Source organism: Actinokineospora lacus, assembly GCF_053813445.1.
In genome coordinates, this window is record NZ_JBQERA010000012.1 from 1 (window position 1) to 115,343 (window position 115,343).

The 115,343-nt window shown below is 72.7% G+C and carries 92 protein-coding genes and 1 riboswitch (1 of these 93 running past the window's edge); of the genes, 48 read left to right on the forward strand and 44 right to left on the reverse strand.

What is annotated here, in order from left to right; translation table 11 throughout:
• Positions 1 to 317: 317 nt before the first annotated feature.
• From ACTG9Q_RS26030 to cobN, 6 genes are all read right to left on the reverse strand, one after another.
• The gene (locus ACTG9Q_RS26030; RefSeq protein WP_455575535.1) at positions 318 to 629 is read right to left on the reverse strand and encodes a hypothetical protein; all 312 of its coding nucleotides are present in this window, start codon (positions 627 to 629) and stop codon (positions 318 to 320) included.
• A gap of 178 nt (positions 630 to 807) precedes the next feature.
• Entirely contained in the window at positions 808 to 1,542 is a 735-nt protein-coding gene (locus ACTG9Q_RS26035) for an MHYT domain-containing protein (RefSeq protein ID WP_455575536.1), read from the reverse strand.
• 691 nt (positions 1,543 to 2,233) lie between these two features.
• Entirely contained in the window at positions 2,234 to 4,777 is a 2,544-nt protein-coding gene (locus tag ACTG9Q_RS26040; RefSeq protein ID WP_455575756.1) for a bifunctional FO biosynthesis protein CofGH, read from the reverse strand.
• A 262-nt stretch (positions 4,778 to 5,039) separates the two neighbouring features.
• Complete coding sequence (locus ACTG9Q_RS26045; RefSeq protein ID WP_455575537.1) at positions 5,040 to 5,612, reverse strand: DoxX family protein; 573 nt, start codon at positions 5,610 to 5,612, stop codon at positions 5,040 to 5,042.
• 9 nt (positions 5,613 to 5,621) lie between these two features.
• Entirely contained in the window at positions 5,622 to 6,125 is a 504-nt protein-coding gene (locus tag ACTG9Q_RS26050) for a hemerythrin domain-containing protein (protein ID WP_455575538.1), read from the reverse strand.
• Positions 6,126 to 6,192: 67 nt separating this feature from the next.
• Positions 6,193 to 9,753, reverse strand: a complete 3,561-nt coding sequence (cobN, locus tag ACTG9Q_RS26055; protein ID WP_455575539.1) for a cobaltochelatase subunit CobN — start codon at positions 9,751 to 9,753, stop codon at positions 6,193 to 6,195.
• 48 nt (positions 9,754 to 9,801) lie between these two features.
• Positions 9,802 to 9,931: riboswitch (cobalamin riboswitch) on the reverse strand.
• Positions 9,932 to 9,972: 41 nt separating this feature from the next.
• Between cobN and ACTG9Q_RS26060 the strand changes: the two genes are divergently transcribed.
• The 3 genes from ACTG9Q_RS26060 to ACTG9Q_RS26070 are packed head-to-tail and all read left to right on the forward strand — an operon-like array spanning position 9,973 to position 13,237.
• Entirely contained in the window at positions 9,973 to 11,118 is a 1,146-nt protein-coding gene (locus ACTG9Q_RS26060; protein WP_455575540.1) for a precorrin-3B synthase, read from the forward strand.
• Positions 11,115 to 11,735 carry a precorrin-8X methylmutase gene (locus tag ACTG9Q_RS26065; RefSeq protein WP_455575541.1) on the forward strand — a complete coding sequence of 207 codons (621 nt, stop codon included), beginning with the start codon at positions 11,115 to 11,117 and terminating at the stop codon, positions 11,733 to 11,735. Before ACTG9Q_RS26060 ends, ACTG9Q_RS26065 begins: the two co-directional genes overlap by 4 nt.
• Positions 11,732 to 13,237: a precorrin-2 C(20)-methyltransferase gene (locus ACTG9Q_RS26070; RefSeq protein ID WP_455575542.1), complete on the forward strand. Its 1,506-nt coding sequence runs from the start codon at positions 11,732 to 11,734 to the stop codon at positions 13,235 to 13,237. Before ACTG9Q_RS26065 ends, ACTG9Q_RS26070 begins: the two co-directional genes overlap by 4 nt.
• A gap of 142 nt (positions 13,238 to 13,379) precedes the next feature.
• Here ACTG9Q_RS26070 and ACTG9Q_RS26075 read toward each other — a convergent pair whose 3' ends face one another.
• The 3 genes from ACTG9Q_RS26075 to ACTG9Q_RS26085 all read right to left on the reverse strand — a co-directional run bounded on the left by ACTG9Q_RS26075 (position 13,380) and on the right by ACTG9Q_RS26085 (position 15,496).
• Positions 13,380 to 13,928: an anthrone oxygenase family protein gene (locus tag ACTG9Q_RS26075; protein WP_455575543.1), complete on the reverse strand. Its 549-nt coding sequence runs from the start codon at positions 13,926 to 13,928 to the stop codon at positions 13,380 to 13,382.
• A gap of 78 nt (positions 13,929 to 14,006) precedes the next feature.
• On the reverse strand, positions 14,007 to 14,618 hold the full coding sequence (locus ACTG9Q_RS26080) for a hemerythrin domain-containing protein (protein WP_455575544.1): 612 nt from the start codon (positions 14,616 to 14,618) through the stop codon (positions 14,007 to 14,009).
• A 59-nt stretch (positions 14,619 to 14,677) separates the two neighbouring features.
• On the reverse strand, positions 14,678 to 15,496 hold the full coding sequence (locus ACTG9Q_RS26085; protein WP_455575545.1) for an NAD(P)H-binding protein: 819 nt from the start codon (positions 15,494 to 15,496) through the stop codon (positions 14,678 to 14,680).
• A 184-nt stretch (positions 15,497 to 15,680) separates the two neighbouring features.
• On the opposite strand from ACTG9Q_RS26085, the gene ACTG9Q_RS26090 reads away from it, so the two are divergent.
• From ACTG9Q_RS26090 to ACTG9Q_RS26120, 7 genes are all read left to right on the forward strand, one after another.
• On the forward strand, positions 15,681 to 15,941 hold the full coding sequence (locus tag ACTG9Q_RS26090) for a hypothetical protein (protein WP_455575546.1): 261 nt from the start codon (positions 15,681 to 15,683) through the stop codon (positions 15,939 to 15,941).
• Positions 15,942 to 16,106: 165 nt separating this feature from the next.
• The gene (locus tag ACTG9Q_RS26095; protein WP_455575547.1) at positions 16,107 to 16,316 is read left to right on the forward strand and encodes a hypothetical protein; all 210 of its coding nucleotides are present in this window, start codon (positions 16,107 to 16,109) and stop codon (positions 16,314 to 16,316) included.
• 4 nt (positions 16,317 to 16,320) lie between these two features.
• Positions 16,321 to 19,017, forward strand: coding sequence for an FtsK/SpoIIIE domain-containing protein (locus ACTG9Q_RS26100; RefSeq protein ID WP_455575548.1), 2,697 nt, complete (start codon positions 16,321 to 16,323; stop codon positions 19,015 to 19,017).
• On the forward strand, positions 19,014 to 19,379 hold the full coding sequence (locus tag ACTG9Q_RS26105; protein WP_455575549.1) for a hypothetical protein: 366 nt from the start codon (positions 19,014 to 19,016) through the stop codon (positions 19,377 to 19,379). The genes ACTG9Q_RS26100 and ACTG9Q_RS26105 overlap by 4 nt, the downstream gene beginning before the upstream one ends.
• A gap of 37 nt (positions 19,380 to 19,416) precedes the next feature.
• Positions 19,417 to 20,259 carry an aldo/keto reductase gene (locus ACTG9Q_RS26110; protein ID WP_455575550.1) on the forward strand — a complete coding sequence of 281 codons (843 nt, stop codon included), beginning with the start codon at positions 19,417 to 19,419 and terminating at the stop codon, positions 20,257 to 20,259.
• Positions 20,260 to 20,351: 92 nt separating this feature from the next.
• The gene (locus ACTG9Q_RS26115; protein WP_455575551.1) at positions 20,352 to 20,690 is read left to right on the forward strand and encodes a hypothetical protein; all 339 of its coding nucleotides are present in this window, start codon (positions 20,352 to 20,354) and stop codon (positions 20,688 to 20,690) included.
• Positions 20,691 to 21,395: 705 nt separating this feature from the next.
• Positions 21,396 to 23,705 carry a chitinase C-terminal domain-containing protein gene (locus ACTG9Q_RS26120; protein WP_455575757.1) on the forward strand — a complete coding sequence of 770 codons (2,310 nt, stop codon included), beginning with the start codon at positions 21,396 to 21,398 and terminating at the stop codon, positions 23,703 to 23,705.
• 193 nt (positions 23,706 to 23,898) lie between these two features.
• Here ACTG9Q_RS26120 and ACTG9Q_RS26125 read toward each other — a convergent pair whose 3' ends face one another.
• Positions 23,899 to 24,444 carry a DinB family protein gene (locus ACTG9Q_RS26125; RefSeq protein WP_455575758.1) on the reverse strand — a complete coding sequence of 182 codons (546 nt, stop codon included), beginning with the start codon at positions 24,442 to 24,444 and terminating at the stop codon, positions 23,899 to 23,901.
• Positions 24,445 to 24,501: 57 nt separating this feature from the next.
• On the opposite strand from ACTG9Q_RS26125, the gene ACTG9Q_RS26130 reads away from it, so the two are divergent.
• From ACTG9Q_RS26130 to ACTG9Q_RS26150, 5 genes are all read left to right on the forward strand, one after another.
• The gene (locus ACTG9Q_RS26130; protein WP_455575552.1) at positions 24,502 to 25,125 is read left to right on the forward strand and encodes a TetR family transcriptional regulator; all 624 of its coding nucleotides are present in this window, start codon (positions 24,502 to 24,504) and stop codon (positions 25,123 to 25,125) included.
• On the forward strand, positions 25,122 to 26,306 hold the full coding sequence (locus ACTG9Q_RS26135) for a cytochrome P450 (protein ID WP_455575553.1): 1,185 nt from the start codon (positions 25,122 to 25,124) through the stop codon (positions 26,304 to 26,306). The genes ACTG9Q_RS26130 and ACTG9Q_RS26135 overlap by 4 nt, the downstream gene beginning before the upstream one ends.
• A gap of 126 nt (positions 26,307 to 26,432) precedes the next feature.
• Complete coding sequence (locus ACTG9Q_RS26140; RefSeq protein ID WP_455575554.1) at positions 26,433 to 27,419, forward strand: ATP-binding cassette domain-containing protein; 987 nt, start codon at positions 26,433 to 26,435, stop codon at positions 27,417 to 27,419.
• Positions 27,416 to 28,267, forward strand: a complete 852-nt coding sequence (locus ACTG9Q_RS26145; protein ID WP_455575555.1) for an ABC transporter permease — start codon at positions 27,416 to 27,418, stop codon at positions 28,265 to 28,267. Before ACTG9Q_RS26140 ends, ACTG9Q_RS26145 begins: the two co-directional genes overlap by 4 nt.
• A 231-nt stretch (positions 28,268 to 28,498) precedes the next feature.
• Positions 28,499 to 29,149, forward strand: a complete 651-nt coding sequence (locus tag ACTG9Q_RS26150; RefSeq protein ID WP_455575556.1) for a DedA family protein — start codon at positions 28,499 to 28,501, stop codon at positions 29,147 to 29,149.
• A gap of 87 nt (positions 29,150 to 29,236) precedes the next feature.
• Here ACTG9Q_RS26150 and ACTG9Q_RS26155 read toward each other — a convergent pair whose 3' ends face one another.
• The gene (locus tag ACTG9Q_RS26155) at positions 29,237 to 32,296 is read right to left on the reverse strand and encodes an ATP-binding protein (RefSeq protein ID WP_455575557.1); all 3,060 of its coding nucleotides are present in this window, start codon (positions 32,294 to 32,296) and stop codon (positions 29,237 to 29,239) included.
• Positions 32,297 to 32,591: 295 nt separating this feature from the next.
• Complete coding sequence (locus tag ACTG9Q_RS26160; protein ID WP_455575558.1) at positions 32,592 to 34,292, reverse strand: carbohydrate-binding module family 20 domain-containing protein; 1,701 nt, start codon at positions 34,290 to 34,292, stop codon at positions 32,592 to 32,594.
• Between the two features lie 205 nt (positions 34,293 to 34,497).
• On the opposite strand from ACTG9Q_RS26160, the gene ACTG9Q_RS26165 reads away from it, so the two are divergent.
• Together ACTG9Q_RS26165 and ACTG9Q_RS26170 are read left to right on the forward strand one after the other, a co-directional pair.
• Positions 34,498 to 36,093, forward strand: a complete 1,596-nt coding sequence (locus tag ACTG9Q_RS26165; RefSeq protein ID WP_455575559.1) for a glycoside hydrolase family 13 protein — start codon at positions 34,498 to 34,500, stop codon at positions 36,091 to 36,093.
• Positions 36,093 to 37,142 (forward strand): LacI family DNA-binding transcriptional regulator, encoded by a 1,050-nt coding sequence (locus tag ACTG9Q_RS26170; protein ID WP_455575560.1) that lies wholly within the window; start codon positions 36,093 to 36,095, stop codon positions 37,140 to 37,142. The genes ACTG9Q_RS26165 and ACTG9Q_RS26170 overlap by 1 nt, the downstream gene beginning before the upstream one ends.
• A gap of 93 nt (positions 37,143 to 37,235) precedes the next feature.
• Here the strand turns inward: ACTG9Q_RS26170 and ACTG9Q_RS26175 are convergent, their stop codons facing one another.
• The 12 genes from ACTG9Q_RS26175 to ACTG9Q_RS26230 all read right to left on the reverse strand — a co-directional run bounded on the left by ACTG9Q_RS26175 (position 37,236) and on the right by ACTG9Q_RS26230 (position 48,757).
• Positions 37,236 to 38,903, reverse strand: coding sequence for an alkaline phosphatase D family protein (locus ACTG9Q_RS26175; RefSeq protein ID WP_455575561.1), 1,668 nt, complete (start codon positions 38,901 to 38,903; stop codon positions 37,236 to 37,238).
• Between the two features lie 34 nt (positions 38,904 to 38,937).
• Positions 38,938 to 40,095 (reverse strand): sugar efflux transporter, encoded by a 1,158-nt coding sequence (locus ACTG9Q_RS26180; protein ID WP_455575562.1) that lies wholly within the window; start codon positions 40,093 to 40,095, stop codon positions 38,938 to 38,940.
• Between the two features lie 94 nt (positions 40,096 to 40,189).
• The gene (locus ACTG9Q_RS26185) at positions 40,190 to 41,134 is read right to left on the reverse strand and encodes an N-acetylglucosamine kinase (protein WP_455575563.1); all 945 of its coding nucleotides are present in this window, start codon (positions 41,132 to 41,134) and stop codon (positions 40,190 to 40,192) included.
• A complete protein-coding gene (locus ACTG9Q_RS26190) occupies positions 41,131 to 42,384 on the reverse strand; it encodes a family 4 glycosyl hydrolase (protein WP_455575564.1) in 1,254 nt (417 codons plus the stop codon). Before ACTG9Q_RS26190 ends, ACTG9Q_RS26185 begins: the two co-directional genes overlap by 4 nt.
• Positions 42,381 to 43,226 carry a carbohydrate ABC transporter permease gene (locus tag ACTG9Q_RS26195; RefSeq protein ID WP_455575565.1) on the reverse strand — a complete coding sequence of 282 codons (846 nt, stop codon included), beginning with the start codon at positions 43,224 to 43,226 and terminating at the stop codon, positions 42,381 to 42,383. Before ACTG9Q_RS26195 ends, ACTG9Q_RS26190 begins: the two co-directional genes overlap by 4 nt.
• On the reverse strand, positions 43,223 to 44,128 hold the full coding sequence (locus tag ACTG9Q_RS26200) for a carbohydrate ABC transporter permease (RefSeq protein WP_455575566.1): 906 nt from the start codon (positions 44,126 to 44,128) through the stop codon (positions 43,223 to 43,225). Before ACTG9Q_RS26200 ends, ACTG9Q_RS26195 begins: the two co-directional genes overlap by 4 nt.
• A 1-nt stretch (position 44,129) precedes the next feature.
• A complete protein-coding gene (ngcE, locus tag ACTG9Q_RS26205) occupies positions 44,130 to 45,536 on the reverse strand; it encodes an N-acetylglucosamine/diacetylchitobiose ABC transporter substrate-binding protein (protein ID WP_455575567.1) in 1,407 nt (468 codons plus the stop codon).
• Positions 45,537 to 45,646: 110 nt separating this feature from the next.
• Complete coding sequence (locus ACTG9Q_RS26210; RefSeq protein WP_455575568.1) at positions 45,647 to 46,774, reverse strand: ROK family transcriptional regulator; 1,128 nt, start codon at positions 46,772 to 46,774, stop codon at positions 45,647 to 45,649.
• 145 nt (positions 46,775 to 46,919) lie between these two features.
• On the reverse strand, positions 46,920 to 47,432 hold the full coding sequence (locus ACTG9Q_RS26215) for an N-acetyltransferase family protein (RefSeq protein WP_455575569.1): 513 nt from the start codon (positions 47,430 to 47,432) through the stop codon (positions 46,920 to 46,922).
• Between the two features lie 63 nt (positions 47,433 to 47,495).
• Entirely contained in the window at positions 47,496 to 47,822 is a 327-nt protein-coding gene (locus ACTG9Q_RS26220) for an STAS domain-containing protein (RefSeq protein WP_455575570.1), read from the reverse strand.
• Positions 47,823 to 47,882: 60 nt separating this feature from the next.
• Entirely contained in the window at positions 47,883 to 48,266 is a 384-nt protein-coding gene (locus ACTG9Q_RS26225; RefSeq protein WP_455575571.1) for an SPW repeat domain-containing protein, read from the reverse strand.
• Positions 48,263 to 48,757, reverse strand: a complete 495-nt coding sequence (locus ACTG9Q_RS26230) for a hypothetical protein (protein WP_455575572.1) — start codon at positions 48,755 to 48,757, stop codon at positions 48,263 to 48,265. Before ACTG9Q_RS26230 ends, ACTG9Q_RS26225 begins: the two co-directional genes overlap by 4 nt.
• A 104-nt stretch (positions 48,758 to 48,861) precedes the next feature.
• Here ACTG9Q_RS26230 and ACTG9Q_RS26235 point away from each other — a divergent pair, with 104 nt between their 5' ends.
• Genes ACTG9Q_RS26235 through ACTG9Q_RS26245 form a run of 3 tightly spaced genes read left to right on the forward strand, consistent with a single transcriptional unit; the run spans position 48,862 to position 51,567 of the window.
• Entirely contained in the window at positions 48,862 to 49,575 is a 714-nt protein-coding gene (locus ACTG9Q_RS26235; protein WP_455575573.1) for a response regulator, read from the forward strand.
• Positions 49,565 to 50,926: a HAMP domain-containing sensor histidine kinase gene (locus tag ACTG9Q_RS26240; protein ID WP_455575574.1), complete on the forward strand. Its 1,362-nt coding sequence runs from the start codon at positions 49,565 to 49,567 to the stop codon at positions 50,924 to 50,926. Before ACTG9Q_RS26235 ends, ACTG9Q_RS26240 begins: the two co-directional genes overlap by 11 nt.
• Entirely contained in the window at positions 50,923 to 51,567 is a 645-nt protein-coding gene (locus ACTG9Q_RS26245) for a winged helix-turn-helix transcriptional regulator (protein ID WP_455575575.1), read from the forward strand. Before ACTG9Q_RS26240 ends, ACTG9Q_RS26245 begins: the two co-directional genes overlap by 4 nt.
• Before the next feature lie 335 nt (positions 51,568 to 51,902).
• On the opposite strand, the gene ACTG9Q_RS26250 is transcribed toward ACTG9Q_RS26245, so the two are convergent.
• The 5 genes from ACTG9Q_RS26250 to ACTG9Q_RS26270 all read right to left on the reverse strand — a co-directional run bounded on the left by ACTG9Q_RS26250 (position 51,903) and on the right by ACTG9Q_RS26270 (position 60,615).
• Entirely contained in the window at positions 51,903 to 52,706 is an 804-nt protein-coding gene (locus ACTG9Q_RS26250; protein WP_455575576.1) for a TIGR03084 family metal-binding protein, read from the reverse strand.
• Positions 52,707 to 52,743: 37 nt separating this feature from the next.
• On the reverse strand, positions 52,744 to 53,757 hold the full coding sequence (locus tag ACTG9Q_RS26255; RefSeq protein ID WP_455575577.1) for an NAD-dependent epimerase/dehydratase family protein: 1,014 nt from the start codon (positions 53,755 to 53,757) through the stop codon (positions 52,744 to 52,746).
• Positions 53,758 to 53,769: 12 nt separating this feature from the next.
• On the reverse strand, positions 53,770 to 54,255 hold the full coding sequence (locus tag ACTG9Q_RS26260) for a flavin reductase family protein (RefSeq protein ID WP_455575759.1): 486 nt from the start codon (positions 54,253 to 54,255) through the stop codon (positions 53,770 to 53,772).
• Between the two features lie 97 nt (positions 54,256 to 54,352).
• Entirely contained in the window at positions 54,353 to 54,817 is a 465-nt protein-coding gene (locus ACTG9Q_RS26265) for an acyl-CoA thioesterase (RefSeq protein WP_455575578.1), read from the reverse strand.
• A gap of 2 nt (positions 54,818 to 54,819) precedes the next feature.
• Positions 54,820 to 60,615: a type I polyketide synthase gene (locus ACTG9Q_RS26270; RefSeq protein ID WP_455575579.1), complete on the reverse strand. Its 5,796-nt coding sequence runs from the start codon at positions 60,613 to 60,615 to the stop codon at positions 54,820 to 54,822.
• Between the two features lie 379 nt (positions 60,616 to 60,994).
• Between ACTG9Q_RS26270 and ACTG9Q_RS26275 the strand changes: the two genes are divergently transcribed.
• The 12 genes from ACTG9Q_RS26275 to ACTG9Q_RS26330 all read left to right on the forward strand — a co-directional run bounded on the left by ACTG9Q_RS26275 (position 60,995) and on the right by ACTG9Q_RS26330 (position 73,075).
• Positions 60,995 to 61,993 carry a DUF1702 family protein gene (locus ACTG9Q_RS26275; protein WP_455575580.1) on the forward strand — a complete coding sequence of 333 codons (999 nt, stop codon included), beginning with the start codon at positions 60,995 to 60,997 and terminating at the stop codon, positions 61,991 to 61,993.
• A gap of 14 nt (positions 61,994 to 62,007) precedes the next feature.
• The gene (locus ACTG9Q_RS26280; RefSeq protein WP_455575581.1) at positions 62,008 to 62,997 is read left to right on the forward strand and encodes a DUF1702 family protein; all 990 of its coding nucleotides are present in this window, start codon (positions 62,008 to 62,010) and stop codon (positions 62,995 to 62,997) included.
• Entirely contained in the window at positions 62,994 to 64,934 is a 1,941-nt protein-coding gene (locus ACTG9Q_RS26285; protein WP_455575582.1) for a CRTAC1 family protein, read from the forward strand. Before ACTG9Q_RS26280 ends, ACTG9Q_RS26285 begins: the two co-directional genes overlap by 4 nt.
• 2 nt (positions 64,935 to 64,936) lie before the next feature.
• Complete coding sequence (locus tag ACTG9Q_RS26290; RefSeq protein ID WP_455575583.1) at positions 64,937 to 65,938, forward strand: enediyne biosynthesis protein; 1,002 nt, start codon at positions 64,937 to 64,939, stop codon at positions 65,936 to 65,938.
• Positions 65,935 to 67,296, forward strand: coding sequence for a cytochrome P450 (locus ACTG9Q_RS26295; protein WP_455575584.1), 1,362 nt, complete (start codon positions 65,935 to 65,937; stop codon positions 67,294 to 67,296). The genes ACTG9Q_RS26290 and ACTG9Q_RS26295 overlap by 4 nt, the downstream gene beginning before the upstream one ends.
• A gap of 161 nt (positions 67,297 to 67,457) precedes the next feature.
• The gene (locus ACTG9Q_RS26300) at positions 67,458 to 68,015 is read left to right on the forward strand and encodes a DUF5987 family protein (RefSeq protein WP_455575586.1); all 558 of its coding nucleotides are present in this window, start codon (positions 67,458 to 67,460) and stop codon (positions 68,013 to 68,015) included.
• Positions 68,012 to 69,649: an FAD-dependent oxidoreductase gene (locus ACTG9Q_RS26305; protein ID WP_455575587.1), complete on the forward strand. Its 1,638-nt coding sequence runs from the start codon at positions 68,012 to 68,014 to the stop codon at positions 69,647 to 69,649. The genes ACTG9Q_RS26300 and ACTG9Q_RS26305 overlap by 4 nt, the downstream gene beginning before the upstream one ends.
• Positions 69,650 to 69,688: 39 nt before the next feature.
• Complete coding sequence (locus ACTG9Q_RS26310; RefSeq protein WP_455575588.1) at positions 69,689 to 69,895, forward strand: hypothetical protein; 207 nt, start codon at positions 69,689 to 69,691, stop codon at positions 69,893 to 69,895.
• A 65-nt stretch (positions 69,896 to 69,960) separates the two neighbouring features.
• The gene (locus ACTG9Q_RS26315; protein ID WP_455575589.1) at positions 69,961 to 70,524 is read left to right on the forward strand and encodes a hypothetical protein; all 564 of its coding nucleotides are present in this window, start codon (positions 69,961 to 69,963) and stop codon (positions 70,522 to 70,524) included.
• A 14-nt stretch (positions 70,525 to 70,538) separates the two neighbouring features.
• Positions 70,539 to 71,189, forward strand: a complete 651-nt coding sequence (locus ACTG9Q_RS26320; protein WP_455575590.1) for a DUF6239 family natural product biosynthesis protein — start codon at positions 70,539 to 70,541, stop codon at positions 71,187 to 71,189.
• Positions 71,190 to 71,270: 81 nt separating this feature from the next.
• Positions 71,271 to 72,353, forward strand: coding sequence for a carboxymuconolactone decarboxylase family protein (locus ACTG9Q_RS26325; RefSeq protein ID WP_455575591.1), 1,083 nt, complete (start codon positions 71,271 to 71,273; stop codon positions 72,351 to 72,353).
• A 116-nt stretch (positions 72,354 to 72,469) separates the two neighbouring features.
• On the forward strand, positions 72,470 to 73,075 hold the full coding sequence (locus ACTG9Q_RS26330) for a response regulator transcription factor (protein ID WP_455575592.1): 606 nt from the start codon (positions 72,470 to 72,472) through the stop codon (positions 73,073 to 73,075).
• A 323-nt stretch (positions 73,076 to 73,398) separates the two neighbouring features.
• Here the strand turns inward: ACTG9Q_RS26330 and ACTG9Q_RS26335 are convergent, their stop codons facing one another.
• From ACTG9Q_RS26335 to ACTG9Q_RS26350, 4 genes are all read right to left on the reverse strand, one after another.
• Entirely contained in the window at positions 73,399 to 75,714 is a 2,316-nt protein-coding gene (locus tag ACTG9Q_RS26335) for a sensor histidine kinase (RefSeq protein ID WP_455575593.1), read from the reverse strand.
• A 68-nt stretch (positions 75,715 to 75,782) separates the two neighbouring features.
• Positions 75,783 to 77,228: a SagB family peptide dehydrogenase gene (locus ACTG9Q_RS26340; protein WP_455575594.1), complete on the reverse strand. Its 1,446-nt coding sequence runs from the start codon at positions 77,226 to 77,228 to the stop codon at positions 75,783 to 75,785.
• 90 nt (positions 77,229 to 77,318) lie between these two features.
• A complete protein-coding gene (locus ACTG9Q_RS26345) occupies positions 77,319 to 79,589 on the reverse strand; it encodes a TOMM precursor leader peptide-binding protein (protein WP_455575595.1) in 2,271 nt (756 codons plus the stop codon).
• Complete coding sequence (locus ACTG9Q_RS26350; protein ID WP_455575596.1) at positions 79,589 to 79,786, reverse strand: hypothetical protein; 198 nt, start codon at positions 79,784 to 79,786, stop codon at positions 79,589 to 79,591. The genes ACTG9Q_RS26345 and ACTG9Q_RS26350 overlap by 1 nt, the downstream gene beginning before the upstream one ends.
• Positions 79,787 to 80,148: 362 nt before the next feature.
• Between ACTG9Q_RS26350 and ACTG9Q_RS26355 the strand changes: the two genes are divergently transcribed.
• The 3 genes from ACTG9Q_RS26355 to ACTG9Q_RS26365 all read left to right on the forward strand — a co-directional run bounded on the left by ACTG9Q_RS26355 (position 80,149) and on the right by ACTG9Q_RS26365 (position 82,219).
• Positions 80,149 to 80,667 (forward strand): hypothetical protein, encoded by a 519-nt coding sequence (locus ACTG9Q_RS26355; RefSeq protein WP_455575597.1) that lies wholly within the window; start codon positions 80,149 to 80,151, stop codon positions 80,665 to 80,667.
• Positions 80,664 to 81,251 carry a thiamine pyrophosphate-dependent enzyme gene (locus ACTG9Q_RS26360; protein WP_455575598.1) on the forward strand — a complete coding sequence of 196 codons (588 nt, stop codon included), beginning with the start codon at positions 80,664 to 80,666 and terminating at the stop codon, positions 81,249 to 81,251. Before ACTG9Q_RS26355 ends, ACTG9Q_RS26360 begins: the two co-directional genes overlap by 4 nt.
• Positions 81,252 to 81,448: 197 nt before the next feature.
• Complete coding sequence (locus tag ACTG9Q_RS26365) at positions 81,449 to 82,219, forward strand: helix-turn-helix transcriptional regulator (protein ID WP_455575599.1); 771 nt, start codon at positions 81,449 to 81,451, stop codon at positions 82,217 to 82,219.
• A gap of 223 nt (positions 82,220 to 82,442) precedes the next feature.
• Here ACTG9Q_RS26365 and ACTG9Q_RS26370 read toward each other — a convergent pair whose 3' ends face one another.
• The 3 genes from ACTG9Q_RS26370 to ACTG9Q_RS26380 form a co-directional block, all read right to left on the reverse strand.
• Positions 82,443 to 83,270: a winged helix-turn-helix transcriptional regulator gene (locus ACTG9Q_RS26370; protein ID WP_455575600.1), complete on the reverse strand. Its 828-nt coding sequence runs from the start codon at positions 83,268 to 83,270 to the stop codon at positions 82,443 to 82,445.
• A 420-nt stretch (positions 83,271 to 83,690) separates the two neighbouring features.
• Positions 83,691 to 84,890 (reverse strand): phosphotransferase family protein, encoded by a 1,200-nt coding sequence (locus ACTG9Q_RS26375; RefSeq protein WP_455575601.1) that lies wholly within the window; start codon positions 84,888 to 84,890, stop codon positions 83,691 to 83,693.
• Positions 84,891 to 85,086: 196 nt separating this feature from the next.
• Complete coding sequence (locus ACTG9Q_RS26380; RefSeq protein WP_455575602.1) at positions 85,087 to 85,941, reverse strand: TIGR04222 domain-containing membrane protein; 855 nt, start codon at positions 85,939 to 85,941, stop codon at positions 85,087 to 85,089.
• Between the two features lie 218 nt (positions 85,942 to 86,159).
• Here ACTG9Q_RS26380 and ACTG9Q_RS26385 point away from each other — a divergent pair, with 218 nt between their 5' ends.
• Together ACTG9Q_RS26385 and pulA are read left to right on the forward strand one after the other, a co-directional pair.
• Entirely contained in the window at positions 86,160 to 87,392 is a 1,233-nt protein-coding gene (locus ACTG9Q_RS26385; RefSeq protein ID WP_455575603.1) for a PP2C family protein-serine/threonine phosphatase, read from the forward strand.
• A 225-nt stretch (positions 87,393 to 87,617) separates the two neighbouring features.
• Entirely contained in the window at positions 87,618 to 93,287 is a 5,670-nt protein-coding gene (pulA, locus tag ACTG9Q_RS26390) for a pullulanase-type alpha-1,6-glucosidase (RefSeq protein ID WP_455575604.1), read from the forward strand.
• 53 nt (positions 93,288 to 93,340) lie between these two features.
• On the opposite strand, the gene ACTG9Q_RS26395 is transcribed toward pulA, so the two are convergent.
• Complete coding sequence (locus ACTG9Q_RS26395; RefSeq protein WP_455575605.1) at positions 93,341 to 93,622, reverse strand: metal-sensitive transcriptional regulator; 282 nt, start codon at positions 93,620 to 93,622, stop codon at positions 93,341 to 93,343.
• A 183-nt stretch (positions 93,623 to 93,805) separates the two neighbouring features.
• Between ACTG9Q_RS26395 and ACTG9Q_RS26400 the strand changes: the two genes are divergently transcribed.
• Positions 93,806 to 94,876, forward strand: coding sequence for a glycoside hydrolase family 19 protein (locus tag ACTG9Q_RS26400; protein ID WP_455575606.1), 1,071 nt, complete (start codon positions 93,806 to 93,808; stop codon positions 94,874 to 94,876).
• Positions 94,877 to 94,920: 44 nt separating this feature from the next.
• Here the strand turns inward: ACTG9Q_RS26400 and xylB are convergent, their stop codons facing one another.
• Both xylB and xylA read right to left on the reverse strand, forming a co-directional pair.
• A complete protein-coding gene (gene xylB / locus ACTG9Q_RS26405) occupies positions 94,921 to 96,303 on the reverse strand; it encodes a xylulokinase (RefSeq protein WP_455575607.1) in 1,383 nt (460 codons plus the stop codon).
• Positions 96,303 to 97,472: a xylose isomerase gene (gene xylA, locus ACTG9Q_RS26410; RefSeq protein WP_455575608.1), complete on the reverse strand. Its 1,170-nt coding sequence runs from the start codon at positions 97,470 to 97,472 to the stop codon at positions 96,303 to 96,305. Before xylA ends, xylB begins: the two co-directional genes overlap by 1 nt.
• An 89-nt stretch (positions 97,473 to 97,561) precedes the next feature.
• Between xylA and ACTG9Q_RS26415 the strand changes: the two genes are divergently transcribed.
• Complete coding sequence (locus ACTG9Q_RS26415) at positions 97,562 to 98,764, forward strand: ROK family protein (RefSeq protein WP_455575609.1); 1,203 nt, start codon at positions 97,562 to 97,564, stop codon at positions 98,762 to 98,764.
• Positions 98,765 to 98,858: 94 nt separating this feature from the next.
• Here ACTG9Q_RS26415 and ACTG9Q_RS26420 read toward each other — a convergent pair whose 3' ends face one another.
• Positions 98,859 to 99,398 (reverse strand): hypothetical protein, encoded by a 540-nt coding sequence (locus ACTG9Q_RS26420; protein ID WP_455575610.1) that lies wholly within the window; start codon positions 99,396 to 99,398, stop codon positions 98,859 to 98,861.
• A gap of 291 nt (positions 99,399 to 99,689) precedes the next feature.
• Between ACTG9Q_RS26420 and ACTG9Q_RS26425 the strand changes: the two genes are divergently transcribed.
• Entirely contained in the window at positions 99,690 to 99,893 is a 204-nt protein-coding gene (locus ACTG9Q_RS26425; protein WP_455575611.1) for a hypothetical protein, read from the forward strand.
• A 15-nt stretch (positions 99,894 to 99,908) separates the two neighbouring features.
• Positions 99,909 to 100,490, forward strand: a complete 582-nt coding sequence (locus ACTG9Q_RS26430; protein ID WP_455575612.1) for a TetR/AcrR family transcriptional regulator — start codon at positions 99,909 to 99,911, stop codon at positions 100,488 to 100,490.
• A gap of 14 nt (positions 100,491 to 100,504) precedes the next feature.
• Here the strand turns inward: ACTG9Q_RS26430 and ACTG9Q_RS26435 are convergent, their stop codons facing one another.
• Positions 100,505 to 101,125 carry an L-threonylcarbamoyladenylate synthase gene (locus ACTG9Q_RS26435; protein ID WP_455575613.1) on the reverse strand — a complete coding sequence of 207 codons (621 nt, stop codon included), beginning with the start codon at positions 101,123 to 101,125 and terminating at the stop codon, positions 100,505 to 100,507.
• 324 nt (positions 101,126 to 101,449) lie between these two features.
• Between ACTG9Q_RS26435 and ACTG9Q_RS26440 the strand changes: the two genes are divergently transcribed.
• The 5 genes from ACTG9Q_RS26440 to ACTG9Q_RS26460 all read left to right on the forward strand — a co-directional run bounded on the left by ACTG9Q_RS26440 (position 101,450) and on the right by ACTG9Q_RS26460 (position 108,086).
• Positions 101,450 to 102,841, forward strand: a complete 1,392-nt coding sequence (locus ACTG9Q_RS26440) for a family 2B encapsulin nanocompartment shell protein (protein ID WP_455575614.1) — start codon at positions 101,450 to 101,452, stop codon at positions 102,839 to 102,841.
• Between the two features lie 33 nt (positions 102,842 to 102,874).
• Positions 102,875 to 104,266, forward strand: a complete 1,392-nt coding sequence (locus ACTG9Q_RS26445; RefSeq protein WP_455575615.1) for a family 2B encapsulin nanocompartment shell protein — start codon at positions 102,875 to 102,877, stop codon at positions 104,264 to 104,266.
• A 14-nt stretch (positions 104,267 to 104,280) separates the two neighbouring features.
• Positions 104,281 to 105,312 carry a family 2 encapsulin nanocompartment cargo protein polyprenyl transferase gene (locus ACTG9Q_RS26450; RefSeq protein WP_455575616.1) on the forward strand — a complete coding sequence of 344 codons (1,032 nt, stop codon included), beginning with the start codon at positions 104,281 to 104,283 and terminating at the stop codon, positions 105,310 to 105,312.
• 85 nt (positions 105,313 to 105,397) lie between these two features.
• A complete protein-coding gene (locus tag ACTG9Q_RS26455) occupies positions 105,398 to 107,362 on the forward strand; it encodes an ABC1 kinase family protein (protein ID WP_455575617.1) in 1,965 nt (654 codons plus the stop codon).
• A 61-nt stretch (positions 107,363 to 107,423) separates the two neighbouring features.
• Positions 107,424 to 108,086, forward strand: coding sequence for a hypothetical protein (locus ACTG9Q_RS26460; protein WP_455575618.1), 663 nt, complete (start codon positions 107,424 to 107,426; stop codon positions 108,084 to 108,086).
• Here ACTG9Q_RS26460 and ACTG9Q_RS26465 read toward each other — a convergent pair.
• Entirely contained in the window at positions 108,076 to 108,648 is a 573-nt protein-coding gene (locus ACTG9Q_RS26465; RefSeq protein WP_455575619.1) for a TetR/AcrR family transcriptional regulator, read from the reverse strand. The genes ACTG9Q_RS26460 and ACTG9Q_RS26465 overlap by 11 nt on opposite strands.
• 78 nt (positions 108,649 to 108,726) lie before the next feature.
• Between ACTG9Q_RS26465 and ACTG9Q_RS26470 the strand changes: the two genes are divergently transcribed.
• Positions 108,727 to 110,499 (forward strand): ABC transporter ATP-binding protein, encoded by a 1,773-nt coding sequence (locus ACTG9Q_RS26470; protein WP_455575620.1) that lies wholly within the window; start codon positions 108,727 to 108,729, stop codon positions 110,497 to 110,499.
• A gap of 386 nt (positions 110,500 to 110,885) precedes the next feature.
• Here ACTG9Q_RS26470 and ACTG9Q_RS26475 read toward each other — a convergent pair whose 3' ends face one another.
• Positions 110,886 to 112,409 (reverse strand): amidohydrolase, encoded by a 1,524-nt coding sequence (locus tag ACTG9Q_RS26475; RefSeq protein ID WP_455575760.1) that lies wholly within the window; start codon positions 112,407 to 112,409, stop codon positions 110,886 to 110,888.
• A gap of 513 nt (positions 112,410 to 112,922) precedes the next feature.
• On the opposite strand from ACTG9Q_RS26475, the gene ACTG9Q_RS26480 reads away from it, so the two are divergent.
• Positions 112,923 to 113,483, forward strand: a complete 561-nt coding sequence (locus tag ACTG9Q_RS26480; RefSeq protein WP_455575621.1) for an AMIN-like domain-containing (lipo)protein — start codon at positions 112,923 to 112,925, stop codon at positions 113,481 to 113,483.
• 646 nt (positions 113,484 to 114,129) lie between these two features.
• Here ACTG9Q_RS26480 and ACTG9Q_RS26485 read toward each other — a convergent pair.
• Positions 114,130 to 115,343, reverse strand: partial view of a glycoside hydrolase family 48 protein gene (locus tag ACTG9Q_RS26485; protein WP_455575622.1) — the final stretch only. The gene runs 1,726 nt beyond the window's last position; 1,214 of the gene's 2,940 nt are visible here — the last part of the coding sequence; its start codon lies off the right edge, out of view; its stop codon occupies positions 114,130 to 114,132.

Consider the following 115,343-nt stretch of genomic DNA (forward strand, 5'->3'; position numbering starts at 1 on the left):
ACGACTCCTCGCCCTGACCGCCGCCATCTGGCACAACCGCACCACCGGACAACCCATCACCCGATCCCTGACCGCCTACGACCACTGACCGACTTACGCATTAATCATCTAGGGCCTGTCCTCAAAGCCCCGTCCGCGAGCGGGGTGGCGGGTCGTCCGGTCAGCGCCGGGATGTCGGCGCTGACCCGGCCAGCTCGCCCCGCTCGATCGCGGTGTAGGTCGAGACCCAGGCGTCGAGCTGCCAGCGGGGGGGCGCCGTAAGCGGCGCGCGACGCGTACGCCTCATCCAGGGTTTCCGTCGCCCGCCGGGCCGCGGATCACGCCGTCCTCGCCGATGAGGCCGGGGGTGAAGTCGGCGTAGAGGTTGTCGCGGAGGAGGTGAACGGCACCCCACGCGCGCGGATGTGCTGCTCGGTCGCCCAGTGGTCGCGGGCGAGGGTAAACGCGGCGTCCGGGGCCGCGCTGAAGAACGAGAGGCAGACCAGGTGCCCCGCCCCGCTCGCGGCGTCGACGAACGCCTTGTGCCGCGCGACCCGGTCCGCCGACTCCGCCGCCGACACCATTAGCACGACCTCCGCGCCTGCGCACGCCTCGGCGACCGCCGCGCCGTCGGTGAAGGACGCCCGCACCGGACTCGCCCCGGGAGCTCAGGTGCGCGTGCGGGGTCGCGCACGGGCAGCGTCTGGGCGCGGTCGGCGTCGGCGAGCAGCCGGGCGACCCGGCCGCCGAGGTTCCCGGTCGCGCCGGTCACGACGATCGTCATGCCGTGCGGCATGCGACCGCTCGGCAGTGCGCGCACCGGCCGCGTCACCGGCGCCGGTCCATGAGCTTCTCCAACTCGCCGTCGGCCCACTGGTCCTCTTTGAACTCTTCGCCGCTCGGCGAGACCGCGACGCCGAGGAGGGTGATGGCGGTGACCATGGAGATCACCAGGGTGAGCGGGACGAAGAAGTCGTAGGCGTCGACGCCTGCCAGCGTGTGCGCCGTGCCGCCGACGACGTCGACGCGCATCGCGGCCATGCCGGTGTAGTGCATGCCGCTGACGGCGAGCCCCATCACCAGCGCCGCGCCGATCGTGGCCACGATGCCGGTGATGTTGAGCGCGGCCCACAGCGCCGCCGTCGAGGCGATGACCGCGATGACGATGGAGGCGATGAGCAGCGTGGGCTCATAGTTGATCTCGCCGTGCAGGCGCATGGCCGAGATGCCGAGGTAGTGCATCGTCGCCACCCCGGACCCGGTGATCAGCCCGGCTCCGGCCAGCGCGCCCCATCCGCTGCGGGAGAACACCACCGCTGACAGCCCGAGCCACACGATGCCGACCGCGACCAGCAGGCTGACGACGGTGACGGGCACGCTGTAGCGCACGGCGGTGCCGGTCACCGAGAACCCGAGCATGGCCACGAAGTGCATCACCCAGATCCCGGTGCCGCCGATCGACACCGCCCCGAGCGCCGTCCAGCCCCATCTGGCGCCGCCGTGGTGCAATCGGGCCCGCTGCATGCTCAGCAGCCCCAACGCGCACCCGAGACACGACAGCACGAAGGCCAGGACAGGCGTGATCGCACCGGACGAAAAATGATTCATCTCTCCCATGGGCGACACACAAGCACAGAAATGTCCGACAAACGAGAGGGACTTGAGTCTCGCTCACATTCAGTGCCGAGCCGACCCCGTACCGCGACCAGTCCACTGGGGACACCCGATGGAACCTGGTCACCAGCGCCGGGCCGGTTCATCCGGTGATGCCAAAACCCGACCGCGAGAGCGATCGGGTTTCTGTGATAGCGGTGGACCCGCCTACGAAGGGCCTCCGCCGTGTGGTCGGTCCGACTCTGATCGACCGGGGCGTGCCTAAACCCTGTCCTCAAAGCCCCGTCCGCGATAGCCGGGCCGGATCGGCCGCCGGCGGCACCGAGGAAGAACCCGAGTACAACCCGGTACGAGGGCCCCGCGCCGGCGCCGTCGGCAACCGATCCGATCTCGACTCTCACCGACCAGGGGTTTGAGGACAGGCCCTAGGCGCGGCCCCACTGGGCAGGGCAGGCCGCGACCGAGTAATCCCCGGCCGGTGGGCGGCCTTCGGCCAAGACGCCGGATGCGTGGGGGCCGCCCTGCTGGGCAGGCAAGCCGCGACCGAGCCGTTCCCGGTGGCGGGCAAGTTTTCGGACAAGGCGCAGGCCCGCGGGAGCAGCCCTGTGGGCAGGCAGGTGGTGGGTGATCCCGGCTGTGGTCAGTCGGTGAGCAGGGGCAGGAGGCGCTGGTTCCAGACGCCGTCGTGGTCGCGGGCGGTCTCCCGGCGTTCCGCGCTGACCTGGCCGTAGGTCGTGGTGCGCTGGCGGGCGGGGCGGCCCGCGGCGGTGGCGAGGGCTTCGAGGTCGGCGATGGTCTTGTAGCTGCCGTTGTCGCTGCCCGCCATGCGGCTGATGGTCTCCTCCATCAGCGTGCCGCCGAGGTCGTTGACGCCGCCGCGCAGGACGTCCACTACGCCGGGGTCGCCGAGCTTCACCCAGCTGGTCTGGATGTTCTTGATGTGGCCGTGCAGCAGGATTCTGGCCAGCGCGTGGACGGCGCGGTTCTCCCTGCGGGTGGGGCCGGGCCGGGCGATGCCCGCGAGGTAGAGCGGGGCGTTGGTGTGGACGAAGGGCAGCAGGACGAACTCGGAGAAGCCGCCGGTGCGGGACTGGATGTCGGCGATCAGCTTCAGGTGCGCCACCCAGTGCGCCGGGGTGTCGACGTGCCCGTACATCATGGTCGAGGTCGTCGGGATGCCCAGGGAGTGGGCGGTCGTGACGACCTCGACCCACGCCGAGGTGGGGAGTTTGCCCTTGGTGAGCACCCACCGGACGTCGTCGTCGAGGATCTCGGCCGCCGTGCCCGGCAGGGAGTCCACACCGGACTCGCGCGCCAGGGTCAGCCAGTCCCTGATGGACAGGTTGGTCCTGGCGGCGCCGTTGACGACCTCCATCGGGGAGAACGCGTGGATGTGCATGTCCGGGGCCCGCCTGCGGACCTCGGCGGCGATGTCGAAGTACGCGGTGCCGGGCAGGTCCGGGTGGATGCCGCCCTGCATGCAGACCTCGGTCGCCCCCACCGACCACGCCTGCTCGGCGCGCTGCCCGACCTGGTCCAGGGACAGGGTGTAGGCGTCGGCGTCGGTGCGGCGCTGGGCGAAGGCGCAGAAGCGGCAGCCGGTGTAGCAGACGTTGGTGAAGTTGATGTTGCGGGTGACCACGTAGGTCACCTCGTCGCCCACGGCGTCGCGGCGCAGGTCGTCGGCGAGGGCGGCCAGCGCGGCCAGCTCCGGGCCCTCGGCGGCCGAGAGCAGGGTCAGGGCGTCCGAATCGGACAGTCGGGCCAGGTCGCGCTCGGCGTGGCGCAGCGCGGTCGTGAACTCGGGCCGCACGACGCCCGAGCTGCCCATCGCGGCGGCTGTGTTGTCCACTGAGGACTTCAGCTCGGCCCAGTCGCCGTAGACGGAGTCGAAGTCCTCGCGGCGGTCGCCGGTGCGCCCGACGGAGTCGATCTCGGTGTGCAGCTCGGTGCGCCCGGAGGCGGTCAGCGGCACCTCGGGCTCCTGCCACGGCCGCCCGACCGGCACGGCGCCCTCGACGGCCAGCCCGGTCACCGGGTCGGCCAGGGCGGCGACGTGCGCGGCGACGCGGGGGTCGAGCCAGGGTTCGCGCAGGTACTCGGGGTAGACGGTCAGCCGCTCCGCGAGGCGGAACCCCGCCGCGGCGGTGTGCTCGGCGAGGACGTCGATCTGCGGCCACGGCCGCTCCGGGTTGACGTGGTCGGGCGTCAGCGGGGAGACACCGCCCCAGTCGTCGATGCCCGCGCGCAGCAGCAGCCCGTACTCCCCGCCGATGAGGTTCGGCGGGGCCTGGAGGCGGGCCTTGGGCCCGAGCACGACCCTGGCCACCGCGACCGTCGCGGCCAGCTCGGCGGCCTCGGCGTCGGGCATGGACCGCATGGCGGTGTCCGGCTTGGCCCGGAAGTTCTGGATGATCGTTTCCTGCACGCCCCCGTAGCGCCGCGCGGCGGCGCGGATGGCGAACAGCGACTCCACCCGCTCGGCGAGCGTCTCGCCGATGCCGATGAGGACGCCGGTGGTGAACGGGACGGCGCTGCGGCCCGCGTCCTCCAGCACCCGCAGGCGCACCGCGGGCTCCTTGTCCGGCGAGCCGTAGTGGGGTCCGCCCGGCTCCGACCACAGCCGCTCGGCGGTGGTCTCCAGCATCATGCCCATCGACGGCGCGACCGGCTTGAGCCGCTGGAAATCGGTCCAGGTCAGCACGCCGGGGTTGAGGTGCGGCAGGAGGCCGGTCTCCTCGAGGACGCGGATCGCCATGGCGCGGACGTAGGAGAGGGTGTCGGGGTACCCGGCGGCGTCCAGCCACTCCCGGGCGGCCGCCCACCGGTCCTCGGGCCGGTCGCCGAGGGTGAACAGGGCTTCCTTGCACCCCAGCTCGGCCCCGCGGCGGGCGATGTCGACCACCTCGTCGGGGCTGAGGAACGGCGCGGGCACCCGGTGCGGGACGGTGGCGAAGGTGCAGTAGTGGCACCGGTCGCGGCAGAGCCTGCTCAGCGGGATGAAGACCTTGCGGGAGTAGGTGACGATCCCCTCCCGCCCCACCGCGGCGAGCCCGGCGTCGCGCACCCGGGCGGCGGTGGCGAACAGGTCCTCCAGGTGCTCTCCCCGGGCGTGCAGGAGGACCTCGGCTTCCACCTGGTCCAGCGCCACGCCATCGCGGGCCCGACGCAGCGCACGGCGGATGGCGGACTCGGACGGGGGCACGGCACCTCCAGAACTGGGACTGCCACCAACCTATAGCCGCCGGCGGTGGCCACGACCCCTTCCAGAGTGACCTATCCCTCAGACCCTCCTCCACGCCGCGACCGCCCACCCCGGCGAAGCGAAGACCCGTGGAACGCGGCACGCGGCCAGCCCGGGAAAGTCCGGAGTGGCCGCGCGTCGGGAACCGCGAATTCGCGGGGGCTCACCTCGCCGAGGCGAGGAGTGTCGTGTCAGCTCATGGTCAGCCGGGCAGCACGCCTGCCAGGGCCTTGCGGGCCTTGTGGGGAGCGGCGGTGACCGCGCCCGCGACCGTCTCGGTGGTGTCGTGGGCCCAGTCGCCCAGGTCGTGGACCTGGGACTGGACCACCCGGCCCGCCCTGCGGGCCCGCCAGCCGAGGGACGGCTTGCCCTCGGTGTCGGCCGAGGCCAGCAGCAGCCCGCCGATCAGGCCCACGTTCTTCAGGAAGTGGATCTGCTGCTGGGTGCGCTGGCCCGGGTCCTTCTCCGCCCAGAACTGGTGCGTCGCCAGGGTCGTGGGCACCATGCTGCCCGAGAGCAGGAGGGCCGCGAGCCGGGGGAAGCGGTTGAACGCCAACGCCAGGCCGGCCACGACCTTCAGCGCCCCATCGATCTTCACCAGGGTCACCGCGTCGGTGGGCATCTGGGCCGGGAGGCGGTCGCCTGCCTTGGAGATCGCCTCGTCCAGGAGGGGCTTGGCGGCTTCGGCGTGGGCCTCCGGTGACCGCAGGGCCTGCACCCCGCCCCAGACGAAGATGCCCGCGAGCATCGGTCGGGCCAACCTGCGCAGGATCATGGTCACTCCCTAGTCGACTCGGTGCTTGGTGCGCTCCACGAGCGCGCGGACGTACTCCACCGAGCCGCAACCGGAGTCCAGGCGGTGGTCGCGGTCGGTGAGGAACTGCTCGCCCAACTCGGCGCGGCGGGCGGCGTCCACCGACTCGCGGGCGTCGTTGAGAATGGTGCGCTCTTCCTCGTCCAGGTGGTGGGTGATGGCGCCGACCAGCTCCTCCAGCTTGCCCTCCCACTCATCGGACTCGGTGTCCTCGACCTCCATCAGCGCCAGCAGGGCGATGTTGCCCTCGGCGTGCTCCTCGGCGCTGTGCTCGACCTCGTCGTCGTCCACCTGCTTGTACCGGCGCAGCGCCGGGTACACCTTGGCCTCCTCGGCCTCGGCGTGGGCGACCAGCATCGAGGCCAGTTCGTCCAGCGCCTTGGCGCGGTCGGCGCTGCGGTCGCGCAGGGTGCGGAACAGGTCCTCCATGCGGCGGTGGTCGGTGAGGATCAGCTCCACTACATCCGTGGACATGCGGGGCCCTCCAGTCTGGTGTTCCATCGGGCCTGACTTACCCCGGATGGCCCAGAACCAACCCCCGCTACTCCGAGTTGGCCTCGATGTCGCCCTCGACCTCCAGGTACAGCGTGCGCAGCGCGGCCAGCGTCGCCGCGTCCGGGGACGCCCACAGACCCCGGTCGGCGGCCTCCAGCAGGCGCTCGGCGATGCCGTGCAGGGCCCACGGGTTGGCGTCGGCGAAGAACTTGCGGTTGACCTCGTCCAGCGCGTACGTCTGGGCGAGGGTGTCGTACATCCAGTCGGGGACGACGTTCGTCGTGGCGTCGTAGCCGAACAGGTAGTCGACGGTGGCCGCCAGCTCGAAGGCGCCCTTGTAGCCGTGCCTGCGCATGGCCTCGATCCACTTCGGGTTGGCCACCCGCGACCGGAAGACCCGGTTGGTCTCCTCCACCAGCGAGCGGGTGCGCACCGACTCCGGGCGGGTGCTGTCGCCGATGTAGGCGGCCGGGGCCCGGCCCGTCAGCGCCCGCACGGTGGCGATCATGCCGCCGTGGTACTGGAAGTAGTCGTCGGAGTCCATGATGTCGTGCTCGCGGGTGTCGACGTTCTTGGCCGCGACCGCGATCCGCCGGTACGCCGACTCCATGTCTTCGCGCGCGGGCGCCCCGTCGAGGCCGCGGCCGTAGGCGAAGCCGCCCCAGACGGCGTAGACCTCGGCGAGGTCGCGGTCGTCGCGCCAGTTGTGGCTGTCGATCAGCGGCAGCAGCCCCGCGCCGTACGCGCCGGGCTTGGAGCCGAAGATGCGGGTGGTGGCCCGGCGCTCGCCCACCCCGTCGGCGCGGACGTGGGCGCGGACGTAGTTGTCCTCATCGGACTCCTCCAGCCCCGCGACGAGCCGGACGGCGTCGTCGAGCAGGTACACGACGTGCGGGAAGGCGTCGCGGAAGAAGCCGGAGATGCGGATGGTGACATCGACGCGCGGGCGGCCCAGTTCGGCGAGCGGGATGACGTCGAGACCGCTGACCCGCCGCGACGCCGGGTCCCACACCGGGCGGACGCCGAGCAGGGCCAGCACCTCGGCGATGTCGTCGCCCGCGGTGCGCATGGCCGAGGTGCCCCACACCGACAGGCCGACCGAGCGCGGCCACTGGCCGGTGTCGGCGCGGTAGCGCTCCAGCAGGGAGTCGGCCATCGCCGACCCGGTCTCCCAGGCCAGCCTGCTCGGGATCGCCTTGGGGTCGACGGAGTAGAAGTTGCGCCCGGTGGGCAGCACGTTGACCAGGCCGCGCAGCGGGGAGCCGCTGGGGCCCGCCGGGACGTAGCCGCCGTCGAGGGCGTGCAGGACGTTGCCGATCTCGTCGGTCGTGCGGTCCAGGCGCGGGACGACCTCGGTGGCGCCGAACGCCAGCACGCGGGCGACCTCGGTGTTGGCGGCGCCCAGCACGTCGGCGATCACCGCGTCGACGGCGTCGGGGTCCCAGGCGCGCTCGTCCATGGCGCGCACCAGGGAGCGCGCGGTCGCGTCGACGGTGTCGACGGTCGTGCGGTCGGCGCCGTCGACCAGGCCCAGCGCCTCGCGCAGGCCGGGCAGCGCGGCGACCTGGCCCGCCCACATCTGCCGGGCGGAGAGCATCGCGGTGACCAGGTTGACCCGCGCCTCCCCCGACGGGACCTCGCCGAGCACGTGCAGGCCGTCGCGGATCTGCACGTCCTTGATCTCGCACAGCCAGCCGTCGACGTGCAGGAGGAAGTCGTCGAACTCCGCGTCGTGCGGGCGGTCGGCCAGGCCGAGGTCGTGGTCGAGCTTGGCGGCCTGGATCAGCGTCCAGATCTGGGCGCGGATGGCGGGCAGCTTGGCCGGGTCCATCGCCGCGATCGAGGAGTACTCGTCGAGCAGCTGCTCCAGGCGGGCGATGTCGCCGTAGGACTCCGCGCGGGCCATCGGCGGGACGAGGTGGTCGACCAGGGTGGCGTGCGCGCGGCGCTTGGCCTGGGTGCCCTCGCCGGGGTCGTTGACCAGGAACGGGTAGATCAGCGGCAGGTCGCCCAGCGCCGCGTCGGAGCCGCAGGCCGCGGACATGCCCAGGTTCTTGCCGGGCAGCCACTCCAGGTTGCCGTGCTTGCCGAGGTGGATGACCGCGTGCGCGCCGAAGTCGGCGGCGATCCAGCGGTAGGCGGCCAGGTAGTGGTGGCTGGGCGGCAGGTCGGGGTCGTGGTAGATGGCCACCGGGTTCTCGCCGAATCCGCGCGGCGGCTGCACGATGATCACCACGTTGCCCGCGCGCAGGGCGGCCAGGACGATGTCGTCGCCGTCGACGAACAGCTCGCCCGGGGCCTGCCCCCAGTGCCTGCTCATGCTCTCGCGCAGCTCGGCGGGCAGGGTGTCGAAGTACTCGCGGTAGGCCGCGGCCGGGATGCGCACGGGGTTGCCCGCGAGCTGCCCGGCGGTGAGCCAGTCCGGGTCGAGGCCGCCCGCGGCGATGAGGGCGTGGATCAGCGCGTCGCCGTCCTGCTCGGCCACGCCGGGCAGCTCGCCGACGTCGTAGCCCGCCCGCGCGAGCGCGGCGAGCAGGCGCACGGCGCTGGCGGGTGAGTCCAGGCCGACGGCGTTGCCGAGGCGGGAGTGCTTGGTCGGGTACGCCGACAGCACGATCGCCACCTTGCGCCGCGACGCGGGCACGTGCCGGAGCCGGGCGTGCGCCACGGCGATCCCCGCGACGCGGCGGGCCCGCTCGGGGTCGGCGACGTAGACCGAGAGCCCGTCCTCGTCCTGTTCCTTGAAGGAGAAGGGAACGGTGATGATCCGGCCGTCGAACTCCGGCACCGCGACCTGGGTGGCCGTGTCGAGCGGGGACAGCCCGTCGTCGCTGTCGGCCCAGGTGGCGCGGTCGCTGGTCAGGCACAGCGCCTGCAGGATCGGGATGTCGAGCGCGGCGAGCGCGCCGACGTCCCAGGCGTCGTCGTCGCCACCGGCCGAGGCGTCGGCCGGGCGGGTGCCGCCCGCGGCGAGCACGGTGACGACCAGGGCGTCGACGGTGCCGAGCAGGTCGAGCAGGTCGGCGGGCGCGGTGCGCAGGGAGGCGCAGAACACCGGGACGGGCACGCCGCCGCGGTCCTCGACGGCCTCGGCGAGGGCGTCGACGAAGGCGGTGTTCCCGGCGATGTGGTGGGCGCGGTAGTAGAGGACCCCGACGCGGGGACCCTCGGCGCTTCGCGGCGCGCGCTCCAGGTGCCCCCATACCGGCAGCTCGACTGGCGGGGCGAAGCCGGTGCCGGTCAGCAGCAGGGTGTCGGACAGGAAGTGGTGCAGCTCACGCAGGTTGTCCCGGCCGCCGTGCGCGAGGTACCGGTGCGCCTCGGCGACGACGCCGCCGGGCGCCGTGGAGCACCGCATCAGCTCCGCGTCCGGGGCCTGCTCGCCGCCGAGGACCACGACGGGCAGCGCCCCGGCGAGCAGGGCGTCGAGCCCCTCCTCCCAGGCGCGGCGCCCGCCGAGCAGCCGCACGACGACGGCGTCGACCCCGTCGAGCAGGGCGGGCAGGTCGGCGGGGCCGGTGCGGGCCGGGTTGCCCAGCCGGTAGTCGGCGCCGGAGGCGCGCGCGGAGAGCAGGTCGGTGTCCGAGGTGGACAGCAGCAGGATCATGGCGCCCTTCCTGGGGTCCTCGCCCCGAGGTAGTGGGTCGCGACGGCGGAGTGTCCTGGCTCCCGGATCGTCGTTCCCCCTGGCCTTCCCTCTCGGTGGCCGCAGTGGTGTGACCCACAGCAGGGTTCGCTCCCCGGTGACAGTGGCGGGACCGCGCCGGATTCACACCGGCTTCCTCCAGTTGCCGTCGCCTCGTCGGGCTCACCTTATATTCGGTCCGTGTCTGTCCAGAACCGCCGCTCGGGCGGCGACGCCTGCCCCGGTGCCATCGACGTGCACCAGGCCGCCGACGGGGGTCTGGCGCGGGTGCGCGTGCCCGGGGGTCTGCTGACGTCGGCGCAGCTCAGGGTGCTCGCGGCGGCGTCGGCGGAGCTGGGCTCCGGCGGCCTGGAGCTGACCTCGCGGGCCAACGTCCAGCTGCGCGGGCTGGGGCCGGGCGCGCCGGTGGAGCTGGGGGCGCGGCTGGCGGCGGCGGGGCTGCTGCCGTCGGTCTCGCACGAGAAAGTGCGCAACATCATGTCCTCGCCGCTGGGCCCGGTCGGCCCGGCCGCGGCGCTGGACTCCGCGCTGTGCGCGGATTCCCGGCTGGCAGCGCTCCCGGGCCGGTTCCTGTTCGCGCTCGACTCCGGCGCGGGGGACGTGGCGTGGCTGGGCGCCGATGTCGCCGCGCTGCCGACGGCCGCGGGGGTCGCCGTGCTCCTCGGCGGGCGCGACCACGGTGTCCGGGTGTCCGCGGGCGAGACCGTCGAGGCCCTGCTGACGGCGGCGCGGGCGTTCCTCGACCTCCGGGCCGGGCAGTGGCGGATCGCCGAGCTGGGGCCTGCGGTGGCGACGATCGCCGCCCGGCTGGGCGCCGGTCCCGTACGCCTGAGGCCAGGAGTGCCGCCCGCCTCCGGACCGCCCGCCTCCGGACCGCTCGGAGAGGTCATCGCCGATGGCGGGCCCGCGGTCGGCGCGGCCGTGCCCCTGGGACGGCTGGACGACCGCCAGGTCCGCGTGCTGGCCGAGGCGCCGTACGTCGTGGTGACGCCGTGGCGCGGCGTGGTCGTTCCCGGCGCGTCGCCGCGCGCGCTGGCCGCCGCAGGCCTCCTGGTCGACCCGGCCGCGCCCGGCATCGGCGTGACCGCGTGCACCGGGCGGCCGGGCTGCGCGAAGTCCCTCGCCGACGTGCGCGCCGACGCGCTGGGGATGCCGGTCGCCGGGCGGCCGGTGCACTTCGCGGGCTGCGCGCGCCGCTGCGGGCGGCCCGCGGGAGATGTGGTCGACGTCGTCGCCGTCACCGGCGGCTACGAGGTCGACGGCCGGGCGGTGCCCGGCGGGCAGGCGGTCGCCGCGGCCGCCGGACTCAGGCAGGAGCACGAGTGAGCGACTACATCCGGGACGGGGCGGAGATCTACCGCCGCTCGTTCGCCACCATCCGGGCGGAGGCCGACCTGGCCGGGCTGCCACCGGACGTGGCGCGGGTCGCGGTCCGCATGATCCACGCGTGCGGCATGGTCGACCTGGTCGACGACCTGGCCTACGCCGCCGACGTGGTCGCCGCGGCCCGCGCCGCCCTCGACGCGGGCGCGCCGATCCTGTGCGACGCGCGGATGGTGGCCTCCGGGATCACCCGTGCCCGGCTGCACGCGGACAACGAGGTCGTGTGCACGCTGTCGGACCCCGCCGTCCCCGGCCTGGCGGCCGAGCTGCGCACCACCCGCAGCGCGGCGGCCATGGAGCTGTGGCGGCCCCGGCTGGCGGGCGCGGTCGTGGCGGTCGGCAACGCGCCGACGGCGCTGTTCCGGCTGCTGGAGATGGTCTCGGCGGGCGCGGGCGCGCCCGCCGCCGTGCTGGGCGTGCCGGTCGGCTTCATCGGCGCCGCCGAGTCCAAGGAGGCGCTGATGGAGTCCGGACTGCCCTACCTGGTGGTGCGCGGCAGGCGCGGCGGCAGCGCGATGGCCGCCGCGGCCGTCAACGCGATCGCGAGCGACGCCGAATGACCGGCACCCTCTACGGCGTCGGCCTCGGGCCCGGCGACCCGGAACTGGTCACGGTCAAGGCCGCCCGGCTGATCTCCGCCGCCGAGGTGATCGCCTACCACAGCGCCCGGCACGGCCGCTCCATCGCGCGCGGGGTGGCCGCGCCGTACCTGCGCGAGGGGCAGATCGAGGAGCAGCTGGTCTACCCGCTGACGGTGGAGACCACCGAGCACCCCGGCGGCTACGCGGGCGCGATGGCCGACTTCTACACCGAGAGCGCCGCGCGCCTGGCGTCGCACCTGGACGCGGGCCGCGACGTCGTGGTCCTCGCCGAGGGCGACCCGATGTTCTACGGCTCGTACATGCACATGCACAAACGCCTGTGCGACAGCTACGACACGGTCGTGGTGCCCGGGGTGACGTCGGTGAGCGCGGCGTCGGCGGTGCTGCGCAGGCCGCTGGTGGAGGGCGATGAGGTCCTCACCGTGCTCCCCGGCACCCTGCCCGCCGAGGCCCTCGCCGAGCACCTGGCCGCGACGGACTCCGCCGCGGTGCTCAAGCTCGGCCGCACGTTCCCGAAGGTCCGCGCCGCCTTCGCCGCGGCGGGCAAGCTCGACCGCGCCCTCTACGTCGAGCGCGCCACCTGGGACACCGGCCGCGTGCTCCCGCTGTCCGAAGTGGACCCGGACACGGTGCCCTACTTCTCCCTGGCGGTGCTCCCCAGTCCGCTCAACGACTCCGCTCCCCCACTGCCGACGGGGGCACCGGTGGCAGGCCGCGGCGAGGTGGTCGTCGTCGGCCTGGGCCCGGCGGGCCGCCCGTGGCTCACCCCGGAAGCGCAGGACGCCCTGGCCGCCGCCGACGACCTGGTCGGCTACACGACCTACCTCCGCCGCGTCCCGCCGAACCCCCGCCAGAGCCGCCACCTCTCCGACAACCAGGTCGAGGCCGAGCGCGCCGCCTTCGCCCTCGACCTGGCCAAGCGCGGCAGGCGCGTGGCCGTGGTCTCCTCGGGCGACCCCGGCGTCTTCGCCATGGCCACCGCGGTCCTGGAGGCCGCCGACGATCCACTGTGGAAGGACGTGCCGGTCCGCGTCCTGCCCGGGGTCACCGCCGCCCACGCCGTCGCCGCCCGCGCGGGCGCCCCGCTCGGGCACGACTACTGCACCATCTCGCTGTCCGACCGCCTCAAGCCGTGGGAGGTCATCACCGGCCGCCTGCGGGCCGCGGCGGCGGCCGACTTCGCCATCGCCGTCTACAACCCCGCGTCGAGGAGCCGGACCTGGCAGCTGGCCGAGGCCCGCGACCTGCTGCTGGAGTACCGCTCCCCCGAAACCCCGGTCGTCATCGGCCGCGACGTCGGCGGCCCCCAGGAGTCCGTGCGGGTCGTCGACCTCGCCGACCTCGACCCGGCCACAGTGGACATGCGCTGCCTGCTGCTGATCGGCAGCTCGCAGACCCGGGTGCACACCCACGGCGGCAACCCGGTCGTGTACACCCCGAGGACGTACCCGAGAACCTGAGCCCCAAGAACCTGAGCCCTGGGAACCTGAGCCCCGAAAACCTGAAATGACGCTCCGGGCGCCCAGCCGCCGACGCGGCTGGGCACACCCGGACCGTCTTGTGCGGGCGGCCCCACTCTGGGCGGCCCTGTTCCAGTCAGCCCTACTCCGGGCGACCCTGCTCCGAGCGACCCTGCAGGGTCAGCGACCGGCCCAGGCAGCCCAGCGCCAGCACGCAGGCCAGGGTCCTGGGCAGGTGGGCGGCGTTCCACGGGTCCTCGAACGCGGCCCGCACGCCCGCGGCGTCGGCCATCGCGGCGACGTCGCCCGCGGCGGCGAGCTTGTTGTTCAGCGGGACGTTGACGCCCATGGTGATCACCACGGCGACGATGTAGAGCCCCAGGGCGGCGATGGTCCAGCGGAGGGCGGCGCGGCGGCCTTCCTTCAGCTGCAGCAGGGCCGCCGCGCCGGTGAAGACGAACGAGCCGAAGAAGATCGACCCGAAGGCGCCGTTCTCGATGGCCCGGTTGATGCCCTGCATCGACGCGACGAACGTCCGGTCGTCGGTCTTCGACAGGCCCGGCATCACCGAGACCGCGAAGGCGAAGAACAGCCCCGCCATCAGGCCGATCGACATCGTGGCCAGCCACAACAGCGGGCCGGTCAGCTTCCCCCCGCCGCGCACCCGCGGCAGATCACGCACTTGCGCCATGTCATCCCTCTCCGTCTCGACACCGCGGACCCTGTCAGGCCGCGGTCCGCCCGGGTACCGCCGGGAGGCGGCACGCGGTCACCACCACTTCCACTGGCGGTGGTAGTTCCAGCGCAGGGCGGTCGCCCCGATGAGCCGCACCGGCGGGGGCATGGCGGCCGAGGAGAACCCACTGGCCCCGTCGAGCAGCCAGGCGGGCAGGAACAGCATGATCGACGGGCCCGCGCTGCCGATGATGCGGCGCTCGACGGCGCCGTACTCCGACCGCGTGAGCTGGTGGACGAACACCGGCAGCACCGCGGACTCCTCGGCGCGCAGGTGGGCGATGAGCACGTCGTGGAAGCGGGACGCGGCCGCGGGCAGGTCCGGGGACCCGGGGACGAGGGCGGCGGTGACCCCGTCCATCGCGGTGTCGAGGGCCGCGTGGTCGGCGTGCATGGCCTTCTCCGTCGCCGGGTCCAGCCTCGCCCTGATCGCGGGCCAGAGGATCTCGTCCTCGGTGTGGTGGTGCCAGTCGATGACCGCGCGGACCTGGCGCCACCAGGACGCCGCCTTGGCCACCCCGCCCTCGGGCACACCCGCGCGCAGCCTGCGCGCGTCGCGGCGCATGGCCCGGTGCGTGAGCGCGAAGGCGTGCAGGTGACCGGGCAGGGCGCTGAAACCGTGCTCGGTCGACAGGTTGGTCTCCACCGGTCATCCCTCCAGATCGGTCATGGGTCCGCCGGGTGGCCCGGCGGACCCGCGACGGCTCAGCCCGCGTTCCAGACGCCGGTGGCCGCGGTCTCCCGGGCGTAGTCGGCGAAGTCCCTCGGGGCCCGGCCCAGCGCGCGCTGCACACCGTCGGTCGTGTGCGCGTTGCGGCCGTCCAAAACCTTGGTGAACAGCTCGACGAAGTCCTCGGGCATGCCGTACTCGCGCAGCATGGCCGCGTACTCCTCGGCGCTGACCGGGATGTAGCGGATCTCCCGGCCGGTCGCCTTGCTCAGCTCGGCGGCGGCGTCGTGGAAGCTGATGAGGCGAGGGCCGCTCAGCTCGTAGACCTCACCGGCGTGCCGGTCCTCGGTCAGCGCGGCGACCGCCACGTCGGCGAGGTCGTCGAGGTCGACGAAGGCCTCCACGGCGTCGCCCGCGGGCAGCGCGATCTCCCCGGCGAGCACCGGCTCCAGCAGGAAGTTCTCGCTGAAGTTCTGCGCGAACCACGCCGAGCGCAGGATCGTCCACTCGGTGCCGCCGCGCTGCACGATCCGCTCGCAGACCTGGGCCTCCTCCTCGCCGCGGCCCGAGAGCAGCACGAGCCGGGCCACGCCCTGCTCGTGCGCGGTCTTGGTGAACTGCTCGATCACGGTGTCGGCTCCCGGGAAACCGAGGTCCGGGTAGTAGGTGACGTAGGCGGCCTTGACCCCGGCCAGGGCGGGCGCCCACGTGTCCGGGTTCTCCCAGTCGAAGCCGGGGTCGGCCGAACGCGAGCCGATGCGCACCGGGTGCCCGAGCGCGGTCAGGCGCTCGGCGACCCGGCGGCCGGTGCGGCCGGTGCCGCCGATCACGAGGATGAGGTCGTCGGTGGTCACGGTCTGGTTGCTCCCCTGCACGTTTTCTCCCATGGCACTAGTCAACCGCCTGGCATACGAGACGAGCCATAGCCGAAAAGCTCAGACGCATATGAGGACGTCTACCAGGGTGCGCTGAGATTTCACTGACGCGCGGCCACCCGGCTGTGCGCGGAGAGATCAAGACCAGTAGGTTCTACAGGACATGGCGGGTATCGAGGAGTCCAAGGCCGGCGTCGCCGCGGCGATCGAGAAGGTCCAGGCGGGCATCCAGGCGATGACGCAGGCGGCCATGCAGTGGGACGAGGCGCGGACCCTGCTGGCGAACGCCTCGCAGGGCACGTCGCGGCCGGAGGCGCCGCAGGCCGTGGGCATGCTGACCCAAGCGCTGCAAGGGCTTTCCGAGGTGCAGAGCAGCGCGCAGGCCTCGATCACGACCATGGAGACGTGGACCGCCCAACTCTGAGGGCGCGAGCCGAGCACGGGCAGGTCCCGGGTTGACCACAGTGGACCCCGGCACATCTCCTCTCGCCGATGGCGATCATCGGCGCTATCTTCCGATGAGCTGCCGCGCACCGTCCGGGGGTGGGTTCCGCTGAGTATCTGGGAATACGCGAACACGCTGCGCGGGGTGATCACCACCGCCGCTGCGGGGTCCGCGGCGGCTGACAGCGCGCTACGGGAGCTGACCGAGGCCAAGGCGAGGCTGCTGGCGCTGGCCTCGGACGGCGCGGGCTGGTACCCGGCCGAGCTCGACCTGGCGATCGCCGAGCTGACCAGGTCGGCGGAACTGGCCGCCGCGGCGCGGGAGACGATCGCCGACTACGTGATGAGGCTCTGAGGCGATGGGCAAGGTCGAACGCAGGCACCGCGCGAACGCGGCACTGGCCGACATGCGGGCCGTGCTCGGCCGTGCCCTCGGCGCGGCGACCGGGACGCGGCTGCGGGCGGAGACGGCGCGGCGGCAGGCGGAGTTCGAGCAATCCGTGCAGCTCATGGGTTTGGCGGCGGCGGCGCGCTCCACCGAGCTGATGGCCAGGGTCGAGGCCGACCCCGCGCTGGGCGAGGTGTGGCGGCGGTGCGAGGAGGACCGCGACCGCAGCTACGCCGAATGGCGCCGCACCGGCCTGCCCAGGGTCCGCGACCTGGTGGCCAGGGCAGCCCCGGGAGCCGCGGGCGACGCCGGGCACGCCTGGCTCGGCTCCCCCGGCCCCGCCGACGCCGAGCCCCCCAGGCTGTGGCGGGTCGGGACCGCGTCGGTGGAGCACGCCCCGGAGGAGTTCCCGCTGGCCGTGCCGCTGCTGGGCGTCGGGCACCTGCGGATCAACTCCGCGCGGGACGGGCGGGCCGCGGTGGACGCGATCGTGGAGACCCTGCTGGCCAGGATGCTGGCCACCCTGGCCCCCGGCCTGCTGCGCGTGCACATCTGGGACATCGGCCACCTCACCGGCCCGCTGCCCAACCTGCACCCGCTGCGCGCCGAGCGCCTGCTGACCGTGCACGACCCGACCCTGCTCAGCGACCTGCTGGCCACCCTGGCCGGGCACATCCGCCGCGCGCACGACGCCGCGCTGCGCGAGGGCCGCCCGACCGTGCGCGAGCAGGGCGAGCCGTGGCGGGTCGCGGTGCTCTTCGGCAACGGCGAGCGGCTGCCCGACGAGCTGACCAGGGAGCTGAGCCGGGTCGCGCGCACCGGCCCCGACGCGGGCGTGCACCTGGTGCTCGTGGACGTCCCCGTCTCGGTGAACAGTCCACTGGAGACGATCACCTTCACCACCAGGCACACCGCGACGTCGAGCATGACCGGCCCCGGTGTCGTGGTGCGGCCCGACCCGCCCGCCCCGGCCGCGGACCTCGTCGCGCTGGCCACCGCCGTGCACGAGCGGGTGCGGGAGTTCCGCGGCGGCCCGCGCTCCTTCGCCGACCTGCTCGCCCCCACGCCCCGGCACTCCGCGCGCGAGGAGCTGCGCACCCCGGTCGGGTTCGCCGAGGGCGAGCCGGTGGAGGTCGTGCTCGGCGACGCCACCCCGCACGCGCTGGTCGCCGGGCCCAGCGGATCGGGCAAGACGAACTTCCTCTACGCCATGCTCGGCGGGCTGGCCTCCCGGTACTCGCCGGTGGAGCTGGAGCTGTACCTGCTGGACTTCAAGGAGGGCGTCTCCTTCGCCGGGCTGACCCCCGGGCGCAAGGACCCGAGCTGGCTGCCCCAGGCCCGGCTGGTGGGCGTGAACGTCAACACCGACCGCGAGTTCGGCCTGGCGCTGCTGCGCTACCTCACCGGGGAGCTGGCGCGCCGCGCGGAGGCGGCCAAGCGGCACGAGGTCACCAAGCTGGCCGAGCTGCGCGAGGCCGACCCGGACGGGCACTGGCCGCGCATCGTCGCGGTGATCGACGAGTTCCAGGCGCTCTTCGCCGGGCGCGACCGCATCACCATGCAGGCCGCGGCGCTGCTGGAGGACGTGGCGCGGCGGGGCCGCTCGCAGGGCATCCACCTGGTGCTGGCCAGCCAGGACATCGCGGGCATCGAGGCGTTCTGGGGCAAGCCCGCGGTGTACGAGCAGTGCACCCTGCGGGTGGCGATGCCCAAGGCCAAGCGGGTGCTCGCCGACGAGAACCTGGCCGCCATGTCGCTGCCGCGCTGGCACGCGGTGGTCAACCACGACTCCGGGGTCGCGCACGGCAACCAGGCCGCGCACGTGCCCGACGCCTCCAGCCGCGGCACCTTCGACGCGCTGCAGCGCGAGCTGTGGGCGGCCCTGCCCTCCTCGGCGCCGCGGCTGTTCGACGGCGCGCACCAGCCCGACCTGGTGGCCGCCGCGGACTTCGCCGCGCCGTCGGGGCCGCTGCTCGGCCAGGTCATCGACGTGGACGACCGCGCGGCGACCCTGCGCCTGGAAGCGGTCCCCGGGCGCAACCTCGCCGTTCTCGGCACCGCGACCGCCGACGCGTTCGCCGTGCTGGAGAGCGCGGCGCTCTCGCTGGCGCGGGTGCACGCCCCCGGCGCGTGCGACTTCAGCGTCTGGTGCCCGGTCCCGGCCCTGGTCGAGCGGTCCACGGCGCTGGCGGAGCGCCTGCGGGCGCTGGACCACGAGGTCGATCTCCGGGTCGACGAGTCCATCTCCGAATTGACCCCGGAGACCGCCGAGCGCCCCCGGTACGTGGTGTTCATCGGCGTCGACGGCGCGCACCGCTGGCTGGAGACCAAGCAGCCGCCGACCATGACCAGCGGGCTGGACCGGCTGCGGGCCCTGCTGCGCAACGGGCCGGCGCACCGCGTGCACGTGCTGGGCTGGTGGCGCGGCGTCGCCCGGCTCAAGGAGACGATGGGGCTCGGCGGGTTCGACGACATCGGCGCCTGGGTGGCGCTGGACGTGCAGGGCTCGGAGCTGACGACGCTGGCCGCGGGCCAGGTCGTGGACTGGTCGCCGCGCCCGCGGCGGGCGATCTTCTTCGACCGCACCACCCACACCCACCCCGACGTGCTGATCCCCTTCGACACCACCGCCGCGCTCGACCTGCCGACGGCGGTGGACTCGGCATGAGGCACGACGACCCGGTCGCCGAGTACAAGCGCCTGCTGGACACCGCCCACCAGGCGGCCCGCGCGCAGGCCGAGCACGAGCGCCTGCGCGCTCGGGACCTGTCCGAACAGGTCCGCGACGCGAGCAAGGCCATCACCGCCGCGCAGACGCGGGAGTCCACTGTGGCCAGGGAGATCACCGCGTGGTGGTCCAAGGAGACCACCGCCCTCACCTCGCTCGACTGGCTGGACCTGACCCCACCCGCACCCGACCTCGGCGCCGACCCGCGCAGGCTGAACAGCCACCTCGCCGACATCGAACCGGCGACGGCGGCCTTCCGGGCCGCGCTGCGCCGCGCGCTCTGGCCGCGCAAGCTGCCCTGACAGGCGCCGTCGCGGTCCTGATGGCACGATCGGGAGTATGCGGACTCGACGCCTGGGAGACATGACGGTCGGCGCGATCGGACTCGGCGGGATGCCGCTGTCCATCGACGGCAGGCCCGACCGCGAGCGCGCGGTGGCCACCATCCGCGCCGCGGTCGACGCGGGCGTCACGCTGATCGACACCGCGGACGCGTACTGCCTGGACGACACCGACTTCGGCCACAACGAGGAGCTGATCGCCGAGGCGACCAAGGGCGTGGACGTCCTCATCGCCACCAAGGGCGGGCACACGCGCACGCCCGGCGGCGGCTGGGCCGTGGACGGGCGCCCCGAGTACCTGCGCGCCGCGTGCGAGGCGTCGCTGCGCCGCCTCGGCGTGGAGGCGATCGGGCTCTACCAGTTCCACCGGCCGGACCCGGCGGTGCCGGTCGCGGAGTCGGTGGGCGTGCTGGCCGAGCTGCTGGACGCGGGCAAGATCCGGATGGCCGGGGTGTCCAACCTCGACCCCGCGGAGATCCGCCTCGCCCACCAGGTCCTCGGCGGGCGGCTGGCCTCGGTGCAGAACCAGTTCTCGCCGACCTTCCAGTCCAGCGCCCCGGAGCTGGCGCTGTGCGACGAACTCGGCGTGGCGTTCCTGCCGTGGAGCCCGCTGGGCGGCATCAGCGCCGCGGGCGGGCTCGGCGGGGCGTTCGCCGCGGTGGGCGCCGAGCTGGGGGCCAGCCCGCAGCGGGTCTGCCTGGCCTGGATGCTGGCCAAGTCGCCGGTGGTGCTACCGATCCCCGGCTCGTCGCGGCCGGAGAGCATCACCGATTCCGCCGCCGCGGCCGAGCTGGACCTCTCCCCCGCGCAGATCGCCACGCTGGACGCGGCTGTGGCCTGAGGAATCCTCGGCAACCTTTTGCCCGCCCCCGGGGTCTCGGGGGTATGACAGCGCAGCGCGGACGGCGGACCTGGGCGGATACCGTCACCCGATTGAGTGTCCGCAGACTGGGCCACGCCCTGGTCGTCACCGCGGCGGGAGCGCTGTCCCCGGCCGACGAGTCGGCGTGGGCGGACGCGGTGACCGCCGCGTGCCTCGCCGACACCCGCGCGGCGATGGTGGTCGTCGACCTCACCGGGGTCGCGGCCATCACCGACGGGTGCCTGGCGGTGCTCGCGGAGTCCGACGCGCTGTGCGCGACGCGGCGGCGCGACCTGCGGGTCCTGGTGCGCGGCGCCGACGAGGACCGGCTGCGCAAGGCCGGGCTGCACCACCTGGTCACCGCCGCCGGAATCCTGCACCGGGCGGTGTGCGGGCCGCGCAGCGGCTGATCCCCCACTGTTCCCGACCAGGCCGCCCTGAGCAGACTGCTCCCGGACCGACTGCTCCGGGCCGACTGCTCCCAGGCCGGCTGTCCCGAAACGGCTGTCCCGAACCGACTGCTCCCGGGCCGACTGTCTCTGACCGGCTTCTCCCAGGCAGGCTTCTCCCGGGAATGAACGGGGCCGGGTGCGTGAGGATCACCCGGCCCCGCCCTTCGTGGCGTCCGGCGGGTGCTCGCCCACCCGGCTGGACGCGGTGGCGTCCGCCCCTGTCTCCGTCCGCCACCCGGCGGGCCGTGCCGGTCGCCGGGGCCCCGGCGGGCGCCGTGCCCGGGTCCCCGGCGGCGCACCGGCGCCACCGGACCCGATTCGGCGGCCACGGGTGACCGGAGGTTGGAATCCGCGAGCCACTCCTGTTCGCGGTCCGGTCGGTGGCGCAGGCCTGCGCGCCTGCCGGGGTCTCGCACACCCCGCGCGTGATCGGGTCGGACCGTAGAGTCCCGCATCCCGGCGGCGGAGCGCTCATCCCAATCGGGCATAGGCAAGTGGTATGCCCCCGCCCGGCGCAAGTATTGGTCTACACCATTGACGACCAGTGGTTTAGACCAATACGCTCCGCTGACCCGCCCTGCCCCGTCCGTCGAACGGAGGTGAAACGTGGTCAGAAAGAGCCTCTCGCTGGCGCTTCTGCTCGCGTTGCTTTCCGGCATCACCATGGCCGTCTCCCTGCCCGCCACGTCCCATGCCGCCGACCACGCCGCCTGCCGACCCGACGGCCTGGCCCGCACCGGCACGCTGGAGGTCCCCTACTGCCTGGCCTATGACAACCAGGGCCGCGAGCTGATGGGCGCCGACCACCCGCGCCGGGTGATCGGCTACTTCACCGGCTGGCGCACCGGGAAGAACGGCCAGCCCGCGTACCTGCCCAAGGACATCCCCTGGACCAAGGTCACGCACCTCAACTACGCCTTCGGCCACATCGACGGCGCGGGCAAGCTGTCCGTGGGCCCCGACGGGCCGGACAACGCCGCCACCGGCATGCAGTGGCCGGGCGTGCCCGGCGCCGAGATGGACCCGACGCTGTCCTACAAGGGCCACTTCAACCAGCTGACGAAGTACAAGAAGCAGCACCCGAACGTCAAGACCCTGATCTCCGTCGGCGGCTGGGCCGAGACCGGCGGCCACTTCGCCCCCGACGGCTCCCGCGTCGCCGACGGCGGTTTCTACGCCCTGACCGACTCCACCGCGAAGATCTCCGCGTTCGCCGACTCCGCGGTGGAATTCATCCGGCGCTACGGCTTCAACGGCGTGGACATCGACTACGAGTACGCCACGTCGATGAGCAACTCCGGCAACCCCGACGACTTCGGCTTCTCCAACCCGCGCCGCGCCCGCCTCATGAACGGGTACGTGACGCTGATGAAGACGCTGCGGGAGAAGCTGGACGCCGCGAGCACCGCCGACGGCAAGTACTACCTGCTCACCGTCGCGGCGCCGTCGTCGGGCTACATGCTGCGCGGCATGGAGAACTACCAGGTGACCCAGTACCTGGACTACGTCAACGTGATGTCCTATGACCTGCACGGCGGCTGGAACCACTTCGTCGGCCCCAACGCCGCGCTCTACGACGACGGCCGCGACGCCGAACTGGCGCACTGGAACTACTACGGCACCAGCCAGTACGGCGGTCTCGGCTACCTCAACACCGACTGGGCCTACCACTACTTCCGCGGCAGCATGCCCGCGGGCCGCATCAACATCGGCGTGCCGTACTACACCCGCGGCTGGCAGGGGGTCACCGGCGGCACCAACGGCCTGTGGGGCCGCGCGGCGCTGCCGGACCAGACCAAGTGCCCGACCGGCACCGGCGGCACGGTCGGCTCGACGGTGCCCTGCGGCAACGGCGCGGTCGGCATCGACAACCTGTGGCACGACCTGGACAAGGTCGGCGGCGAGGTCCCCGCGGGCGGCAACCCGCTCTGGCACGCCAAGAACCTCCAGGACGGCCGCACGCCGAGCTACCTCGACGACTACGGCCTCGACCCGGCCACCGACCCCACCCACCGCCTGAGCGGCACCTACACCCGCCACTACGACTCGACGCTGGTCGCGCCGTGGCTGTGGAACAACGACAAGAAGGTGTTCCTGTCCACTGAGGACGAGACGTCGATCGCGGCGAAGGCGCGCTACGTCGTGGACAAGGGCATCGGCGGCATCATGATGTGGGAGCTGGCGGGCGACTACGACTACGACGCCACCCGCGGCGAGTACTTCATGGGCGACACCCTCACCACCCTGATGTACGACACGTTCCGCACGGCGGCGCCCTACGGCAACACCAAGGCCAAGCGCCCCATGCCGGCGCAGACCCTCGACGTGAAGCTGGAGCTGCACGGCTACCCGGTCGGCGACTCGAACTACCCGATCAGCCCGAAGCTGAGGGTCACCAACAACTCCGGCACCCCGCTGCCCGGCGGGACGGACATCCAGTTCGACTACGGGACATCGGCGCCGCCGACCATGGGCCAGCAGTCCGGCTGGAGCCTGTCGGTCGTCTCCAGCGAGCACAGCGGCCCCAACGTCGGCGGCATCCGCGGCGACCTGCACCGGATGTCCCTGAAGACGCCCGCCTGGCAGACGCTGGCGCCGGGGGCCAGTGCCGAGGTGCAGCTGGTCTACCACCTGCCGGTCACCATGCTGTCGAACATCACGGTCACCTTCGGCGGCAGCAGCCACGCCGTCCGCCAGGACCACGCGCGCGGCTCCACCGACACCCCGCCCACCTCGACCACCACCAGCACGACGACAACAACCACGACGACCACGACAACAACGGCGCCCACCACGACAACGACGACGCCCCCGGCGTGCTCGACCCCCGCGTGGGAGGCGACGCGCGTCTACACCGGCGGCAGCACCGTCTCCCACCTCGGCCGCCTCTACCGGGCGCAGTGGTGGACCCAGGGCGAGCGCCCCGAGCTGTCCGGCCAGTGGGGCGTGTGGCGCGACACCGGCCCCTGCTGACCCCCGGCGGACAACGGGTTGGGCCCACGGCCCGCTGAGCCACTCCCGAGAACTGCGGTGCGACAGCCCGACGCCCACCCGGCCCGTCGCACCGCGTCCACCACCCGGCCGTCCCCGCGCCTTTCGCGGGGGCGGCCGGGTCATTGGTCACCCAAGACCGGCCAGGTCCGGGCAGGACCGGGCAGGACCGGCCTCAGTGCCCCGTCGCGCCGTCGATGCGCTCGCGCAGGAGGTCGGCGTGGCCGTTGTGGCGGGCGTACTCGGCGATCATCTGGACCACGATCCGGCGCAGGGACACCGGCTTGTCGTGGCGCAGGGCCGTGCCGGTGTCGTCGAGGTCGGCGGCGGCGACGACCTCGCGGGAGCGGGCGCACTCGGCCTCCCACACCGCCAGCGCCTCGGCCGGGTCGCCGTCGAGGCGGTCGAAGTCCATGTCCGGGTCGTCGTCGGCGTAGTACAGGTGCGGGACGTCCTCGCCCGCGAACTGCATGCGGAACCACCAGCGCTCCGTGCCCGCCAAGTGCCTGATCAGCCCGTGCAGGGACAGGGTGGACGGCTCGACCGACCGGGTGGACAACTGCGCCGCGGTCAGCCCGGCGCACTTGAGCCGGAAGGTCTCCCGGTGCCAGTCCAGGAACGCGGTCAGGACTTCGCGCTCGTCGCCGACCAGGGGGCGCTCGGGCCGCTCGGCCACGAGGTCCTGCGAGAAGTGCAGCGGGATGTCGACCATGCCGCTCATCGTGCCCGGCCACACCGACACTCGTAACCTCAGGCGAAACGATCACGGGAGTGGCACATGCGCAGGCGCGACGCGGAAGCGACCAAGATGGCGCTGCTGAGAGCGGCGGCGGACCTGTTCACCGAGCGCGGGTTCGACCGCACGTCGGTGCGGGAGGTCGCCGCGGCGGCGGGCGTGGACCAGGCGTTGGTGTTCCGGTACTTCGGCACCAAAGAGGACCTGCTCGCCGCCGTCCTCGCCGCCCCCGGCCGGGCGCTGAGCGCCGACTGCCCGCCGGACAAGCTGCTCGAGGGCGTCCTGCGCGAGGTCTTCACCGACGGCGACCAGACCGCCAACCTGCTGCTGCTCGCCCTGAGCGGCCCACAGCGCGGCAAGGTCGCCGACGCGCTCGAGAACGAGGTCGCGGGCCCCTACCGGCAGGCCTTCGCCGGGCCCGGCGCCGACTCCGACGCGCTGCTGCGCGCCGACCTGGTGCTGGCCTGGGTGCTGGGCCTGGCCCTCGTCCGCCAGGTCCGTCCCGACGGCCCGGTCGGCTCGGCCGACCAGGACCGGGCCCGCGATCTCGTCCTGCGGGCCGCGCGCGGCCTCCTGGGTGACGCTGCGCGGTCGTCCGTTGACGGTCCGCTCTTGGCGCGGCTAGCGTCGTCAGCGAGTGCTGACAACGCCGAGGGGGCGCGATGACCACCGCTGAGCCGCGGGCCTACCCGTTCAACCGTGACGAGGGGCTCGAACTCGACCCCACCTACCGCGCGCTGCGCGAGATGCCCGGCATGATCCGCGTCCAGCTGCCCTACGGGGAGCCCGCCTGGCTGGCCACCCGCTACGAGGACGTCCGCCTCGTCCTCGGCGACCGCCGGTTCAGCCGCGCGATGGCCGCCGAGCGCGACGAGCCGCGCCCGCAGGAGGGCAAGCGGCCCAGCGGCATCCTGGGCATGGACCCGCCCGACCACACCCGCCTGCGCAAGCTGGTCGCGATGGCCTTCACCGTGCGCCGGGTCGAGGCGCTGCGCCCGCGCGTGCGGGAGATCACCGCGAAACTGGTCGATGACATGGTCGCCGCCGGTCCCCCGGTCGACCTGGTCGACGCCTTCGCGCTGCCGCTGCCCGTGCAGGTGATCTGCGAGCTGCTGGGCGTCCCGGTCGAGGACCGCGACCGGTTCCGGGTCTGGAGCGACAACGCGCTCTCGACCAGCTCGATCAGCGCCGAGGAGTTCGTCCAGAGCTACATCGCCATGAGCGAGTACATGGCGGGCCTGGTCGCCCAGCGCACGGCGGAGCCCGCCGACGACCTGATCACCGCCCTGATCGCCGCGCGGGAGGAGGACGTCGAGCGCCTCGGCGCCGACGAGCTGGTCCAGCTGTGCAACGGCATCCTCATCGCCGGGCACGAGACCACCGCGACGCAGGTGCCGAACTTCGTGCACGTCCTGCTCGCCGCGGGCCGCTTCGCCGAGCTGGGCGAGCACCCCGAGCGCATCCCCGGCGCGGTGGAGGAGCTGCTGCGGTTCGTCCCGCTCGGCGTCGGCGGGGCGTTCCCCCGCTACGCCGCCGAGGACGTCGAGGTCGGCGGCGTGCTGGTGCGCGCGGGCGAGCCGGTGGTGGTCGCGGTCGGCTCGGCCAACCGCGACGACGCCCGCTTCCCCGAGGCCGAGACGCTGCGCTTCGACCGGCCGCAGAACTCCCACGTCGGCTTCGGCCACGGCGCCCACCACTGCCTCGGCGCCCCGCTGGCCCGCCTCGAGCTGCAGGAGGCCCTGCGCGAGCTGACCGCGCGGCTGCCCGGCCTGCGCCTGGACGGCGAGCCGGAGTGGAAGACGGCGATGCTGGTGCGCGGCCCGCGCCGGATGCCCGTGGCCTGGTGAAACGGGTCGGCCCCAGCGCCGGGCGGGAGTAGGCTCGCCTGGCGATGGGGCTGGACGGATCGCCAGATCGGATCTAGCGGCCGTCTCGCGCCTTCCTGGTGAGTACGCAAGACAGGGAGGACCGAGGTGACGACACAGGCCGATGTGGCTATCGAGACCGCGGGTCTGGTCAAGGTGTTCGGCGAGAAGCGCGCGCTGGACGGACTGGACCTGCGGGTGCCCGCGGGCACGGTGTACGGGGTGCTGGGGCCCAACGGGGCGGGCAAGACGACGGCGGTGAAGGTGCTCGCCACGCTGCTGCGGCCCGACAGCGGCGAGGCGCGGGTGTTCGGCCGCGACGTGATCCGCGACGCCGACGCGGTGCGCGGGCGGGTCAGCCTGACCGGGCAGTACGCCTCGGTCGACGAGGACCTGACCGGCGCGGAGAACCTGTTCCTGCTGGCCAGGCTGCTCGGCTACCGCAAGCCCGCCGCCCGCGAGCGCGGCGCGCGGCTGCTGGCCGCCTTCGGGCTCAGCGAGGCGGCCGACCGCCAGGTGAAGACCTACTCCGGCGGTATGCGGCGGCGCGTGGACATCGCCGCCAGCATCCTCAACACCCCGGACCTGCTGTTCCTGGACGAGCCGACGACGGGCCTGGACCCGCGCAGCCGCAACCAGGTGTGGGACATCGTCCGCGCGATCGTCGGCCAGGGCACGACCGTCCTGCTGACCACGCAGTACCTGGACGAGGCCGACCAGCTGGCCTCCCGGATCGCGGTGATCGACCACGGCAGGGTGATCGCCGAGGGGACCAAGGGCGAGCTGAAGGCGTCGGTCGGCGCGGGCGCGGTGCACCTGCGGCTGCGCGACGCCGCCCAGCGGCCGGAGGCGCAGCGCGTGCTGGCCAGGGTGCTGGACGCGCCCGTGCTGCTGGAGCACGACCCGGTGGCGCTGTCGGCGCGGCTGTCCGCGGAGGTCACCGACGCGGGCGCCGCCGACCGCGCGGGCGTGCTGCTCGGCGAGCTGGCCCGCGCGGGCGTGCACGTCGACACCTTCTCCCTCGGCCAGCCCAGCCTGGACGAGGTCTTCCTCGCCCTCACCGACCGCCCGGCCGACCAGGAGGTCCCGGCATGAGCACCACCACCACCGAGCCCGTCGAGGCCGTCAGCGCGCCGCGCACCGAGGACCTAGCCGCCCTGCTGATCAGCGACGAGGACCGGCCGCCGCGCCCCTCGGCGTGGACGGCGTCGGCCGCCTTCGGCTGGCGGGCCGTGCGCAAGATCAAGCACGTGCCCGAGCAGCTGTTCGACGTGACCGCCTTCCCGATCATCATGACCCTGATGTTCACCTACCTGTTCGGCGGCGCGCTGGCCGGGTCGGTGACGGAGTACCTGCAGTACCTGCTGCCGGGCATCCTGGTGATGAGCGTGGTCATGATCACGATGTACACCGGGGTCGCGGTCAACACCGACATCCAGAAGGGCGTGTTCGACCGGTTCAGGACGCTGCCGATCTGGCGGCCCGCGCCGATGGTCGGCTACCTGCTGGGCGACCTGCTGCGCTACGTCATCGCCTCGGTGGTCATCATCGCCGTGGGCCTGGCGCTGGGCTTCCGGCCCGGCGGCGGGTTCATCGGCGTGGCGGGCGGGGTCGGGCTGCTGATCGTGTTCTCGTTCGCGTTCTCCTGGATCTGGACGATGTTCGGGCTGATCATGCGCTCGGAGAAGGCGGTCATGGGGGTCAGCATGTTGGTGCTGTTCCCGATGACGTTCCTGTCCAACGTGTTCGTCTCCCCGAGCACCATGCCGGGGTGGCTGGAGGCGGTCGTCGAGGTCAACCCGGTGACCCGGCTGGTGGCCGCGGTGCGCTCGATGATGGCCGGTGAGTGGGACGGCGGCGAGATCACCTGGGTGCTGATCGCCTCGGTCGTGCTGACCGTCGTCTTCGGCTGGCTGACGATGCGCCGGTACAACCGGGTCTGACGCCTGTCCCCGCCCGTCGATCGCCGGACACCGCGGACGCCCCCGAATTCCCACTCTCAGCTGGGGGCACGCGCGGGTTCGGAAGGGGTGCTCGCGTGGGCCCCCGGGCGAGAGATCCCGGCGACCGGCCCGGTGGTCCTCTGTGGACCGGCGGGCCGGTCGCGTTTGGCCGCGGCGACGCTGTGGTAGCCACAGGTTTCATGGTGTCTGTGACGCGAGGGGGACCAGCCGATGTCGTACGCGCCGCCTGCCGAGCCGATCGGCGGGATGGCGGGGTGGGCCGTCGACCTGATGGAGGCCCTCGGCGGGCCGGGGGCGGCGCTGATCGTCGGGCTGGAGAACCTGTTCCCCCCGCTGCCCAGTGAGATCATCCTGCCGCTGGCCGGGTTCACCGCCGGTCAGGGCCGGTTCAGCCTCCTCGCGGCGGTGCTGTGGACCACGGCGGGCTCGGTGCTCGGCGCCCTGATCGTGTACCTGGTCGGCGCGCGGCTCGGGCCGGAGCGGACCAGGGCGCTGGTGGCCAAGATCCCGCTGCTGAAGGTCTCCGACTTCGACCGCTCGGCGGCGTGGTTCGACCGGCACGGCGGCAAGGCGGTCTTCTTCGGGCGGATGGTGCCGGTGTTCCGCAGCGCGATCTCGCTGCCCGCGGGCGTCGAGCGGATGAACGTGGCCAAGTTCCTGCTGCTGACGACGCTGGGCAGCCTGGTGTGGAACACCGCGTTCGTCATGGCCGGGTACCTGCTCGGCGCGAACTGGCACCTCGTCAGCGACTACGCGGGGGTGTTCCAGACGGTCGTCTTCGTCGCGCTGGGCGTGGCGCTCGTCTGGTTCGTGGTCTCGCGGCTGCGCCAGCGCCACCGGGCGGACTCCGACCAACGCTGACCGGCCTGCGTTGACCGGCCTGCATTGACCGGCCAGCACTGGCTGGCTTGCACTGGCTGCACGGGCCTGCACCGACCTGGTACTGGCCTACTGCAGCCGCCAGGACAGCTCGCCGTCGTAGCGGCAGGCGGTGCCGGTGGTGACGGCCTCGCGCAGGTGCGCGGCCAGCCGGGGGTGGCGTTCGTCGAGTTTGCGCAGGGTGTCGCGGATGCGGGCGGTGACGGCCTTGCGGGCGCGCTCGGCCTCGTCGCCGAGTCGCCTGCTGCGGCCGTTGAGGCCCGCGGCCAGGCGCAGGTGCTCCAGCAGGGCGGCGCGCTCCTTGTCCAGCGCCGCGGCGCGGGCGTCGTTGCCCAGGGCGCTCTGGTGGTCGATCTCGGCGTCGAGGCGGTCGAGGCGGCGGCGGAACTCGGCCTTCGCGCGGTCGTCGAGGGCGGCGTCGGCGCCGGTGGTCCGCACCGCCGCGGCGACGGTGGAGTCGAGCAGCTGGGCGGCGGGGATGTCGGTGCCGGGGTTGGCCAGCAGGGCGTGCAGGTCGCGCAGGCCCTTGGCGTCGGGCACGTGCACCTGGGTGCCCGCGAAGGACAGCGACCAGACCGGGCCCTCGCGGCGGAACTGCGGCAGCTCGGGCTTGGGGGCGCTCGGGGCGAGGCGGGCGGCGAGGTGGGCCATGCCCAGCCGCTCGGCCTCGGCGGCGACCTGGGCGGCCAGGGCGGCGGTGTTCTCGCCGCGGCCCGCGCGGGCCTGGACGAGCCAGGCGCGGGCGTCGACGGCCCAGGGCCGGGCGTCCATCTCCTCCGCGGAGGCCGCGGCGGCGTCGAGGTGGGCGATGGCGGCGTCCCAGTCGCGCTCGGCGACGTCGAGCACGCCGAGCCAGAGGTCGACCGGGCCCGCGATGTCGAAGCCGTAGAGCGAGACCAGCCAGCCGCCGGAGTGCTCGGCCAGCTCCGCGCGGGCCTGGGCGATCAGCTCGCGGTCCCGGGCGAGGGCGGCGGTGTGGGCGAGCAGGCGCAGCCACAGCGGGCCCAGGTGGCGCGGGATGGCGTCGGGGCGGCCGACGGTGGCCCGGACGTGGCGCAGGGCGGCCTCGGTGCGGCCGCGCTCGACGGCGGTGACGGCGGCGATGAGCTCGGGGTGGTCGAAGCCCGCCATGCCCTCGGCGATCAGGGAGTCGGCCTCGGCGAAGCGCCCTTGGCGCAGCAGCGACGTCCAGCGCATGTACTCGACCATGTACCCGCAGCCCTCCAGCGCCACCGCGTCGGCGGTCAGGGCGTCGAGCTGCGCGCCCACCTCGGCGAAGCGGCCCGCCAGGACGTCCAGGATCGCGGTGTCGATGCGGCCGGAGAGGGCGTTGCGCGGGGAGGCGTGGGTCAGGGCGATCGTGTGGCGGAACTGGTCGAGGTAGCCGGGGTCGCCCAGCTCCAGCAGGGCGACCCAGCGCAGCGCCGAGGCGAACCAGACCATGTCGCCGTCCCCGGCGCGCTCGGCCAGCTCGGTCAGCTCGCCGGTCAGCCGGACCCGCTCCGCGGCGCTGCCCAGCCCCAGGATCAGGTCGTGCTGGGCCCACAGCCCGACCGAGAGCGACTCCTCGTCGGCGTCGCTGCGGGCCAGGGCGGTGGCCTGGAAGACGAGTTCGCGGAACACCGTGTCCAGCGGGCTGCCCCGGTCGGTGTCCTGGCGGCCGAGCAGGCGGCGGTGCGCCTCGCGGACCACCTCGTCGGTCAGCCGCGACCCGCGCGGCGGGCCGTGCCGGTGCAGGGCGACGGCGACCCTGGCCAGCGGCTCGGCGGCGTCGAGGCCGCGGGCGAGGTCGGCGGCCTCGCCCAGGTGGGCCCACGACCGCTCGCGCTCGTTGCCGTGGCTGCGTACCTCGGCCAGGTGGACCAGCACCATCACCCGGCGTTCCCGCTCGGTCAGCGGGACGGCCCTGCCCAGGTGCGCCGCGGCCTCCTCCATCGCCAGCCTGCCGGAGGCGTCCTTCGCGGCGGCGACGAGCAGGTCGACGGCGCGCTCGGCCGGGTAGTCGGGGCAGCCCGCGTGCGCGTGGCGGGCCCGGTCGGCGGGGAACACGGCCGCGGCCAGGGCCGCGTCGTCGTCCAGGGCCCTGGCGACGGCGGCGTGCGCGGCCCGGCGGGCGGTGTCGTCGGCCTCCTCCAGGGTCTCGCGCACCAGGTCGTGGACGAAGCCGTAGCGGCCCGCGCTCACCGGGGTGACCAGCCGCGCGGCGACCGCCCGGCCGAGCTTGCGCTCCACGGCGGTCTCCCCCGTGGCGGCGGCGAGCAGGGCGGCGTCGAACTCCCGGCCGAGCACCGCGGCGCAGGCCAGCAGCCCGCGGGTGTCCTCGGGCAGCGCGTCGAGCCTGCGCCGCACCGCGTCGCGGACCCCCGGCGGCACGGCGGCCGCGCCGGAGGCGTGCCAGAGGCGGGCGGTCTGCTCGACGAAGAACGGGTTGCCGCCGGTGCGGCGGTGCACCTCGGCGACCAGCGCGGGGTCGGGCCTGCCGACGCCGGTCAGCGCGATGAGGTCGCCGACCTCGTCCTCGGACAGCCCGGTGAGGGTGAGCGTGGTGGCCTTGGCGACGAGGGACAGCAGCAGGGGTTCGAGGGGGTGGCCGGTGCCCTCGATGTCGACGTCGCGGTAGGTGCCGACCAGGAGCAGCCGCTCGAACCAGGCGTGCTGCGCGGCGAAGGCCAGCAGCCGGACCGACTCCGCGTCGGCCCAGTGCAGGTCGTCGAGGACGACCATGATCGGCCGGTGCTGCGAGACCGCGACCAGCGCGCTGGTGACCGCGTCGAACACGGCGAACCCGGCCCCGTCGCCGGGCTGCTCGCCCAGCAGGACCGGCAGCGCCGACCCGGCGGCGCCCTCGGCCCGCGCCCACTCCTGCTCGGTGGCCCCGCGCCGCAGGGCGCGCACGACCTGCACCCATGGCCAGAGGCCGGGGACGCTGTCGGAGTCCCAGCAGGACCCGGAGAGCACGAGGGTGCCCTGTCGGCGGGCCTCGTCGGCGGCCGTGGTGACCAGCGTCGTCTTGCCGATGCCCGCCTCGCCGGTGACGAGCACGAGCCCGCCGTGGCTGTCGCGGACGCGGTCGACCTCGGCCCGCAGCACACCTGCCGGATGGTCGCGCCCGATGAAAGCGGAGTTCACCGCGCCGAGGGTAGAGCGAACGACCGACAAGAGCACATGAGTACCGCGACCTCCGCGGAAATCGCCGATGTCGGTCGGGGTGGAAGGCAGGCCGCCCGGGTAGGTCCCTGTCGCCGGGCGGCCCGCCCGTCTAGGTCGTGTTTCAGATGTGGTGCGCGGGAGAGTCGTGATCAGTCCGCTCACCGGCGGTGCGGCAGGATCGTCCTAATACCGGTGTTGTATTCGGGCGCATCCGGCCGTGCCGCCGGCGAGCGGACTGGCGCGGCTATGCTGTGTTCCACATCTGAAACACGGGCTAGGGGCGCCAGGTGTCGTTCAGGGTGACCCGGCCGGAGGCCGGGACCGTGGCGACGCGGTTGGCGCCGGACTCCCAGGTGGCGGCGCCACTGGAGTCCTTGCGGAGGTACTTGTACTCGAACCGGGTCCCGGCGGGCAGGGTGATGCCGCCGCGCCAGAGCGGGTAGGCGGCCGAGGACAGGGCGAGCGCCGCCGCGGGCGCCCAGTTGCCCAGGGCGGGCTGGTTGCCGACGACGAAGATGTTCTGCCCCGGCGAGGTGGTGGCGTTGACGGCGAAGTCCGCGCCCGCGGTCGTGGCCTGCGAGGTGCTGTAGAGGGCGATGGCGTCGCCCGCCCCGACGGTGGCGGTGAAGCGGCCGTCGGCGCCCACGGTGTGGGTCTGGCCCGCGCAGGAACCCGGGTCGGCGTGCTGGACGTCGCAGTACGTCCCGGCGGGCAGGGAGGTCTGGAACGTCCGGCTGAGCGCCGTGGACTCGCGGTTGATGGCCACGTACCCCTTGGCGCCCCGGCCGAAGGCGATGGCGTTGTTGCCGTTGCTCCACCAGTTCGTCACGGCGGTCCCGGCCACGGCGTTGCGGAAGCCGACCATGTTGGCGATCTGGCGCCAGGCGTGCTGGCACGTCCAGCCGTCCTGGTAGCACGCCCGGACGTCGCCGCCGAGCGGCGGGCCGTCGTCGTGGCCGCCGAAGGAGTATCCGGAGTAGACGTTCGGCGACCCGTACGGCCAGGCCAGCATGAAGACGTTGGCCAGGGTGTAGGTCGAGCCGTAGGTGCGGTTCAGCGTCGAGCCGTTGCGCTCGGTGTCCCAGTTGTCCACAAAGGAGCGGCCCTTGCCGGAGGACACGAAGCCCCACGCCTCGCCGAACTGGCTCAGGTCGGCCAGGCGACCGCCGCTGAAGGCGGACTTCAGGCCGGTGGCGTAGCGGAACTCGTCGACGTCGCCGGTGTTCAGGTACTCGTCGGGGTGCACCGCCTCCCCCGCGCCGTAGATGACCTCCTGCACCCAGAACGCCGACCCGGTCTTGGCCTTGATCGCGGCGACGTCCGCGGCGGACATGTGCTTGGCCGCGTCGACGCGGAACCCGTCGACGCCCAGCGAGCGCAGGTCGTTGAGGTACTCGGCGATCTCCGAGCGCACGTACTCGCTGCCGGTGTTGAGGTCCGAGAGGTGGACCAGCTCGCAGTTCTGGACGTTGTCGCGGTTGCGGTAGTCGGTGATCGGCTGGCGGCAGGAGTGGAAGTCCCAGTCCTGGTAGTGGCCGGGGTAGTTGTACTTGGAGTACGCGCTGCCGCCGGTCCCGGTGCCCGAGCCCGCGGACATGTGGTTGATCACCGCGTCGGCGATGACCTTCACGCCCGCGCCGTGGCAGGTGGAGACCATGTCGCGGAAGGCGGTCCGGTCCCCGAGGCGTCCGGCGATGCGGTAGCTGACCGGCTGGTAGACCGTCCACCACTGCGGGCCCTGGATGTGCTCGGTGGCGGGTGAGACCTCGACGTAGCCGTAGCCCTTGGGGCCGAGGACCTCGGCGCAGGCGCGGGCGACGTCGTCGAAGCGCCACTGGAACAGGGTGGCGGTGACGTCCTTCGCGCCGGGTGGGGCGGCGATGGCGGCGGGGGCGGTGACGATCACGGGCAGGGTGGCGGCGGCGAGCAGCGCGGCAAGGGCGCCTGCGGCCCGGCGGCGGAATGACGAGACCACGGTGTCTCCTCAGGAGGGACTTTCGCAAGTTTGCCGTAATCAGTTGCAAGGGATGTCATCGAGAATGCGGTGCAGGTGCAGCCGCGTCAATCAGCCAAACGGACCAGCGCCACGCCGTTCCCCCAGGCCGGATCATGCAAGAGGTTTCCGCAAGCGACATCGGCTTGCTAGCGTCTTCACCCACAGCCGACCCCGGAAGGACGCTATGGACCAGCGCTGGTGGCGCCATGCCGTGATCTACCAGGTGTACGTGCGCAGCTTCGCCGACTCCGACGGCGACGGCGTGGGCGACCTGCCCGGCATCCGCTCGCGCCTGCCCTACCTGGCCGACCTCGGCGTGCAGGCGGTGTGGATCACCCCGTGCTACCCGTCCCCCATGGCCGACGGCGGCTACGACGTGGCCGACTACCGCGACATCGACCCGCTCTTCGGCACCCTGGACGACGCCCGCGCCCTGCTCGACGACGCGCACGCCCTCGGCCTCAAGGTCATCCTCGACATCGTGCCGAACCACACCTCCTCGGTGCACCGCTGGTTCGGCGAGGCGCTGGCGGCCGCGCCCGGCTCCCCCGAGCGCAACCGCTACGTCTTCCGCCCCGGCCGCGGCCCCGACGGCGGCCTGCCGCCCAATGACTGGGAGTCGATCTTCGGCGGTGGCGCCTGGAGCAGGGTGAGCGACCCCGACGGCACGCCGGGCGACTGGTACCTGCACATCTTCGACCCCAGCCAGCCCGACCTGAACTGGGACAACGACGAGGTCCACGAGGAGTTCCGCGACATCCTCAAGTTCTGGCTCGACCTCGGGGTCGACGGCTTCCGGGTGGACGTCGCGCACGGCATGGTCAAGCAGGACGGGCTGCCCGACGTCGGCGCCACCGGCCAGCGCGCGCTGCTGGACACCCGGCCGCTGCCCTACTTCGACCAGGACGGCGTGCACGAGATCTACCGGGAGTGGCGCAAGATCCTCGACTCCTACTCCCCGCCGCGCATCGCCGTCGCCGAGGCGTGGACGCCCAGCGCCGAGCGCACCGCCCGCTACCTGCGCGCCGACGAGCTGCACCAGGCGTTCAACTTCCACTACCTGCAGGCCGACTGGGACGCCGCGGCGCTGCGCTCGGTCATCGACGCCACCCAGGCCGCGGTCGCCCCGGTCGACGCCCCCGCCACCTGGGTGCTGTCCAACCACGACGTGCACCGCCACGTGACCCGCTACGGCGGCGGCGAGACGGGCCTGCGCCGGGCCCGCGCGGCGATCCTGCTGATGCTGGCGCTGCCCGGCTCGGTCTACCTGTACCAGGGCGAGGAGCTGGGCCTGCCCGAGGTGCTCGACCTGCCCGAGGACGTGCTGCGGGACCCCATGTGGGAGCGCTCGGGGCACACCGACCGGGGCCGCGACGGCTGCCGCGTGCCGCTACCCTGGGCCGCGGAGGGGACCGCGCTCGGTTTCGGTCCGGACGGGTCGCGGCCGTGGCTTCCGCAGCCCGCGGACTGGGCGGCGCTGTCCGTGGCCGCGCAGAAGGGCGACCCGGGGTCGATGCTGGAGCTCTACCGCACCGCGCTGCGGCAGCGGAGCGCCCAGCCCGCCATGGGCGGCGACTTCGCCTGGGTCGACGCGGGTGATCCGGTGCTGTGCTTTGACCGGACCTCGCCTTCCTCCGGCGTGCGCTGCGCGGTGAACCTGGGCGCGTCGGCGGCCAGGCTGCCCGCGGCGGGCCCGGTGCTGGCCGCGTCCGGTCCGTACGACGTGGAGGGTGAGCACGTGCTGGTCCCGAGTGACACCGCGGTGTGGTGGGCCCTCTGATGGCAGGCGGCCCGGCCCGCCTGGCCGACATCGCCGCCCAGGCGGGCGTCAGCGAGGCCACGGTGAGCCGGGTGCTCAACGGCAAGGCGGGGGTGTCGACCACCACCCGCCAGGCCGTGCTCGCGGCGCTGGACCTGCTCGGCTACGAGCGGCCCGCGCGGCTGCAGGCCCGCAGCGCCGGGCTGATCGGGCTGATCACCCCCGAGCTGGGCAACCCGATCTTCCCGGCGTTCGCCCAGGTCATGGTGCAGGCGCTGACCCGCGAGGGGTACACCCCGGTGCTGTGCACCCAGAACCCGGGCGGGGCGACGGAGGACGAGCTGACCGAGACGCTGGTCGAGCGCGGGGTCAGCGGGATCATCTACGTCTCCGGCCTGCACGCGGACTCCAGCGCCGACATGGACCGGTACGTGAAGCTGGCCGGGCGCGGGGTGCCGTTCGTCATGGTCAACGGCTACACCGAGCGGGTCTCGGCGCCGTTCGTGTCCACCGACGACCGCGCGGCGATGCGGCTGGCCGTCGGTCACCTGGTGGAGCTGGGGCACGAGCGGATCGGGCTGGCGGTGGGGCCGCGGCGCTTCGTGCCGGTGCTGCGCAAGATCGAGGGCTTCGTCAACCACGTGCGCACCACGCTGCCCATGTCGGCCGAGGAGGCCGAGGGGCTCGTGCAGCACTCGCTGTTCACCGTCGAGGGCGGGCAGGCGGCGGCGAACGCGCTGATGGACAAGGGCTGCACCGCGATCGTCTGCGGCAGCGACCTGATGGCCTTCGGCGCGATCCGGGCGGTCCGCCAGCGCGGGCTGTCGGTGCCGAGGGAGATCTCGGTGGTCGGCTTCGACGACTCCCCGCTGATCGTCTTCGCCGACCCGCCACTGACGACGCTGCGCCAGCCGGTCGAGGCGATGGGCCAGGCCGCGGTGCGGGCGCTGCTGGAGGAGATCACCGGCAACCCCACCCCGCACGCGGAGTACGTCTTCCTGCCGGAGCTGGTCGTGCGCGGCTCCACAGGCGCGGCGCCCAAGCACGGCAGGCACACCGACCCACTCTGACCGGCATCACCCAGACCGGCATCACCAGACCGACCTCGCCTTGGCGGGCTCACCGCAGGCAGGCTCCCCCTGGCTGACTCACCGCTGGCCTGCTCACCCCGACCCGGTGACCCCCGTCCCGGCGACCTCCGGTCCGACCGCGGCCTTTCCGCGGCCGTCGGTCAGCTCCATGGGGGCCACCGGCTCCAGGCGCGGGCTGTCGGCGTCGCCGGTGGCCCGCTCCAGGATGAGGCTGGCGCGCTCGCCGTCGAGGACGATGGTGGCGATGGTGTTGCCGAAGTCCGGGCCGTGCAGCTTGGTCCACTCCACCGGCAGCGGGTTGATGTCCGGGGAGCGCAGCATCCACCACCTGATCGCCCTGGCCAGCGGCCGCCACCAGGTCAGGACGAACAGCGGGCGCATGAACCGCTCCACCGCGTTGTGCATGGGCGAGCAGGTCAGCTGGAAGACGCGGGCGCGGACCGGGTGCGGGAAGTGGGCCTCGGCGGCGTAGACGTGGTGGACGTCGCCGGAGAGCACGCACACCGTGGACGCCTTCTCGGCGACCCTGGCGATCAGCCTGGCCAGGCGGTCGGAGGAGTCGCGGAACGCGGGCCAGTGCTCGAGGTCGGCCTTGCGCCGCACCTTCTCCGCCAGCCGCCCGCGTAAGCCCGGGCGGCGGCAGGCCACCTCGTTCATCGACTGGACGTGGCTGATCGCGGGCGGCATGAGCCAGGGCAGCGACGACCCGATCAGCAGGTGCTCGAAGTCGCCGTCGGCGTTGTCCTCGATCCAGTCGAACTCCGCGTCGCTGACCATCGCGCGCTTCTGGGTCAAGACCCGGCCGGAGCGGGTGTCGATCGCCAGGAAGCGGACGGGGCCGAAGTCGCGGCGGTAGCTCCAACGGGTGCCCTTGCCGCCGTCGACCTCCTCCACCGCGCAGTCGGCGAAGTCCTCCAGGACGGGGGCCGCGTCGCCGACCTGGCCGGTGATGGCGCGGAAGGTCTTGTCCTCGGCCAGTTCCTCCGGGGAGAGGTTGCCGATGTGCTGGTAGACCCAGTAGGCCATGAGGGCGCCGCGCTCCCGCTCAGCCCACCACGACGTCTTCGCCATGTCCGCGCGCCAGGACGCCGAGGTGTTCCAGTCGTCGTGGACGTCGTGGTCGTCGAACACCATCGACACGCCGAGGGTGGACATCAGCCAGCGGACCGCGGGGCTCGTCCACGCCTCGTGGTAGAGCCGGACGTACTCGGCGAAGTTCGCGACCTGCGCGCCCGGCGGCTGGGAGATGTCGCGGCGCTCGCTGAGCCACGCCTGCGTGGCCTTGCTGGTCTCGTCGGCGTAGACCTGGTCACCGAGCATCAGCAGGGCGCCGGGCCAGGACGACTCGTCCTGCTCGGCCATGCGCAGGGCGTAGGCGGCCAGCGCGTCGGCGCCCGCCTTGCGCCGCTCCACGGGGTCGTCGCTGTCGGGCTTGCGGCAGGAGCCGAAGACCAGCGAGACCGGGGCGCCCTCGGACAGGGTCCGGATGCGGCTCGGCGGGAACGGCGAGTCCGGCTCCGGCCACGCGGTGTGCCCGTCCAGGCGCACCTCGTACTCCGTCGACGAGCCCGGTTCCAACCCCTCCACGATGACGAGCGCGTAGTGCTGCCCCCGTACCTCGAAGGTCGTCGCCTTCGACCCGGCGACCTCGACGACGCAGGGCGTGTCCGTCTCCACCCACACCGTCGCCGAGTCCCGGCCGACGTAGCGCAGCATCGGTCCCAACAGCAATTTCGCCACGAACCCTCCTCCAATCGTCATTGACGTACCACCGTCAGCGTTTCCGAACCACCGCCAGCAGAAATGCCAGGCCAAGCACGCTGAGCCCGAGGCCGAGGCCGTACGCGCTGCGGTAGCCGAGGTGCTGGGCCAGCCCGACCAGCGGTCCCGCGAGCATCGCACTGACCTTGGCGGTGTTGGTGTAAAGGGTGGTCGCCGCGCCGGGCCGGTCCGGCGAGAGGTCCTGGAAGAAGGAGATGCCCACGCCCATCACCGCGGAGATGACCACCGCGTTGAGCACCTGCGCCGCGGCGACCTGCCACACCGCGGTCGTCGTGGACATGACGGCGTAGTACCCGATGGCCACGACCGCGCCGACGAGCACGAGCCTGCCCTGGTCAACCCGCATGGCCAGCCAGCCGAAGCCGATCATCAGCGGGATCTCCAGGGCGGCGCACAGGCTGAGGACGAGCCCGGCGTCCCCGGTGGTGCCCGCCAGCTCGCTGGTGACGTAGAGCGGCATCGCCAGCACGCCGAGCGAGGTCGCCGCCTGCATCAGCACGAACGCCACCGCGGCCAGCGCGATCTGCCCGCGCGGCCGCACCGTCTCGGTCCTCTCCCGGACCGGCGCGGCCTTGAGGGACGGCAGCCACGCGGCGGCGACCACGGCCCCGGCGACGTAGATCGACGCGCTGACCATGAACAGCAGGGAGAACCCGGAGTCGGCGATGATCAGCGCGCCGAGCGGTGTGCCCGCGACCCAGGCGACGGAGAACAGCATCCGCAGGCCGCTGATGGCCAGTGGCGCCTTCGGGTTGTGTTCGAGGCTCTGGCGCGCGTAGGCGAACATCTGCGGCATCAGGCAGGAGGCGACGGCGGCGAAGGTCACCATGACGACCAGCAGCAGCCAGTACTCGCGGGAGACGGCGAAGACGCCGTACCCGATCGCCCCGCTGACCCCACCGATGACCAGCAGCGATCTCCTGACCGCCCGGGTGTCGGAGTACCGCCCGATCAGCGTGCTCACCACCACGGCGGCGAGCGGGCCGATCAGCAGGAACGCCCCCACGGCCACCGGGCCCGCGTCGAGCTCGGTGACCAGGAACAGGGACATGAACGGCCCGGCCAGCGCGTAGCCGATACCGGTGAGCAGGCTGACCGAGGCCAGCGGGACCAGGGGCTGGCGCGGCTTTCGCGCGGGTGCGAGGACCACACCCCCATCGTTGCCGCCACCTGGTTCATCGGGGAAACGAATTCAGCGTGCGCGTGCTCACAGAGGTGTCGGCGGGGTCCGACCGGGCGAGGTCCTAGCCGAGAGCAGCCGCCACTCGCGCGTACGCCTCCTGTCCCGCGCCCAGGTGGTCCAGCCCGAGCCGGACCGCGCCGACGATCGGGGCGGCGCCGAGGGTGACCAGGCGGGCCGACGGGTGCGACAGGGCGTAGCGGGTGTGCACGGCGGCGCTCAGCTCGGGGTCGCCCGCGGTGAGGATTCCCCCGCCCAGCACCACTTCCGCGTCCGCCAGCCCCAGCCGGTCGAGGATCACCGAGCCCAGCGCGTGCACCTCCTCGGCCAGCCGGTCGACGATGGCCGCGGCCACGGCGTCGAAGGCCGCGGTGGCCAGCAGGACGGGGACCAAGTCGTGCAGCGCGGAACGCGGGAGGCGTCCATAGTGGATCGCGATGGCGACGTCGGTGGCGCGCTCGCGGGCGAAGTGGCCCGCCGCGGCCGCGGCCAGGGCGGTGCCGGGGCCGCGGCCGTCCTCGGCCCGCACGGCGTGCCACAGGACCTCCTCCCCCAGGTGCTCGCCGCCGCCCCAGTCGCCGGTGAGCCTGCCCAGGGATGGGAAGCGCGCGGTGCGGCCGTCCGGGGCGACGCCCAGGGCGTTGACGCCCGCGCCGCACACCACCGCCACCCCCCAGCTCCGCGACGCCCCCGCGCGCAGGACGGCGAAGGTGTCGTTCAGGACGGTGACGTCCGTGCCCAGGCCGCGGCGGCGGAGTTCGGCGGACAGGGCCAGCTCGTCCTCGCGCAGGTCGGCCCCGGCGAGGCAGGCCATGGTGTGGGTGTCCGGCGGCAGCGCCACGCCCAGCGCCGCCACCGCGCGGGCCAGGACGTCCACCGCGGCGCGCACGCCGACCTCGTGGGGGACGAAGCCGGGGCCGCGGCCGCGGGCGAGCACGGTGCCGTCCGCGCCGACCAGGGCGATGTCGGTCTTGCTGTTGCCGCCGTCGACCGCGAGGAGCGTTGTCACGCCCACCTCAGGTGGGCCTGGTTGGCCGCCACCAACCGCCGGGCCAGGTCGTCGGCCAGCGACGCCTGCCCGATCAGCGGGTGGGCGAGCAGCGCGTCGGCCACCCGCTCGACACCGCCGCGCACCGCGGCCCGTACCGCCAGGGTCTCGTACGCCGCCACGTGCGCGATCAGGCCGGAGTACAGCGGCGAGACCGCCCGCACCGGCAGGCTCCGCGCGCCCGAGGCGTCGACCGCGGCGGGCACCTCGACCACCGCGTCGTCCGGCAGGAAGGGCAGCGTGCCGTTGTTGCGCAGGTTCACCACGTGCACGGCGGGGGTGTCGCCGAGCAGTGAGGCGAGCAGGGCGACGGCGGCGTCGGAGTAGAACGCTCCCCCGCGCCGGGTCAGCGCCTCGGGCTTGGTGTCCACGGCCGGGTCGGCGTAGAGGCCCAGCAGTTCCGCCTCCACGTCGGCGACCCGGCTCGCCCGCGACGGGGAGACCCGTTGCTCCGCCACCACGGCGTCGTGCTCGTAGAAGTACCTCAGGTAGTAGGACGGCACGACTTTCAGTCTCCGCAGCAGCGCGACCGGAAGCCCGACCTGGGCGGCGATCTCCTCGCCGAACTTCGCCAATAGGACGGGCAGCACGTCCTCGCCGTCGACGCGCGCCGCCCGCTCCCAGGTCAGGTGGTTGAGCCCGACGTGGTCGAGCGCGACCCGCTCGGGCGCGACGCCCAGCAGCGCGGCGAACCGGCGCTGGAAGCCGATCGCCACGTTGCACAGGCCGATGGCCCGGTGCCCGGCGTCCAGCAGCGCGCGGGTCACGATGCCGACCGGGTTGGTGAAGTCCACGACCCACGCTCGCGGCGCGACCGCGGCCACCCGCTCGGCCAGCTCCAGCACGACCGGCACGGTGCGCAGCGCCATGGCCAGCCCGCCCGCGCCGACGGTCTCCTGCCCGACGCAGCCGCACTCCAGCGGCAGCGTCTCGTCGACGTGGCGGGCCGCCTGGCCGCCGACGCGCAGCTGGAACAGCACGGCACTGGCGCCCTCGGCCGCCTCCTCGATCGTGTCCGGGGTGGACACGGCGGCCCGGTGCCCCGCCTTGGCCATGATGCGCCGGGAGACCCCGGCGACCAGGGCGAGGCGGTCCTTGTCGGGGTCGAGCAGGGCCAGCTCGGTGACCGGGAGGTCCTCGCGCAGCCGGGCCAGCCCGTCGACCAGTTCGGGGGTGTAGGTCGACGCCCCACCGACTACGGCGAGTTTCACTTCAACGCTCCCGTGGTGAGTCCGGCTTGGATCTGGCGCTGGAAGAGCAGGTAGACCGCCAGCGCGGGCAGGATGGTCAGGCTCAGCGCGGCGAACAGCGCGGGCCAGTCGGCCTGGTACCCGGCGCTGGTGGAGATGTTGGCGATGCCCTGGGTGAGCACCCACTTGTCCTCCACGGCGCCGGAGAGCAGCACGATCGGCAGCAGGTACTGGTTCCACTGCCCGATGATGTTGAAGATCGTGATGCTGACCAGTCCCGGCTTGGCCATCGGCAGCATGACGCTGACGAAGATCCGGGTGTGCGACGCGCCGTCGAGCAGCGCCGACTCGGCGATCTGGTCGGGCAGCGTGCGGAAGAACGCGGCCAGGAAGAACACCGTGAACGGCAGGGAGTAGGCGATGTAGACCAGGACCAGGCCGGTGTGGGTGTCGAGCAGGCCCAGGTTGCGCACCACGAAGAACAGCGGCACCAGCGCCAGGAACACCGGGAACACCAGCCCCGAGACGAACAGGTAGTAGACGAACCGGTTGCCGCAGAAGGAGTAGCGGGCCAGCACGTAGGCCGCCATCGAGCCGAGCAGCATCGTGCCCGCGGTGCCCAGCGACACCACGACCACGCTGTTGACCAGGTATCGGCCCACGTGCGCGGTCTCCCACGCCCGGCCCCACGAGTCGGCCGACGGGGTGGCGGGCAGCCCGAGCGGGTCGGTGAAGATCTCGGTGTTGGTCTTGAAGGAGGCCAGGAACGTCCACAGGATCGGCAGGATCACCGTGACCGCCCACACCGCCAGGGCGGCGTGCGACAGTCCTGTGAGGACTTTCTGGCGGACCGGTGCGCTCATGCCAGATCGATCCGTTCCCGCCGGGTGACCCGCAGCGCGAGCACCGCGAAGGTCAGGGTGAGGAAGAACAGGGCGACGCCCATCGCCGCCGCGTAGCCGAACTTGGAGAAGGTGAACGCGGTGCGCCAGATCTCCAGCGGCAGCACGGTGGTCGCCCCGTCCGGCCCGCCCCGGTCCACCGACAGGACGGCGACGAGGGCGAACCCGTCGAAGGCCGCGATGCCCAGGTAGACCCAGGCGGCCTGCAGGCTGTCCCACAGCAGCGGCAGGGTGACGCTGAAGAACATCCGTGCCCGCCCCGCGCCGTCGAGGGCCGCGGCCTCGTGCAGCTCCTTGGGGATGGCGGCCATGCCCGCGGAGAACAGCACGACGTAGAACCCGACCGCCTGCCACACCAGCACGCCGATGATCGACCACAGGGCCAGGTCGGGCTCGGTGAGCCAGCCGACGCTGCCCAGCCCGACCGCGTTGAGCAGCCCGTTGAGGACACCGCCGGAGTCGGGCCGGTACACCGCCTGGAACAGGACGCCGACCGCGGCGACGGCCAGCACCTGCGGGAAGAAGAACACCGCCTGGTAGAACCGCGACCCGCGCACCCCCCTGGTGCCCGAGGCGGCTCCGGCGTTGAGCAGGAACGCGAAGAACAGCGCGATGCCCAGGACCGCCAGCGGCAGCACGACCAGCAGGACCGCGTGGTGCGACACCGCGGTCCAGAAGACGGTGTCGCCGAACAGCCTGGCGAAGTTGTCGAACCCGATGAACCGCGGCGACGCCGAGACCCCGCGCCAGTCGGTCAGCGCGAGGTAGAACGCCTGCAGGTACGGGCCGATCACGAACACCAGGTACACCGCCACCGGCAGGGCGAGGAACCCGATGACGAACCGGCCGCTGCCGCGCCGCACGTCAGCCCTTCCGCCGCTGCTTGGGCACCGACGGGTCCGCCTTCACCGCGTCGGCCTTGGCCTGCATCTGCGCGCAGAACTGATCGGCGGTGATCCGGCCGAACATCAGCGCGTTGGTCTTGGTGCGCAGCTCGGTCTCCAGCTCCTTGTACCAGTTCTCGAAGGAGCTGTAGGTGACGATGTCGTCGCCCGCGGCGGCCTGCACGGCGGCGACGCTCTTGTTGCCGGGGGACAGCGGCAGGCCCTCGGCGGCGCCCTTGACCACGGTCACGTTGCCGGTCGTCTGGGTGAACCCGCGCGCGCCGTCCCTGGACAGCATGATCCGCAGGTACTCCAGCCCGCCCGCGGCGTTCTTCGCCTTCGACGGCACGATGTAGCCCTCCCCCGCGGCGGCCCTGATCGCCGTGAACGGCAGGGCGTCGCCCGCGGTGACGCCGGGCAGCGGGGTCAGCGCGTACTCGAAGTCGGCGGGGGTCTGCTCCTTCTGCTCGTTCTCCAGCCACGACCCGCAGGGGAAGAACCCGACGCGGCCCTGGTTCTGCGCGGTCTGGACCTCGGTGTGGGTCAGGCCCTCGTAGGACCTGTCGAGGTACTTGGCGCCGATCTCGGCCCACGCGGCGGCGGCCTGCCTGACCGGGTCGCCGGTCCAGACGCCGTCGGCGAGGTTGTCGATGTCGACGAGCACCTGGTTGCCCCCGATCTTCGCCGCGGACACCAGGATGGACCAGTACTGGTAGTAGGCGGCGTTCTTGCCGGGGTAGGCGAACGGGTGCAGGCCCTTGGCCTTGATCTTGGCGCAGAGGGCGTCGAAGTCGGCCCAGGTCCGGGCGGGCTCCCAGCCGTTGGCCGTGAACAGGTTCGCGTCGTACCAGAGGCCGTAGGCGGTGTAGACGTACATGAGCGCGTGCGGCTTGCCGCCGACCTCGCCCGCCTCGATGGCGCCGGTGACCAGGTTGTCGCGCACCTTGGCGCCGGGGTCGTCCATCGAGGGCGCGTCGAACAGCGTGGTCAGGTCGACCAGCTGGCCCGCGTCGACGAGCGCGCCGAGGTCCATCAGGTCGGTGCCGGAGTTGGCGATCACGTCGGGCACGTCGCCGCCCGCGAAGCGCGGCTGGAGCGTCTGCGCGATCTGCTGGGTGGCCACGTGCTCGACCTTGGAGCCGGGGAACTTGCGCGCGTACATCGGCTCGTGGACCTCGGTGGCGTAGGCGTCGCCGAGGCCGCCCTTGAAGATCACCACTTCCAGCGGGGCGTCGGCGGCCACGCCGAAGGGGTTCTCCGGCCCGGCCTCGCCGGTCGGCCCGGTCGGCGTGTCGGTCTCGTTCCCGCCGAAGGCGCAGCCCGGGACGGCGGTCAGGACGGCCAGCCCGCCGAGCCCGCGCAGCATCCGGCGTCGGGTGAAGGTCATGGGTTCTCCTCGTGGTCAGGGCGGCCGGTTCAGGACAGGCGGGTCAGGACAGGCGGATCAAGACAGCGGTTCAGGACAGGCGGGTCAGGACAGCGGTTCAGGACAGGCAGCTAGGACAGGCGGGCGAGCAGGGTGTCCCGCGTCCTGGCCCGTGCCAGGACGACCGCGCCCGCCAGCACCGGGTCGACGGCGACCGTCGAGCGCCGGACCGGCGGCTGCGGCAGGGCGAGGGCGTGCAGGGCCCGTTCCACCCGGGCGCGCAGCGGCTCGCCGCCCGCCAGCACGATGTGACCGCTGAGCACGACCACGCCCGGATCGACCACGGCCACCACCGCGGCGATCCCCAGCGCGACGCGGTGGGCGATCTCCTCGACCACCGCGTGGTCGGCCGCGGCCGCCGCTGCCAGTGCCGTGGTGGTGTCCGCCCCGCGGAACCCGTTGGCACGCAACAGCTTCCCGATGGCCGCGCCGCCCGCGATGGACTGGAGCCCGTGCACGGCCATCCGCCCGACGTCCCGCGCGGTCGGCGCTCCCGGCACGGGCAGGTAGCCGATCTCCCCCGCGCCGCCGCCCGCGCCCCGGTGCAGGCGGCCGCCGAGGACGAGCGCGGTGCCGATGCCCTCCGCGCCCCAGTAGAGGGCGAAGTCGGCCAGTTCGCCGTCGGCCCGCTCGGCCTCGGCGGCGAGGTTGACGTCGTTCTCGACGGCGACGTCGGCGCCGAGGCCCTCGGTGAGCCAGTCGACGAGGTTGGGCCGGTGCCAGCCGGGCAGGTGCGCGGCGAAGGCGAGCCTGCCGGTGCGGGGGTCCACCGCGCCGGGCACGCCGATGACGACGTGGTCCAGCCCGGCGGGGTCGGCCCCCGCGGCGGCGATCGCGCTCCGCAGGCGGTCCAGGACGTCTCCGCCCGAGCGTCCCGGCGTGGGCAGGCGGTGTTCGCCGACGACCTCCCCGGTCACCCGGACCACCCGCACCGCGATCCGGCGGGGGGTGACGTCGACCGCGGCGGCGGTGGCCGCTGTCGGGTCGACCCGGTGGACCTCGGCGGTGCGGCCGGGCAGTCCCGCTCGGACCCCGTCGACGGTGACGAGGCCGCGGAGCCGGGTCAGCACCTGGGAGACGGTCGGTTTGGAGAGTCCGGTCGCGGCGGCGATCTGGGGCCTGGTCAGGGGGCCTCGGTCGAGGAGCAGCGCCAGGACGGCCTGGTCGTTGAGGGTGCGTAGCGTGCCGGGGACCGCCATGCCGCACCTCCGCCGCCGAGTTGGGAAACTTTCCTAACTATCGGGGCGCGCACCGGTGCCGACAAGCGGTCGGACGGCCGCAGTGGTTCGACCAATCAGCGCATAAGGTCTGGACCATACCTCCGGGACCGGGGCGGGTCCCGGGTCAGGACAGCGTTCGGTAGTAGTGGACCGTGGCTCGTAGCGCTCCCCAGGGGTCCGCCGCGTAGTCCGGGATGGCGCCCACCCTGATCCACCCTTGCGACCGGTACAGCGGTTCCGCGGCGCTGTCCTCCTCGGTGTCCAGCACCAGCAGGGTCAGCCCCGCGGACCTGGCGGCCTCCTCGGCCGTCGCCAGCAGCGCCCGCCCCAGCCCGCGGCCCCGCGCGGCGCTGCGCACCATCAGCTTCGCCAGCTCGGCCCGGTGCCGCCCGTTCGGCATCGGCGAGCGTCGGAGCTGGACGGTCCCCGCGAGCCGCCCGTCCACCCTCGCCACCCACAGCGCGATGTCGCCCGAGGCCACCCCCGGGGCCAGGTCCGCCCACCACGCCCGCGCCTCGGCCACCGCCAGCGGCGCCAGGAACCCCACCGACGAGCCGCCGTCGGTCACCTCGCACAGCAGGGCGGCCAGCTCGTCGGCGGCGGCGGCCACGCCATCGGCCCCAAGGCGTTCGATCACCCGCGCATCGTGACAGAAACGCCAGTTCAGCGCCCGGAAGGGTAACCCAGCCCACGCGCGGGGCTAGATCGTCACGAACAGGAAGGCCAGGCCGGTCAGTTCCAGGGTCCGCCGCAGCCGCGGGTCGACGGCGACGATCCGCAGGGCGCCCTTCCCCTCGTTGACCAGCTGGTAGGCGCGCAGCAGCGCCGCGATGCCCGCCGAGTCGCAGAAGGGGACCGCGCTGAGGTCCAGGTCCACCACCGCGCCCTCGCGCACCGTTATCTCGTCGAGCACCGCCACGAAGTCCGGCGCGGTCACGTAGTCCAACTCGCCGTCGAGCACGATGGCGTGCCCGCCGTCCGAGGTCGCCAGATGGCTCACCACCAGCCGCGTTGGTTCACTGCTCACCAAGGTCCGCCCCAAGTCCGGAGTCATCCGCCACCACCAACTACCCCCGCGCCGCACTGCTCACACGGTGGGTCTGACCGACAGTGTCTCAATGAGGGCGAGAGCGGCGATGGCCGTCCCCGCCACCGCGTTGACCAGCATCGCCATGGCCGTGTCCGTTCCGAAACCGTAGTCCAGGACGAACGGGGCCACCAGCAGCCAGACGCCCAGGACGCCCGCGAGCGCGGTCGCCGTGCGCAGGCGGACCCGGCCGCTCACCCTGACCAGGCCGAGGCCGATGGCCGCGATGCCGACGAGCCGGTCGTTCCAGGGGGCGTCGAAGCCGCGGTCGGCGCCGTAGACGCCGGTCATGGAGAACATCACCAGCCAGCAGCCCAGCACCAGCACCACGCCGCTGACCAGGCCGGGGACCTGGGTGGCCGGGGCCGGGACGCGGCGGGTCACCGGGCCCCCAGCTCGGTCAGCTCCGGGCAGGGGGCGCTGCGGGCCAGGGCGAGCACGCGCAGGGCCGAGCGCACGTCCGCGCCCGCGCTCAGCGCCGCCGCGCGCCCGGTGGTGGTGATGCCCACAGTGGGCCCGGCGGCGAGCCTGCCCAGCTCGCCGACCAGGGACCGGGCGGGCAGCACCAGGTCCACCTCCACCGGGACGGGCGCGTCGGCGCGCACCGACAGCGCCAGCAGTGGGGCGTCGGCGGCCAGCACCTGCCAGCGGCAGACGCCGTCGAGCAGGGTGAACGCGCGGCGCCCGTCGATGCGGCTCAGCAGCGACCGCCCGCCGGGCACGCGGCGCAGGTGCCGCTCGTCGACGACCACGGCGAACACCGGCCAGAGGTCGACGACGGCCGGGTCCACGGTCTGCGACTCGCCCCGCGGCCACAGCAGCAGGGCCTCGCGGGCGAGCAGAACGGTGGCGCGCGTGTCGATCGTCCCCGTCATGGTCTCCAGGGTCGCCCCGCCGTGTTGAGATCGGGCGGTCGGGATCTTTGCGGTTGTGTGACGACCCGGGCCGCGAGGTGGCCCCGGCCGGACGTTTTGGCAGCATGGGCCGGGTGGGTGTGCGACTGCTGATCGTCGAGGACGACGACCGCGTCCGCGCTTCACTGCGACTGGCGCTGGAGGACGAGGGCTACTCGATCAGTGAGGCGCCGGACGCGGAGACCGCGCTGGACACCTTGGCGCGGCTGGGGCCGCCCGAGGTGATGATCGTCGACCTCATGCTGGGCGGCATCGACGGCTTCGCCTGCATCCGCCAGGTCCGGCGCACCAGCGACCTGCCGATCATCGTGGTGAGCGCCCGCGCGGACACCCACGACGTCGTGGCCGCCCTGGAAGCGGGCGCCGATGACTACGTGACCAAGCCCTTCGAGATCAAGGAGATCACCGCCCGGCTGCGCGCGCTGCGCAGGCGGGCGGGCACGGCGCCGCAGTCGGCGGTCACCGAGCTGGTGCTCGACGCCGACCCGGCCGCGCCGCTGGTGCTGTCCCCGGCCGCGGGCACCGTCCGCCGCGGCGGCGAGGAGCTGCACCTGACGCTGACGGAGTTCCGGCTGCTGTGCGAGCTGGCCGAGGAGCCGGGGCGGGTGCTGAGCAGGCAGGCGCTGCTGTCGCGGGTGTGGGACCGCGGCTTCTTCGGCGACGAGCGGATCGTCGACGTGCACGTGCGCAGGCTGCGGACCAAGGTCGAGCGCGACCCGTCGGAGCCGCGCACGGTGGTCACCGTGCGCGGGCTGGGGTACCGGCTTGATGTCCGCTAGCGGCCTGCGCGGCCGGGTCATGCTGACCTTCGCCGTGGGCGGGGCGCTGCTGTCGCTGCTGATGGCCGTCGTGGTGTTCACCATCAGCCGGGGCTACCTGACCGACCAGCGCGAGCGCTCGGCGCAGCGGCTGGCCTCGGCCGACGCCGACTTCGTCGCCAGCAGGCTGGCGGTGCCGGGGGCGACGGCGGAGCTGGCGCTGTCCTCGGTCGACCCGCCCAAGGAGACCAGCCTGGTGCTGGAGCACGACGGGCGCTGGCTGAGCGCCTCCGGGGCCGAGCCGCCGGACCTGCCGCCGGACTCGCTGCGGTCGATGGTGGCCCGCGGGCAGGCGGGCGTGCTGCCGGTGACCGTGCACGACCGGCCGTACCTGGTGGCCGGGGTGCCGATGGCGGGCGGGTCGGCGTACTACGAGTTCACCCCCGCCGTGGAGCTGCAGGCGACCATCCGGGTGCTGGGCACGGTGCTGATCCTGAGCGCGCTGGCGGCCACCGGCGGCGCGGCGCTGCTGGGCCGCTGGGCCAGCGGCCGGGTGCTGGCCCCGCTGCGGTCGCTGGCGGGCACGGCGTCGAGCATCGCCTCGGGGAACCTGGACTCGCGCCTGCCCGAGTACGGCGACCGCGACCTGAGCCCGATCGTGCGCTCGTTCAACGCGATGGTGGACTCCCTGCACCGCCGCATCGACCGCGAGCGCCGTTTCGTCGGCGACATCACCCACGAGCTGCGCACCCCGCTGACGACGCTGGTCACGAGCGTGCAGGTGATGCAGCGCCACGCCGAGGAGCTGCCCGATCGCTCCCGGCGCGCGCTGGCCCTGGTCAGCGGCGAGCTGGATCACCTGCGCGGGATGCTGGAGGACCTGCTGGACCTGGCCCGCGCCGAGGCCGGGCTGCACTCCGGCGAGGTCCAGCCCCTGGCGCTGGCCGACCTGCTGACCCAGACCCTGCTGGCCACCGGCCGCCCGACCGACCTGCTGGACGTCCCGGACGACCCCGACGGCATCGTCGTCCCCGGCCGCAAGCTCGCGCTGGTGCGGGCCATGACCAACCTCCTCGACAACGCCGACCGCCACGGCGGCGGTGTCACCGCCGTGCGGGTGCGCGCCACGGGCACCCGGGTGGCCGTCGAGGTCGACGACGACGGCCCCGGCGTGCCCACGGCCGAACGCGACCGCATCTTCGCCCGCTTCGCCACCGGCCGCGGCGCGCGCGGTTCCTCAGCGGGGACCGGGCTGGGGCTGGCGCTGGTCGCCGAGACCGTCGCCGCGCACGGCGGCAATGTCTACTGTGGAGAAAGTCCGACCGGAGGGGCGCGCTTCACCGTGACCCTTCCCCTGGGAGAGCTTCGGTGAAACGGTACGAACAGCACTGCCCCGTCGCGCGCGCGGCGGAGGTGGTCACCCAGCCGTGGACGCTGCTGATCGTGCGGGAACTGCTGCACGGTCCGGCCGATGTGGACACCATCGCGCGCGGGCTGCCGGGGCTGGCGGTGTCCACTTTGACATCCCGGCTGCGGGCCCTGCGCACGGCGGGGCTGGTGGGCCGGGAGGTGGGGCGCTACCGGCTGACCGACGCGGGCCGGGAGCTGCGCCCGGTGGTGGACCTGCTCGGGGCGTGGAGTGGGCGGTGGCTGCCCGCTCCCGGGCCCAAGGACCTCGACCCCGGGCTGTTGATGTACGACATCGCCCGCGACGCCGACCGCGAGGCGCTGCCGCCGCGGCCGGTGGCGCTGCTGGTGGAGTTCACCGACGGGCCGCCGCCCCGGCGGTGGTGGCTGACCGTGGGTCGGAACGGGGCGTCGGCGGGCGACCGGGACCCCGGCCTGCCGATCGCGGTGACGATCCGCTGCTCGCTGGGGACGCTGGCGTCCATCTGGCTGGGCCACCGGCGGTGGCTCGACGCGCTGGGCGACGAGAGCATGCACCTGATCGGCGACCGGGCGGCGGTGCGCTCGGCGGTGGGCTGGATCGGCACGAGCCGGTACGCGGGCTGAGACGGCCGAACGGCACGCGGCGCGCCCCACCCGTTGGCCACAGGTGGTGCGCGCCGCGTGCCGCTGTCCGGTCGCCTCGGCCAGTCGCCTCAGGCCAGCCATCCCCGGCCGACCCTCTCAGGCTGGCCGTCTCCGGCCGACCATCCCAGGCCAGTCGTCTACGGCCGGTCGTCCCGGGCCGGTCGTCTCGGGCCGGTCGTCTCGGGCCGGTCGTCTCGGGCCGGTCGTCTCGGGCCGGTCGTCTCGGGCCGGTCGTCTCGGGCCGGTCGTCTCGGGCCGGCCATCCCCGGCCAATCGTCTCAGGCCGACCATCTCCGGCCGGCCATGCAAGCCGGTCAGGCCGCGGCCGCGCCGAACTGGCCGGGGGCACGGCCCTCCCCGGCGGGGCCGCGGTAGGCCTGGGCGATCTCCAGCCACTGCCTCGCCTCCTCGCCGGTGGCGGTGATGGCCAGGTCGGAGTGGTGGCGGCGGCGGGTGACCAGCAGGCAGAAGTCCTCGGCCGAGCCGGTGATCTTGTTCGGGGCGTCCTCGGGCCCGGACTCCCAGACCGCGCCCGAGGGGGCGGTGATCTCGAAGCGGAAGCCGGTGGAGGGGACCACGAGGTCGCGGGCCAGGTAGCCGAAATCCCAGACCCGCACGGCGAAGCCCACCAGGAACAGCAGGCGGTCGGTCGGCTCGCGCCGCGCGCCGAGGGCGTCGGCGATGTCCTGGCCGTGGCCGAAGAGCTCCATCATGCCCGCGCACGCCAGCACCGCGGGCGGCAGCGGGCGGACCAGCCACGGCACGAGCTGGTCGCCCGGCACGGCCGCCAGGGCCGCGATGGCGCGGTCGCGCTCCTGGCGGAAGGCCGCCAGCAGGCGGTCCGGCGGGGCGGCCAGGAACGGGGCCATCGCGGCGTCGACGTTGGCGTCGAAGTCCGGGCTCAGGGAGTTGGCCAGCTGGGTGAAGCCCTCGGGGTCGGCCGCGGCCAGGCCCGCGAGGCGGAAGGTGGCGGCGATGTGGGCGACCTGGTGGGCGATGGTCCACCCGGGAGCGGGGGTGGGCAGCGCCCACTGCTCGGCGTCCAGGCCGGCGATGAGGGCGTCGAAGGACGCGCCGTCCGCGGTGAGGGCGGCGATGACGGGGTGGGTGTCGGACACCGGATTGTCCTTTCGACGGGTGGCTTCCAGGATCGGGCTAGGCGGGGGTGGGTGTCTTCTCCGCCAGTGCGCTGCCCGCCTGCCGGTCGGTGAGCAGGCCGTGGGCGTGCAGCCAGCCGACGGTGTCGGCGACGGTCTCGGCCAGCGGGCGTCCCGCGGGGGCCTCGACGCCGGTGGCCCGCAGGCAGGTGAGGATGGCGCCGTACTGCACCGGGATGGACCACGGCCACAGCGGCTGCACGAGGTCCGCCAGCGCGCCCACCGGCAGCAGCGACCAGGCGGGCAGGCGCAGCGCGGGCAGCATCCGGCCGGTCACCGACCGCAGCACCCCCAGGTATTCCTTTGTGGACACGTAGGCGCCGGGCCCGAGCGCGCGGGCGGGCGGTGTCGGCGCGGTCAGCAGCTCGGTGTGCAGCGCCGCGGTGTCGCGGACGTCGCCGATGCCGAACCCGCCGCGCGGCCAGATGGGGGTCAGGCCGCGCAGCACGGCCCGCAGGCGGGCGGTCTGGTCGCCCACGCGCGGGTCGTGCGGCCCGAGCAGGGCGGGCGGGTACGAGATCACCACCGGGAAACCGCTGTCCCGGTGCGACCGCGCCAGCCGGTCCGCCGCCGCCTTGGACGCCAAGTACGGGTGCCGCGAGCGCCCGATGTCCGACTCCGGGCCGACCGTGCGCACCCCCGGCGCGAACAGCGCCCCGATGGTGGACACGTGCACGACCCGCCCGACGTCGGCCGCGCGCGCGGCGGCGAGCACGGTCTCCGTGCCCTGTTCGTTGACCTGGCGCATGGCCGAGCGCTTGCGGCTGTCGAAGGAGTAGACGGCCGCGGCGTGCAGCACCGCGTCCGCGCCGCGCACGGCCGCCTCGACCGCCGAGGGGTTCAGGACATCGCCGTCGACGATGTCCACATCGGACACCCCTAGCGGCGCCAGCACCCTCGGGACGGCCGAGGCGTCGCGCACCAGCAGGCGGACCGAGTGGCCCGCCCGCTGGAGCGCGGCAACGGTGTGGGCGCCGACGAAGCCGGTGCCCCCGGTGACCGTCACCAACACGACATACCCCTCTCAGGCGCTGCGCGCGGGCGGCAGCTCGACCGACCCCGGCGGCTCGTGGAAGCGGCCCTGGTAGAACACCAGCGGCTGCTCTGCGGGCCCGCTGCCCGCCGCGAGCACCCGGCCCAGGAAGATGGAGTGGTCACCACCGGCGTAGGTCTGCACCAGCTCGCACTCCAGCCACGCCAGCGCACCGCTGAGCAGCGGCGCCCCGGTGATCGGGCCAGGATTCCAGTCGACGGCGTCGAACTGCTCCGCGCCCGCCGGGCGCTTCTTGTCGGCGAAGTACTTGGCCAGGTCGCGCTGTTCCGAGCCCAGCACCGAGACCGCGTACCCGCCCGCGGCCACCATCGCCTCGTGCATCCTGGCGGTGAAGGCCACGCAGCACAGCACCAGTGGCGGCTCCAGGGACACCGAGGTGAAGGCGTTGGCCGTCATGCCGTGGCCGTTCTCCCCGGCGGCGGTCAGCACCGTCACCCCGGTGGCGAAGCGGCCCATCACATCGCGCAGCTGCCCGGGACTGGGTTCCCCGTCGCCGGGAGCGGGGGCGGCGGACAAGTGCCGCCCCCTTCCGTCGTTGAGCACTGCTGCCTCCTCAGGCCGCGTCGGCCAGTGCCTTGGCCGAGATCCGGGGGCCAGCGAAGGGCGCGAGCGCCTTGCGCAGGTCCGCGGGCACCCGGCAGGGCACGGTCGCGGTGTTGGGACCGCGCATGCACGCGATCCGCTGCACCCCGCGGGCGACGAGTTGCTCGCCGTCCTCGTGCAGCTTGACGTAGTCGAAGGTGAACTGGACTTGGCTCTGGGTCAGCTCGTCGAGGCGCATCCGGACCGACAGCTCGTCGAAGGCGGTGATCTCGGCGAAGAACTCGCACTCGGCCTTCAGCGTGAACAGCTTGAGGTCGACCTGGACCTCGCGCAGCACCGAGGGCGCCATCTCCTTCAGGAACATCTCCCGGCACCGTCCCTGCCAGCGCAGGTAGTTGACGTAGTACACGTTGCCGACGAGGTTGGTCTCCTCGAAGCCGACCGTGTGCCGGATCTCGTAGTATCCGCCACTCATCGCTAGCGCTCCTCTCCGGCGAGGACCGCGAAGACCACGGGCTCGGTCCGGTCATTGAGAGTGGTCACCCAGGTGGCGATCCGGGTGCTGCCCGCGGACAGCAGCACCCAGCCGTCCGCGTCGACCCGCTCCAGGGTGAGGGCCTGGGTGGTCTCCCCCACCTTGCGCAGGCACTCCAGCGCCGTCCACACCCGGGTTCCGGCGAGGTCGGCTGAGTCGCCGGTCTCGGCGGCCACCAGGTCGCGCACGGCCAGCGGGGCCGCGCCCAGCAATCCGGCCCAGTCCTGCTCGTCCCGCGCCGCGACGGTCTCGATGTCGCAGCCCAGCTTCTCGTTGCCGGTCACCACGAGGGTGACGCCCGCGCCGTGCGACGCGCTGATCGACGCGCCGTCGACCTCGGGCTTGCCGTCGGGGCGGTGCCGCACGTTCGCGGCCCGGCCCAGCGCCCGGCTGGCGGCCAGCTCGGTCTGCGCCCGCCGGTCCCCGCCACTGGCCGGGTCCGGCTCGACGACGACCGTGCGGGTGCCGCCGAGGACCTTCTCCAGCGAGCGCTCCAGGTAGGAGCCCAGCAGCGGCGGCACCCAGGGGCCCGCGCCGTTGCGGCTGCGGACCGACCGCAGCACCAGGCCCTCCCAGCGCTCCACCAGGCGCCCGTCCGGGGTGCGGACGTCGACGTCGTAGGTGTAGCTGTCGCCGTCCTGGAAGCGCTCACGGGCGTCCATGACCACGTACGGGGTGTCCTGGTCGCGCCGCTCGGACAGGTGCAGCCGCTCGATGCCCTGCGGGAGCAGGGTTCCGTCCGGGACACAGCACTGGATGGCGTGCATGACCGCGTCGCGGGTGCCCGGGTCGGCCAGCAGCAGCTCCTGGGAGATGAACGCCGCGAACCACGGCGCCGGGGTGCTGGTGGCCAGCTCGGCGACAGCCTGCCGCGCGCTCGCCTTGCGGTAGCTCAGCACCCGCTGGAACCGCTTGCCCTGGAACATGACCCCGCCGTAGAGCTCGCTGCCCGGGTCGAGCGGGACCACGGGCAGCTCGGGCAGGTCCGGCCCGCCGTTGTCCACCACGGACGGCCGCGGCTGGCGCAGCGTGGCCCGGAAGTGGTCGGCGGAGAAGCCGGTCTCGGCGCTGCGCAGGACCACGTCGACGGTGTCGGCGTCGCGGACGAGCGCGGCGATGCGGATCTTGGTGGAGCCGCCGGGGCGGACCACGATCGGCCGCAGGAACTCCACGTTCTCCAGCGTCGGCACGCCGTCGCGGCCGGTGGCCGCCGCCGCGGTCTGGGTCATGGCCTCCATGCCCAGCACGGCGGGCAGCAGCAGGTCGCCGTCGAGGAGGTGGTCCTCCAGGTACGGGTCGCTGCCCGCGGCCAGGTCGGCCTCGGTGACCAGCTCGACCTCGGGGTAGTGGATGAGCACCTGGTCGACGAACCGCGTCAGCGGCAGCTCGGGACGGCGGATGGTCACCGTGGGCAGCTCGCCGGAGCGGCCGCTGACCACCAGGACCGGCCCGACGCTCGGGTCGGCGAGCACCGAGCGCAGCACGGCGATGCCGTTCTCCGTCGAGATCGGGGTGATGCCCTCGCGCATGAGGGCCTCGACCACGCCCAGCTTCTCGCCCATGCCCGCGCCCGACCAGACCGACCACTCCAGCGCCAGCACCCGCGCGTCGGGGTGCTCCTCGCCGAAGCGCACGGTCAGCTCGGACATCCAGTCGTTGGCGGTGGAGTAGTGCGCCTCACCGCGCAGACCGGCCCGGCCGATGATGCTGCCGAAGGTGATCAGCAGCTTGATCCGGTCGGCGTCCACGGCGTCGAGCACCGCGCGCAGGCCGTCGATCTTCGGCGCCAGGGTCTGGGCGAACTGCTCGGCGCCCAGGTTGGCCAGCGAGGTGGGCTCGTTGCGGCCCGCGCCGTGCAGGACCGCGGTCACCGGGCCCAGCTCGGCCTCCAGCGTGGCCACCGCCGCGGCGACCTTGGCCGGGTCGGTCACGTCGGCCGCGGCGTACTGGAAGCGCACGCCCGCCGCCCGCATCCGGGCCAGGTTGTCCGACAGCTCGGTGTCGTTCGCCGGGTTGGCGCGGCCCATCAGGGCCAGTGCCGCGCCGGAGTCCTGGGCCATGGCCAGGGCGCACTCGGCGGTGATGCCCTTGCCGCCGCCGGTCACCAGCAGCACGTCGGAGCTGTCCAGCGGGGACCCGGTCGGGGCGTCCGCCGCGGGCACCACCGGGCGCAGCACCGGCACCGTGCGGGTGCCGTCGGCGTCGTAGCGCACCTCGGAGAAGTCCGTGGTGGCCGTGACGTCGCCGATGACCCTGGCGATGGTGGCGGGCACGGCCTCGGCGGAGTCCACCGAGGGCAGCGTGATCACCGTCGTCGGCACCGACGGGGTCTCCAGGTGCAGCGTGCGGGCCAGGCCGGAGGCGCCGAGGCGCTCCTGCACCACCACGAAGCGGGTGCCATCGGGTCCGGCGATGGCCGCCTTGCCCGCGGCCAGGAACGCCTCGATGTGCTCCTCGCCGCTCTCGGGCAGGACCAGCAGCACGCCGTCGCCGACGCCCGCGCCCTCCAGGGCGGCGCGCAGCGGCTCGGCCAGCGGGTGCCCCGCCGGGCCGTAGGTCGTCCACGTGCCCGCGGCGCCGCCGCGGCTGACGCCGGTGAGCACCCCGGTCTCGGGGACGTACTCCACGGCGAAGGGCCGCACCCAGGCGTCCACTCCGGTGACCTCGTCCCCGCCGCCGTCGCCGTCGCGGGCGGTGGCGGCCAGGTCGTCGATCAGCCCGGCCAGCTCGCCCAGGCTGACCGTGGCGAAGTTCGCCGTGGCGCCCAGGGTCGGGATGCCCAGCTCGCGGGTGACGTCGTTGATGATCTGGCCGACCGCGATGGAGCTCAGGTGCAGGTCGTCCAGCGGGTAGGTCTCGGCGGTGACGCTGTCCAGGGGCAGCTCGACCCGCTCGGCGGCCAGTCGCCGCAGCAGGTCCAGTGTGGACTCCCCAGCCGCGCCTGCGCCCGTCGTGCTCTCCGCCTCGGCGGTCTGGGCGTTGGCGGTGTCGGCCAGCGTCGCGCCCAGCTCCGGCGCGGCCTCGCACGGGCTGGCCAGGAAGGTCATCTCCCCGTCCACCGGCAGCGGCCGGACCAGGCGGCCCGCGAACAGCGCCGCGGTGTCGACCGGCGCGCCGAGGGCGAAGGCCGCGGCGACGGCGGTGAGCAGCGGCGAGAGCGAGGCGCTGTCGGTGTCCAGGGCGAGGACCCTGGCCTTCGGCGCGATCGCGGCCAGCAGCCCGGTCAGCACCCGGCCGGGCCCGACCTCCAGCACCAGGTCGGCGCCCTCGGCGGCCACGGTGGCCGACTCGGTGAACCGGACCGGCTCGAGCACCTGGTCGACCAGCAGCGAGCGCAGGTCGGCGGCGGGGTCGAGGACCTCGCCGGTCACCGAGGACGCGACCGTGCGGGTCGGGGCCTGGAAGGGCCAGTCCGCCAGGTGCCCGGCCATGCCGTCGGCGGCGGGCTTGACCAGCGGCGAGTGGAAGGCGTGCGAGACGCGGATGCGCGCGGCCTGCACCCCCATGCTGCCCGCCTTGGCGACCACCGCGTCGACCTCGGCCTCGGCGCCGGAGATGACGGTCTGCTCCGGGCTGTTGTACCCGGCGATGACCACCTCGTGCTTGGCGATCAGCCTGCGGGTGGTGTCCGGGTCGGCCGAGACGCTGGCCATCGTCCCGCCGCCCTGGCTGGCGTTGGCCATGACCTGGCCGCGCAGCCGGGCCAGCTTCTGCAGCGCGGCGCCGTCCATGGCGCCCGCCCAGGCCAGCGCGGTCAGCTCGCCGAGGCTGTGCCCGGTGGCGATGTCGGCCTCGATGCCCAGCGAGGAGAGCACCCGCACGCCGGCCAGCGAGCCGGTGACGATGCGCGGCTGGGCCACCTCGGTGGCGACCTGGTCCCCGCCGACCTGCAGGTTGCCCGCGGCGAAGACCTCCTCGGCGGCGGCGAAGCGGCGGCGGATCGCGCCGACGGCGCCGCGCCCGGAGCCCTGGCCGGGGAACAGGAAGGCCAGCCGCGGGTTGCCGGTGCGGGAGGCGAGGAAGATGCCCTCGGCCGGGGCGAAGACCTCGGTCTCCTCCGCCTCGATCGAGGCCAGCAGCGAGGCGAGCTTGCGGTCGGCCTCCTCGGGCGAGGACACCACGACCGCGGCGCGGACCCGGTGCCCGCCCAGCTCGGCGGCCAGGCCGCCCGCGAGGTCGGTCAGCTCGGCGTAGCTCAGCTTGGCCGCGTACCCGGCGACCCGGGTCACGTGCCCGGCCAGCTCGGTGATGTCGCGGCCGTCGAAGAGCAGCACCTCGGCGTCCTGGCGCCCGGCGACCATGGTGGTCACCCGGCGGGGCAGCTCGGTGCGGCGGGCCTCGCCCGCGGCCTGCTCGATGGCGATGTGGGTGTTGATGCCGCCGAAGCCCATGGCCGAGACGCCCGCGCGGGCCGGGATGTCCTCGGGCCACGCCACCGCCTCGGTGGGCACGTACATCGTGGCGTCGTCGGCGGTCAGCAGCGGGTGCGCGGCCTTCTGGCCGGTGCCCGGCGGGATGACCTGGTTGTAGACCGCCAGGGTCGCCTTGATCAGACCGGCGACGCCCGCGGCGGCCTTGGTGTGGCCGATGTTGCCCTTGACGGTGCCCAGCGCGGCCTTGCGGGCGCTGGGGTCGGCGTCGCGGCGGGCCCCGGAGAGCGCCTCCAGCTCGGTGGCGTCGCCGACCGCGGTGCCGGTGCCGTGGCCCTCGAAGTAGGACACCGTCTCCACGCCGTAGCCCGCGAGCTTGTACGCCCGCTCCAGGGCGAGGCGGTGGCCCGCGGCGGCCGGGCGGGTGATGCCGCCCTTGCCGTCGGAGGAGATGCCCCAGCCGGAGACGCAGGCGTAGATGCGGCAGCCGCGCTCGATGGCGTCGGACTCGCGCATCAGCACGACCATGCCCGAGCCCTCGCCGGGCCAGAAGCCGTTGGAGTCGCGGTCGTAGACCTTCATCTCGCCGGTGGCCAGCGCGCCGGTCTTGGCGAAGCCGATCACCTCGAACGGGTCGATCGAGAGGTCGACGCCGCCCGCGATGGCGACGTCGAGGTCGCCGTCGGAGAGCGCCTTGCTCGCGGTGGCGACCGCCAGCAGCGACGATGAGCACGCGCCGTCGACGGTGTACCCGCCGCCGCCGAGGTCGTAGTGGTTGCAGACCCGGCCCGCGATGGTGTTGGCCAGCCCGCCCGCGAGGGTGTCCTCGTCGAAGGCCGGGAACGGCGCCTTGTACTGGACCTCCAGGTCCCGCAGGAAGGCGGCGGTCTCGTCCTCGTCCCAGCCCTTCTCGGCCAGGGTCGCCGCGACCGTGCGCCGCACGTAGGGCCAGCGCACCCGCATGATGTTGGCGCGGGAGAACTCACCGGTGAGGCTGTTGCCGATCACCACGCCCGTGCTGTGCTTCGGCAGTCCCTCCGCCTCGGCGAAGCCCGCGTCGGCCAGGGCCTGGGTGGCCACGTCGAGTGCCAGCCAGTGGGTCAGGTCGGTCGAGCGGAACGTGCTGCCCGCGACCTTGAACCGCAGCCGGTCGAACTCGAAGTCCCGCAGCACCGCGGCCTTGCCGGAGTAGAACCGGTCTGGCGCGTGTGGGTCCGGGGAGTAGTAGTCCGCGTGGTTCATACGGACGTCCGGCAGCCGCCGGAACGCACGCCGCCCGGAAAGCACGTTCTCCCAGAACTCCCTGGTCGAACCCGCATCGGGATAGCGAAGGCCGATACCGACAATCGCGATCCGTTCCCTGCTCATACCTTCACCGCCTCTGGACCGACTTCGACCCGTTTGGTGTTCATTCGACTCCTTCGACCGAACGCCGAATTCCCCTGCCCGCCTGTGCCGACGGGCGCATTCGGACGCCCCGCGTCCGCGCTGGTCGTCATCATTCGCGGGCGGTGCTGACGTTCAGACTGGCTGACCACCTGGTTATTTGTCTTCTCTTGACGTGCCGGGGCATCACCGCCGGTGTCCGCGCTGCCACAGGGCAGTTCAAGAGAAACCCTCTCTTTCCGTGCCGCCACCGCGTATGGGACCAGGTCACCTGGTGTTCGTGAAGTCGCCCCGGCAATACCGGAGATGCGTTCCCGTTAAGCACACCCGGACCATTGGCCTACAGAAAGCGGGGTGGCACATGCCTGGAATTCTCGGTGCACTGCGCAAGCTGGCGCTGGCGCCGAAACTACGCGAGGTGACGTTTTCCGGCCGGGGATTTCCCGGTGCGGACTCCCCCGCGGCGGCCCAGCTCGAGGCGATTCCGCAGGCAGTGGTGTGCGGTTTCGAATGGGGCGTCGAGGCCCGCGACGAGTGGGAGCTGGAGCGGCGCCTCGAGCTGGTCGAGCCCGCCCAGCGCGGCTTCGCCTACGAGGGCGCGGCGATGGCCGCGGTCGTGCGCGACGTCATGCCGGGCAAGGGGGGGCGGGCCCGTTCGCTGCTGCTGGGCCCCGGCCACCCGCACATCTTCCTGACCTACATCGGGGTGGGGTTCGCCCTGGCCCGGCTGCCGAGGGCGGTCTGGCCCAAGGCGCTGCCGGACCTGACCGGCTCGCCGTTCCACCCGACCATGAGCTGGCTGGCGGTGGACGGCTACGGCTTCGACAAGGCGTACTTCCACACCCGCCAGTGGGTCGAGCGGCAGCGCAGGCCCAAGCCGTACAACTGGGAGGGCTCGCCGGGCTACTTCGCCCGCGCGTTCGACCAGGGCGTCGGGCGGGCGCTGTGGTTCATCAACGGCGCGCGCCCCGCCGAGGTCGCCAAGGCGCTGGCCGCCTTCGACACCGACCGGCACGCCGACCTGTGGAGCGGGGTCGGCCTGGCCGCGACGTTCGCGGGCGGCGCCGACGCCGAGGACCTGGCCTGGCTGCGCGCGGAGTCCGGCGCGCACTGGGACGAGCTGGCGCTGGGCGTGGTCTTCGCGACCAAGGCCCGCCACCACAGCGGCCACCTGCCCGAGCACTCGCTGCTCGCGCTGGCGGAGCTGACCGGGCTGACCCTCGCGGAGGCCATCGAGATCGCCGACAGCACCGAGACCCACGCTGGCGGCCCGGCGGGCGAGCCCGCCTACGAGATGTGGCGCGCGGCGATCCGCGCGCGACTCGCCGAGGCGCCCGCCCGGCACCCGGTTCAACCGTGAGGGGAGAAACCGCCTTGGGCACGCGTTGGCGCGCGCTGCGGCGCCGCATCCTGACCCCCGACGTCTCCGAGACGTCACTCGACGTGCGGGGATTTCACAAGAAGAGCCCAGCCGCCCAGGAACTGCTTGAGACGGTCGGCAAGATGTTCCTGGAGGGCTACGCCTACGCCGCCGAGGCCAAGACCGTCGAGGAGTGCGCCGACCGGCTCGACCAGCTGCCGCCGCGCTTCCGCGGGTTCGCCTACGAGGGCGCGGGCATGGGCTTCGGCGTGCGCGACGGTCTGCCGCTGGGCAAGTCGAGCAACAACGACGAGTTCCTGGCAGGCCCCGGCGAGCCGCACAACTACCTGGTCCTGGTCGGGATCGGCTGGGCGATGGCCCGGCTGCCCCGGTTCGCCTGGCCCAAGGCCGACAAGTACGACCCGCTGCTGCGCTGGCTCGTGCTCGACGGCTACGGCTTCCACCAGGCGTACTTCAAGACGGCGAAGTACGTCCACGGCCAGTACCGGGAGCCGAACTTCCCGTGGCCGGGCGAGGACCCGACCGGGTACGCCAACAACGTCATCGACCAGGGCATCGGTCGGGCGATGTGGTTCATCGGGGGCACCGACCCCGAGATCGTGGCCGGGCTGATCCGCGCCTTCCCCGAGGACCGGCACGCCGACCTCTGGGCCGGGTCCGGCCTGGCCGCCAGCTACGCCTGCGGCGGTGACGAGGACGAGCTGGTCAAGTTCGCCGACCTGGCGGGACCGCACCGCCCGTCGCTCGCCCAGGGTTCGGCCTTCGCCACCGAGGCGCGGGTGCGCGGCGGCCTTGTCGTGCCGCACACCGAACTGACCGCGCGGGTCTTCTGCGACATGACCCCCGACGAGGCCGCCAAGGTCTGCCTTGACATCAAGGCCGACCTCGGCGACGCACCGGTCACCGACGGCTTGCCCACATTCGAGATCTGGCGGCGGCGGATCGCCAACGAGTTCGTCCACCTTGGAGGTGTCAGTCGATGAGCACGACGGGCGGATGGCTGCGTAGGCAGCTACCCGGGATACTGGCCCTGGTCCTGATGGCCGGGCTGTTCATGGTCGCCCGCCTGCCCTCGTCCTCGGCCGAGGACCTGAGCAGGCTGGCGGCGGGACAGAAGTTCACCCCCATGTCGATCTCGTTGCCCAACGGGGCGAAGCACCAGGAGATCCGCAAGGTCAACAAGGACTACAAGCACATCGACGCCTGGATCTCCTCGGTCGGCGCCGCGGTGGCCCTCAACGACCTCGACGGCGACGGTCTGCCCAACGACCTGTGCCTCGTCGACGTCCGCACGGACCAGACGATCGTGACGCCCGCGCCGGACAAGAACGGCGCCAGGTACGCGCCGTTCGCGCTCAACGAGTCCCCGCTGGCGATGAACCCCTACATCGCCCCGATGGGCTGCCTCCCCGGTGACTACAACGAGGACGGCCGCACGGACCTGCTGGTCTACTACTGGGGCCGCACGCCGATCATGTTCCTCGCCAAGGACGACGCCGAGGGCCTGACCGCGAGCGCCTTCACCCCGACCGAGCTGCTCCCGGCGAACTACCCGGGTGACTACAACGGTCCGCAGTGGAACAGCAACGCGGTGACCTACGAGGACTTCGACGGTGACGGCCACTACGACATCCTCATCACCAACTACTTCCCGCACGGGCCGGTGCTGAACCCGAACGTCAGCGGCGGCGTGGAGATGAACGACTCGATGTCGCGCGGCTTCAACGGCGGCGAGGACTACTTCTTCCTCTCCACCGGGCCCTCGGCGTCCTTCCGCATGGTGGACAACGTGCTGCCGGTGGACGTCTCCAAGGGCTGGGAGCTCTCCGCGGCCTCCGCCGACCTCGACGGCGACAGCCTGCCCGAGCTCTACCTCGGCAACGACTTCGGCACCGACCACCTGCTGCACAACCGGTCCACGCCGGGCAACCTGAAGTTCGAGCAGGTCATCGACGGCCGCTCGCCGGTCGTGCCGAAGTCCAAGCAGCTCGGCCACGACTCCTTCAAGGGCATGGGCGTCGACTTCGGCGACCTCGACGGCAACGGTGTCACCGACTTCTTCGTCAGCAACATCACGACGTCGTGGGGCATCGAGGAGTCGAACTTCCACTACCTCGCCGACGCCGACTCCCCCGCCGAGCTGCGGGAGAAGCTGCTCGACGGCGACGCGCCCTTCACCGACGAGAGCGGCCCGATGCGCACCGCGTGGTCGGGCTGGGGCTGGGACGTCAAGACCGGTGACTTCAACAACACCGGCAGCCTGGCCATCGTGCAGGCCACCGGGTTCGTCCGCGGCGAGACCAACCGCTGGCCGCAGCTGCAGGAACTGGCCTCGGCCAACGACACCCTGCTGCAGCACCCCGAGGCGTGGCCGAACGTCACCCTCGGCGACGACGTCGGCGGCAACCAGCGCCTGCACTACTGGGTGCCCAACACCGATGGCAGCTACACCAACATCGCGGGCGCGCTCGGCCTGGACGTGCCGGTGCCGACCCGTGGCCTGGCCACCGCCGACACCGACGGTGACGGCCGCCTCGACCTCGCCGTGGCACGGCAGTGGGACCAGCCGGTCTTCTACTGCAACGAGGCCGCGAACGCCGGTGAGTACCTGAACCTGCGCCTGACCCACGAGTCCGGCGTCACCGAGGGCAGCGCCCGCGGCGCGGGCTCCGCGGTGATCGGCGCGCAGGTCAGGATCACCACCGCTGACGGCAAGACCCAGGTCAGCCGGGTCGACGGCGGCGGCGGGCACTCCGGCAAGCGCAGCAACGAGGTCCACTTCGGACTGGGCGAGCAGAGCGGCCCGGTCGCGGTGAGCCTGACCTGGCGCGACCGCTCCGGCCAGGTGCGCACGCAGGACCTGCAGTTGACCCCGGGCACGCATGACCTGGTGCTGGACGCCCAGGCGAAGGAGAAGTGAGAATGTCCGACACCAAGCAGGCGGACGCCAAGACCGCCGGAGGCAAGCCGGGCGGAGGCCCGCGCCACGACCCCAAGGTCATGATGGCGCTGCGCAACTTCGCCATGTCGATCACCGTGTTCAACATCGCCGGGTACATCTTCCTCGGCTTCGAGCAGCCGTGGCTGTGGCCCCTCGCCGCGCTGGCCACCGGCTACACCGTGGAACTGGTCCTGGAGAAGATCGGCGCCAAGGTCGAGGGCCGCGCGCCGCGCTACCAGGGCGGCGGGGCCAAGGGCCTGATGCAGTTCCTGTTCCCCGCGCACATCACCAGCCTCGCGGTGAACATGCTGATCTACGTCAACGACCAGTTCTGGGTGCTGATCTTCGGCGTCGCGGTGGCCGTGGGCACGAAGTGGGTCCTGCGGGTCCCGATCAAGGGCCGGGTCCGGCACTACATGAACCCGTCCAACTTCGGCATCGTCGTGATCCTGCTGCTGTTCCCCTGGGGCAGCATCGCCCCGCCGTACCACTTCACCGAGAACCTGTACGGGTGGGCCGACTGGATCATCCCGGGTCTGGTCATCATCGGCGGCACGATGATCAACGGCAAGCTGACCGGCCGGATGTGGCTGATCGCGGGCTGGGTGGGCGGGTTCGCCCTGCAGGCGATCCTGCGCGGTGTCTTCTTCGACACCTCGATCGCCGCCGCGCTGGGCATGATGACCGGTGTCGCGTTCATCCTGTTCACGAACTACATGATCAGCGACCCGGGCACCACCCCGTCCAAGCCCGCGGCGCAGCTGGCCTTCGGCGGCGGTGTGGCGGCGGTGTACGGAATCCTGATGGTCGCGCACATCGCGTACACCATCTTCCTCGCCACCGCCCTGGTCTGCCTCATGCGCGGCATGTACCACTGGACGATCCACCTGGCGCAGAAGAGCGCGAAGCTGGCCCCGGCCGTGCCGATCGCTCCCGCGGCCCAGGCCGTGCCGTCCCCGGCTGTGGAGGGGAAGGCGGCATGACCCCGATGGCCACGCCGGGCCGCGTCCCGCCCGGTCCCCCGCGCAGCGCGACGTTCAGCCTGCTCCGGCAGCTGGCGGGCGACCGCCTGACCCTGATGTCCACCGCCGCGGCGACCTACGGCGACGCGGTCCGGGTGGCCATCGGCCCCAAGACGCTGTACTTCTTCAACCACCCCGACCACGCCAAGCACGTGCTCGCCGACAACGCGGCCAACTACCGCAAGGGCATCGGGTACGTCGAGGCGCGGCGCGCCTTGGGCGACGGGCTGCTCACCAGCGACGGTGAGCTGTGGAAAGAGCAGCGCAGGACGATCCGGCCGGTGTTCACCAACAAACGCATCTCCGCGCAGTCCGAGACCGTCATCGAGGAGGCGGGCAAGCTCGTCGCCCGGCTCAAGGCGGCAGGCTCGGGCGGAGTGCCGATCGACGTGCTGGGCGAGCTGACCGAGTTCACCCTGGGTGTCCTCGGGCGCACCCTGCTCGACGCCGACCTCAGCGCCTTCGAGTCGGCCGGGCACTCCTTCGAGGCCGTGCAGGACCAGGCCATGTTCGAGATGGAGTCGATGGGACTGGTGCCGCAGTGGGTGCCGCTGCCCAAGCAGCGGCGCTTCCGCAAGGCGCGCAAGGACCTCTTCGACATCGTCGAGCGGCTGGTGGCCTTCCGCAAGGAGAACCCGGTCGACCCGGCCGACGACGTGATCTCCCGGCTGATCGAGTCCACCGCCAGGGAGGCCGACCCCCGCGTCGGCGCCCAGCGGATGCGCGATGAGCTGATCACGCTGCTGCTGGCCGGGCACGAGACGACGGCGAGCACGGTCGGCTGGGCGACGTGGCTGGTGGGCCAGCACCCGGAGGTGGCCGAGCGGCTGCACGACGAGGCCGTCTCGGTGCTGGGCGACCGGACACCGACGCTGGAGGACCTGCGCGGGCTCAAGTACACGACCATGGTGCTGGAAGAAGCCATGCGGCTGTACCCGCCGGTGTGGATTCTGACGCGCAACTCCATCGAGGCCGACGAGGTGGGCGGCTACCACGTGCCCGCCAAGTCCGACGTGATGGTGTGCCCGTACACCCTGCACCGCCACCCGGCGTACTGGCCCGAGCCGGACCGCTTCGACCCGGAGCGCTTCGACCCGGACAAGACGCACGATCGCCCCCGCTACGCCTACATCCCCTTCGGCGCCGGACCGCGCTTCTGCGTCGGCAACCACCTGGGGATGATGGAGGCGGCGTTCGTCATGGCCATGCTCGCCAGGGAGCTGCGGATGGACCTGGTGCCGGGCCACAAGCCCGTGCCGGAGCCGATGCTCTCCTTGCGCATGGGCGGCGGACTGCCGATGACGGTCCACGCCCGCTGAAACGGCGCACTCCCCCACGAAAGGCCCGCGGCCCCCGCCGCGGGCCTTTCGTCCTTTATGGACACATATTCTCCCGTGCCGAACCTGGGCAAAGCCAGAGATGCCCCGCACCGCGCCGGGGGACGACGATGAACTCAAGGTGCGACGAGGGAGGGACCACTGTGGACTCCGACGACCAGGTCTACACGCTGACGCTGGAGGCGTACGCGGACACCATCGTGCCCGGGGAGAAACGCTCGCCCGACGACCGCGCCATCGCGGGCATCGTCGAGGGCCCGGGCGCGGTCGCCGCGGGCGCGATCGAGGTGCTGCACCACTCCGCGCCGGGCATCGAGGCGGGCCTGCCCTCGTTGGTCGCGATGCTCAACCAGCACGCGGTGAACTACGCCGCCGAGCTGGGCCTGGCCCTGGACACCGACGTGCCCGCGTTCGTGGCCCTGGACTACCAGCACCGCTACGCCCTGGTCGGCAGGCTGACCACGCCGGGGCACCCGGAGAAGGCGGGCTGGGTGCTGCTGGCGCTGTTCTGCAACATGGCCTTCGACTCCGCCCCGCACAAGCACACCGCGGACGCGATCGCCGAGGGCCACCCCCTCCTGGTGACCCTGAACTTCGCCAAGCCCAACGACGACGGCCTGTGGCGGTTCTCCGAGTTCGGCTACGGCCTCGAACTGGCCAAGACCCACCCCAACACGACCCCCTCCGGGAGCCCGGCGTGACCACCACCGAGAAGACCGACGTCCTGGTCGTCGGCAGCGGATTCGGCGGCTCCATCGCCGCCTACCACCTCGCCGCGGGCGGGGCCAAGGTGACCGTGCTGGAGCGCGGGCCGTGGTTGGAGGGCAAGGACTTCGACCACGACTACCTGCTGGGCTCCTCCTACACCAAGGTGTTCGACTTCGTCTCCGGCGACGGGATGAGCGTCCTCGGCGGCAACTGCGTCGGCGGCGGCAGCGTGGTGTACTTCGCCGCGCTCCCCCGCGCGCCGTGGTTCGTCTTCGAGCGCGAGGGCAGCATCGGCAGGCGCATGTGGCCAGCCGCGATCAGCCGCGACACCCTGGACCCGTGGTACGACCGGGTCTCCAGCGTCTTCCCGGTGGAGCAGCAGACCTGGGACGACGTGACCTACGCGGGCGGGCTGTGGGCCGCGGCCTGCAACCACGCGGGCCGCACCGCCAACCCGGTGCCGGTCGGCATCGACAAGGCCAAGTGCACCAACTGCAACTGGATGATGGCGGGCTGCCGCTTCGACGCCAAGCAGTCGCTGCTGTTCAACTACCTGCCCGGCGCGGTCGCCCACGGCGCGGAGATCCGCCCGCTGCACGAGGTGCAGCGCATCTCGCGCACCGACGACGGCGACTACCGCGTGCACTTCAACACCATCGACGAAGACGACTACCGCGTCAGCACCGGCTCGGGCGAGATCGAGGCCAAGATCATCATTCTGGCCGCGGGCGCGGGCGCCACGCCGTGCATCCTGCAGCGCTCCGAGGCCGAGCTCGGCACGATGCCGTACGCGGTGGGCCGCTACTTCTCCGGCAACGGCGAGCGCCTGAGCACCGCGGTCATCAACGACGACAAGGTCCGCGAGGTCCTGGGCATCGACCGCGGGCCGGGCAAGCCCGCCTACGACGCCTACCAGATCGGCAAGGGCCCGGTCGTGGCCAGCTGGGACAAGCTCGACGGCTCGCTGCCGGAGTACAGCCGCTTCTCCCTCGAGCAGCTCTACTTCCCGATCGGCCTCGGCACCTTCCTGGCCCAGGCCCCCGGGCCCGACGGCCCGACCTGGTACGGCCCGGCCAAGCGGGAGATGCTGTCCAAGTGGTCGTCCTGGATGACGGTCTTCCAGATGACCGAGGACGACAACGAGGGCGTCTTCGGCCCGCCGCCGCCCACCGGCAACGCCCACCGCATCTCCCAGAACATGCTGGGCACCGGGCCGCTGAAGTACGAACCCACGGAGAACACCCTGCGCGGCTGGGCCGAGGCCGACGCCGAGGTCCGCGACATCCTGGAGCGCGACGGCCTGGCCACCGTGCTGCCCTGGACCAACGACCTGGTCGGCGCCTACACGGTGCACCCGCTCTCGTCGTGCCGCATCGGCGACGACCCGGCGACCTCGGCGCTGGACGACCGCCACGAGCTGCGCGGGCACCCCGGCATCTTCGTCACCGACGGCTCCGCGGTCCCCTGCGGCATCACGGTGAACCCCGCGCTGACCATCTCCGCGCTCGCCGAGCGCGCGATGCCCGGCATCGTGGCGACCGCGCGCGAGCGCGGCGTCGATGTCTCCTATGGCGCCCCGCTGCCGACCAAGGGCACGTTCCCCGCCCTGTCGCCGGTGCGGGCGTGAGGTAACCGGCTCGAATGACCGCAAGGCGGGGTGGGCGCTATGTCCAGGCTCGAGGAGATCACCCAGGTGATGCTCGCGCAGCCGGGGGCGCACGCCCCGCCCTCGGTCGTCGCGGCCTGGTACGAGCGCAAGGCCGAGCTGCTCGACCACATCGCCGAGGACGGCGGCGCGGAGGCCGAATGGGCCAAGGCGCAGGCGCGTTCGGCCAGAGAGCACGCGCGCGTCTTGTCTCGGCGGGTCGCGTGAGGACAAGATCTTCGTGGCCGCCCCTGCCGGGGCGGTCCATCGGCATGATCGGGAAGGCAGGGGTGATGGCGCGCACACGGCAACTCAGCAACGCGGTCGCGGCACTCAACAGCAAGTACCACCGGCTGGCGCTCTACGGATTCCTGGCGATCGTGGTGGCCCACTGGGCCGAGCACATCGTCCAGGCCGTGCAGATCTACGCGCTCGGCTGGGCCCGCCCCCAGGCGGGCGGTGTGCTGGGCCTGTGGTTCCCATGGCTGGTCAAGTCCGAGGTGATGCACTACGGCTACGCCGTCGTCATGCTGACCGGATTCGTCCTGCTCCGCCACGGCTTCCACGGCCGGGCGCGGACCTGGTGGATGCTCGCACTGTGGATTCAGGTCTGGCACCACTTCGAGCACCTGCTGCTGTTCCTGCAGGCGCTCACCGGGCAGAACCTGCTCGGCGGCGCGGTGCCGACGAGCATCCTGCAGCTGGTGCTCCCCCGCGTCGAGCTGCACCTGTTCTACAACGCCGTCGTCTTCGCCCCGATGGTGGTGGCCATGGTGCTGCACCGGCGGCCGAAGCTGGACGACATCGTGGCGTGCACCTGCGCGCCGAACAAGCGCACTCCCGCGGCTGTGGGCTGAGCGTGGACCCGACCGTGACGAGCCGTCGCAGCGCTGCCGCAGCGCTGGGGCGGCTTGTCGTCATTGTCGGCTTCCTCCTCGTCTGGACCGCCACCCCGGCACTGGCCCAAGGCCACGGGCACACCCTTGAGGTGCCCATCTCCATCGGGCCGCTGGTGCTGAAGCTCGCCGTCCTGACCGCCCTGCCCGCGGTCGCGGGCTACGCGCTGATGCGCGGTTTCCTCGACGCGCCGGGCAAGGGCACCGCCGCGTTCGTCGCGGTGAGCGCGGCGGTCGCGGTCAGCATGGAGCTGCTGCTGGCCACCGGGTTCGCCCTGCCGCCGATCGCCGCGGTGCTGGCGCTGGCCGCCGTCACCGCCCCGGTCTACCTGGCCTTCGCCGACCGGCAGCCGCCGCCGCTGCTGCGCAGGGCCGCTCCCGGCGTCCTGCTGGCGACCGCGGCGGTCGCGGGCTGGGTCTTCGCCCGCGCGTGGCTGTCCACCCCGCCGGGCGCCGAGCGCACGGTGATCCTCCACACGGGAATGATCATCGCCTTCGCCGGGCTCGGCTGGCTGACCCTGACCCTGCCGGAGAACCGCACCGCGCGCGGCGTGGTGCTGACGGTGGCGGCCACGCTGGGCTTCGTGCTCGTGGGCGCCGGGACCGAGGTCGCGGTGCTCGCGTAAGTGCGCAGTTTGGGAGAACACCCGATCGAGTGACGCCGCTACGTTCGCAGGAGTCCCCTCCGTATCGGAAAGGGAAACGCCATGGGCACCCTGATCCGTCTGGCCTTGCGTCGCACCCTCACCCAGATCCGGCACGTCTCCCGCGTGCGCCCCGGGCACGGCGGCGACCTCGCCGTCGGCGTGCACCGGCAGGTTGAACGCGACTTCGGCATGCTCGCCCCGCCCATCGCCCTGCACACCGCGGCGCCCACCGCGCTGGCGGCCTCGTGGGTGCTGCTGCGCGAGTCGCTGGTGGCCAGTGGCGCGGTCAGCCGGGCGGTGAAGGAGGCGGTGGCCTCCGGGGTGTCCGAGCGCAACCGGTGCCCGTACTGCGTCGAAGTCCACTCGGCCACCCTCGCCGGGCTGTCGGGCCCAGCGGTGGCCGGATCATCCGATGTGGACCCCGCGGAGCTGGCCCTGGCGACCGAGTGGGCGCGCACCGGCGGCGGTGGCGGTACCGCACCGTTCTCCTGCGCGCAGGCCCCGGAGTACATCGGCACCGCGGTCACCTTCCACTACCTCAACCGCGTGGTCAGCGTCTTCCTCGGCGACTCCCCGCTGCCCCCCGCCATGCCCGCGGGCGCGCGCGAGACCGCCCGCCGGGTGCTCGGCCGGGTCATGCGCCCGCACGCGGCCAAGTCGCACCGGCCGGGCCGCTCGCTGGACTTCCTGCCCGCCGCCGCGCCCCCGCCCGACCTGGCCTGGGCCGCGGCGAACCCGGTCATCACCGACGCCTTCGCCCGCGCGTACAGCGCCGTCGACGAGCTCGGGGGCCGCGTGGTGCCCGCCGACGTGCGCGCCCTCGTCACCGCCGAACTGGACAACTGGGACGGCGCGCCGGTCGGCCTCAGTCGAGCGTGGGCCTACGACGCCGTCGCCGCGCTGCCGTCGGAGTCGCACGCCGCGGGAGTGCTCGCCCTGCTGACCGCCAAGGCCGCCTACCAAGTGGACGACACGATCGTGGACGACTACCGCGCCGGGCGGACCGACGCCGACCTGATCGCCCTGACCTCGTGGTCAGCCCTCGCCGCCGCGCGCAGGCTCGGCCAGGGGACGGCCGGGGTGACCCATGTCGACGGCCGCGCTTTCGCGGATTGCGCGTGCTCGACGCACCACTCGCTGTAGTCTTGGCAACCGCCATTCGCCGGTAACCGGCCCGCACGGGGTGGGGCCGGTCGGCGGGCAGGTCTGGGCCGCCGAGGGTGGTAGAACAGTAGAAGGGCTTCGGAGAGGCGCACAATGTGATCAGGGTCTTGATAGCCGAGGACATGCACATGGTCCGCGGGGCGCTGGTGGCCCTGCTGAACCTCGAACCCGATGTCGACGTGGTCGCCGAGGTCGCCTCCGGCGACGAGATCCTCTCCTTCGCCCGCTCCACCAACGCCGACGTCGCCGTCATCGACATCGACCTGCCCGGCAAGGACGGCCTCACCGCGGCCACCGAGCTGCACGAGCAGCTCCCCCAGTGCCGAACCCTGATCCTGACCAGCCTCGGGCGCCCCGGCACCCTGCGCCGCGCCCTGGCCGCCCGCGTCGGCGGCTTCCTGCTCAAGGACGCCCCCGCCGACAAGCTGGCCAACGCCATCCGCGGCGTGGCCGCCGGGCGGCGGGTGGTCGACGGCGACCTGGCGCTGGCCGCGTGGGACGGGGCGGACTGCCCGCTGACCGGGCGGGAGATCGAGGTGCTGCAACTGGCGGCGGGCGGGCTCAACGCCGTCGACATCGCCGCCCGGCTGTACCTGTCGGCGGGGACCGTCCGGAACTACCTGACGACGATCGTCAGCAAGCTCAACGCCCGCAACCGGGTGGACGCCATCAGGATCGCGCGGGAAGCCGGGTGGCTGTAGACCGGCAGTTTCGGGGATGGGAAATGTGCCGGGCGGCTCGGCCGTCAACGGTCGGTGCTGAGGGCACGCGTGGGATCGGTGAAAAGTGCCGGGGGGCTCGGGTTTCGATAACGGTCGGTGCTGGGGTGGCTTGGGTTTCAATGCTGGGGGTGGCTCGGGTTTCGGTGCTGGGGCTGACTCGGGTTTTCAACAACAGTCGGTGCTGGGGGCGCGCGTTGTTGGTGGCGGTGGGGTGGTTAGGGCGTTTTAGGATATCCCGAGAGGGTGGCGTTGTTGTGTGCAGGGGCGTGCTCATGGGGTCGTGACGCGCGTAGCGCGTCACGCTACGAAGGAACCCTGGCGCTGAGGCGGAAGGTGCCGTCGGGAGAGAGCCCGGCGGTCAGCTGACCGCCCAGCCGGGCCACGCGCGCGGAGAGGTTGCGCAGCCCACTGCCCCCCGGCGACAGGCCGGGCTGCCCGGCGACGCCGTTGTTGACGATCTCCATGGTGACCATCCGGTCGACCTGGCGCACGGTGATCTCGCAGCGGGCGCCCTTGGCGCTGTGGCGCAGCACGTTGGTCACGCCCTCGCGCAGCACGGTCGCCAGGACGGTGCGGACCTCGGGGCTCAGCTCCCCGTAGTGCATCTCCAGGCGCACGTCGACGTCCGCGGCGACGAGCACCGACTCCGCCGAGCGGGACTCCTCGTTGAGGGACAGCTCGCGGTAGCCGTTGGCCACCAGGCGCACGTCGGCCAGCGCCAGGCGGGAGATGTCGATGATCTCGGCCAGCTCCTGGCGGGCGCGGTCCTGGTCCACCGCCATCAGCCGCTGGGCCAGCTCCGTCTTCAGGGTGATGGCCGAGAGGCTCAGGCCGAGCAGGTCGTGCAGGTCGCGGGCGAAGCGCATCCGCTCGTCGGCCACCGCGATCCTGGCCAACTCCACGCGCGCGGCGCGCAGCTGGTAGACCGCGCGGCCCATCCAGGTCAGGCCGTAGACGACGAGCCCGGTGATCAGCAGGCCGCCCGCGGTGTTGGCGACGATCAGCGGGTGGACGAGGTTCGCGGCCTTGGCCACGGGAACGCTCACCAGGACCGCGATGAAGACCAGCCACCCCGCGGCGGGGCGCAGCAGCAACAGCGCCGAACCCGCGAGGAAACCGGGCACGCTCCACCACGCCGGACCGATCAGGAGCAGTGGCATGTACACCAGGAACGCCTGCAGGAGCAGCACCAGGTAGCTCATCGGCGGCCTGATGTGCAGGTCGACGCGGCTCACGTAGAACAGCTGGACGACCAGGGACGCGACGGCGAAACCCGCGATGATCAGCACCGTGCGCGCGTCCCGGCCGCCGAGCACGGCGATGAGCACCCCGGTCACCACGAACCCGATGAACACCGCGGGCATGAGCCAGCCCGCCAGCTGGCTGATCGCCCGCGGGGTCTGCTCGTCGGACGGGGAGGGGGCGAACTCGCCCTCGGCGCTCTGGCCCAGCGGCATCCGCAGCCGCAGCCGGGTGCCGCCCCCCTTGGCCAGCGTGGTGCGGCTCAGCGACCCGCCGACGGCCTGCACCCTGGCGATGAGGGTGTCGGCGGTGTCCGGCGGCGTGCACGGCAGCGTCGCCTCGCTCTCCTCGGGCTCGCCGTCGTCGACGATGTCGAGTTCGACCGCGTCGCCCGCCCGGCGCATCGTGATCGAGCAGGAGTTCACCGCCTCGCGCTGCAGGACCTCGGAGGCGCCCGCGCGCAGCACCGCGACCGCGAGGGTGCGCACGGGCACCGGTAATTCCCCGTGGCTGACGTCGATCCGGACATCGATGTCGGAATCGGCCAGAATGGATTCCACAGTGCGGGATTCCTCATTGAGCGAGGTCTCCCGGTAGCCGCTGGCGACCAGGCGGACATCGGCGAGCGCGTGCCGGGCGATGGTGAGGATCTCCCCCAGCTCGGCGCGGGCCCGCTCGGGCTCGGTCGCCATCACCTCCTGCGCCACCACCACCTTCGGCCCGACGGTGGACAGGCTCAGCCCCAACAGGTCGTGCAGGTCCCTGGCGAACCGCAGCCGCTCGCCTGCCACCGCCGCCTCGCCGAGTTCGGCACGGGCGGCGTGGACGAGCGTGATCAGCCGGGCCAGCCTGGTCAGGCCGTAGAACTCCAGCGCGCCCAGCGTGCCGCCCAAGAGCACTTCGCCCAGGTTGGACAGTGTGCCGCCGAGCAGCCACTGCACGAACACCATCACGCCGAGGACCAGGCCGAACATCGGCCAGCCGACGCGGGCGGGCAGCACCAGCACCGCGTTGGCCGCCAAGAGGACGGGCATTGCCACCCACGCCTGGCCGAACTGGGTCAGCGGCACCACGACGAGGAACGCCTGGGCCAGCAGCACCGCGTACGCCAGCGGGGCTCGGACCTGCGTCTCCGGTCTGCCAAAGTAGACCTGCAGTGCGAAAATTATCACCAGGTAGACTGCGGCCAGGACACATTCCCAGAACGGCGTGCCCGCGTAGACCACGAAGGTGAACGCGATCGCGCAGAACGCCGCGAAGGCGGCGAGCACGATCCCCCTGGCCACCTTCGGAGCCAGCAGCGGGGCACGCCAGATATCCCCGGGACCGCTCGCGTCGGCAGACGCGGCGTCGGACGACCGAGCGGGTTCCGTCACCGAGCCCTCCCCTCCCAAGGAATGACCGCAGAAGTCGAGCTGCCCTCACCGTCTGTGGTCATCTGGGATTATAGGGGGGTCCCAGACCGTGCTGAGCGGACTTGCCGGTTCCCGAAGACGAACTCGCCAACGCCCACTTCCGCTGGCCATTCCAGGCCCAATGCGGTATCGATGGCGTCCCCCGGGTCGATCGCGGGCACGCACGCCGCCAGACCCATCGCCGTCGCCGAGATGCACAGCATCTGCTGCAGGGCGCCGACGTGGGTCAGGGTCAGCGAGTACGCGATTCCCCCGTACATCCACGACGACCGCGCCACCCGCGCGGTGATCGTGATCATAGCAGGGGGCCAGTGCGCTCCCCCGGTCCCGATCATCGCGTTCTCCAGCACCTCGACCATGGCGGGCTCGGCGTCGCGCACCAGGGTCAGGGCGTGTTCCTGCGGGTTGTAGTGGAAGATTCCGCGCGGCAGCCCCGCGGCTTCGTTGACACACAAGTACAACTCGAGTTCGTAGAGCCCGTTGATGCTGAGGTACGGGCGGTCCGACACCTCGTAGACGTGGTCGCCGCCCGCCGAGGCGGGCGAGACCGACCGCACGCGGGCCGCCCGGAACAGCAGCTCGCCGACCTGGTCGGCGGTGACCGGGCCGCCCATCTCCTGGCACAGCCGGGTGTTCTCCACCACGGCGAGCAGCGGTGGGTCGCCCGCGGCCAGGTCCTGCGCGGAGGGCCGGTGCAGGGCGAACCGCGGCCCGGTCCGCGTCGTCTTGACCACCGACGGCGGCGGGGAGGTCTCCGCGTGCGGGAACGTGACCCCGGTGAGCCCGCCATGACGGCCCATCCTGGTGCGGGCGTGGAAGAGCAGGTCGTGGTGCGACCACCGGACCAGGGCGGGGTCGGCGTCTTCGGCGAAGCGCGGTATCGGGACGGGTTCGCGGTCCTGCCACCTGCCCAGCAGGACGATCCCGGTGGCCACCAGGTAGGTGACGATGTCGGCGACCACGTCCTGTTCGATGTCCAGGCCCAGGGCCAGTTCGGCGATGGTCGTCGCCGCACAGGTGGCCACGACGACGCGCGAGACCATGCGCCGGTGCAGCACGACCTGGAAGCGCGCCAGCGGCGACTCCACCAGCAGCTCGCCGTCGCTGCTGCGCAGGGCGGCGAACCGGGACAGCCGCACGGGCATGGTCGGGTCGACCTCGGCGAGGGCGAACGCCGCGTCGCGCGCGACGGGCACCACCGACAGCATCGGCGCGCCGCCGCTCGGCGCGCCGAGGGAGTGCACGACCGAGCCGCCCAGCTTGGCGAGCACGCGGTCGAGCCGCACCCACTTCTCCGCAGCCGTGTCGTTCTTCTCCGAGACCACGTTGTCCAGCGAGACCGGGCCCAGGCTCATCCGGTTCAGCGACTCCCGCGCCGTCCCGTCCGGGTCGTCAATCTTGATCTCACCCCAGCGGGTGATGACGACGACGTGGTCGTTGCCTTCGTCGCCCTCCACGAGGACGTCCTCGGACAACGACCACAACCGGATCCGCGGCGCGGACCGGCCGGACTCCCTGGACAATGTCTCGCTCCGATCACTTGTCGTCCTGCGCGCCGCGCGCGGTCACAGGAACATGGGCATGGGGTTCAGCTCCGAGTAGTCGGCGGGAACAGCGCGGTGTCCGAGCCGGACCGGAACGTCGTAGAGCCGCCCCGGGGCGAACCGGGACCAGAAGTGGCGCAGACCGGGCACCACGACCTTGGCCACCGGGAGGCCGACGTCCGGTCGGGTCTGGTCGAGCACCAGGACCTCGAGGCCGAGGGCCTCCAGCCTGCGCCGCACGGTGGTGACGTCGTCGAGCAGGTCGGTGGAGAAGTGCCGGGGGTAGTCCTTGGGGGTGCGCGGCGCCTGGGTGAGGTCGGCGCGCAGGTAGGGCTGGTTCGCGAGGGTGGCGGTCCGCCACCAGCGCACGGCGTCGGGGTCGTCGATGTCGTACTCGCCGTCGCCGCGGGCGGCGACCACCATCGGCATCATCTGGTTGAGCTCGGTCAGCGACCGGCGCAGCGCGAGGGCGGGGTCGAGGTGCGCGCCGAAGCCCATGACGATGTCCTCGGTGGGCGTGCCCGCCCGGCGCGAGAGCGCGACCATGGTGGGCACCCCGACGTCGGAGGTCAGGTCCAGCACCCAGACCTGGCGGCCGAGTTCGGCGTGGACCGCGCGGAGCCGGTCGATCCACGGGTCGGCGAAGGCGTCGAGGTCCACTCCCGGCACGCGGGTGCGGTTGTACCACCACAGCGCGACCGCGTCGCGTTCGACGAGTTCGAGCATCCCCTGGAGCACGGCGTCCTCCAGGCTGGACCCCGCGGCGTTGCCGTTGGAGTCCGGGCGCACCATGCCCGCCCCCGGCGCGCCGAAGTAGAGCAGGCCGGTGGGCAGCAGGCGGTGCCGCTGCTGGGTGAGCGACCAGATCGGGCTCCAGTCCAGCTCCGCCGCCGGGTCGAACGGCGCGCACACCCATTGGAACCCGGCGTGGGTGCGGTTCCACTCGGCTCGGTCGCGGTACTGGCGCTCGTCGTAGAGCATCACGTCGTTGGGGTGGATGGCGGGCTCGCCGAGGCTGAGCAGGCTGCCGCGGACCCGTGCCTGGTCCCCGTGGTATATCCCGGAGTACCGCTCGATGGCCTCGCACAGGGCGCCGACCTCGGCCTCGGCCGGGGTGGTCCCCTTGCCGCCGTTGGACATGCGCAGCGTCTCGCGCAGCACACCGAGGTTGGTGTGGGAGGCGACGTTCGCCCCGGAGCGGAAGGAGTTGAAGAACTCCGGGCCGCGCGAGTCCCTGGCGATCTCCTTGACGATGCCGGTCACCGGGCTCACCAGGTGGCCGTAGGCGGCCATCGTCTGCTCCGAGGACATCGCCCGGTATCCGCCGCCGCCCTCGGTCACCCGCGCGCGGGGCACCAGCCGGACCGGCTGGTGCCCGCGTGCCCGGACGATGTCGGGGTCGCCGCACGTGCCGCACTGCGGCCGGACCGGGAGCGCGTGGCGCTGGCCGGAGAGGTCGAGGGTGTCCAGTGTCCACACCGAACGCTGGTTCTCATGGCGGTACCCGGCAAGCCACTTGGCCGCTTCCATGGCGACCAGCTGGCTGGCGGCACCACTGCTCGGCGCGATCGCGACGATCGGGCTCGGGGCGGGGCCGGAGCGGCCCAGCGCAGTCTGGGCGCACTTCTCCGCCATCCGGTTGTCCCAGAGGCGCGTTGAGAGGCAGTGCCAGCACCCCGGCCGGGTCGGGTCGAAAACCGGACCGATCCACACCTTCGTGCCGACGGTCTTGGCGGGCAGCCACGGCCGTCCCGCGGCGCGCTGCTCGGCGTCGATCGCGGCGAAGGCCGGGTCGAGGTAGTCCGCGCAGAGCACGACGGTGAGGTCGGTGTCCCCAACCCCGCCGTCGGTGTGCACGACGAGCCCCGCGGCGCGCAGCGCTGATTCCGCCGCCGCGCCGCAGACCTCGCCCAAGACGACGAGCCGGACCGTGGAGCACGCGGTCTGGACCTCCGCGTTTCCCCCGTCGAGGCCCGCCGCCTCCCAATACGCCGCCGCGCAGGCGTCACCGTTTCCCGAATCGGACCGCAGGGAGATCAGGCCCGCGGCGGACAGCTTGGCGAGGACGCCCGCGGCCTGCTCGCGGGTGACGCCCACCGGCATGGACTCCAAGACGGTCGCCACATCGCGAGTACCGTCCAGCAGAGTCACGACCGACTCCACCTGGGCGCCTTGGAGCAGGGTCAAGTCGTGCTCCGAGAACAGGTAGGCACCTTCGGTGGCCGAGACCTCGGCCCTGATGTGCTGCTTGAAACCGACACGGGGAAGGTCTCCGGCGCCTGCGGCGGACATCAGGCAGCCAGGAGACTCGGGGCGTCGGCACCGCAGAAGGTGCTCATGGTGGAACTACCCGCGACCACCCCGGCGGAGTTGCTCCAGTAGTCGAAACGGTCGATCTCGATCTGCGCCGATTGGCTGCGTAAAGCGACGTCATCGAGGCCCAAAATCGCTAACTGTGCCCTCACGCTGTCCACTACGGCGGTGCTCATCACGGCACTCCAGTTTGTTTGGTGGGCGGAATCAGTGGGTAGTTAGATCTTCCGAGTCCGCACCCGAACACTGCCAGTGCAGGGCTCACCGGGGGCATGTGTCTTTTTCATACCCGCTGACCTCGGGATTCCTTGCCGAGGCGTGCCACGCGCACTGTCGCGGGCGGTGTATTGCTGAGACTGTCGGATGGGTCGACGAGCGGCCAGTCAACACCGGTCCCACACCTCTGGTCAATCGACTCGGCGAAGCAAAGTCGAAAATCCGATACAGCGCCCGAACAAAGTTCGACGAAAACCGTGATAGACCCAACGGAGTCCAACTGCGGACTAAGTCCAGTTAACGAACGGACGGGGGAGCCGCGATGACACCTTTCGCGCAAAAGGTCGACCTCGCCGGGGAATTATCCCAGGCGCTGGTGTCGGCGGAATTCGGTCCCTTCTACGGCACACCGTGCGCCGTGATGTCGCCGCTGTACAGCGCCCTGGACGCCGGGCCGGGCGTATTCACCGTGGCCCGGGAGGACAACGCGATCGGCGTGGCGGCCGGCGCGGCGTTCACCGGGCACAGCCCGGTGGTCCTGATGCAGAACCACGGCCTGGGCCCCTCGCTCGGGGCGATCGCCTCGCTCGTGGTGCCCTACCGCATCCCGATCCTGCTCGCGGTCAACGTGCGCTCCGAGCCCGAGGGCCACCCGGCCGAGGCGATGCTGCTCTCGCGCATCACCCGGCCGCTGCTGGACGGGCTCGGGCTGCACGTCGTCGAGTTCGACCCGGACAAGCCCGTGGCCGCGCAGGTGGACCTGGCCCGCGACGGGGTGCGTGATCGCCGCCTCCCGACCGCCCTGCTGATCCCCCCGGCGGCACTGGAGAGGAAGGCATGAACCGCACCGCCGCCATCCGCGCGATCATCGCGGCGACGACAGCCGAGCCCGTGGTGTTCACCACCGAGGCGAGCTGCCGGACAGCGCGCTCGATCGCCGACCGGCGCAACCACCTCTACCTGACCGCGGGCATGGGCATGGCCTCGTCGCTGGGCATCGGCGTGGCCATGCAGGCCCGCAGGACCACGGTCGTGGTCGACGCCTACGGCAGCCTGGCCCGCAACCCGATGGGCCTGATCACCGCCGGGACGCTGGCCGAGCTCCCGCTCGTGCACGTGGTGCTCGACGACGGCCTGTTCGCCGCGGCGCAGAACTCCAGCTCCCCGAGCGGACGCGCCGACCTGTGCGCGCTGGCCAGGGCGGCGGGCTACGCCTCGGTCACCAGCACGGCGCGGGCCGACCGGTTCGCCGCCCTGCTGCGCGGGCACATCAGCACGGCCACCCGGCCGGTGCTCCTGCGCTGCCTGCTCTCCGAGCCGGACGTGCCCGCGAATCCGGCGGCCGGGGAAGCCCGCGTCGCGGACCTGCCCGCGCACGCGCGCCGATTCCACGACACGCTCGTCGGCCTGCCGAGGACCGCCTGATTCGTGCGGTCCACACCGGTGTGCCCATGAATTATTCACACCCCTGATCGGAACCAATTCATCCGTCCCGATGACAGCGACACTTGAGCGCCGGACTCGGGGCCACGGACAATTGGCAGGTGGAGTCTCGCGCGAGTCGCGCTCCACCTGCCCCCCACTGGAGCACGACCACGAAAACGGGCGAAAGGAACGCGACAATGGACGAGACGGTCGTGCGAGCTGTCGAACGGGCCATCACGACAATGCGCGACGGCTTGGCGGACAACGTCACCATCGACGACTTGGCGCGGTCGGCCATGTTCAGCAAGTTCCACTTCTCCCGGGTTTTCAGGAAGGTCACCGGGGTCTCCCCCGGCAGGTTCCTTTCCGCGATGCGCCTCGAGGAGGCGAAACGGTTACTGCTGACCACCACGCTCACCGTGGCCGACATCAGCCACCAGGTCGGCTACAACAGCGTCGGCACCTTCAGCTCGCGGTTCCGCAGCAGCGTCGGCGTCTCCCCGATCACCTACCGGCACACCCGCGGCGCCACCACCGAGATGCCGGAGATCGGCCTCGCGGGGACGACCCCGCGGCCGACCGTGCGCGGGAACATCGCGGGCCCGGAGGACGGCCTGGCGGGCATGGTCTTCGTCGGCCTGTTCCCCACCCCGATGCTGCAGGGCTCGCCGGTGCGCTGCGCGGTGCTCGACCGGCCGGGCCCGTACACGCTGCACGACGTGCCCATCGGCAGCTGGCACGTGCTGGCCCACTCGGTGCCCCCCGGCTCGGAGGAGTCGCTCTCGACGCGGCCGTACCTGGGCACGCACGGCCCCATCACCATCCGGCCGAACATCACCGCGCGGCTGGCCGACCTGCGGCTGCGGCCGATGCGCACGTTCGACCCGCCGGTGCTCACCGCGCTGCTCGACGTCCGCTCCGCGGCCCTGTCGCGGCTGCGCAGCGCCCAGATGCGCGAAGCGGGCTGAGTTCTCCCCCAAGGCGCGGTCCCCGGACACCCCGGAGACCGCGCCTTTGCCATGGGCGGGTTTCCCTTGTCCACGGGGGAACACTCCTGACGGGGCCGGGGCCGCGCACAAGAGAACCCGGTGGCCCTGAGCCGGGCCACCGGGTTCCTCCGCCGCGCTATCCGCCTGTCGCGATCCTCGAGGTGGGCAGGGGTCTGCGCTACGTCTTGTCGTGCGGGGTCTTTCAGCTGTCCAGCGAGAACGCCCTGGCGAAGTCGTCGAGCAGGGCGGGGTCGCCCACGTAGGACAGGTTCTCGTCGGCGCGCAGCGAGTCGCCGGTGGCCTGGCCGGTCAGGATGTCCTTGACCGCCAAGCCCGGCTCGATGCGCAGGTCGGCGGCCAGGTTCGGGCCCTCGACCGCGGTGATGGCGCCACCGGCGATGGTGCCGCTGACGACCATGTCGTCGACCGTCATCTCGAAGCTCATCGAGATGTCGGCGACCGCGTCACCGCGGAAGCACGAGCGCACGGCCATGATGAGGCCGTTGATCGTGACGATCTCCTCGGGACGCGGGGTGTTGAGCGTGCGGGCGCCCCAGCGGCCGAAGGCGCGCATGACGCCGTCGAGCTCCTGGCCGTAGTCGGTCAGCTCATAGCGGACCACGCTCTCCTCGGTGGCCGACGGGGTCGCCTTGAGGACCCCGAAGTGCTCCATCTCCCGCAGCCGCGCGCTGAGGATGTCCGGGGACAGCAGCGGCAGGCCCTCGCTGAGCTCGCTGAAGCGCTTGGGACCGATGAGCAGGTCCCGGATGATCAGCATGCCCCAGCGCTCGCCGACCATCTCCGCGGCGTGCGAGAGCCCGCAGAACTGCCCGTACGTGCGGCGGTTGATGGACTGCAGCTCGCTGATGATGCCCTCGATCTGCGCCGGGTCCATCACGCCCATCTCGGTCTGCGCGTCGAGCAGGTCGGTGTCGGTCGCCGCCTGGTTGGCCGCGGTGAGCTGGAACTTGTCGCCCGTGATCGTGACGCCCTGCCGGTCCACGACCAACTTCCACTTGCTATCAGTCATTGCCCGCGTCCATTCCTCTCGTCCCGCATTTCGATGCGAGCCCGAAACCACACGCGTGCACCTGGGCCTCGCATCAGCCCATACTGCTGGCTAGGAGTCCGGAGCCGCATCTTTGCCCGTGCGTTCGGCCTTTTCGACCTCGCCCGCTTGATCCAGAATCGCAGAGGACAACCACCAGTGCGAGTGTCCCCCGAACCGGGGTGCCGGTATTCGGACACCATTGTTTTGTGACGGATTCCCGTCAGGGGTATGAATAGATCACGGATCGGACGCCATCCGGGGCCGATTACCGCCGGAGCCTCCGCCCACAACTCCCCATGTGCCCGGAACCGGCGCGTTCGGACGCATTCCCACCGCGGTGCGGGTTTGTGCGAACTTGCTCCGGAAAACACGGCAGCCACGCGATTGACGGCCGGCCCATCAGGCAAGACCCGCCGCGTGGTCGAGCCACCGCTCCGCCAAGGCGAGGCGGTCGGCGGTCTTGGTCCGCCACCGGGACTCCTGCACCCGGTGCGGGCCGGTCGCCAGGGACAGCACGACCGCCGCGGTCCGCCGGGCGAGGGCCGCGCCGTCCAACTCCGCGGCGAAGCGCTCCAGCAGCGCCGCGCCGAGGCGCTCGACGGCGGCGGCGCGGTGCGGGTGGATCTGGGTCAGGACACTCAGGTGGGCCAGCAGGCAGGCGGCGTCGTCGAGCCGCTCGCCGCGGCCCGCGGTGTCGATGTCCAGCAGACCGGTGACGACGCCGCCCGCGACCAGGAGCTGGCTCTCGTAGAAGTCGCCGTGCACGGCGACATCCGGCGACTGCGGCGCCGAGTGGTCCACCGCGGCGGCCACGGCCAGCGCCCTCGGCGCCAGCGCGGCGTCCGCGGCGGCGATCACCCCGGCGTAGTGGCGGGCCCGCTGCCCCCAGGTGCGCCTGCGCGCGCCGGTGGCCAGTTCGGCGGGCAGGCGCGCCAGCGTGGTGACGATGCTGTCCACCAGCGGGCCGGGCGAGTCCAGCGGGTCCACCGCGCCGGGCCGGACGATGTGGCCGCGCAGCGTGCGCCCCGGCAGGCCCGCCAGCAGCACGAGCCCGTCGGCCGACCAGCCCAGCGCGGGCGGGACCGGCACTCCCGCCGCCGATGCCAGGCGGTGCCGCCGGTGCAGTCCGCGGGCGCGGTCGGGCCGCACGGCCTTCACGTACAGCACCCCGCCCGAGGTGTTCGCCCGCACCACGGCGCGACGCCGCGGCCGGTAGGCCACCACCCGCACCTCGATCCGGTCGGCTTCCCACCCGATCCCCGCGCACACCCGCCGCAGCAGCGCCGGGTCGCACGCGACCGGCAGCCCGGGCAGGTCGGGGTCGTTGGGGAACCGCCACAGGGCCACCGACCCGATCCGCACCACCCCGGCGGGCAGCGGCACGGGCAGCGCGCGCGAGGACGCGCCCAGCACCTCGTCGGCCGTGGACCCGTCGGCCATCCGCAGCCGCGCCGCGTAGCCGACCGTGGTGCCCCGGCCGGGCTGGTGGTCGACCTGGGTGGCCGCCCAGTCCAGCAGCTCCACCCCCGAGCCGCGCAGCGCCGCGCCGATGAGGTCGCCTGCGGCGGGTCCGGTCAGCAGCGCCAGGTCGGTGGTCACCGCATCAGCATGGCGTGTCCGCCCCAGTTGGGCGTCGCGAATGGGAGAGCGTTCAATTCGCGGCCCGCGAACGTGGTCGGTAGGTGGCGAGGATGACACCGGTGGCCGTCGGCACGGACTCGACCAGATCTTGCCGACCTCGCGGGTTCGCGGGAGCGGGTCGGTCCCTGCCGTGTTCGGGACGAGGACTGATCCCTCAGGTGGCCGTCGGCTTGATGTGCCGGGTCAACTCGCGCGCGAGGCGGGCCGAGGGCAGCGACATCCGGCCCGGCCGCGGCGCCCACCCGGTGTCGTGGGTGGCGGCCCCCAGCGCGCTTTTCGCGGCCTTGTCCACCTCGACCGCGCCCAACCCGAGCACGGCCACCACGAGCCCGGGCTTGTCGGCGGCCCGGCGGACGAGCAGCCGCCCGCAGGCGTGCCCGAGGGTCGTGCGCGGGTCCGGCGAGGACACCCCGTCCCGGCCCAGCGTCACCGCGGCCGCGAACCCCAGCCCGGCGAGCACCGCGACCCACGACCAGGGGCCCGCGGTCACGAGGTGGGTGTCGAGGTAGTCCGTCGTCACGCCGGAAACCACCATCGTCACCAGGAATGCCGTGATCACGCAGGTCACGCTGTACACGACGGGGGCGACAGCCGCCCAGGCCCCGTTCTTCCAGACCAGCCCGGCGTCCCGCAGGTGCGTGTACCGCTTGCGGAGGTGCCCCTCCAGGTTCTTCACCACGATCTCCCGCAGCTTCGCGACGGGAGTGGGGATGACGCGCGTGGCCCGCAGCACGGCCTGCGTCACCGGATCGCCAGGACGCGCACTGGCGTTCGGCGCGGCACGCAGGTTGCCGCGCTCGTTGGGCACGAGCGAGCCCTGGGCGACCATGTCCGTGATCGCCGCGTCCACCGCCCGGCCCGGCCCACCGAAGAGCAGCCCCGCCGTCACGGAATCCCACTCCGCCTCGGCCTGCCCAACCGACCTCCCACGAGCCCGCACATGATCGGCGACGACCGGGGCCGCCACCATCACGACCAACACACCCCACAGGACGATCCACAACTGCACAGCACTCATGATCAGGGGACGCGCGACGCCCGCCCGCGTTCACCACGATCGGCACCCGACTGACCTGCGACACGAAACCAGGTCCGGGCAGCGGCCTGTGCTCCTCGGTGTGGGCGTACCGGCAGCGGCGTTGACCGGGGTGCGCGGTCCGCGAGCCGCTGGTGGTCTTGTCGCACCGGGTGGTGTGGTTGGGTGGCCCTGGGTGATCGGAGGTTGGCATGGATGGCGTGTTGGGGCCCGGTGATGTGCTGGCGGCGGCGGAGAGCGCCCCGCCGGGAGGGTCGGTCGAGGTCGTCGCGCGCGACTTGGCGAAGCGGCTGGGGGCCTTCGACGTGTCGTTCCTGTTGGTCGATCTCGCCGATGAGCGGCTGGTGCGGCTGACCTCGACCATGGAGGACCCGGACGGGCGCGTCGAGGATCTCGTCGATCTGCGGGGCAGCGCCTACGAGGAGGTGTTGCGCACCCAGCGGCCGTGGCAGGAGCGGGACTGCGACGAGGTGCGGGTGGTGCTGCCGGTGACCAACCGCGGCGACTGCGTCGGCGTGCTGGAGGTGACGGTGCCCGTGCTCGATGAGCAGGTGCTGGTCCAGTTGGGGCAGGCCGCGCACATGCTGGCCTACGTCATCGTCACCGATCGCCGCTTCACCGACCGCTACCACTGCGGCAGGCGCACCACCCCGGTGAGCCTCGCCGCGGAGATCCAGCACCAACTGCTGCCCACCGCGTCCTGCTGCGAGGCGGCCCAGTTCACCGTCGCGGGCGGCCTGGTGCCCGCCGACGACATCGGCGGCGACACCTACGACTACACCCTGGACCGCGACACCCTGTACATGTCGATCACCGATGCCGTCGGTCACGACGTGGCCTCGGCGCTGACCGCGACCCTGCTGGTCGGTGCGCTGCGCGGGGCCCGCCGAGACGGATGCGACCTGCCCGAGCAGGCGCGGCAGGCCAACCAGGCACTGCTGCACCACGGCCAGGGGTCGCTGGCGACCGGGCAGCTGCTGCGCGTGGACCTGCACACCGGAGCGGTCGAGCTGGTCAACGCCGGACACCCCGCGCCGCTGCTGCTGCGCGACGGCGTGGTCGAGCCGGTCCAGCTGGAGATCGACCCGCTCTTCGGCTTCGCCCCGCACCAGTACCGGGTGCAGCGGCTGGACCTTCGCCCCGGCGACCGGCTGGTGCTGCTCACCGACGGCATGGTCGAGCGCGCCGCCGCCGACGCCGACCTGCCCGCGGTGATCCGCCGCACCGAGGGGCTGCACACCCGGGAGGTGGTGCGGGCGGCGACCAGGGCGGTGCGGCACGCCTGCCGCGACCAGCTCCAGGACGACGCCACCGTGCTGTGCCTGGACTGGCACGGGACCGACCGCACCGAACGCCAGGCCGACCACGGCGCCGACACGGACACCGCCTCACCCGGACGGTCACACCCCAACCACGGCTCGTAGCCCACCACCGAGCCCGTCGTGGCCGCCCACCAGCGGCCGACGTGGCGGCGCTGTCCCTTGTGCGAGCGAACCGGCGTGTCGAACCGCCGGACAGGCATGACGTTTCGCAACCGTGCGCAAGAGGTTGCAGCGAAAGGGTCTTGCCAGCTGCCTCCCGACATGATTGTGTGCACCAGCCTGGCGGAACCCGCCCTGCAAGGACTTGCGACGACAAGGAGGTCGCCCATGGGTCGGCGCCTGAGGTCTGCCCTGGCCGTGCTCGTGGTCGGCGCCGGGGTCATCGTTCCCGGACAGCCCGCGGTGGCGCAGGAACCCGTGGGGCCGCTGGCGGTCGGTGAGGTCACCGACATCGGCGCGGGCACCCGGGCTGGCGATGACGCCCTGGCCCGCGACGCCCTGCGCGGGGACCTCAGCGGCGAACGGTTCTACTTCGTCATGCCCGACCGCTTCGCCAACGGGGACCGGCGCAACGACCGGGGCGGCTCCCCCAGCCGCGACCGCCTCGTCCACGGGTTCGACCCCGCCGACAAGGGCTTCTACCACGGCGGCGACCTCAAGGGCCTGCGGCAGAAGCTGGGCTACCTCGACGGCATGGGCGTCACCGCCATCTGGATGACCCCGATGTTCGCCAACCGCTGGGTGCAGGGCAGCGGCGCGGACGTCTCCGCGGGCTACCACGGCTACTGGACCACCGACTTCACCCGCTTCGACCCGCACTTCGGCACCACGGAGGACATGCGCGCGGTGATCGCCGAAGCGCACCGCCTCGGCCTGAAGGTCTTCTTCGACATCGTCGCCAACCACACCGCCGACATCATCGATTACGCCGAGGGCAGGCGCGAGTACATCAGCACCGGCGCGCAGCCCTACCTCGACGCCGCGGGCAACCCCGTCGACATCAAGGCCGCCGCGGGCGAACCGGACTTCCCCAGGCTCGACCCGGCCATCTCCTATCCCTACACGCCGGTCTTCCGCGGCGAGGCCGACCGCACCGCGAAGACACCGGCCTGGCTCAACGACCCCGCGCTGTACCACAACCGCGGCGACTCGACCTTCAGCGGCGAGTCCACCGAGTACGGCGACTTCTCCGGCCTCGACGACCTCATGACCGAGGACCCGCGGGTGGTCGAGGGGATGAAGGACATCTTCACCTCCTGGATCGACACCCTCGACATCGACGGCTACCGGGTCGACACCGTCAAGCACGTCAACATGGAGTTCTGGCAGGCGCTGGCCCCGCACGTGAAGTCCTACGCGGCGGGCAGGGGCAAGCGGGACTTCTTCGTCTTCGGCGAGGTCTACAGCTCCGACACCGCGCTGACCTCCAGCTACACCACCACCGGCGGCATGCAGTCCACTCTGGACTTCCCGTTCCAGAGCGGCGCGCTGACCTTCCTGGCGGGCAAGGGATCGGCCCGCCTCGGCGAGGTGCTGCTGGAGGACGACCGCTACACCGACGCCGACTCCAACGCCAACTCCCTGCCCACCTTCCTCGGCAACCACGACATGGGCCGCATCGCCTGGCAGCTGCGCCAGGAGCGCCCGGGCATCACCGACGCCGAGCTGCTGGAGCGCCTGCGCCTGGGCAACGCGCTGATGTACCTCTGGCGCGGCAACCCGGTGGTGTACTACGGCGACGAGCAGGGCATGGCGGGCTCGGGCGGGGACAAGCTGGCCCGCCAGAGCATGTTCGCCAGCAGCACCCCGGAGTACGCCGCCGAGGCGTTCGTCGGCGGTGGGCGCACGGGCGCGCAGGACAACTTCCGCCCCAACCACCCGCTGTACAAGCAGCTGCGCGAGCTGGCCGACTTCGTCGACCGCGACACCGTGTGGCGCACCGGGAACCAGACCCTGCGCCTGGCCGAGGGCGACGTGATCGCCTTCAGCCGCACGGACAGGAGCAGGCTCCAGGAGTTCGTCGTGGTGGCCAACTCCGGCGCCGCGGCCGCCGAGGTCGACGTGCCGGTCGCCGCCCCGAACCTGCGCTACAGCACCGTCTTCCCCGGCCGCGGCGCCGGTCCGGTGTCCTCGGCGCAGGGCACCGTGCGGGTGAGCGTGCCGCCGATGTCGGCGCTGGTGCTGGAGTCGGCCAACCGCGTCCCGGCGGGCGGTATCAGCCCGACGCTGGTCGCCCCGGCGGCGGGAACCGTGCTGAACGAGCGGGTCGAGCTGCGCGCCGACGGCGTCAACGCGGCGTTCGCGCAGGCCACCTTCGCCGCGAAGGTCGAGGGCAGCGCCGACTGGACGGTGCTGGGCACCGACGACACCGCGCCGTACCGGGTGTACGCCGACGTCGCGGGCCTGCCGGGGGCGTCGGCGGGCAAGCGGGTCGAGTTCCGGGTCGTGGTCGCCGACGGCCACGGCGGGCTCGGCGCGGACGGCGCGGGCGTCACCCTGGTCCCCGCGCCGCCCTCGGGCGGCCCGTCGACCGGCAGCCCGGACTGGCTGGTCGTGCACTACCGGCGGACCGCGGGCGACTACGACGGCTGGAAGCTGCACGTGTGGGGCGACGTCGAGCAGCCCACGGACTGGGCGGCGGGCGTGCCCTTCGCGGGCGAGACCCCGTACGGCCGGTTCGCGTGGGTCAAGCTCAAGCCGGGCGCGCGCTCGGTGGGCACCGTGGTGCACAAGGGCGACGAGAAGGACGGCGGCGACCGGGTCATCGACCCGGCGGTCACCCCGCAGGTGTGGGTCGACCAGGGCAAGGCCGACGCGTACCCCAGCGAGGTCGCCGCCACCGGGCGGGTGACGGTGCACCTGCGCGGCGACGCGGCGGGAGCCGTCGTGCGCGCCGCGGGACGGGACGTGCCCTTCGCCGCCCGCGACGGTTTCGGCGCGGTCGCCACCGTGCCCGCGACGAGCGTCCCGCTGGACTTCAGCGTGGTCAGGGACGGGCAGGCGGTCGCGAGCGGCAAGGCCACCGGCGGATCGGCGTGGGTGGTCGGCGACCGCGTGCACCCCAGCCGCGCCGCCGCGGAGAACCGCGCGGTCATCCACTACCACCGCCCCGACGGCGACTACACCGACTGGGTGCTCTACCACTGGACCGGCTCGCTGGAACCGAGCCCCGGGTGGACGCAGTCGCGGCCCAAGGACGGCGAGGACGGCTTCGGCATCACCTGGTCGGTGCCGCTGGCGCCGGGCGCGGCCGGGCTGAGCCACATCATCCACAAGGGCGACACCAAGGACCCGGGCGCCGACCAGTTCCTCGACGTGGGCAGCACCGGGCACGAGGTGTGGTTCGTCTCCGGCTCCGCCCGCCAGGACGGCACGGCCTCCTACGTGCTGCCGCCGTCGACCGCCCCCGCGGCCGACGCCGACCTCGGCACCGCGAAGGCGGTGTGGGTGAGCCGCGACCGGCTGGTGTGGGACGTGCCGGTGGCCGCCTCCGACGGCTACCACGTGCGCTACGACCCCGCGGGCGGCGTCAGGCTGGTCGACGGGCGCGTCGTCGGCGGCAGGTTCCTGCGCTTGATCGCCGACGGCACGCTGGACGACGACCGGTTCCCGCACCTGGCGGGCAAGCCGGTGTTCAAGGTCCGCGACACCACCCGCATCGATGAGGCCATCGGCGCCCAGCAGGTCGCGGTGCACGTCGACGCCAACGGCGGGCTGCGGCACGCCACGGGCACCCAGATCGCCGGCGCCATCGATGACCGCTACGGCGCCGCCACCGCCCTGGACTACCGCCCCACCGTCTCCGGGGACAAGGCGTCGGTGCGGCTCTGGGCGCCGACGGCGACCGCGGTCACGCTGCGCCTGTTCGGCACGGCGCCGCCCGCCAGGGACGCCGCGCCCGCCGAGGTCGTGGCGCTGAGCAGGGACGCGGCCACCGGGTCGTGGTCGGGCCGGGGAGCGTGGCGGGACCGGTACTACCAGTTCGAGGTGACCGGGTGGTCGCCGTCGGAGCGCGAGGTCCGCACGGTGGTGGTCACCGACCCGTACTCGGTGGCGCTGTCGGTGGACTCCACGCACTCCCAGTTCGCCGACCTCGCCGCCGCCACCCCGCCGGGGTGGGACACCGAGGTCGCGCACGGCCTGGGCGCGGACCCGACCGAGCACGGCATCACCGAGCTGCACGTGCGCGACTTCTCCATCGCCGACGCGTCCGTGCCCGAGGCCGAGCGCGGCACCTACCGCGCCTTCACCCACCGCGACTCCGCGGGCATGGCGCACCTGCGCGCGCTGGCCGACGCGGGCCTGGACACCGTGCACCTGCAGCCGACCTTCGACATCGCCAGCATCCCCGAGCGCCGCGCCGACCAGACCAGCCCGGCGTGCGACCTCGCCGCGCTGCCGCCGGACTCGGCCGAGCAGCAGGAATGCGTCACGGCCGCCGCCGCGGCCGACGGGTTCAACTGGGGCTACGACCCGCTGCACTTCGATGTGCCCGAGGGCGCCTACGCCACCGACGACGCCCAGTCCGGCCCGGCGCGGGTGCGCCAGTACCGGGAGATGGTGCAGGCGCTGCACGGCAACGGGAACAAGGTCGTGGTGGACGTGGTCTACAACCACACCACCGCCTCCGGTGACGCGGCGTCCTCCGTGCTGGACAAGGTCGTCCCCGGCTACTACCAGCGCCTGGACGCCCTCGGCGCGGTCGCGACCTCCACCTGCTGCGCCAACACCGCGCCGGAGAACGCGATGATGGGCAAGCTGGTCGTGGACTCGGTGCTGCACTGGGCGCGGACGTACAAAGTGGACGGCTTCCGGTTCGACCTGATGGGCCACCACCCCAAGGCGAACATCCTCGCCGTGCGCGCCGCGCTCGACACCCTGACCGTCGAGCGCGACGGGGTGGACGGCGGCGCCATCCGGCTCTACGGCGAGGGCTGGGACTTCGGCGAGGTGGCGGGCAACGCCCGGTTCACGCAGGCCACGCAGCCGAACATGGCGGGCACCGGCGTCGCCACCTTCAGCGACCGCCAGCGCGACGCCGTCCGCGGCGGCGGCCCCTTCGACGCGGACCCCCGCGTGCAGGGCCTGGCCTCCGGCCTGGCGGGCGACCCCAACGGCGCCCCGGCCAACGGCGACGCCGCGCGGCAGCACGCCCGCCTGGTCAACTACACCGACCTGGTCAAGCTCGGCATGGCGGGCAACCTCGCCGACTTCGGCTTCCTCGGCACCGGCGGCGCCCGGACGACCGGCAAGGACGTGGACTACAACGGATCGCCCGCGGGCTACGCCGCCGCGCCCGGGGAGATCGTCAACTACTCCGACGCCCACGACAACGAGACCCTCTACGACGCGCTCGCCATGAAGCTGCCTGCGGACACGCCGATGACCGACCGGGTGCGGATGCAGAAGATCGCGCACGCCCCGGTCCTGCTCGGCCAGGGCCAGCCGTTCCTCCTGGCGGGCAGCGAGTTCCTGCGCTCGAAGTCCCTCGACCGCAACAGCTACGACTCCGGGGACTGGTTCAACGGCTACGACCCGACGCTGGCCACCTCCGGGTTCGGCCGCGGCCTGCCCCCGGCGGCGGACAACCGGGACAAGTGGCCCTTCCACGGCCCGCTGCTGGCGGACCCGGCCCTGCGCCCCGGCCAGGCCGACATGCGCGACAGCGTCACCGACACCCTGGAGCTGCTGCGCCTGCGCGCGTCGTCGCCGCTGTTCACCCTGGCCGACGCGGCCCAGGTGCAGGCCAAGCTCAGCTTCCCGGCCGCCACGGCGGGCATCGTCGTCGCACACCTGGACGACACCGCGGGCCGCGACGCCGACCCGGGCCGCGCAGGCCTGCTCGTGGTGGTCAACCCCTACCCGAGCGCCCAGACCGTCACCACCCCGGCGGCGGGCTGGACCGCGCACCCGCTGAGCGCCGACGCCGCCGACACCGAGGTCACCGCGACGACCGCGACCGTCCCGGCCCGCTCGGTGGTGGTCCTGCAGCGCTGAGCCCCGGCCGCTGAGGAGCCCCTCGCCCGGTGGGCGGGGGGCTCCTCAGCGCGTCAGGACCGCACCAGCCGCGCGATGGCGGCCGAGGCTTCCTTCACCTTCAGGTCGGCCTCCTCGCCGCCCGCCGCGGCGGCCTGGACGACACAGGTGGCCAGGTGCTCGTCGAGCAGCTCCAGCGAGAACGACTGCAGCGCCTTGGTCGCCGCGGAGACCTGGGTGAGGATGTCGATGCAGTACTTGTCCTGCTCCACCATCCGCTGCAGGCCGCGGATCTGGCCCTCGACGCGGCGCAGCCGCTTGAGATAGGCGTCCCGGTTGTCACCATCGATGGCCACGGCGGTCCCTCCTCGCGCATCCGAATGCCGAGAATACCGCCGAGGGGTACCGGCGGGCCCCCGCCGGGCGCAACCGTGACCCGCGGACCGGTGCCATATTGGTCTAGACCTTGACTCGTCTAGACCAATGGTGGTTCAGTGGACGAGAGTTCTCCTGCGTCCCCTGCCCACACAGGAGTGGCAATGTCCCGAAAGCACATCATCGCAGCACTCTGCGCCGCGGCGGCCGCCGTGGCGATGGCCGTCCCGCTGGCCACCTCCGCCGCCGCCGCGGCCTGCGTCGGCGCGTGGAGCGCCTCGGCGGTCTACACCGGCGGCCAGACCGCCTCGCACAGCGGTCGCAACTGGGCGGCGAAGTGGTGGACCCAGGGCGAGACGCCCGGGTCGGCCGCCGTCTGGGCCGACAACGGCGCCTGCGGCGGGACCACCCCGCCCCCGGGCACCTGCAGCGCCCCCGACTGGGTGGCGGGCCGCTTCTACCGCGCGGGCGACATCGTCCGCTACACCGACGGCCGCCACTACATCGCCGAGCACGACAACCCGGGCTACGACCCGGTCATCAGCACCTGGTACTGGAACCCGCACACCTGCTCGGGCAACCCGCCCACGACCACGACCCAGCCGCCCAACAACGGCGGGTTCGTCGTCTCGGAAGCCCAGTTCAACCAGATGTTCCCGAACCGGAACCCCTTCTACACCTACGCGGGCCTGACCGCGGCGATGAGCGCCTACCCCGGTTTCGCCAAGACCGGCACCGACACCATCCGCAGGCAGGAGGCGGCCGCGTTCCTGGCCAACACCAGCCACGAGACCGGCGGCCTGGTACACATCGTCGAGCAGAACCAGGCCAACTACCCGCACTACTGCGACACCGGCCAGCCCTACGGCTGCCCGGCGGGCCAGGCCGCCTACTACGGCCGCGGCCCGATCCAGCTGAGCTGGAACTTCAACTACAAGGCCGCCGGGGACGCCCTCGGCCTCGACCTGCTGCGCAACCCGTGGCTGGTGCAGCAGGACTCGGCCGTGGCGTGGAAGACCGCGCTCTGGTACTGGAACACGCAGAACGGCCCGGGCACCATGACCGGGCACGCGGCGATGGTCAACAGCCGCGGCTTCGGCGAGACCATCCGCAGCATCAACGGCTCGATCGAGTGCAACGGCGGCAACCCGGCCCAGGTCCAGAGCCGGGTGACCACCTACCAGCGGTTCACCCAGCTCCTGGGCGTGAGCCCGGGCGCCAACCTCTACTGCTAGGCCGTGTTTCGGGTGTGGGCCGCGCACCCACACCTGAACACGATCTAGCCCGGGTACACCAGGTCCCGCACGTCGGCGTAGCGCTCGCGCACCGCCGGGACCGGATCGGCCTCGCACCGGACGGTCCCGGCGCTCGCCCACCCCGGGGGCTCGTCACCGCCCGCCAGCGCCCACGCGGCCTGGCGGGCGGCGCCGTCCGCGGCGTACTCGCCGGGCTCGGGGACCAGCACGGGCCGCCCGAACACCGCGGGCGCGATCGCGCGCACGGCCGCCGACCGCGCGCCGCCGCCGACCAGGACCACCCGGTCGGCGCGGGCGCCGGTGGTGATCAGCGCGTCGATGCCGTCGGCCAGCCCGCACAGCACGCCCTCGACCGCGGCGCGCGCGATGTTCGCCGGGGTCGAGTTCGACAGGGTCAGCCCGTGCAGCGTGCCGGTCGCCGACGGCCGGTTCGGCGTGCGCTCGCCCTGCAGGTACGGCACGAACACCACCCCGCCCGCGCCCGCCGCCGCCGACAGGGCCAGCTCGCCGAGCCGGTCGAGGTCCACGCCCAGCATCCCCGCGGTCGTCGTCAGGACCAGCGCGGCGTTGAGGGTGCACACCAGCGGCAGGTACCGCCCGGCCGCGTCGGCGAACCCGGCGACCAGCCCGGAGGGGTCCGCGGCGGGCACGGCGCTGGGGGTGAACGCCGTCCCCGACGTGCCGATGGAGACCACGACGTCACCCGGCGCGGCGCCCACGCCCAGCGCCACCGCCGCGTTGTCGCCCGCGCCGGGGGCCAGCAGGGTCGGGCCGGCCGAGCCGACCGCCTCGGCGGGCCCGGCGACCCTGGGCAGCTCGGCGCGGTGGCCGAGAGCGGCCTCCAGGAGGTCGTAGCGGTACTCCCCCGAGGCGGGTGAGTAGTAGCCGGTGCCGCTGGCGTCGCTGCGGTCGGTGGTGATCGGTCCCCGCCCGCCCAGCCGCCAGGTCAGCCAGTCGTGCGGCAGCGCCACGGTCGCCGTCCGCGCGGCGTTGTCGGGCTCGTGGGTCAGCAGCCAGCGCAGCTTGGCCACCGTCAGCGAGGCGATCGGCACGGTGCCGACCGCGCTCGCCCACGCCGCCGGGCCGCCGAACTCGGCGACCAGGTCGGCCGCGGCCCCCGCCGAGCGGGTGTCGTTCCACAGCAGCGCGGGCCGCACGACCTCCCCGCGCCCGTCCAGGCACACCATGCCGTGCTGCTGCCCGGCCACGCCCAGCGCGGCGACGTCGTCCAGGCCGCCCGCGGCGGTCAGCGCCGATTCCAGCGCGCCCCACCAGTGGTCCGGGTGCACCTCGGTGCCCTCGGGGTGCGGCGCCGCGCCGGAGCGGACCAGCGCCCCGGTCGCGGCGTCGCGCACGACCACCTTGCACGACTGGGTGGAGGAGTCGACGCCCGCGACCAGCGCCATCAGCGGGCCCCGAGCAGGTGCTCGGCGGCGAGCTGGGCGAGCGCGACGAAGCCGTACCCCCGCTCGGCGGCCTTGTCGATGTCGAAGTCCTCGAAGGCGGCGCGGTCGGCGAGCAGGTCGGCCACCGACTCCCCCGCGTTCAGCGTCGGCGCGGCCAGCTCGTCCACCCCGGAGACGACCAGCGCCTCCCGCACGCGCGGGTCGGCGCGGAACGCCGTGGCCCGCTCGCGCAGCAGCAGGTACATGCTCATGTTCGCCGCGGCGCTGGTCCAGACCCCGGCGGCGTCCTCGGTGCGCGTGGGCTTGTAGTCGAAGTGCCGCGGCCCGGTGTAGCCGCCGTGCTCGAGCAGGTCGACCAGGAAGAACGCGGAGAGCAGGTCGCCGTGCCCGAAGACCATGTCCTGGTCGTAGCGCGGGCCCTTCTGGCCGTTGAGGTCGATGTGGAACAGCTTGCCCGCCCACAGCGCCTGCGCCACGCCGTGGACGAAGTTCAGCCCGGCCATCTGCTCGTGCCCGACCTCGGGGTTCACGCCCACGATGTCACCGTGCTCCAGCTCGGCGATGAACGCCAGCGCGTGGCCGATGGTGGGCAGCAGGATGTCCCCGCGCGGCTCGTTGGGCTTGGGCTCCAGCGCCAGGCGCAGCCCGTAGCCGCGCTCCTTGATGTAGGCGGCGACGGTGTCGATGCCCTCGCGGTAGCGGTCGAGCGCGCTGACGACGTTCTTGCCCGCGTCGGTCTCGCTGCCCTCGCGGCCGCCCCACAGCACGTAGGTCTCCGCGCCCAGCTCGGCGGCGAGGTCGACGTTGCGCAGGACCTTGCGCAGGGCGTAGCGGCGGATGGCGCGGTCGTTGTTGGTGAAGCCGCCGTCCTTGAACACCGGGTGGGTGAACAGGTTCGTGGTGGCCATCGGCACCACCATGCCGGTCTCGTCCAGCGCCTTGCGGAAGCGGGTGACGGTCTCGGCGCGGACGGTGTCGTCAGAGCCGAAGGGGATCAGGTCGTCGTCGTGGAAGGTGACCCCCCAGGCGCCCAGCTCGGCGAGGCGGCGCACGGACTCGACGGGGTCCAGCGCGGGCCGGGTGGCGTCGCCGAACGGGTCGACGGCGCGCCAGCCGACGGTCCACAGACCGAAGCTGAACCGGTCGGCGGGAGTGGGCTGAGGTGCCACGGCGAACCTCCAGAGGGCTGGCGACGTTTCGTTCGGACACTGAACTTAAACCTGTCTGCCGGTCGGGTCAAGCCACTACAGTTCCGAGCGTGCAGCCGACTTCCCCCGCGGGCAACAGCGATGTGCGCAGGCACAACACGGCCGTGGTCCTCGCCGCGGTGACCGGGCGCCCCGGCCTGTCCCGCGCCGAGGTGGCCGCGGTGACCGGACTGGCCAAGGCGACGGTGTCCAGCCTGGTCGACCGGCTGGTCGCGGCCGGGCTCGTCGCCGAGACCGGCCCCCAGGCGGTGGTCGGCCGCGGCAGGCGCGGCACCGGCCTGGTCCCCTCCGCGCGCGGCCCGCACGGCCTCGGCGTGGAGATCGGCGTGGACTACGTCGCCACCTGCCTGATCGACCCGACCGGCGGCGAGCACGCCCACCGCGTGCTCGCCGGGGACAACCGGGGCCGCCCGAGCGCGGAGGTGCTGGCCTCGGTGGCCCGCGCGGTGCGCACGGCGAAGGCCGACGCGGGCAAACGCGGGGCAGGCGTCGGGGGGCTCGCCGTGGCGGTGCCGGGGCTGGTCGACCGGGCCACCGGCGTGGTCCGCGCCGCCCCCAACCTCGGCTGGTCCGATGTGGACGTCGCGGGCTCGCTGGCGGCCGACCTGCCGGTGCTGGTGGACAACGAGGCGAACTTCGCCGCCGTCGGCGAGCTGGCCGCGGGCACCCCGGAGGGCGTGCGCGACTTCGTGCTGGTCTCCGCCGAGATCGGCGTCGGCGCCGGGGTCGTGCTCGACGGCGTGGTACGCCGGGGCGTGCACGGGTTCAGCGGCGAGATCGGGCACCTGTGCGTGGACGCGGGCGGCCCGGTGTGCTCGTGCGGGGCGCGCGGCTGCCTGGAGCGCATGGCCGGGCCCGCCGCCGTCCTGGCCGACGCCGGGGTCTCCGCCGCCGCCCCCCTCGACGACGCGATCGGCGAACTGGTCCGGCGCCTGGGCGACGGTGACGCGAAGGCCCTGGCCGCGGTGCGCCACGCCGGGACGCTGCTCGGCCTGGCGCTGGCGGGCGTGGTGAACCTGCTGGACGTGCCCGCGGTGGTCCTGGGCGGCGGCTACGCCCGGCTGCACCCCTGGCTGGCCGACCCCGTCCGCGCGGAACTGGACCGCAGGGTGGTCGGGGCGCGCTGGTCGCCGACCCGGGTGCTGGTCTCGGCGCTGGGTCCGCGCGCGGCCGTCCACGGCGCGGGCCAGGCCGCCCTGCGGGAGATCCTGTCCGATCCGGACACTTACATGCGGCGGGTCGGGCCCGCTTGACCATCCCGCTGTCGCCGGGCTGTCCGCAGCGGGCCGGCTAGAACCGGGCAGCCAGAACCGGGCAGCCAGAACAGGGCCGGCCAGAACAGGGCAGCTAGAACCGGGCCCGCCCGCCCAGGAAATCCGTCAGCAGCCGGTCCACCGGCACCGGGCCGCCGGGCCCCTCCACCGCCAGCGGCACCGGGAAGACCCGCCACCCGGTCACGCGCGCGGTCACGCTCTGGAAACCCCCGCCCCGCCGCGAGGCGGGCGGCAGGGCGGCCTCGTTCGCCTTCCCCACCGGCTCGTACACCGGGTGCACGGCCGCGCCCTGGATGGAGATGGCCAGCGACGCGTCGATGACCCAGCCGCGCAGTTCCCCGGGCAGTTCCACGAGTTCGTAGCGCACGCTGTGACCGCTGTGCAGGGTGTGCCGCTGCCCGCGCGGGAGTTTCTCGGCGTGCTCGACCGGCAGCGGGTGCGGCAGGACCGACGCGGCGTAGGCGGCGACCGGGAATTCCCGCACCGCGCGGTCGACCCGCTCGACCCGCTCGTGGTCGGCCACCTCGGCTTCCCGTCGCTGCAGGTCAAATCGGGCGAGCAGGTGGGCGTGGCGCGCCCCCACCTCAAGTGGCGCGTCCGCACCCATCGACATGGTCCACATTGTACTTCGCCGCTCGGTGAGGTGACATCGGGTGGCACGGGCGCACAAGGCCGACCGTGCTCGCGGAAGGCTGTGGGCGTCACGCCGGTCCTGTTCGGACTGCGGCTGCGCGGGGTCGGCCAAGACGGCGTGTGCGCACCCTCACCGCTGCCTCGAACCGGCCTCGCAGGTCATCAGCATCCCACACCGGAGCGATCTTTCCCAGTGGGAAAATTTACCCCAACCACGTGTTCGAATCGCTACAGTGGGTGGTGGAACGCTTATTGACGAATGGGGACGTCAATGACCGGGGCCACCACGCGAGAGCACGCCGAACCGGCGTTTCGGCGCCCGCTGCCCGCCAGGTTCTTCGAGCGGGACAGCCCGTTCGACCCGCCCGCCGCGCTGCGGGAACACGCCGAGCGCGGCCCGGCTGAGTCGATGGCCGCGGTCGGCGAAGCGGTGGACCAATGCCCCTCGGGAGCCATCACCGTGACCGAGGACTGATCTACGATCCGTTGCGTGGAAACCGGGCGAGGTCTGCGCGAGCGGAAGAAGGCGGCGACCAGGCAGGCGCTGCACGAGGCCGCCGTCGCGCTGACGCTGGCGCACGGCCTCGACCGGGTCACGGTCGAGGCCATCGCCGACGCCGCCATGGTCTCCCGCCGCACGTTCTCCAACTACTTCGGCGGCAAGGAGCAGGCCCTGCTCCACGACGACCGCCAGCGCATGGCGCGCCTGGTCGCCCTGGTCCGCGACCGCCCGCGGGCCGACTCGGCCTGGCAGGCCCTCAGCGCCGCCGCCCTGGACCTGTGCGCCGACCTCGGCGGGCCGGAGCGGATGGCGAAGATGCGGGTGGTCCGGCGCCACCCGTCCCTGCTGGCCGAGCAGATCGCGTTGTTCACCTCACTGGAGCACGACCTGGCGGGCGCGGTGGCGGCGCGCCTGCGCGACCCGGCCCCGCCGCGCCCCCAGCTCATGGCGAGCGCCTTCCTCTGCGCCCTGCGCGTGGCCACCCACGAGTGGGAGGACCACCCCGGCGCCGCGCCCCTGGCCAGCCAGGTCACCACCGCCCTGGCCACCATGGCCGAGGCGTTCGAATGACCCTCTACTGAGGACTACTCGAAGCGCGAGGCGTCGCCCGCGCCGTACCGGAGGATGACCGGGTCGTCGCCGGAGAAGTCCACGACGGTGCTCGGCTCGGTGCCGCACTCCCCGGAGTCCACCACGGCGTCGAGGACGTGGTCGAGGTGCTCCTTGATGTCCCAGCCCAGCGTCATCGGCTCGGCCTGGTCGGGCAGCAGCAGGGTGCTCGACAGCAGCGGCTCGCCGAGTTCGGCCAGCAGCGCCTGGGCCACCGGGTGCTGCGGGATGCGGGCGCCGACCGTGCGCTTCTTCGGGTGCAGCAGCCGGCGGGGGACCTCCCTGGTCGCCGGGAGGATGAAGGTGTAGGTGCCCGGCGTCGCGGCCTTGATGGACCGGAAGACCGTGTTGCCCACGTGCGCGAACTGGCCGAGCTGGGAGAAGTCCCGGCACATCAGCGTGAAGTGGTGGCGGTCGTCGAGCTTGCGGATCTCCCGGATGCGGTCGATGCCGTCCTTGTTGCCGAGCACGCAGCCCAGCGCGTAGCAGGAGTCCGTCGGGTAGGCGATGAGACCGTCGGAGCGCAGGAGGTCGACCACCTGGCCGATGGACCGCCGCTGGGGGTTCTCCGGGTGCACATCGAAGTACTTCGCCATGCCCGGATCTTACGGACCTTGGTCCAACCGTGCGCCTTGCGGACAAGATCGTGCATTGAGACCCACGCACCGCTACCCAAAGTCGATCAGTTGGGCGAAACGGGTGGAGTATCAACATCCTATCCGGCGACTACTCGTCCGAGTGGCCCGGTGCTAGCTTCAAGTCGTCGGCCAGGCCAGGCCGGAACCTCCGGGTTGGCCTCCCCGGACCCCTCCTAGTCCCGCTGCTCGCGCACTCCGCGTTCCTGTCCACCGCCGTGGTGGGCACGCGGTGTCCGTCTCGTGCGCGCAGTCGCCCCCCGAACCAAGAATTGGCGGAGCCCTGTGACCGATACGGTGATCCCACCCCAGGTCGACCCGAACCCCCAGAGCCTCAGCACGCAGGCGGCGCGGAACCTGGCCACCACGACCAAGTCCGTCCCGCAGATGCAGGAGATCACCTCCCGCTGGCTGCTGCGGGTGCTCCCGTGGGTCCAGGTGCGCGGTGGCACCTACCGGGTCAACCAGCGCCGCACGTTCCTCGTCGGCGACGGGCGCATCACCGTCGACGGCAGCGGGGCCCAGGCCAGGGTGCTGCCCGGTGATCTGCGGGAACTGGCCTGCCTGCGCGAGTTCGACGACGACGAGGCGCTCATCGCCCTCGCCGGGCTGTTCACCGCGGAGGAGGTCTCCGCCGGGGAGACGATCGTCGAGTGGGGGCACGCCGAGGACCGCTTCGTCGTGGTGGCCCACGGCCGCGTCGAGCAGCGCGCCATCGGGGAGTACGGCGACGAGTCGGTGATCGGCGTGCTGGCCAACGGTGACCACTTCGACCAGTGGGGCCTGCTGGAGGAGCGCATCTGGGACTTCACCGCCGTCGCCACCACCTCCTGCACGCTGCTCTCCCTGTCCAAGACGGAGTTCCAGGAGTTCACCGAGCGCAGCCCGGGCCTGCGCGCCCACATCGCCGGGTTCCTCGACAACGGCGGCCGCCGCGACGCCGACGCCGCGCCGATCAACCTCTCGGCGGGGCACGAGGGCGAGGTGGAGCTGCCCGGCACCTATGTCGAGTACGAGCTGCACCCGCGCGAGTACGAGCTGAGCGTCGCGCAGACCGTCCTCAAGGTGCACTCCCGCGTGGCCGACCTCTACAACGAGCCGATGAACCAGGTCGAGCAGCAGCTGCGCCTGACCATCGAGGCGCTGCGGGAGCGCCAGGAGGACGAGATGGTGAACAACCACGACTTCGGCCTGCTGCACAACACCGACAACAGCCAGCGCATCCACGCCAAGGACGGCGCGCCCACCCCCGACGACATGGACGAGCTGCTGTCCAAGGTGTGGAAGAACCCGTCGGTGCTGCTCGCCCACCCGCGCACGATCGCCGCGTTCGGCCGCGAGTGCAGCAAGCGCGGCATCTACCCCGACAACATCGACCTCGGCGGGCACCGGGTGCCGTCGTGGCGGGGCGTCCCCCTGCTGCCGTGCAGCAAGATCCCCATCTCCGCCAGGCGCATGACCTCGGTGATCCTCATGCGCACCGGCGAGGAGAACCAGGGCGTCGTGGGGCTCACCCAGACCAACCTGCCCGACGAGTTCGAGCCGGGCCTGTCCGTGCGCTTCATGGGCATCGACGAGAAGGCGCTCATCTCCTACCTCGTCACCGCGTACTACTCCGCCGCCGTCCTGGTTCCGGACGCGATCGCGGTGCTCGACGACGTCCAGATCGGACTGTAGACCCGCCGTCCCCTCGCGATTGGAACCCTTCCGGTGACCGAACTGCTCGACCCCGAGACCGCGACACCACAGAGCCTGAGCACCGCCGCGGCGCGGAACCTGGCCACCACCACCAAGTCCGTCCCGCAGATGCAGGAGATCAGCCCGCGCTGGCTGCTGCGGATGCTGCCCTGGGTGAACCTGCCCGGCGGCACCTACCGGGTCAACCGCAGGCTCGTCTACGCCTTGGGCGACGGGCTGATCAGCGTCTCCGTCAACGCGGGCGAGATCCGGGTCGTGCCACCGGAGCTGTGCGAGTTGTCGCTGCTGCGCGGGTATCCCGACCAGGGCGTGCTCGGCGGCATCGCCGACGGCTTCCAGCGGCGCGACTTCACCGCGGGCGAGGTCCTGGCCGCCGAGGGCGCCCCGGCCGAGGGCCTGGTGCTCATCGCGCACGGCAAGGTCACCAAGTCCACCGCGGGCGCCTACGGCGAGACCAGCGCCGTGGCCCGGCTGGCGAGCGGGGAGTTCTTCGGCACGCACGCCCTGGTCCAGGCCGACGCCACCTGGGACCACACCTACACCGCGAACACCAGCGGGATCATGCTGGTGCTGCCCCGGTCGGCGTTCAGCACGGTCCTGGACCGCTCGCCGACGCTGGCCGCGCACGTCGCGGGTGTGCGGGACCTGGCCGACGCGCCGAGCAACAAGTGGGGTGAGAAGGAGATCCCGCTGGCGTCCGGGCACGACGGCGAGGTCCCGCTGCCGGGCGCGTACGTCGACTACGAACTGTGCCCCCGGGAGTACGGCCTCAGCGTCGCCCAGACGGTCCTGAAGGTGCACACCCGCGTGGCCGACCTCTACAACGAGCCCATGGACCAGGTCGAGCAGCAGCTGCGCCTGACCATCGAGGCGCTGCGGGAACGTCAAGAAGATGAACTGTTCAACAATCCTACTTTTGGACTTCTGCACAACGCCGACCTGAAGTACCGCCTGCACACCCGCGAGGGCGCGCCCAGCCCGGACGACCTCGACGACCTGCTGTCCCGGCGCAGGCGCACCGACGTCCTGCTCGCCCACCCGAAGGCCATCGCCGCCTTCGGCCGCGAGTGCACCCGGCGCGGCCTCTACCCGCCCACCACGCTCGTCGGCGACCGCGTCGTGCACTCGTGGCGGGGCGTGCCGCTGCTGCCCTCGGACAAGATCCCGGTGTCCGCGACGAACACCACCTCGATCGTGGCGATGCGGCTCGGCGAGGACAGCCAGGGCGTCATCGGCCTGCACCGCACCGGCCTGCCCGACGAGTACCGGCCCGGCCTGTCGGTGCGCTTCACCGGCATCGATCACCGCGCGATCCTGTCCTACCTGGTCAGCGCGTACTACTCGGTGGCCGTCCTGGTCCCCGACGCACTCGGTGTCCTCGACGACGTGCAAATCGGACTGTGAGCGGAGACCCGGCGATGTCCCTCGACGTGAGCCCCAGTGCCCGAGACGTGCTCTCCCACAGCCGCGCCGTGTTCGACCCGGCCCTGCGCGCGGCCGTGGACAGCCTGCCCGGCACGTTGCGCCACATCGCCGGGTACCACTTCGGCTGGTGGGACGCCGCGGGCGCGCCCGCGGACGCCGACCACGGCAAGGCCATCAGGCCGACGCTGGTCCTCTGCGCCGCCACCGCCGTCGGCGGCGCCCCCGCCGATGCGGTCCCCGCCGCCGTCGCGGTGGAACTGGTCCACAACTTCACCCTCCTGCACGACGACGTCATGGACCGCGACCAGACCCGCCGCCACCGCGCCACCGCGTGGCACGTCTTCGGCACCGGCCAGGCGATCCTGGCGGGCGACGCCCTGCTGACCCTGGCCTACGAGGTCCTCGCCGAGGGCGCCCACCCGGCCTTCCGCCCGGCCGCCACCGCCCTGTCCCGCGCGGTGCTGGCGGTGCAGGACGGCCAGGCCGCGGACCTGTCGTTCGAGACCCGCACCGACGTCACCCTCCCGGAGTGCGTGCGGATGGCCGAGCTGAAGACCGCCGCCCTCCTGGGCTGCGCGACGAGCCTGGGCGCCCTCTACGGCGGCGCGTCCCCGGAGCAGACCGACCACCTCCGCGCGTTCGGTGAGCACATCGGCCTGGCGTTCCAACTGGTCGACGACCTGCTGGGCATCTGGGGAGACCCGGCCGTGACCGGGAAGTCCGCCCACTCGGACCTGGTGAGCAGGAAGAAGTCCCTGCCGGTGGTCGCGGCCCTGACCACCGAGTCCCCGGCGAGCCGGGAGCTCAGGACCCTGTACCTCTCCTCGGAGGAGCCCCTCTCCCCCGCGACCGCCGCCCGAGCCGCCGCCCTGATCGCGGAGGCGGGCGCCCAGGGCTGGTGCCGCACGACGATCGACGACCTGGTGGCCCAGTCCATGGAGTCCCTGCGGCTGGCCGCGGCCCAGCCGCAGCAGGCGGCCGAACTGACCGCGCTCGCCAACCTCATCAGCAGGCGCGACCACTGACACCCCCGGCAACGCCCCGCGGCACCGACGCCACCGCCTGTGGTGGGATCAAGCCGTCACACAGTCTTGCTCCGGGGGCGACCAGATGGATTCAGTGCTGCTAGGACTGCTGACCCTGCCCATGTACGTCCTCATCTACTGGCCGCTGGTGGTGGCCGCCCGCCGGGTCCTGGGCGTCCGGGTGGGCATCCTGCGGGCCCTGGTGGGCGCCGCCCTGGGCTGGTCCATCGCCACCGGCATCATCACCGTCCTCCCGGTGGAGCACTGGGAGCAGCGCCCCGCCGCCATGATCGGCCTGCTCATCCCCTTGGCGGGCACCGCGTTCCTCGCCACCCTCGTCTTCCTGTTCGTCGCCGAGATGGCCGTGCCCAGCGGGACCGGCCTGGGGGTCATCGGCAGGCTGCGCGCCATCAGGCGCGGCTTCGCCAGGACCCGCCGCTACTCCCAGATCTCGCGCATCACCATGCGCCACGGCCTGGCCCCCTACCTCTACGGCCGCAGGGACCGCCGCGAGGGCATCCACCGCGAGGCCGCCCTGGCCAGGAGCCTGCGCCGCGCGATGGAGGACGCCGGGGTCACCTTCGTCAAGCTGGGCCAGGTCCTCTCCACCCGCCCCGACCTCCTCCCGCCCACCTTCATCACCGAGCTCAGCAGGCTCCAGACCCAGGTGGCGCCGCTGCCGGTGGCCGAGATCGAGCAGGTCCTGACCGACGAGCTCGGCGCCCCGCCGCGGGAGGTGTTCGCCGAGTTCGACCCGGAGCCGGTCGCCGCGGCGTCGGTGGCCCAGGTCCACAGCGCACGACTCAAGGACGGCACCGAGGTGGTCGTCAAGGTGCAGCGACCGGGCATCCGCGACATCGTCGAACGCGACCTCGACATCATGCACCGCGTCGCCGCCGCCATGGACGTGCGCGCCGAGTGGGCCCGCGCCCTCGGTGTCACCGACCTCGCCGCCGGTTTCGCCGAGGCGCTGGTCGAGGAGCTGGACTTCCGCGTCGAGGCCCGCAACATCTCCGCCGTCCGGGCGGCGACCGCCGACCAGACCGTCACCCTCCCGGTCGTGCACGAGGACCTCTGCACCGACCGGGTGCTCGTCATGAGCCGCATGGTCGGCTCGCCCCTCGGCGACGGGACCGCGGCCCTGCCCGACGACGACCGCGCCCGGCTGGCCCGCTCGCTGCTGGAGACCGTGCTGCGCCAGATCACCCTGCACGGGGTCTTCCACGCCGACCCGCACCCCGGCAACGTGCTGCTGCTGGAGGGACCCGCGCTCGGCCTGCTCGACTTCGGCTCCGTCGGCCGTCTCGACGCCGGGCTGCGCGCGGGTATCCAGGCGCTGCTGGTGGCGCTGGACCGGGGTGACCCGGCGGCGCTGCGCGACGGGCTGCTGCAGATCGTCGACCGCCCGGAGCAGATCGATGAGAACCGGCTGGAGCGCGCGCTCGGCGCCTTGGTGGCCAAGCACTTCAGCCACGACAAGGCCCCGGACACCCAGATGTTCACCGAGATGTTCCGGGTGATCACCGACTTCCGGCTGTCGGTGCCGCCGCCGGTCGCGGCGGTCTTCCGGTCGATGGCGACGCTGGAGGGGACGCTGACGCTGCTGGCGCCCGGGTTCAACCTCGTCGTCGCGGCGCGGGCGTTCGCCACCGGGCAGATCACCGAGGGGCTCAAGCCGGAGACCTTGCGCCAGACCCTGACCCACGAGGCCATGTCGCTGCTGCCGGTGCTGCGCCGCCTGCCCCGCCGCCTCGACCGCGTCGGCGGGGCGCTGGAGGAGGGCAGGCTCTCGGTCGGGGTGCGGCTGTTCGCCGACGAGCGCGACCGGGCCGTGGTCACCGGGCTGGTGCACGAGCTTCTGCTGGCCTTCCTCGGCGCGGGCGCGGGCGTCATCGCGGCCATCCTGCTGGCCACCGACAGCGGGCCGACGGTGATCCCCGGCCTGACGCTGAACCAGCTGATCGGCTACAACCTGCTGGTGATCAGCGCCCTGGTGGGCCTGCGGCTGCTGTACGTCGTCTTCCGCGCGCAATCGCGGCGCTCTCCCTAGGGGAGGGTTCCGGGAGATCCCCTGATGCGCCCGGCGGCGCGAGCGCGCCACTGTGGGCGGCGTGATCAAGGGGACTTCTCCGCGATGGCGCCAGGCCACCGTCTGGGTGCACGTCATCGCGTCGGTGGGCTGGATGTCGCAGGCGTTCGCGCTGATGACGCTGTCGGTCGTCGCGGCGTCCACTGAGGACCAAGCGGTGCGGGTCGGTGCGACGTCCATGGCGCGGACGCTCGATCACCTGCTGCTGGCGCCGATGGCCAACGCCGCGGCGTTCACCGGGTTGGTGCTGTCGGCGGCCACGGCGTGGGGGTACTTCCGGCACTGGTGGGTGCTGACCAAGTTCGCGCTGACGATCGTCCAGCTCTGGGCGGGCATCTTCGTGCTGTCCTCGGCCCTCAACGAGGCCGCCGTGGCCGCGGCGGCGGGCCGGGAGCTGCCCGCGCCGACCCTGCAGATCCTCGGCGCGGGCCTGATGGGCTGCGCGCTGGCCTTCCAGGCGTGGCTGTCGGTGGCCAAGCCGGGCACGAAGACACCGTGGGCCGCGAAACCGAAACCCGCGACCGCGCCGACCTGGGTGTTCGTGGCAGGCACCCTGGTCCCGCTCGCCGACATCGCGGTGGCCGTGGCGGTCGGCGGTCCGATGCCGCTGCTGTCCCTGGTCTTCCTGGCGGTCATCCTCGGCACCCGGCCACGTCGGCCGGCCGCGGTTTGCGTCAGGGCTTGACCGCTTTGCGCAGGGTGTGGCGGCACATGTCCAGCGCCTGGTGGCGGGAGACCGAGGTGTCCTGGGTGTACTGCCAGGCCGAGTACAGCATCGACCAGAGCACGCTCTGCACCCACAGCGGCGAGAGGCGGGGATCGATGGAGCCGTCCTGGTGGCCCCGCTCGACGAGGTCCAGCAGCGCCTGGTCGGCCGAGCCGCAGGTCTCCCACTCGCCTGCCGCGTACTGCTGGGGGTCGTTGAACACCAGCATCAGCGTCTGGCCGAGGTCGAAGTACTCCTGGCAGAGCCGGTCGAGCGCCTCGGCGGCCGGGCCGTCGACCACCCTGGCGCGCTCGGTGGCCATGGTGACCTGGTCCCAGGCCGAGCGGCTCAGCGCGGCGATGAGGTCGGCGCGCTCGGGGAAGTAGCGGTGGACCGTCGTGCGGCCCACGCCCGCGGCGGAGGCGATGTCGGCCAGCGAGGCCGCCGGGTCGGCGGTGAGCACCGAGACCGCGGCGTCCAGGATCGCCCGGCGGGTGCGTGCCTTGGTGCCGGACTCGGACACGATGCGCACGTCGGTCATCACATCAGCGTAAGTCATCCTGCTCCGGAACGGAATTTCAGTTGACCGAGATGGAACATCAATGTTCCAATGGTAGGCATGAGCGTTCCGAACTCCGACACCGCTGTGCTCCGGTACCCCCGGCTGCGCGTGCTCTGGTCCTTCGCCCGGCCGCACCGCGGCAAGCTGGCCCTCGGCCTGGCGCTCGCGCTGCTGGGCTCCGGCGCGGGCCTGGCCACGCCGCTGGCCACCAAGTGGGTGCTGGACTCCCTGGGCGCCTCGGCCTCGCTGTCCGGTCCGATCGTGCTGATGCTCTCGCTGCTGGTGCTGGGCAGCGTGATGTGGCTGTGGCAGTGGATTCTGCTGGGCACGCTGGGCGAGCGGGTCGTGCTGGCCGCGCGCGAGGCGATGGTGCGGCGGTTCTTCCGCGCGACCGTCCCCGCGGTGACCGGGCGGCAGGCGGGCGAGCTGGTCACCCGGGTCACCTCCGACACGGTGCTGCTGCGCGAGGCGGCGACGTCGAGCGTGATCGGCCTGATCAACGGGGCGGTGATGCTGGTCGGCACCCTGACGCTGATGGCGGTGCTGGACCTGGTGCTGCTGGCCACCACGGTGGCCGCCGTCGTGGTCATCGCCATCCTGTTCGGCGTGCTGATGCCCGCCATCGCGGTGGCCAAGGAGAAGGCGCAGGCCCACATCGGGGCGCTGGGCGGGGGGCTGGAGGGCGCGCTGCGGGCCGTGCGGACGGTGAAGGCGTCGCGGGCGGAGGAGCGCCAGTCCCTGCGGATCATCGCCGACGCCCAGGAGGCCGCCCGCCACAGCATCCGCGCGGTGCGGCGGGAAGCGCTGGCGTGGAGCACGGCGTGGACCGGCATCCAGCTGGCCATCATCCTGATCCTGGGCATCGGCGCCTGGCGGGTGTCCGACGGGGAGCTGGCGGTCTCGACGCTGATCGCGTTCCTGCTGTACGCCTTCGGCCTGATGGACCCGATCACGACGCTGAGCCAGAACGTCACGGCCCTGCAGAGCGGCATCGCCGCCGCGGCCCGCATCCGCGAGGTCGAGGCCCTGCCGATCGAGGACGACGGCGGGGCGGTGTCGGGGGCTTCGCGTGGCGGCTCGGGCCCGGTCCTGGAGCTGCGCGGCGTCACCGCGGCGTACGGCCCGGACAGCGAGCCCGCCGTGCGGGGCGTCGATCTCGTCGTGCCGAGGGTCGGGCACACGGCGATCGTGGGCCCCTCCGGCGCGGGCAAGACCACGTTGTTCTCGTTGATCCTGCGGTTCCTGGAGCCGCAGGAGGGCAGCCTGCTGGTCGACGGCACGCCGTACCGGGAGCTGACCCACGCCGACATCCGCGCGCGGCTGGCGTACGTCGAGCAGGAGACCCCGGTCGTCCCGGGCACGATCCGCGACAACCTGCTGTTCTCCCACCCCGACGCCACCGAGGCCGAACTGCGGCACGTCCTGCGCGCGGTCCGCCTCGACACCCTGGCCGACGGCCTGGAGCAGGGCCTGGACACCCCCCTGTCGGCCACGTCGGTCTCCGGCGGCCAGCGCCAGCGCATCGCCATGGCCCGCGCCGTCCTCTACGACCCCGACGTGCTGCTGCTGGACGAGGCCACCGCCCAGGTGGACGGCCTCACCGAAGCCGCCCTGCACGACGTGATCCGCGAACGCGCGGCCAAGTCCGCCGTGGTGACGATCGCCCACCGCCTGTCCACCGTGGTCGACGCCGACACCATCCTGGTGATGGAAGCGGGCCACATCCGCGCCCGAGGCACCCACGCGGCCCTACTGGCCACCGACGCCCTGTACCGCGACCTGGTGGAGTCATTACGCATCCCCGAGTCCGAGGCCGCCCTCTCGTCCTGAGCCATCACCCGACGAAACGCCAGGCCAGGCAACAACATCACTGTGACGCGGCCGGCTCGATCACCACTGGCCTCCTGTCGGGCCCCAAGGACCGGTGTGGCCACCCCGACCCGACCTGTGCGGCAAAGCCTGGTAGCCGACGTGAACCGGCGCGCCTGCCGCGCTTCAGCCCCGGCTGGACCGCCAGACCTGAAGCCTCGACTGAACCAGCCCCGCCGAACCAGCACAGCGCAGACGTGATCACCGAGCACCACCACTGGTCGCGAGGACGGCTGATCAGCGCGGACAGCTTCACCATCTTTGGTTGGCCCCACTCGGACACGGGTGATGCCGAACTGGACAACCCTGGGAGCCCGTGCTGAACCAGCCAACCTGACCGGCACCGCTCACCAAGCCTCGCCGTGCACCACCTGTCCACCGAGGACAGTCGACACCACCGAGACGTCGAAGGAGGCCAGCGGGTCCCCCGAGAGCACGGCGAAGTCGGCGAAGCGGCCCGGCGCGATCGATCCCAGGTCGTCCTCCCACCCGCAGGCCCACGCCGCGTCCACTGTGTACGCGGCGAGCGCCTGCGCCGGACTGATGGCCTCCGCGGGCCCGACCAGGTTGCCCCCCGACGACATCCTGGACACCATGAACCGCATCGCCACCAGTGGCGCGCCCACCGTCACGGGCCGGTCGGAGCTGCCCACCAGCCGCACCCCCGCGTCAAGGAAAGACCGGCCACGGTAGAGCCAGCCCGCCCGGTCAGGCCCCATGATCCGCGCGTAGTCATCGCCGAACGACCACAAGAACGCGGGCTGCACGACCGCGGCGACACCCAGCCGGGCGAACCGGTCGAGCTGATCGGGCCGCACCAGCCCGGCGTGCTCGATCCGGTGCCGGGCATCCGCGCGCGGCCGCTCGGCCAACGCCGCGGCGAACCCGTCCAACGCCACATCGACCGCCCGGTCCCCGATGGCGTGCACCGCGAGCTGCCACCCACCCAAATGCGCGTCACGGATCACCGCGTGCAGTTCGGCGGGCTCGCCGTACAGCTCCCCCGACCCGGACCCGTCCGCATACGGCGAGGTCAACGCCGCGGTACGAGCCATCATCCCGCCATCGGTGAACACCTTCAACGCGCCCAACCCCAGCCGAGCGCCACCAAACCCGCTCCGCAACCCCAAGTCCATGGCCCGCGGCGTGTCATCCTCACGATGCGCGCCCATCGGCCGCAGCACGTCAGCGGCCACCATCAACCGCACCCGCAACGACAACCGCCCCTGCCGCTCGGCCTCCTGATACGCACCCCCCTCAACCGGGCTGTGCCGGATCAACCCACCCCCCACGCCCGCCTCCGCGCACGCGGTGACCCCTTCGGCCAGACACTGCCGCCCAGCCCGCTCAATCGCCTCCACCAACTCCCCCCGCGAATACGGCTGCCGCAACCCCCGCACAGCCGCCGCACCCCCTTCCACCAAAAGCCCCTCCCGATGCCCGACTCCAGCGGGCAGCAACGCCAACACCTCAGACGACACCACACAAGCGTGCCCAGAGTCGTGGATCAGATGGACCTTCCGCCCACCCGACACCCCGTCCAACTCCGCCGCCGTCACATGCCCACCCGCCAACCGACGCTGGTCGTACCCGACCACATCCACCCACTCCCCCACCCCCCGCGCCGCGGCAGCCCGACCGACAGCCGCCAACACACCCGCCCGATCCCCACACCCCGCCACACTGGGCGCACCGGCGGCCAACCCGGCCCAAGCCAGATGCACGTGGGCATCCACAAACCCCGGCACCACCCAGGCCCCACCCAAATCCACCTCCCGAACCGCGGGAAGCCCCACCACCGCCTCATCCACCCCCACCACCCGCCCCCGCCAAACCCCAATCACCCGCGCCCGCGGATGCCCAGGATCCATCGTCAAAACCCGCGCTCCGGTAATCAGCAAATCCAGCACGCCCCCACCCTAAACGAACCGCTCTGAAGCGGTCACCACCAAAGCCCGCCCGCCAAGCACATCAAGCCACCTGCCATCAGCCACCGACTGCCCGCCACACCTCGCCGCGTGCAAACGTCCACCACCGAACACCACTGCTTAGCAGCCTTCCGCCTAGGGCCTGTCCTCCAACCCCGGTCGATGAGCGTCGGGCTCGAATCGGTTACCGGCGACGCTGGCGCAGGGCCCTCGTACCGAGGGGTTGTGCTCGGGTTCTGTGGCGGTGCCGTCAGCGGCCGATCCGGCCCGGCTACCGCGATCGGGGTTTGAGGACAGCCCTGGGCCAAGTCGGCTCGCCAAACCTGACGCCTGCGAGCACTTCAGCCGTTGTTCCCGCATTTCTCCCTGAGAGGCAACGACAAGAAGGACCGCACGTCCAACCAGTATGGGCCGCGAAATCGCGCGGTCAGAAAATGTGAGGGGATTCTAATGGAAATGTTCCGAAGATCGGGGATTCTGGTGGCCGCGGTGGCCATGGCCGTCGCGCTCGCCCCGACCGCCGCCGCCACGCCTACCCCCGCGCCGGTGGCCGCGTCCGCGCCGTACTGCGGAATCACGTGGGGCTCCCAGTCGAAGACCGCGTCCTGGTCGCCGACCGTCGCCGTGCTGACAGGCATCCGGGCGGGCAGGCACGCCTGCTTCGACCGCTTGGTGTTCGACGTCCAGAACGGAGAGGTCGCCGGATTCCAGGTGCGCTACGTCGCGTCGGTGACCACGCCCTTCGGCCACGTCGTGCCGCTGCGCGGCGGGGCCAAGCTGTCGATCAAGATGGGTGTCTCCGACTACGCGGGCCCGGCGCAGCCGAGGTTCCGGTGCCCGGAGGTGTCCTGCACCGAACTCGTGGACGTTTCCGGCTACCCGACCTTCCGCCAGGTGTCCCATGGCGGCGCCCACCTGGGCAATATGCTGATGGGGCTGGGCGTGCGAGCCACGCTGCCCTTCCGGGCGTACACCCTCCCCGGCCGCCTCGTGATCGACGTGGCGCACCGCTGGTGATCGACCGAGCGGGCCGACCCTCGCCGCGACGGGAGGATCGGCCCCGTCGACCGGGATCAAGCCACCTGCGACTGGCCGGGTCGCCAGTGCCTGTCCTCCAACCTCGATCGCGATAGCCGGGTCGCCTCGGCCGCTGACGGCACCGCCGCAGAACCCGAGCACAACCCGGCCAGCACCGCAGGCAGCCGATCCGAGCCCGACTCTCATCGACCGGGGACGGAGGACAGGCACCCAGCACCCAGCACCCAGCACCCAGCACCCAGCACCCAGCACCCAGCACCCAGCACCCAGCACCCAGCACCCAGCACCCAGCACCCAGCACCCAGCACCCAGCACCCAGCACCCAGCACCAGAAAGCCCACCGCATGGCGGCTCGCCTCGCAAGCACGCGCACGCATCGAAGCGCGGCAGGGCCGAGACAGCAGGCCGAGGCTGCAGGGCCGAGCAGAGCGCCACGGATCGGCTGGCGATCTCCGAGCACCCGCGACCTCTCGCCGCGCGCGCCACGACATACACGCAACGAAAAGGATCTTGGGATCGTGCCCGGTTTTGCCCTCGGCCGAAGTGCCTTAACAACAACTGCTTAGACAAGGAAGGGGCCGCCGGACTGGAAGTCCGGCGGCCCCGACATACTCTCACGTGGCCACTATGGAGTGAACAGGTCCACGTGTGCGGCGAAGGCGGTGGCGATCTCCGCCTGGGCCCAGAAACGGTGGTAGGTGAACGTGGGGGCTGGGCCGCCGTCCAGGTAGGCCTGGACCTTGGGCCAGGCCGGGTCGTCCTTGTAGAACGAGCGGATGGACAGGAAGGTCGCGCCCGGGGCGATCACGTCGCCGTTGGGCATGGTGCCGCGGAAGCTCGGCGGGACGTAGGTGCCGTCCCCGCCCGCGGTGTAGGGGTCGTCGAAGCGGGAGTAGTCGCCGCGGGTTTCCGGGATGGCGATGCCTCGGGTGGTCTGGTTGGCCAGCAGCGCGTTGAGCAGGCCCTCGCCCGTGGTGCGGGCGGCGGTGTTGCCCGAGCGGGCCGCGTAGTGCAGGAGGGTCTTGGCCAAGGCGGCGGCGACGCCGACGTCCTTGCCCTGCGTGTCGACGGTGACGCGCAGGCCGGGGTTGGCCGCGGGCCAGTTGGCGCCGCTGGTGGTGAAGCTCGCCGCGGGGGTGCCCGTCCACGTCATGTCGGAGGGGACGGCGAAGTTCCCGCCCGTGCCGAGGGTGGTGTTCGCGATGGCCCAGGGCACCCACCTGTCGAGGATGTCCTTCGCCTGCGCGTTGCCGGTCTCGGAGTACAGCGCCGCGACGCGCTCCATGCCCCAGACCTGGAAGCCGAACCAGCGGTTCGACGGCGGGTCGTGCCACACCGGCTGGTAGTCGTAGAACATGCCGTTGAAGGTCGGCAGGTTCGACGGCGGGGTGGTGTACTGCCCGTCCCAGCTGTTGGTCGCGCCGCCGGCGATGCCGCCGTCGGCGGACTGCAGCCACTTGATGAACTGCAGCTGCCGGGTGAGGCTGTTCGCCCAGTCGGCCTGGCCGGTGGCCGACTTCGGCTTCAGCGCCGGGTCGTTGGCCATGGCGTGGGCCGCCAGCGGGTTCTGGTAACCCTGGTGGTTCGCGCCGTCGCCGATGCGCCAGGCCCAGCCCGCCGAGGTGTCGGTGGCGCCGCCCCACGCGTAGTACCAGGACATCAGGTAGTGCGCGCTGCCCTTGCCGGTGCCGCCGGGGCAGGTCATCGGGTTGGTGCAGTTGCCGATGCGCTTGAAGTACTTGTCGAACATGGCGTAGCGCAGGTAGTCACCCATCTTGGACGCCTTGGCGACCACGCCTGCGACCTGCGAGGCCTTGCCCTGCGCGCCCGCCCACTTGT

What these genes read in the sequence shown, in the direction of transcription:
- ACTG9Q_RS26045 (WP_455575537.1), bottom strand. Translation starts at nt 5,612, where the DNA reads ATGATCCTGCGCAGGTTGGCCCGACCGATGCTCGCGGGCATCTTCGTC.
- ACTG9Q_RS26050 (WP_455575538.1), bottom strand. Translation starts at nt 6,125, where the DNA reads ATGTCCACGGATGTAGTGGAGCTGATCCTCACCGACCACCGCCGCATG.
- cobN (WP_455575539.1), bottom strand. Translation starts at nt 9,753, where the DNA reads ATGATCCTGCTGCTGTCCACCTCGGACACCGACCTGCTCTCCGCGCGC.
- ACTG9Q_RS26070 (WP_455575542.1), top strand. Translation starts at nt 11,732, where the DNA reads ATGACCGGCACCCTCTACGGCGTCGGCCTCGGGCCCGGCGACCCGGAA.
- ACTG9Q_RS26075 (WP_455575543.1), bottom strand. Translation starts at nt 13,928, where the DNA reads ATGGCGCAAGTGCGTGATCTGCCGCGGGTGCGCGGCGGGGGGAAGCTG.
- ACTG9Q_RS26090 (WP_455575546.1), top strand. Translation starts at nt 15,681, where the DNA reads ATGGCGGGTATCGAGGAGTCCAAGGCCGGCGTCGCCGCGGCGATCGAG.
- ACTG9Q_RS26100 (WP_455575548.1), top strand. Translation starts at nt 16,321, where the DNA reads ATGGGCAAGGTCGAACGCAGGCACCGCGCGAACGCGGCACTGGCCGAC.
- ACTG9Q_RS26105 (WP_455575549.1), top strand. Translation starts at nt 19,014, where the DNA reads ATGAGGCACGACGACCCGGTCGCCGAGTACAAGCGCCTGCTGGACACC.
- ACTG9Q_RS26110 (WP_455575550.1), top strand. Translation starts at nt 19,417, where the DNA reads ATGCGGACTCGACGCCTGGGAGACATGACGGTCGGCGCGATCGGACTC.
- ACTG9Q_RS26120 (WP_455575757.1), top strand. Translation starts at nt 21,396, where the DNA reads ATGGCCGTCTCCCTGCCCGCCACGTCCCATGCCGCCGACCACGCCGCC.
- ACTG9Q_RS26125 (WP_455575758.1), bottom strand. Translation starts at nt 24,444, where the DNA reads ATGAGCGGCATGGTCGACATCCCGCTGCACTTCTCGCAGGACCTCGTG.
- ACTG9Q_RS26130 (WP_455575552.1), top strand. Translation starts at nt 24,502, where the DNA reads ATGCGCAGGCGCGACGCGGAAGCGACCAAGATGGCGCTGCTGAGAGCG.
- ACTG9Q_RS26135 (WP_455575553.1), top strand. Translation starts at nt 25,122, where the DNA reads ATGACCACCGCTGAGCCGCGGGCCTACCCGTTCAACCGTGACGAGGGG.
- ACTG9Q_RS26145 (WP_455575555.1), top strand. Translation starts at nt 27,416, where the DNA reads ATGAGCACCACCACCACCGAGCCCGTCGAGGCCGTCAGCGCGCCGCGC.
- ACTG9Q_RS26150 (WP_455575556.1), top strand. Translation starts at nt 28,499, where the DNA reads ATGTCGTACGCGCCGCCTGCCGAGCCGATCGGCGGGATGGCGGGGTGG.
- ACTG9Q_RS26165 (WP_455575559.1), top strand. Translation starts at nt 34,498, where the DNA reads ATGGACCAGCGCTGGTGGCGCCATGCCGTGATCTACCAGGTGTACGTG.
- ACTG9Q_RS26170 (WP_455575560.1), top strand. Translation starts at nt 36,093, where the DNA reads ATGGCAGGCGGCCCGGCCCGCCTGGCCGACATCGCCGCCCAGGCGGGC.
- ACTG9Q_RS26195 (WP_455575565.1), bottom strand. Translation starts at nt 43,226, where the DNA reads ATGAGCGCACCGGTCCGCCAGAAAGTCCTCACAGGACTGTCGCACGCC.
- ngcE (WP_455575567.1), bottom strand. Translation starts at nt 45,536, where the DNA reads ATGACCTTCACCCGACGCCGGATGCTGCGCGGGCTCGGCGGGCTGGCC.
- ACTG9Q_RS26210 (WP_455575568.1), bottom strand. Translation starts at nt 46,774, where the DNA reads ATGGCGGTCCCCGGCACGCTACGCACCCTCAACGACCAGGCCGTCCTG.
- ACTG9Q_RS26230 (WP_455575572.1), bottom strand. Translation starts at nt 48,757, where the DNA reads ATGACGGGGACGATCGACACGCGCGCCACCGTTCTGCTCGCCCGCGAG.
- ACTG9Q_RS26235 (WP_455575573.1), top strand. Translation starts at nt 48,862, where the DNA reads ATGGGCCGGGTGGGTGTGCGACTGCTGATCGTCGAGGACGACGACCGC.
- ACTG9Q_RS26240 (WP_455575574.1), top strand. Translation starts at nt 49,565, where the DNA reads ATGTCCGCTAGCGGCCTGCGCGGCCGGGTCATGCTGACCTTCGCCGTG.
- ACTG9Q_RS26260 (WP_455575759.1), bottom strand. Translation starts at nt 54,255, where the DNA reads ATGGGCCGCTTCGCCACCGGGGTGACGGTGCTGACCGCCGCCGGGGAG.
- ACTG9Q_RS26265 (WP_455575578.1), bottom strand. Translation starts at nt 54,817, where the DNA reads ATGAGTGGCGGATACTACGAGATCCGGCACACGGTCGGCTTCGAGGAG.
- ACTG9Q_RS26270 (WP_455575579.1), bottom strand. Translation starts at nt 60,615, where the DNA reads ATGAGCAGGGAACGGATCGCGATTGTCGGTATCGGCCTTCGCTATCCC.
- ACTG9Q_RS26275 (WP_455575580.1), top strand. Translation starts at nt 60,995, where the DNA reads ATGCCTGGAATTCTCGGTGCACTGCGCAAGCTGGCGCTGGCGCCGAAA.
- ACTG9Q_RS26285 (WP_455575582.1), top strand. Translation starts at nt 62,994, where the DNA reads ATGAGCACGACGGGCGGATGGCTGCGTAGGCAGCTACCCGGGATACTG.
- ACTG9Q_RS26290 (WP_455575583.1), top strand. Translation starts at nt 64,937, where the DNA reads ATGTCCGACACCAAGCAGGCGGACGCCAAGACCGCCGGAGGCAAGCCG.
- ACTG9Q_RS26295 (WP_455575584.1), top strand. Translation starts at nt 65,935, where the DNA reads ATGACCCCGATGGCCACGCCGGGCCGCGTCCCGCCCGGTCCCCCGCGC.
- ACTG9Q_RS26310 (WP_455575588.1), top strand. Translation starts at nt 69,689, where the DNA reads ATGTCCAGGCTCGAGGAGATCACCCAGGTGATGCTCGCGCAGCCGGGG.
- ACTG9Q_RS26315 (WP_455575589.1), top strand. Translation starts at nt 69,961, where the DNA reads ATGGCGCGCACACGGCAACTCAGCAACGCGGTCGCGGCACTCAACAGC.
- ACTG9Q_RS26325 (WP_455575591.1), top strand. Translation starts at nt 71,271, where the DNA reads ATGGGCACCCTGATCCGTCTGGCCTTGCGTCGCACCCTCACCCAGATC.
- ACTG9Q_RS26345 (WP_455575595.1), bottom strand. Translation starts at nt 79,589, where the DNA reads ATGTCCGCCGCAGGCGCCGGAGACCTTCCCCGTGTCGGTTTCAAGCAG.
- ACTG9Q_RS26350 (WP_455575596.1), bottom strand. Translation starts at nt 79,786, where the DNA reads ATGAGCACCGCCGTAGTGGACAGCGTGAGGGCACAGTTAGCGATTTTG.
- ACTG9Q_RS26355 (WP_455575597.1), top strand. Translation starts at nt 80,149, where the DNA reads ATGACACCTTTCGCGCAAAAGGTCGACCTCGCCGGGGAATTATCCCAG.
- ACTG9Q_RS26360 (WP_455575598.1), top strand. Translation starts at nt 80,664, where the DNA reads ATGAACCGCACCGCCGCCATCCGCGCGATCATCGCGGCGACGACAGCC.
- ACTG9Q_RS26365 (WP_455575599.1), top strand. Translation starts at nt 81,449, where the DNA reads ATGGACGAGACGGTCGTGCGAGCTGTCGAACGGGCCATCACGACAATG.
- ACTG9Q_RS26370 (WP_455575600.1), bottom strand. Translation starts at nt 83,270, where the DNA reads ATGACTGATAGCAAGTGGAAGTTGGTCGTGGACCGGCAGGGCGTCACG.
- ACTG9Q_RS26385 (WP_455575603.1), top strand. Translation starts at nt 86,160, where the DNA reads ATGGATGGCGTGTTGGGGCCCGGTGATGTGCTGGCGGCGGCGGAGAGC.
- pulA (WP_455575604.1), top strand. Translation starts at nt 87,618, where the DNA reads ATGGGTCGGCGCCTGAGGTCTGCCCTGGCCGTGCTCGTGGTCGGCGCC.
- ACTG9Q_RS26400 (WP_455575606.1), top strand. Translation starts at nt 93,806, where the DNA reads ATGTCCCGAAAGCACATCATCGCAGCACTCTGCGCCGCGGCGGCCGCC.
- xylB (WP_455575607.1), bottom strand. Translation starts at nt 96,303, where the DNA reads ATGGCGCTGGTCGCGGGCGTCGACTCCTCCACCCAGTCGTGCAAGGTG.
- ACTG9Q_RS26420 (WP_455575610.1), bottom strand. Translation starts at nt 99,398, where the DNA reads ATGTCGATGGGTGCGGACGCGCCACTTGAGGTGGGGGCGCGCCACGCC.
- ACTG9Q_RS26425 (WP_455575611.1), top strand. Translation starts at nt 99,690, where the DNA reads ATGACCGGGGCCACCACGCGAGAGCACGCCGAACCGGCGTTTCGGCGC.
- ACTG9Q_RS26435 (WP_455575613.1), bottom strand. Translation starts at nt 101,125, where the DNA reads ATGGCGAAGTACTTCGATGTGCACCCGGAGAACCCCCAGCGGCGGTCC.
- ACTG9Q_RS26450 (WP_455575616.1), top strand. Translation starts at nt 104,281, where the DNA reads ATGTCCCTCGACGTGAGCCCCAGTGCCCGAGACGTGCTCTCCCACAGC.
- ACTG9Q_RS26455 (WP_455575617.1), top strand. Translation starts at nt 105,398, where the DNA reads ATGGATTCAGTGCTGCTAGGACTGCTGACCCTGCCCATGTACGTCCTC.
- ACTG9Q_RS26465 (WP_455575619.1), bottom strand. Translation starts at nt 108,648, where the DNA reads ATGACCGACGTGCGCATCGTGTCCGAGTCCGGCACCAAGGCACGCACC.
- ACTG9Q_RS26470 (WP_455575620.1), top strand. Translation starts at nt 108,727, where the DNA reads ATGAGCGTTCCGAACTCCGACACCGCTGTGCTCCGGTACCCCCGGCTG.
- ACTG9Q_RS26475 (WP_455575760.1), bottom strand. Translation starts at nt 112,409, where the DNA reads ATGGATCCTGGGCATCCGCGGGCGCGGGTGATTGGGGTTTGGCGGGGG.
- ACTG9Q_RS26480 (WP_455575621.1), top strand. Translation starts at nt 112,923, where the DNA reads ATGTTCCGAAGATCGGGGATTCTGGTGGCCGCGGTGGCCATGGCCGTC.